This is a genomic window from Polyangium sp. y55x31 (assembly GCF_029946505.1).
Taxonomy (GTDB): Bacteria; Myxococcota_A; Polyangia; order Polyangiales; family Polyangiaceae; genus Polyangium.
Genome location: NZ_JARZHG010000015.1, coordinates 171,874 through 255,979, shown reverse-complemented (window position 1 = coordinate 255,979; position 84,106 = coordinate 171,874). Strand labels below are relative to the sequence as shown.

Sequence of the window (84,106 nt, the reverse complement as noted above, 5' to 3'; positions counted from 1 at the left end):
GGAAGCGGTGGCGCTGGCGGCAGCGGCGGCGCTGGCGGAAGCGGCAGCGGCGGCGCCGGCGGCAGCGGCGGCGCCGGCGGAAGCGGCGGCGCTGGCGGAAGCGGCAGCGGCGGCGCCGGCGGCAACGAACCCGACGCCGGCCCGAGTGACGCCGGCGCCTGCCCCGTCACCACGATGGCCGTCCCGATCATGCCGGCTCCGCACGTCCCTGCGTGCTCCCCCGTCGTGTATTCGACGAACCCTCCGACCTCGGGCCCTCATTACCCCTCGTGGGCCGCATTCAAATGGTACGACGCGCCCGTCCCGCGTGGTTTCCTCGTCCATTCGATGGAGCACGGCGCGGTCGTCATCTCGTACCATTGCGAGGGCGGCTGCGAATCCGAGCTCGCGACCCTCGCGGCCTTCCTCGACGCGCGCCCGGCCGATCCGCTCTGCGTCGCGCCCTTGAAGGCGCGCATCATCGTCGTGCCCGATCCCGAGCTCGACGTCCGCTTCGCCGCGGCCGCGTGGGGCGGGCTCCTCCGCGCCGATTGCCTCGACACCGCCGCGCTCGGCGCCTTCCTCGACACGTATTACGCGAAGGGGCCGGAGAACTTTTGCTATGACGGCGTCGATATCCTCGCCCCCGGCAGCGGCATTCCGGCCGATTGCGGCACCCAGCCGAGAGATGCGGGCGCGGATTGACGCGAATTCAGCGATATCGATCGGAGCAAGCGCTGAGCGCCATTCTCGTCCCTCAGGTCGCGAGCCAGAAATCTTTGCCGAGCAGGCTTTTCGCCGTCTCGATCGTGCCAAACGCGCGCTTCAGATCCGTCTTCGCCTGGAGCTCGGAGAGCTGCACGATGTACGGGATCCACAGCGGCCGGCACACGAGCAGCGCCGCGTAGTACCCCTCGGCCTCGTCGTGCCAGCCTTGCGCCGCCGCGATCCGCGCGAGCAGGGAGTTCACCGGCACGGGCGAACCCACCTGCCCGATCTCCGACGCGCGCGCCATCACGTCGCGGGCGAGCTCCGCGCGGGCGGCCTCGTTCTCCACGTTCTTCGCGCCGCGGAACTTCTGGAAGGCGATCTCCAGCCGTTGCTCGTTGTCGACCTGCTCCTGCAGCCGATCGCGCACGATCACGCTCCAGGCCTCCACGAACGGCCGCCCGACGAGGCCCGTCGACCCCTCGCAGTGCGCGAGGAGCAGCTCCGCTTCCTTCCAATCGCCCGCGTCGCGCGCGAGCTCGAGGCCCGACACCACGCGCTCTTCCTCGCAGCGGCCCGGGTCCTTCTCGAGCAGCCAGCGCTCCCAGTAGAGCGCGCCGCGCGACAGCGTCCGGAAGATCATCGCGGGCTGCGTGAGCCGCGCGTACATCGCCTGCTGGATCAGGAGGCTCTTGTGGCGCTCGACGTCCGGCACCGTGAGGCTCTTCGGCCAGGCCTCGGCCCCGAAGGCGAAGGTGATCATGTGAGGACCCGGATCGCGGCCTTTCCTCCGCCGAAGGCCACGGCGCCGGCGATCTTCCGCCCACCCGGCGCGCCGTGCACGTGCTTGACCACGTCCGCGAGCACGGAGTCCGGATCCGCCCCTTGGGTCCCGAACGCGACGAGCACGCCGTCGTCCCGGCCGTCGAGCTTCTGCAGATGCAGATCCAGCCACGGACCCCGCTTCGACACGCGCACCACGCGCAGCTCGTCGCGCGCCCGCAGGATCGCCGTGATCACGCCGGCCGCCGCCACGTGCAGCACGTCCTCGCGCCCGGCGGCGCGCAGCGCCTCGACGTCGGCCGCCGAGACGTCGGTCGCGTGCACCAGCGAGAAACGTTCGATCGTCGGATCCTCCGCGCCCGGCTTGAAGTAAGCGAGCTCGAAGGGGCTCGTCGTCCCGGGTGCGGCCTCGCAAGCGAGCAGACACGCAGGCAGTACGAGCGGCGGCCACAAATTCGGCTGATCCGCCCTCAGTTTCGCGAGGTTATAAGTCTGCATCGAGGAGATCCGCGAGCAGGGTACCACGCCACGAACGGGCTCAAAAGACCCATGGCGCGCCTTCGACCCGGATCGTCACGGCCGCGGCGCGGTGGGCTGCTCCACGCCTGAAAAGACAAACGCGGGCGCTCGCGCCCCTCGTCCGCCGTCACCGTCATCACCGGCGGACCTCGTTTTTCGGCCCGTCTCCGCGCGCGTCCCGGGCCGTGTATCATGCGTGGCCGTCGCCCATGCGCCCCGAACCGGCCTCGATCGAACCGTGCCCGCTCTGTGAACGGCCGAATCTGAACCCCTCGGATCATCACCTCGTGCCGCGGAGCCGCGGCGGCAAGTTGACGCTCGCGATTTGCCGCGATTGCCACCACGCCGTCCACGCGGTGCTCACGAACAAGGAGCTCGAAGCCAGGTATCACACCGTCGCAGAGCTCGTCGCGCATCCCGAGCTCGCGAAGATGATCGCCTTCATCGCGCGGCAAGATCCCGGCGGGCGCGTGCGCATGCGTCGGACGAAGTCGCGCCCGAGGCGGCCTTGATCAGCGTGCCGCGCTACACTCCGAGAACATTCGAACCCAGGAGCTTACGTATGCACTCTGCCCGTCTCTTTCGTCCCCGTCCGCCTTCGTTCTTCCGCCGCCTCCTCGCGCCCGCACTCGCGATCGGGCTCGCGTCCGCGGCCACCGCGCTCGCTTCGAGCTGCGGTTCGACGAGCAACGGCGCGGCCCCGTGTGACTCGGTCTACGCCGGCAAGTGCGGCGGCACCTGCGGCAACGACTTCGCGTGCGCGGACGGCCTGTATTGCGGCATCAGCGGCACCTGCACCGCGGACTGCGCCCCCGGCGCGGCCGGCTGTCCCACGGGGCAAACGTGCAACGTCAAGGGTCGTTGTATCCCCGCGGGCGAGGGCGGATCCGGCGGCATGGGCGGTATCGATTTCGTGACGTCGAGCGACGGCACCGGCACCGGCGCCGACGCTTGCGCCGACGTCAACGTCAATTTCGAGAAGCAGATCCCCACCGTGATGCTGCTCATCGATCAATCGGGCAGCATGACCGCGAGCTTCGGCAATGGCGACCGCTGGAACGTCCTTTACGACACGCTCATGGATCCGGATACCGGGATCGTGAAGAAGCTCGAAAAGGACGTCCGGTTCGGGCTCGCGCTGTACACGAGCAATGGCGGCAATGCGGGCGGCACGTGCCCCATGCTCGCGAAGGTGCCGCTCGCCTTGAACAACCACGCGGCCATCGACGCGGTGTACGCCCCGCAGAACCCCGAGGGCGACACGCCGACGGGCGAGAGCATCACGGCCGTGACCACGGATCTCGTCGCCTATCAGGAGCCGGGGCCGAAGATCATCGTGCTCGCGACCGACGGCGAGCCCGACACCTGCGCCGAGCCGAACCCGCAAAATGGCCAGGACGAATCGATCGCCGCCGCGCAGGCCGCGTTCGGCAAGGACGTCCGCACGTTCGTGATCAGCGTCGGCGCCGAGGTGAGCCTCGGCCATTTGCAGGACCTGGCGAACGCGGGCGCGGGCCTGCCCGTCGGCGGCGCCGAGAAGGCCACGTATTACCAGGCGCTCGACCCGCAGACGTTGATCGACGCCTTCGACAAGATCATCAACGGCGTCCGCTCCTGCGTGCTCAAATTGAACGGCATCGTCGACGAGACCGCGGCCGCCGAGGGCGAGGTCTACCTCGACGGCAAGGCGCTGCCCTACAACGACATGAACGGCTGGCGGCTCAACGGCCCCGACGAGATCGAGCTGCTCGGCACCTCGTGCGACACGATCAAGCAGGGCGACCATTCCATTTCGGTGCAGTTCCCCTGCGGGATCGTCGTCCCGAAGTGAACCGCTGAATCAGCCCCCCATTCGCTTCACGAACGGCACGATTCGCTCCACGAACGCCTGCTTGTGGAACCGATCGAACTCGGCCCACGTGCAGAGCGTCGACGTATCGGTCACCCGATCCACGAAGAGCTTGCCGTCGAGGTGATCGACCTCGTGCTGGAACGTCCCCGCGGTCAAACCCCGCGCCACGCGCTCGAACGGCGCCCCGTGCCGATCCCAGCCGGTCACGCGCACCTCGGCGACCCGCGACACCATGCCGCGCAGGTTCGGCACCGAGAGGCAGCCCTCGTAATTGTCGAATCGCTCCTCCGTGAGCGGCTCGATCACCGGATTGACCACGATCGTGAGCGGGATGTTGGGCTTGTACGGATACCGGGGGTTGTCCTTGACCTCGATCGCCACGATTCGCTTGGGCACGTGCACCTGCGTCGCGGCGAGCCCGGCGCCGTTCGCGTCGCGCATGGTCTCGACGAGGTCGTCGATGAACGCCTGCACCTCGGCCGTGGCGAGCTCGTCCCGCTCGACCTCGCGCGCTCGGTTGCGGAGCACCGGATGTCCAATTTGAGCAATTTTCAGGAGCGTCACGGAGGCGAGCCTACCACGAGACGTCGGGGACGACGCGCGCTCGACGAAAGCGCGCGGGCGCCCCAGGTATCGGCGCATGAACCAGGACAAGCGCCAGCCCGACTTTTCCACGAACGTCCCCCAAGGCAGCGAACCCGAGACGAGCGGACGCACGGACGTCGAGCACGAGGTGCAGGGCGAGGAGAACGCCCCGATCGAGCGCAGCGGCGGCGAAGAGCGCGAGAGCGGCTCGATCGAGCGGGCCAAGGCCCACCTCGAGCACGCGGGCCGAGACCTCGCCGCCGCGGCGACCGAGGTCGCCACCGTCGCGCGCGCCGCGGCCGAGTCCGCCAAGGAAGCGATCAAGGACGAAGTCCCCTCGACCCGGCGCACGGGCGAGCCCTCGAAGGAGAGCACGCTCGACCGTCTGAACGACCTCCTGCGCGGCGAGCTCGCGAGCGTCGAGACCTACGAGCTCGCGCTGCGCAGCGTGCGCGACGCGGACCTCACGAGCTCGCTGCGCCAGCTCTTGGAGAGCCATCAGCGGCGCGTGGACAAGCTCCGGGGCAAAGTGAGCGAGCTCGGCGGCGAACCCGCGCCAAGCTCGGGCGTCTGGGGCGCGTTCGCGCGAATCGTGCAGCGCGGCGCCGACCTGCTCGGCCACCGCGCCGCGCTCGCCGCGCTCGAAGAAGGCGAGGATCAAGGCAAGAAGCGGTACGCGCGGGACCTCGACGAGCTCGAACCGCCCGTGCGTGATTTCGTCCTGCAGGAGCTCTCGCCCGAGCAACAACGCACGCACGACCTCGCGCAATCGCTGCAGAAGTTCGTGAAGGCGGCTTGACGCGGAGAAACGGCCCCGGGGCGCCGCCCGCCCTCACTTCCAGGCCGGCGGCGTCATCCCGAGCTTGTTGTAAAAAAACTTCGCTGCCGTCCGCGAGAGCTGATCTTTCGGCTCGTACACATCCGGGCCGCGCGGCAGAAGCCCTGCCGACAGCGACCCGAGGCGCTTGCCCATGAGCCGCTCGAGGTCGTCGCAGAACGCCTCCATCGTCGAGTACCGATCCTCGGGCTTCTTGCGCAGCGCCTTCAGGATCACGCCTTCCGTGGCCCGATCGATTCCCGGCTGCGCCTCCGAGGGCTCGCGCGGCGGCATGATGAGCTGCCTCGCCAGGAGGACCGCATAATCGTCCGCGCGGAACGGCAGCTCGCCGGTCAGCATGCGATACATCATCACGCCGAGCGCATACACGTCCGACCGCGGATCCGACTTGTCCCCCACCACCTGCTCCGGCGGCATGTATTCGGGCGTCCCCACGGCCACCCCGGCCTGCGTGACCGCCTTGGCCGCCTCGAGCTTGGACAAACCAAAATCCAGCACCTTCGTGTTGTACGGTTCGCCCGGCTCGCCGACCAAAAACAAATTGTCCGGCTTCACGTCCCGGTGCACGATCCCCGCGCGGTGCGCCACCCCGAGCGCCGAGGCCGTCTGCGACAGCACGGGCAGCGCGAGGTGGAGCGGCATCGTCGCCTCGCGACGCAGCCAGTCTCCGAGCGTCTCGCCGAAGAGATACTCCATCACGAGGAAAGGCACGCCGTCCGGCCGCTCCCCCGTATCGAGAACTTTCACGATGTTCGGATGCGCGAGGGCGTTCGCCGCCTTCGCCTCGCGGTCGAAGCGCGCGCGCGCGCCGGGCGCGCGGAGGTGCAGCGAATCGAGCATCTTGATGGCGACCGGCTCGCTCGTGTTCCGATCCAGCGCCAGATAGATCCGGGCCATGCCCCCCCGACCGATGAGCCCCCGCACCTCGTAGCGCCCGCCGAGCACCACGCCCGTCTCGGGCGTGGGTTTGGCGCGGAGCGACGAGACGTCCGGCGTCGCGACGAGCTTCGTCCCGTCGTACGGGCAGAAGCGGTGCTCTTCATCCTCGAAACGCCTGAGACAACGCGAGCAATACATCGGTCCCCATCCCATTCAACGATTCACGGCATCGCGCCGCCGCAGATCCAGTCCGAGATCGTCTGGATCTTCGCGTCGGAGAGCGCGATCGCCGGCGGCATCTTGTTTCCGGAGCACTTGTCGACGTTCATGATCTTGTCGATGAGGTAGCTCTCCGAAGGCTCGCCCGGCTTGACGCGCATCCGCGTCCCGCCCGCGCATTGCTCGGCCGGCACGTCCACGAGGTCGGCGTGCGCGCTCGCGCTCGTCAGATCGAGCCCTTGCTTCGGCGCTGCGCCCGTATGGCAGCCGCCGATCGCGCAGCTCGCCGTCAGGATCGCCTGCACGTCCGCGAACGCGACGCTCGCCGATCCGCAGGTGCAAACGCCGCCCGCGCACGTCTGCCCCGGCGCGCATTGGTTGTCGCAGGCGCCGCAGTTCATCGGGTCCGTCATGGTATCGCCGCAGCCGCCGCCCGCGCCGCCTTGGCCGCCCATGCCGCCGCTCCCCGAGCTCGAGCTGCTGCTCGAGCTGCTCGTCGGCGACCCGCCTTGGCCGCCCGCGCCGCCTTCGCCGCCGGCGCCGCCCGAGCCGTCCGAGCCGTCCGAGCAGCCGGCGCCCGCGAAGCCGAGCACGGCCGCGCAAGGCACGGCGAAAAGCCAAATACTCATCCAACGATTCGACATCGACCGACCTCCAACCAAGTCATCCCGGAAAAGCGGCAACCCGGATCAGCCGAGGTGCCGGTGCAAGAAAGCAATCGTGCGGCTCCAGGCGAGCGCGGCCGCCTCCGGGACGTACACGTCCTTGCGCGACTCGTGCGCGAACGCGTGCCCGGCCTCGTACACGTGGAGCTCCATGGATTGCCCACGCGAATGCATCTGCTCCATCACCGCCCGCGCGTTATCCGCCCGGGCCCACTCGTCCTTGCTCGCGAAATGCGCGAGAATGGGCGCCTTCACATTCGCATACTCGAATTTGTCCGTGGGGGCGAGGCCGTAAAACGGCACGACGGCCTCGAGATCGGGCACGACCGTGGCCGAGGCGAACGAGAGCGCGCCGCCGAGGCAGAAGCCCACCACGCCGACGTGCCCGTTGCTTCGCGGATGGTTCTTCAGGAAAGCCGCCGCGCTCCCGATCTCGTCGAGCGCCCGCGGCCAATCGAGGCCTTCCATGAGCTTCTGGGCCTCGGCGGGGTCGACGGTCCAGCGCCCGTGATAAAGGTCGGGGATCGCCACGAGGAACCCTTCCCGCGCGAGGCGGGCGGCGACGTGACGGATCTGCCCGTTGAGCCCCCACCACTCCTGGATCAGCACCACCGCGGGCGCCCGCTCCACACCCTCGGGCGCCACCAGCTCCCCCGGTGCATCCGCCCCACTCTTCGTCGGAAATTTGATCGGTTCGTACATGGTGCTCGCCTCCGTACATCCCTCGCGCAGGTGCGCGGGCGGGCGGAGCATAGCCTAGAACATCGAGCGGTTTGACAACCGCTCGATGTTCTAGGCTTCTTTTGTCCCGAGGGGGACGCCTCGCGTCCCCCTCTCGGCCAGGCGAAGCCCGGCCGATTCACCCCCTGAGGCGAGCTCGCTTCGCGATCTCGCAGAGCGCCGAACTCTCGGCGCTCTGGTTCGTCGTGGCAGGGGCGGTCGTCGATACGACCGCGAAAGGCCTCCAGCGCTCGTTTCAGCGGAGCCAGGCTTCGATCTCGCTGACCTGCTCCTCGGCGCCGGCGCCCATGGAACGGAAGAGCTCGAGAGCGCGGCGGGCGTGCGGGATGGCCTCGGCCTTCGCGCGGCCGGCGCAGACCCATGCCTTCGCGTGCAGGAACTCGATCGTCGCCGCGTCCGCGGGCTCGCACGTCGACTTCGCGCAGATGCCGAGCGCCCGCTCGGTTTCGGCGAGGCCCTCCGCGCACGCGCCCTCCGCGACATACACCTGGCCGATCCCGGCGAGCGCGAGCGCGCGGTCCGGCGCGTCGGGTCCGAGCGCCCGCTCGAGGGCCGCCGCCGACTCGATGTAACGCGCGCGTGCATCCGGATATCGCCCGAGCCGGTAGAGCGCCTCCGCGAGGTTCGAGGCCGCGCGGCCAATGCGTGGGTGGTTCGGCCCGAGCGTGCGTTTGTACCCGGCGAGCGCCGCCTCGAACACCGGGACCGCCTCGGTGAAACGGCCGGCGTTGCCGAGCGCCGCGCCCCAGGAGTTCTGCGCCTGGAACGCGTCGGGGTGATCGGCGCCGAGCGCCGCGACGAAGAGGTCGTACGACTCCTTCAGCAGCGGCAGCGCGTCGTCGAAGCGACCCTGGTGCAGGATCGTGTTCGCCAGATTGGAGAGCACGCGGGCGCGGCTCGGGTGCGCCGCGCCGAGCCGCTTGCGCACGCTCTCGTCCACGCGGCGAAAGTGCTCCTCGGCCAGCCGCAGGTTGCCGCGGCGCGTCTCGATGACCCCGCGCACCGTGGCGACGCGATCGCGGAGCGCCCCGTCGTCCGGGCCGAGCAGCGCGTCCGCCTGGAGCGCCCATCGTTCGCCGTCGTCGGGGCGCGAGCGCAAATAGCCGACGTAGTAGGCGAGCTCGGCGAACGCCTCGGCGGCGAGGGCGCGGCTGCCCACCCGGTGTGCGGCGAGCGCCCCGTCGAACATCTCGCGCTCGGCCTCGTCGAGGCGGCCGAGCGGCTCGAGCGTGCGCGCGTGCTCGACGAGGAGCGCGGCCCGCGCGGCGGCGGCGTTTGGTGGTGCCTCGCGTGAGAGCGCGTCCTTGGTGACACGCTCGGCCTCGGCGAACTTTCCGAGCTCTTCGAGCGTCCTTCCGCGCTGCACGTCGGCGCGGATCACCACGCACGCCTCGCAGGGCTCCGCGTCGGTAGGTCCGACGTCGACGGCCACGCAGGCATCGAGCGGCGCCATCTTCTCGACGACGGACGTCGCGCGGTTGACCGCGCCGGCGCCGCCGAGCGAGAGCACCTCGACGGCGGCGTCGAGCTCCGCCAGGCGCTCGTCCAGGCAAGCGACACGTGCGCGGAAGAGGGGATCGGGCTGCGGAGCGCTGACGAGCGCCTCGCACGCCTCCGCGCGCTCGGCCCGCCACGCGGTCGCGCGCGCCGCGACCGCGCCGTCGACCGCGCCGAAGGCCTGCGCGGCATACGAGAGCCCCGTGTGATCGAAGGCCTCACGCACCACGGCGCGGCGCGCGTCGTCCCATCCGGCCCGATGCCGCTCCTCGGCGAGCACGCACGCCGGGTGACGGCGGACCGTCTGGCTCGGCCGCGTGACGACGACGACGCCGAGGGCCAGCAGAGCCGCGCCGATCAGCATCGGGACGCCGAAGCGACGAGGCTCCTGCGTCGCACGTTCGAGCGCGTCGACGAGCGCGGCCACCGAGGGATGGCGCTCGCGTGGATCGGGGTGGAGCCCGCGTTGCAAGAGGCGGCGCACGGCTTGTGGCACGGGGGACGACGCCGGCGCGCGTGGGGCTTGCTCCCGCGCGGCCCGCGCGAGATCGGCGACCGTGTGACCGACGAAGGGGCGCTCGCCAAACAGCGCTTCCCATGACGACACGCAGAATGCGTACTGGTCGGAGGCCTCGGTGGCGGGCGCGCCTTCGAGCTGATCCGGCGCCATGTAGGCCGGTGTCCCGAGGAGCGCGCCCGTCTCCGTGATCGCCATGCCGCTCTGGGCCGCCGCCACGTCGCGTGGTCTCGTCTCGGCGGCCAGACCGAAGTCGGTGACCTGCGCGCGACCATCGGCGCGCACGAGGACGTTGTCGGGCTTCAGGTCGCGGTGCACGACCCCGGCTGCGTGCGCGGCGGCGAGACCACGCCCGACCTGGATCCACAGGCGCATGATCTCGCGCCACGAGCGCGGCTCGCGCGTGGCCCAGGCGCGGGCCGACCCTCCGGGGACGAACTCGAGCGCGACGAAGAGCTGCGTTTCCCACGTCCCCACGTCGAACACGGTCACGACGTTCGGGTGGGAAAGCCGCGCCAGCGTCTGCGCCTCGCGCGCGAGCCGCGCGCGCCTTTGCTCCTCCTCCGTGCCCGACCGCGACGAGAAGCGCAAAAGCTTCAGCGCCACCTTGCGGTCGAGCTCGGGATCGTAGGCGGCGAACACCTGCCCCATGGCGCCGACGCCGACGCGCTCCACGACGAGGTACCGGCCGATCGCCGTGCCTCGCTTCACGAGCGCCGGGGGCGGCGGCGCGGAGGCCCCGCTCGCGCGTAGCGCCGCGGCCACCACGCGCCGGCAGCGGGGGCAGGTGTCGAGGTGCTCTTCGGCCTTGACCAGGGCGGCCCCGTCGAGCTGCCCGACGGACAGCTCGAACAAGAGGTTCTCGTCGAGGCAGGCCATCAACGCGCCTTGCGCCTCAGTTCAAGACGCACTGCCCGAGCGCGTCGTTGCACTTGAAAGCGCTCGGGCAATCGGCGTCGTATTTGCACGGCAGCCCGCCGCATTGTGCGTTCGCCTCCAGGCAATGCTCCGTGGCATCGTTGCATTTCATCTCGCCGGGGCAATCGGCGTCGTACATGCATGCTGCGCCGTAACATTCCGGCGTGGCGACGGCGATGCGACAATACGATCCGAACCCGTACTCGTCGCGGCAGACCGTGCCGACGATCTCCGGCTCGCCGCCGAAGTTGCAGCCCCAGTCTCCGGCCTGCGTCTTGCCGAGGCAATCGGTCTCCGCCACCCATTTGTCCTCGCACAGATCGCTCTGCGTCTTGCTCATGATGTCGACGCACTGGGCCGTCGAGCTGAACCAGGCGGGGCAGCCGGCGAGCATCGTCTTTTCGCAGAAGATCTGCAAGCGCTCCATTTCGGTGAGGCCGCCGGGCCCGGACGAAGTGGACGAGGAGGTGGACGACGAGGAGGTGGACGACGAGGAGGTGGACGACGACGAACCGGGGCCGCTGCCGCCCTCGCCCCCGCCCCCGCCCTCGCCATTGTCGGAGCCGGAGCTGCCGGTGCCGGCGCCGCAAGCGAGGAGGAAAGCGAGAGGGAGCGACCACACGAGTTGTTTCACGACGAGACTCCTTGGTGACGTGGATGAACACCGCGGCAGGTGCACATGCACCCCGCACCAAGGGACAGGTCGTCTCCTGTCGAGGTCGCACGAAATCGTCAGGTCGCATCGGGCGGAACGCCTTCGCCGTGGGATTCGCGCAAAAACCGCGACAAGCTGAGGTCGAAGCGGCTGAGCACGCCGCCGAGCAGGCTCTCGAGGTCGTCGGGGCGCAAGCGCAGGCGGCTCGCGAGCGCCTGTCGGGTCCGGGTGGCCAGAAGATCACGCGCGGCGCCGAGCCAGCGGGCCACGGTCGCGCGATGGGCGCCGTACATCGGCGCGATGTCGTCGATCGAGAGCCCATCGAGCAAGCTGAGGCGCAAGAGCGCGCGGTCGCGCGACGAGAGCGTGGCGAGCGCCTCCCGAAAGGCCGCGCGGAAGTGCTGCTGCTGGTCGAGCCGGCAGAGCCCCGCTTCCACGTCGGCGGCCTCGGGCAGCGCGGCCAGCGCGTCGTCGTCGTCCTCGACCGGCTTCGCCGCGGCCTCGTCGTTCGCCAGAAGGTGCACCGCGACGGTGCGCACGAACCCGCCGAGAGGCCCGCGACCGGCGTACAGCGCGAGCTTCGGTGGACCGTGGAGCTCGGTGAGCAGGCGCGTGCGTGTCCTTTGCAGCATCTCGTCGACGACCTCCGCGCCGGCGCGCGTCGACAGGGCGCGTCGCGCCGACGGAAGCACCTCCCGCTCGAACGCTTCGAGCGCCTGAGGCACGCCGCGCAAGCAAGCGGCGGCCAGGTACAGGCCGCCCGCGTCGATGGACGCGAGCTGCGCGGCGAGCGGCTCGCCCTCTCGGAGCCGGCGCCCGAGATGACCGAACCATACCTCGTCCTCGATCTGGACCGAGGGCCACGCCTCTCGGCCGCGCGCCGCCGCACGCTCGAGCGCGGCCTCGGCCTGCGCATCGAGCTCACCGCGCAGCGGCTCGGGCAGGCATGCCTCGAAGGCATCTCGTGCAATCCTCTTTTTCCCGATCACGGCGCCATTGTTGCACACGTCCTCCTCTCGACCACCGGGCACGGGCGCAGCGCCGGATCAGACGGACCCGCCGAACTGCGAGATGGCTTTGGGAGCCTCCCGGACCTCCATCGAGCCATCGCCGCTCATACTCCTGATGCGGGTGTGGCGTCTGGTCGAAAACTTTTCCAGTACGCAGAGGCCGGCTACGTTGGATGCTCGTAGAGCGTTACCTCTATCGCCCTCTGAACACACGAGGTGAAACGATGAAGGCATTGTCTACTATCGTTTCGGCACGGTCATTCCATGTGCGGACGACGAGAGCCACCGCGGCTCTACTCGGCGTCGCGGCCCTTGTAACCACTCTGTGCGGATGCATCGCTGAAACCGAAGACGATCGGGATTACGATGTCGTTTTCGAGGAGGCGCCAGGGTTGCAGACGGAAGTAAAAGCGCAGGCCGTCATGAACTGCTGGACCGGCGTCTGTACATGCAGTGGCGTACAACTAAGTGTTTGCGTGTCGATGTGCGACTATCTCTGGGATACCAATTGTAGCAAGCCCGCGTCCCAGCAGCCCGGGGCACCGTAGGCGCCTGTACGTCACGACGTATCCACCCTGCGGTCGACGCACCCAGGCCCCCGTCGACGAGGCCGTCTCTGCACGTACCATCCTGCCTGCCTCCATGTGCCATGTGCGTGGAGGCAGGATCGTCTGTTGAAAAGTTTGGAACGTGCTCGAGCCGTTGGGTGGACCACGTGGTTCGTAATGGAACCAATGGTCAGGATCCCGGGGGAGGGGGCGCTCCGAGCAGGAGGGCCGAGGAGCCGCGAAAGAGGGCCGCTCGTCCGTCCGCCACGTTCCTCTCCTGTGCTACGGTGCGCGCGATGTCGAGCGCCCCGTCGCCTTTGACCCCGAAGCCCACGCGTTTCCTCGACGCCGTCCGTCGCGGCGTGCTCGTCGTCGACGGGGGCATGGGCACCCAGATCTACGAGCGCGGCGTCCTCTTCAACGTCAACTACGAGGAGCTCGTCGTCTCGCGCCCCGAGCTCGTCCTCCGCATCCACGAAGACTACGTGCGCGCCGGCGCCCAGGTCCTCGAGACCAACACCTTCGGCGCCAACCGCGTCCGGCTCGCCCGCCACGGCTACGCCGACCGCGTCCGCGAGTTCAACGTCGCCGCCGTCCAGCTCGCCCGCAAAGCCGTGGGCGACCGCGGCCACGTCGCCGGCGCGATCGGCCCGAGCGGCCTCGTGCTCGCCGCCTTCGGCGAGGACGACCGCGCCCGCGTGCGCGACGCCTTCCGCGAGCAGGCCGAAGCCCTCGCCGACGGCGGCGCCGACCTCATCCTCATCGAGACGATGCGCCAGCCCGAGGAGCTGCTCCTCGCCATCGACGGCGTCCGCAAGGCCGTCGGGGATGCCTTGCCCCTCGTCGCCGAGGTCTCCGTCGACGCCGACCTCACGCTCTCCGACGGCACGCCCGTCGCCGACATCGGCATGCGCCTGCGGGACCTCGGCTGCGACGTCATCGGCGTCAATTGCTCCGACGGCCCGCAGGTCGTCCTCGCCGCGATCGAAAAACTCCTGCCGCTCGGCATTCCGCTCTCGGCCATCCCGAATGCTGGCATTCCTCGCCGCGTCGACGACCGCTTCATCTACGTCTCCACGCCCGAATACTTCGGCGTCTTCGCGCGCAGGCTCTGCAAGCTCGGCGTCCGGCTCATCGGCGGCTGTTGTGGCACGACGCCCGAGCACATCCGCCGCATGGCCGCGGCCGCGCGCATGGAAGCGAGTGCCGCCGCGGGCGCGTGCGAGGACCCGGGGCCATTATGGGTCGGCGTCTCCGATAGCAGCGTTCCCCCCGAGCCGCCCGTCCACATCACGAGCGGCCAGCGGCCCATCGCCACGGCCGAAAAGAGCAAACTCGCGGCCAAGATTGGCAAGAAGTTCGTCGTCTCCGTCGAGGTGAACCCGCCCATCGGCGTCGATCCGACCTCGGCCATCCAGGCCGCGAAGATGCTCGTCACGGGCGGGGTCGACGTCATCAACATCGCGGATGGTGCGCGCGCCCAGGCGCGCATGTCGAACCTCGCGCTCGCCGTGCGTATGCAGGAGGAGCTCGGCGTCGAGACGCTCCTGCACGTCTGCGGCCGCGATCGGAACTTGCTCGGGCAGGTCGCGCACCTCCTCGGCGCCCACGCGCTCGGCATTCGGAACCTCGTCGTCGTCACCGGCGACCCTCCGAAAATGGGCGATTTCCCCGACGCGACGGCCGTCTACGACCTCGACTCGATCGGCATCCTCCGCCTCGCCTCGCGCCTCAATGCTGGCATCGATCCCGGCGGCAAACCGCTCGGCGGCGTCACCTCGTTCTTCTGTGCGACCGGCGCCGAGCCTGCCGCCTTGAATTACGAGCGCGAGATGGAGCGCCTCAAGCTGAAGAAACGCGCGGGCGCCGAAGTGATCATGACGCAGCCGGTCTACGACCCGGCCGTGCTCGATCGATTCTTGAAAGACGCCGCGCCCCTCGACCTGCCGGTCCTCGTCGGCATCCTCCCGCTCGCGAGCCACAAGAATGCCGAGTTCCTGCACAACGAGGTCCCCGGCATGCAGATCCCGAAGGACGTGCGCGACCGCATGCAACGCGCCGGCAGCGGCCCCGCCGCGCGCAAGGAGGGCGTCGCCATTGCCCGGGAGATGCTCGCGGCGGTGCGCAATCGCGTCGCGGGGGCGTACATCATGCCCCCGCTCGGGCGGTATGAGCTCGCGCTCGAGGTGATGGACGGGATCGTCTGAGCGCGCGCTCTCCACCCCGCGCAATCGCGGCGTCACGGTCCGTTCGCGCAAACCTGCCAAGGCATTCTGTTCATCCAGTAAAAATCCGTATTAACGACGTTGTCGAGACGACTGCGTTCGGATACAGGTCCATTCTGGGCTCACCCACAGGAGGAATGTATGTCGAATACTCAGTGGCGTTTCATGGCATCGGTTTCGGACAAGTCGATTTATGTGGCGGCTTCGTCGGATGGGAGTGATTGGGGCGGGTCCGCGCGCATTTTCGAGAACTGGGAGACGCCGCTTCCGCCCGCCCTGACCGCGTTCAAGGGCCGCCTCTTCATGGCCCTCATTGGCCTCACCGGTCCTATTTACATGACCTCGTCCGGGAACGGTGCTTCGTGGACCGACCCCAAGTCGTTATTCGACAGCTGGCAGACCAAGCAAGCTCCCGCGTTGGCGGTCCACGAAGACCAGATGTATCTGGGCCTCGTCGGCCTCGCGGGCGGGATCTACATCGCCTCTTCCTCCGACGGGACCCGCTTCAGCGATCCCCGGCGCCTCTTCGGAGACTGGGAGACGTCCCGCGGGCTGACCCTCGCGTCCTTCAACGGCAAGCTGTACATGGCCTTCCTCGGAAAGAGCGGGCAGGTGTACCTTTCCTCGTCGGCGGACGGTCGCACCTGGACGACGCCTGCGATGCCTTTCGGTACGTGGGTGAGCCCCGCCAGGATCGGCCTCGCGGCTTTTAATGGCAAACTGTACGTGGGTCTCGTCGGGGACAGCCTGCACATGTACCTGGCCTCGTCCGAGGACGGCGAGCACTGGAGCGCTCCCGAGCCATTCATGAGCTCCTGGCGGACCTACGAGGCCATGAACCTCGCCGCGGTCGGCGACGTGCTGCAAGTCACGCTCGTGGGCATCGAGCTGGGTGTCTACGTCCTGACCAGCCAGGATGGCTCGAAATTCAGCTCGCCCCAGGCGCTCTTCGGGGATTGGAAGGTCGGTCAACCGGTCAGCGTCACCGACATCCCTCTCCCCGATCCGACGGACGATCAAATCAAGAAGACACAGCACAACCTGGCGAACATGCTGCGGTTCAACAGGGACCTCGAGACCCCCGGCGCGCTCAAAATCACGAACGCGTTCACGCTGATCTCGATCAAGGACAACAGCGATCCCGGGCTCGACCTCGTGGTGGAGCTCTTCCTCGACACGTTCGAGGCGGTCGCCGGTGAACTCGGTCCGGTCGGCGCCATCGGCGGAGCCGTGATCGGTGGTCTCGTGCGTTACTGGCTCTCCGACCCCCCGCAGGACTTGCGAGCGCAGTTCGCGGATTACATCACGCGATTCGACAAGACCACGAGGGCCGTGAGCTTGCAGCTCGCGACCTATCACGACGACGTGAAGAAGTACTGGCACGCTCCGTTCTACTTCGACGGCGAGCTTCATTCGCTCAGCGACCTCGGGACCATCGACTTCCCGCAACCGGATACGCGGGAGTACCAGCTCCTGCAGGACACGGCGGTCCTGGGGCTCGATCGGAGCGTCTGGCGCCAGGTGCTCGTGGCGAATGACGTGGTCACGGAGTGGATCACGAGCTCGCCGATCATCATCGGTGAAGATCCGGAGCATCCGCCCGTCGAGTGGGCACAAGGGTTCATCGCGCAGAACCCGGCGTACAACATCACCTGGACATGGTCGGACGGCGATTGCTGCGGCACGGACAAGGGGTGGGTGATCACCGAATACAACGTGGGAAGAGGGGCTGGGGTGTTCGATGATGGCTCGCTCAGCGCGGCCGCGTGCCGTTACCTGTTCAAGGACAGCACGCCGGGGACCATCATCAACCCGGATGCCATCTACGAACGCAACACGGTGTTCTGGAAGCTCGGCCTCACGCAGACGACAGCCTCCGTCGGCGGAGCGGCTCCTCGCGGAGAGGTCAAGCTCTCCGTGGCCTATCTGCGCGCGGCAAAGAAGGGGCAAACCCTCGCCCGGCTGATCGAGGCCGAGGGGCGGCAAGCGGTGGAGCAGCGGATCATCGAAAAGGCGCAGTCCGATTCCATCTTCGCCGCGGAGCTCCGGATACGGCCGCGCCAGGCGCTGGAGGAGTTCCTCGGCGTGAAGATCCCCGAGACCATCCAGCTCTCGATCCTGGTCGAGAGCGGCCCCGTCTTCGGGCTCGTGATCCCCCGGAAGCTCCCGCAGAAAGCCAAAGCCTGAGCTTCGATGAAGCTGGGCGCGCGGCATCCCTGAAGCCGCGCGCGGCATCCCTGAAGCCGCGGGCGGCGTCCCTGAAGCCGTGCGCGGCATGGATGGACCCCGCGGACGGCATCGCGGAAGCCGCGGGCGACATCGCGGAAGCCGCGGACGGCATCCCTGTAGCCGCGGGCGGCATGCCTGAAGCCGTGCGCGGCATGGATGGACCCCGCGGACGGCATCGCGGAAGCCGCGGACGGCATCGCGGAAGCCGCGGTCGGCATCCCTGTAGCCGCGGGCGGCATGCCTGAAGCCGTGCACGGCATGACGGACGCCGCGGTCGGCATCCCTGTAGCCGCGCGCGGCATGCCTGAAGCCGTGCACGGCATGACGGAACGCCGCGGGCAGGAAAGCCCGGCCTATCCACTCGAGCATCCGGGACGACCCGCCGCCGTGGCATGGCCCCTGCGGATGGCCGGATTCGGGAGGGGAATGATGATCCGACGTACCCACGTAGCACATGCCGCGACCCTTCTTGCTCTCGCTTTCTTCCCTGCTTGCGGCGGCAAGGGCGAAGGCACGGGCGGCCCGCCATCGTCGAAGCCTCCGAGCCCCTCGGAGAGCGGCGGCGAGCACGGCGCCGTGACCGTCCGCGAGATCGACCTCTGGATCCAAGAAAACGCCACCGTCGAGGCCCCGCAGGACCTCGGCAAAACCCGCATCGAGGCCCTCGTCCCCACGGGCGGCGGGCAATGGCAGACCATCGAAGGCACGGCCAAGGCGGATGGCTCCGTCGTCATCCCCGGCGTCCCCGAGGGCCCTTATGTCCTCCGCGTGGGCGAGTTCGAATACGTCTACACCTCGGCCAGGGTCGTCGACCTCGGCGTCGCAATCGGTGGGCGCAAGGACGCGCCGCGCGCGACGGTCGATCCGACCAAGCTCGTTCTGGACATCACGAACCTCGCTCCTTGGCAGGCCCGTGATGACATCCAGTTGTTCGTCCCGAGCAGCGGCGCAGGGCAGAGGATGTTCGGCTCGGGCTCGGGCGCCGCCGAGAACTGGCCCGCGGTCGGCGACACCAAGCTCGACAGGTTCACCGTGAACTGGTCGGGCCTCCCCTGGGGCAGCCTCATCGACGCGAGCAAGGGGGATGTCCTTACGGTCTCCCAGCTCTCGCAGCAGACGAGCGCTTCCGGCGTGCCTTACGCCATCGTCACGCGATTCGCGAGCTTCGACGACATCACGCAGACCGACGGGAGCACCGTCTCGAAGAGCGGCGCGTTCACCAGCGTCCCGTCGAACTTGAGCGTCTCGCTCGATGTCCCCACGACGAAATTCAAGAGCCAGGTCGCCGCGGTGAACTCAAAGGCCGTCGACCAAGGGACCTTCGTCGAGATTCGCACGCGGCCCGGCAACAAGTACGCCCCCGTCGGCGCTTTCGCGACGCTCCTCACCCTCGGCATCGCTCCCGGATCCGCCGATATGAATCTGGGCACGATCCCGTATGGAAACCCGTACCCCGCGGCCTGGGGGAGCTTTGTGTACGTCCTCCACTTCGTCCGGGTGGACTATACCGCGCCCGGCGGGGCGACCCCGTGGAGCGACTTCGGTGTCATCAGCTTCGACCGTGATGTCGCGAGCGTCGGCCCGCAGCCCATCGAGCCGCCTTTGAGCCCGGTCCAGAACCTCGAGGTCAACGGGAAAAGCGCGTTCAGCGACCAGACGGGCGTCACGCGGACACCACGCTTGAGCTGGACGGCGCCGGCCGTCGGGAAGGCGACGCACTACACGGTCGAGATCTTGAAGCCCAGCGGGGACTCGTTCGGGACGTTTGTCGCGCTGCTGCACACGAAAGACACGCAGCTCGAGCTCCCGCCGCGCATCCTCGATGGCGTGAGCGCCTTTTATGTCCGTGTCCAGGCCCATGCGTCGGAGGTCGACATCACGACGCACCCGCACCGCTCGGCCGCAGGAGCCGCGCGGGCGGATGTCCTGTCGAACATCCTCGTACCCTGACGCCGCACGGGGGGAGCGCTCGGGTCGGGCGGCGCCGCCGCCCCCCGTTCCCTGCTACGCTCCCACCTTCCCCTTGAACCCCGCTCCCCCCGCCCCCGACGACCCCTCCGCCCTCCTCGCCGCGCGCCTCTGCAAGGTCGTCCCCGCGCTCGCCGACCTCGCCATGCGCTCTGCCCTCGTCCTGCGCAGCCTCGAAGCCGCCGGCGCCCCCACCGCCGCCCGCGCCCTCGACGACATCGCCTCCCGCGCCGAACAAACCGACCCGGCCGCCCGCGAAGTCATCGCCGCCCTGCTCCCGCTCCTCGGCGACCCCGTCCACGCCGCCTTCATCAGCGCCCTCCGCCTCGTCGCCAAGGACGCCTCCCTCCTCGCCCTCGCCCGCCTCCTCCGCCGCAAAAACAAACAGGCCGAACCTCACCCCACCTCGCCCATCGAACACCGCGGCATCGCCCTCGAACCCGGCGGCAGGCCCCTCTCCCTCGGCGAACGCCGCGCCCTCGCGCGCAGGCCTTCCCGCGCGATCCTCGACAAACTCCTCGCCGACCCGCATCCCCGCGTCATCGAAAACCTCCTCGCCAATCCGCGCCTCACCGAGGACGACGTCGTCCGAATCGCCGCCAAGCGCCCGCAAAAGCCCGAAATCGCCTCCGAGGTCGCTCGCTCCGCCCGCTGGATGGCTCGCGCCCGCGTCCGCATGGCCTTCGTCTTGAACCCCGGCACGCCGGCCGAGCTCTCCGTCCCCGTCCTCTCGCAGCTCCTCCGCCACGAGCTCGTCGAAGTCGCCGAGGCGACCCAGGTCCCCGGCGTCCTTCGCTCCGCCGCCCTCGATCTCCTCGCGCGCCGCCCGCCGCTCCCGCCCGATCCGAACGGCGGCGCTTCGATGCAATGACCTGGTAAGCCGCGCGCCCGATGGTTTACCCTCCCCGAATGGAGGTCGTTTCCCTCTCCCCGCTGCCGGTCGCCTCGATGATCTGGCAGTCCGGACCCGGCGCCTGGACCCTCACGTTCGTCGCCAAGGCGACGTGCCAGATCCAGCCCGGAAAGTCGCCCCTCGCTGCGGCCCAGGAGCCGGTGCACGAGGAGGACTCCCACTGGGACGACGACGAAGCCCGCAGCCTCTTCGCGGCCAGCGACCTCACCCCCCTCAAGCCCCGCGTCGACGTCACGCTCGTCGGATCCGCGTTCGCGCCGCAAGGCCAGCCCGTCCGTTCGCTCTTCGCGCGCCTCATCGTCGGCGACCTCGACAAATCGATCGAGGTCCACCAGGACCGCACCTTCACCGCCGACGGCGCCCTCGTCGAGGGCCCGCGTTTTTCACGCATGTCCCTCGCGTACGAGCGCGCCGCGGGCGGGGCCGACTCCACGAACCCCGTCGGCGTCCGGACCGACGTGCGCGACTCCTTCGGCCGCACGAAGCTGCCGAACCTCCAGCCCCCCGGCCTGCTCGTCAGCTCCCCGGGCACCGTCATTGCGCCCGTCGGCTTCGGCCCGATCGCGCCTGCCTGGCCGCTCCGCCGCGGAAAGCTCGGCCGTTATGCGGCGACCTTCACCCCGCATTCCCTCATCGCGGCTCCTTTGCCCGAGGACCTCGATCGTTCGTTTTTTAATGTCGCGCCCGGCGACCAGCAGATCGGCGAGCTCGCCGAGGACGCGCGTATCGTCCTCGAAAACATGCACCCGCAGATCCCTCGCCTCGTGACGAACCTGCCGGGCCTGCGTCCGCGCGCCGTGCTCGAAGGCCGGGGCGGCTCGCACGTCCTTTCCTTGCTTTGCGATACGCTCTGGATCGATACCGATCGCCAGCTCGCGACGCTCACGTTCCGCGGTCGCATTCAGCTCGAACGCCTCGAAGAGCCGGGCCGTATCGTGGTCACGCTCGAAGAGGCCACGACCGTCGTCGCCGTCGCGCCGGCCGTCCCCGGCAGGCCGGTCACGCCGGATCCCGCCATTCCTCCGCCGCCCAAGCCGCGCGCTGCCACGATGACGATGATCGCGCCCGACGACGAGGGTATCGAAACCGTCATTCCGAACGATCCGTTGCGCGCGAAAGGCGCGCTCCCGTTCGTCAAAGCCGCGACCGGGCACAACATCGTCGACGAACGCACGACGCAATCGGGCGGCCTGCCGTTCGCCGCCCCGAACGCGCCGCCGGCGCAGGCGCGGGCGATCTGGGACGAGCGAACCACGGTCTCGGGCGGGCTCCCGTTCGCCAAGCCAACCCAAAGCGCGAATCCCTGGCCCACCGCCGCCCCCACGCCTGCCGCGCCTGCCGCGCCTGCCGCACCTGCCGCAGCGCAGACGCCTGCCGCGCCGCCTGTGCCGCCTCCGGCGCGTGGCTCGTCGCCGTCCTGGAAATCGGCTTCCATGCCGGGCCAGCCTCCCGCGGCGCCCCCGCCGCCCGTGGTTCCGCCGTCGCCCGTCGTTTCGCCGCCGCCGCCCGCGCCCGTGCAGCCGCCGCCGCCCGTCCCGCGTCAATCGCAGCCGGGCGGCGCTCCACGGCCCGCCGATGACAACGTCTGGGGCGCGGGCATCAGCCGCGGCGACGCCCCGGCCGGGCAATCCATCGGGCAGGTCGTCGTCGCCGCCGCCTCCGCCGCCGCGCAGGCCGCCCCGCAGGACGCGACGGCCGGCGTCCTCGGCGCCTCCAATGCCGCCGCGGGCCCCTCGAATGCGGGCGTCGCCGCGGGCAAACGCGACGATGGCCGCATCTCGCCCACCGCCTTCGGCGTGGGCGTCCGCCCCTCGGGCCGGCTCGACGCGCGCGACGTCCTCCATTTGATCTGGTACAACCCCGAGAGCGTCGCGCGCATTTGCCGCGTCCCCGTCTGGCGCGCCATCCTCGACGAAATGGAGGACAAACCCGCCGACGAGACGCTCAACGACCCGGCCCCCACGAAGGACCCGATCGAGATCGAGGACACGCGCGACATCTTCGAGATCCTCTCCCGCGGCGCCTCGCAGGACGTCGATCAGCTCGAAGCGGAGCTCGGCGCGGCCGTTCGTCCGGGCAACAAGTTCGTCCCGTCCTTGCTCCTGCTCGCCGGCGAGCTCTCGTTCCCCTTCGACGAACGCAAGACGCTCGAAGCCGCCGTGGCCGTGGCGACGCCGATCGCGGGCACCGACGAGGGGCTCAAGACCGCGCTGCGCGAGGCCCGCGAATTTTTGGGGACACCCGATCAACTCTGCCCCGCGCCGATCGTCGAGGGATACACCACGCGGATTCGCGAGGCGTACCAGCGCGGCCGCCGCGCCCTCGGCCCCGATGCGCTCGAACAGCAAATGGAGCGCGCGCTCGTCGAGGGCCGCCATTACCAGAAGCGCCAGGTCCTCGGCATGAACGCGATCCGCGCGCACCTGCACACGACCACCGGCACCGGCGCGCGCCCCGCGCCCGTCTACCTCCCCGAGGACATCGCCAGAAAGCTCCCCCTCTTCCAGAAGTTCCGCGCGCGCCTGCTGGTCGAGCTTTACTTCCAGGAAGACCAGTACGAGCCGCACGCGGCCGCGCTCAAGGCGCTCGCCATCGGCCGGGTGCAATCGCCCGTCGATCGCCGCTGACGCTGGCGGGTCTCGCTCAGTCCTCTCTCTCGAAGATGAGCGTGCCCCGCCCATTGCCGTACCTGATTCTCAGTTCATCCCCCCTGATCTCGAAGGTGTTGGCCTGCTCCAGGGCGCCGAGGTACCGGCTCTCCTGTTCCATCACGCCCTCGCAAAACATCCTCGTGCTCCCGATGGTGGACATCGAGAGCCTGTCACCCTCGACCTTGTAGGAGGCGAAGTACCAGTTGCAGGGGGCTTTGCCATTCGCCTTCCCGTCCGCCTGGAACTGGAGCGTGACGTCGTTCCTCCCGGAGGGCTCCCACATCGTCCTTCCCTCGACGATGGATTCGAGCTCCCATTGCGTATTCGCCAGGATGTTCGCCTCATTCGCCGCCGCAGGGGCGGCCATCGACAGGACGGGCAGCATCACGAACAGGGATCGCAAAACGTAACCCATGGTGTACCTCCCAGGACCTCGGAGCAGAGCAATGCTTGCGCCCCGAGCGATCCTGCCCCGATTCGCGTCGCCGATGTGCAATCCCTGCCCTTGCGCGAACGGGCGAGCCGGCCGAGGACCACGCCGCGCGGCACGTCCGATGCTGCGGTCACCACGCAAGGCGGCTGGACAGGAAAGAGAGCGTATATGAAGTCGTGGGCCTCGACATGGCTGATCCTCGTGGGGATGGGCGGGATCCTCCTCTCGTTCGGAGGGGCCTCCGCCGCAGAGGCGTCTTCCTATTGTGCAGAGGCGGGAAAGCTTGCGGCAGAGGACGAAAGGAACCGCCTGCAATGCGCCATGATCCCGGAGCTTCGCGTGTGCACCACGACGGTCGCCGGAAAAGTGTATTCGGGTAGTGCGTACCTGTGCGAGAGCCCCCTGACACCGATCTATCAGGCTCTCTGCCGGGAAGGGGTGCCCGACTACGGCCCCCTGGAATTCAAGTGCTGCACGGGCGAGTTCGGATGCTCCTGAGCGGGAGGGGGCTCCTCACTCCTCGAAACGCACGTGCAGATGATTGTGGTGCCCTTCCCAGGGGCGCACGCCGGGCATCTTCGAATCGTTGAACAAGATCAGCTTCAGGTTCGGCTCCGCGCGGAGCGCTTCCACGAGCAGCTTCGTCCGCGCGTGGTTGTAATTCGGATCCGTGATCGTCACCGGCGCCCGGCGCCCGTCCCCGCGCACCGGCCGGATGTCCACATCTGTGCCGCGCCGGTGCGAGCCGTGGGGCGCCATCTTGCCGCCTTGCTGGAAGCTGATGTCCCCGATTCCGATCTCGAACCCGTGCGGCTTGAGCACCGCGGCGACGTTTTTGATCGATTGAATGGTCGCGGGCGTCCCCCAGACCCGGTCCTGCGGCTCGTACAGATAAAAATTGCCGTTTTCCCCCGAGAGCTGCACGAACGCCACGTTCGTCGCCTGGGGCTGATCGCCGAGCAGCATGCGCCAGGTTCGTCCGTGGGGATCGACGCGCCCGTCGGGCGAGCCGAGCCGCACGACCGAGCGCTGGAACGAGAGGATCGCGCGCAGCGTCGCCTCGTCCATGATCCCGGTCTCGGGCAACGTGCCGATCGCGGAGGCGATATGGGCGTTCTTGTTGAGCTGCTTCTGGACGAGCACGACGTCGTCGTGCGCATTGCGCCCGCCCTGGCCGACCGAACCCGTGAGACGATACATGCTCGTTTCTCCGCTATCTCAAGAATCAGCCATCTCCGGCGGGAATTGCGCGATCTTGCAGATCTCCCGGAATGCATTGCGGCGGACCGCCATGTCCTCCGAGCCGAGCGGCAAATAAAGCGGCCTGAGCTTCCAGGCGAGCGGGTCGTCCGTGGCCCCGGAGTGATAAATCAGGATCGAGCCCGCGCTCCTCCGCACGTTTGGATCCGGGTGATGCAAAGCCGCCCACGCGAGCGCCTCCGCGATCTCCGGCTTGTTCATCATGCGAGCCGCGGACACGGCCGGGATGCCGCCGTCGAGATCCCCCGAGCGAATGATCTCGGCGATCAGCGGCTCGGCCGGGGCCACTTCGAGGTCCCGGAGCGCGAGCGCGAGGGCCACCTTCATGTGGCCCTTCGCATTCGGATAAGCCCGCTGCATGGGGACGACGGCGCCTCGGCTTTGCACCTCGGCGAGCGTCCGCGGAGCGCGCGTATCGCTCTCCTCGAGGCGCCTCATCAGGAGCTCTTCCGCCTCGCGCCGCTCGTCTTTGTCGAGCGCGCGAAACGCCTCCATGTCGACGTCTTCCCGCCATTTCGGATCGACGCCCTCGACGCTCTCGACGAAGCGCTGGAACATGGGTGAATGCGTCACGCCGCGACCTCCTCGTCATCGTCGTCGTCGTCGGGTTCGGGCGCCGGCGGCGCGGGCGGTTTCAGCCCGAGCGCCTCCTGCATCGTGATGGGCACGAGCTCGTACGCCTTTCCGCCCGCGTCCTTGTATTTCCCGGTCGGGCTCGGCTGCATCTGGAGCACCGTGATCGATGTCACGTTCGGGTTGTTCGACAGCATTTCGATTTCATGGCGCACGATCCTGCCCTCCGGGATGGGTACGATGCCGAGCACGATGTGCACGTCGCCCGAGGCTTGTGTCGCCAGCTTTTTCGAGACGAGCGTCCACGCCTCGTCCTTGGCTTCCCACGCGTCCCGCGACCCCAGGTGGCTGAGCTCGACCCCGCCCGGCGTCTGCTCCAGCGTCGTCGACGGGATCCCGTCGGCCGAGCGCTGATTGGCGAAGTCCTGCGCGACCGTGCCCGCAATGGGCGGCCCCATGCCCGACCAGAGCACGAGCCCGTTCACGGGCGTCTCCACGTCCGCGTTCAGCGCGATTACATTGAGCTCCGCGATCCGCTTGAGCGTCGCGTATTTCACGTCGGCGGGCTTGACCGCGAGGTCCGCGACGAGCTGATCCCAGAGCGCCTTCATCGTGGCGAAGGCCGGCGAATCGGGCTGCACGTGGACGTCGCCGATGATCGGCACGGCCTCCTTCGCCTTCGCGACCTCCTTCGGGCGCGAGCCGTGCCCGTGCCCCGGGCTGCCGCCGACGTTGATGTCGACCTTCGTCCCCGAAATGACGATCCCGCTCCCATCGATCCGGATGAACCCGCCGGGCCCCTTCAGCGTGATGTCGGGCGCCTGGCCGACCGCGTTCTCGCCGGCCGTGTAATGGATCTCCTTGCCCGTCTCCCGGGCATAATCGCCGCCGACCTTCTCGTGTTTTTCCTGGTACACGAAGAGCGAGTGGTCCTTGCCCGTCCGGTCTTTGCGGTTCTCCTTCGTGTACAGGTGGAGATCCCACTCCGTGCGCTCGCGCTTCTCGCCCTTGACCACCGCGTCGACGTTTTTCTTGACGAGCAAGCGCCGGTGCAAGAAGTTGACCTCGATCTCGTCCTTGCGCACGAGCTGCCGGCGGTCGCCCTTGATGTGCGTGTGGTGCAGGCGCCCCGTCATCTCGTCGCGCTCTTTTTCGGTGTGCTGGATGCGGTTGCCACCGACGGTCTCGAACTCCCAGGCCTGCACGAGTTTGTCGCGGACGTGGCCGACGGTGTCGATCTCGTCGTTCTTGACGAGCTTGCGGAGGTTCTTCTCCGCCTGCATGTAAAAGAGCTCCTCGGTCTTCTGGTCCTCGAACTTGATCTCGTTGTACCCATTCAGCGCCGGCACCGACTGGCTCTTCCACGCGCTGACGGTCTTGTGCTCCGGCAGCTTGTACGGGACCGGCTTCTCCGCATTGTAGAGGCGGCCCGCGAGCACGGGGCGGTCGGGATCACCGTCGAGGAACGTCACCAGGAGCTCGTGCCCGACACGAGGCAGGTTCAGCCAGCCATACCCCGCGCCGCCCCAGCCCTCGACGACGCGGATCCAGCACGAGCTGTCGTCGTCGAGGTTGCCCTCCCGATCCCAGGGGAATTGCACGCGCACGCGCCCGAATTCGTCGACGTGGACGGCCTGATCCAGGTCGATCGCGTTTCGCGGCGCCACGACCCGCACCGATTGCACGCCGAGCACCTCGGGGCGCGGCGTGACGAGCGGCGGCCGATAAGGCACGTCCGCGAACGTCGCGTGCCCCGACACCATCCATTCGCCCTCCGCCGACCCTTCGAGGATCGTATCCGTCGTGAGCAGCGGCCGCGCGACATCCGGGTGCGGGTGGTGGTCGATCTTGAACACCACGCCCGGCGTGAGATCGTTCAAATTGCTCTCGAACGAGATGCCCCCGCGGTCGGCCCGCGCCGCCTCGAGCGCGCGTGTCGCCCGCTTCTCGCCGGTCGGCTGATCGTGCCTCGCGACGCCCTTGTCGTCCGCGAACGGCGTATCGCCCCCGCGCCCCGCCTCGACGAACATGCCGCCGGGGATGTAATGGTACTGCTCGAAGCGCGCCTCGTCGCCGGCCTTCGGCGCCTCCGTGAAGAGCGGATAATCGGGCCGCCGGAAGTCGTAATCGCGCAGGACGAGCGCGCCCGGCCTCACGTCGCGCACGAGCGAGATCTTCGAGACGAACTCTCGCTCGGCCTCCATCGTCGGGTTGTGCTCGTACGGCACGGGCGGCCCGGGCCGCGGCGGGTTCTTGTGGAGCTGGTCGCTGAACGTGAGCAACGAGCCATTGTCGTCCACGTCCGGGAACGTATAAGCGATGCCCGCCTCTTCGAGCAGGCGGCTCACGAACGTAAAGTCACTCTCGCCGTACTGCACCCGGAACTCGTGCTTCGGGTATTGCCCCCGATCGATCTTCCACGCGCGCCGGACGTTCCACTCGGTGAGGATCTTGTCGACGATGTCGGGGATCGAGAGGTGCTGGAAGATGCGGTGATTGCGGCGCTGATCGAGCAGCCAGAGGTGCGGGACGATCCGGAAATGGTACGTCGAGAGCACCTTGTTTTGCCGGTGCTCGGCGTGCGTCTGCTCCATGTAGCTCACGTACCCGCTCCACACGCGCAGGCCGCCGCCCGTGAGATTGAGGTAACCGGAGCGCACCTTGAAGATCGCCGGCTGCCCGACGATCGCGCCGATGTCGACGGCCGGGTTCTCGCTGCGCACCCAGAGCGAGACCGTGAACGGCGTCGATACCGCCTCGTGGATCGAGAAGCGGCGGACGACGAGCGAGGTCTCTCCGCAATCGAAGCTCAATTCGAAGAAAGGCATGGCGACCTCGCGTCAGTACGTCGACCGCGGTGGGCGGTGCTGGTTCCGGACCGGGATGTTGCGCGTCCACTGCGGCTGCGCGCCTGCCGGGATGACCTTCCTTTGCAGCCGCTGCCGGCCGCGGCGATCCGTCGCTTCCCCGAGGATCGTGGAGCCCGGCGACTCCGTCGCGGAGTCGTGGATGTAATGCCGGAGCAGGAGCTGGTACGACGGGTTCGAATCACGCGACGTGATGGCGAGCAAGCGCTCGGGCCAGCGCGGCCGCGTCGGCGGGGGCACGTACACGCCGTGCGAGGCGGCCATGCCGGTCCCCGCCTGGGAGAGGCCCGCGACGATGGGGCTCATGCCGCGGTACGGGTCGTCCGCGTGCGGGTCTGGCCCGTAAAACCGAGCCATGTATTCCTCGCTCTCGAACCAGTGGACGTACTGGCTCTTCGGCGCGCTGGGTTGCTCGAGGTGGGTCGCCCAGTCCTTGTTTTGCCGGAACCCGCAATACTCTTCGTACAGGCGCAGGATGATGCCGTCGAAGGGGAGCTCTACCGCCCCGATCGGGACCTGCGCCTTCACCATGGCCTTGTGCATGTCGCGCAGCGTGATGAACTGGAGGTGCCACCTCTTGTTCGAGCGCGGCTGGTACGAGCCGCCGACGTCGCTGTGGCAGCCGGGGTACCAGGCTTCGAGCATCCATCGCTTGTAATCGCGCGGCTCTTGGTATCGCGGATCGGGCCGCGGGCGCGCCGGCCGGTGCCGCTCCACCGGCGGAAACTGCCGTCCCGGCTCGGTGTTCGGATCCATGAAGATCGAAGTGAGCGGGAAGAGCGTGCGGAACTCGTCTTCGGCGACGAGGTGAACACAATGCTCGACGTACGTGTGATCGACGTCCGGCAGGAACGTCCCGGTGCCCGGTCCCCACATCTCGACGGTGTCGAAGATCGCCATGAACTTCGGGTAGATCGTCGACGGGTCGATCGGCTCGAAAAACTCCCGGATGGCCAGGTCCTGGAACTGGGTCTCGATCGACGGGATCGCGTCCGGGTTTCGCCGGAAAAAGCCCGGCGAGGTTCGCTTCGTCAGGTTCGCGACGCGCTGGGCCCGTACCTGGTTCACGAAATCGCGCGCGAGGGCCGCGCCGCGGCTGAAGCCGCAGACGTCGAAATACTTCTCCCGGATGCGCCACTTGTTGTTGTTGCTGAAGAACTCGGCCAGCATGCGCAGGCCCCAGTCGATACGGGCCTTGCCGCCGGCGCCCATCGTCATGCCCGTGAGGTTCCGGTGCACCACGGGCGTCGAGGGTTTGGCCGCCGGATCGTTCATGTTCGGCCGGGCCCGGGTGACCCAGCCGGTGTAATCCGTGCCGACGCCGTGATGGTAAGCCTTGTCGAGGACGATCCCCTGCTTGCGGTACGCCCGGAAGAGCCGCGCGACGTTCGTCGGGCCATTGGGCCCGCCATCCTCGCCGTACGTATCGTTCGCGTGGGCCTCGTCGACCCAGAGGTTGTTGCCGGTGCCGTCGAAGAAGATGCCGATCCGGATGCGGCCCACGGGGCAATTCTGCTCGCCGGTCGGCGGCTGGAGCGGCAAGCCCTGGCCATTCTCCATGGCCTCCAGCGCCTTGAGGAACGAGTCGACCCTGCCGCCGCCTTGTGCATTCCCGCTCATGGCTTACTCCTCGTCGCCGGATCGGCCATCTGGCGATCCACGCTCCACCAGTAATCCTGCTTGTCGGCGCACATCTCCCCGGCCTCGGCCCAGTCGTCGGGCGAGATCTCCTTCACGAGACCTTCGAGCCGCTCCTCCTCGGGCCGATCCGCGTCGTCGAGCAGCGCCGCGATGTTCTTCTGCTCGTGAAACTTCGGATCGATGCGCATCATGTTCGCGGTGAAGATCGCGAGGCTCCGCTCGTAGGTAAACCCCCGCTCGCGCCCCTTCTCGACGCAATGCGAGACCCGCCGCCAGAGGACCTCCGGCGGCAGGTGCCCCACGTCGGCCCAGTAATGGAGCTTCATGTGCCGCACGACGCGGTCCACGAACGCCGAATACCCCGCGTCTCGCCTCTGTGCTTTCGTGACGAGCAGCATCAGGAGACCTCCGCCGCGAAGCGCGCGACGTGCGCGAACGGATCCTCGACGAGGAAGGCGCGAATCTCCCCGAAGAGCTCCGCCTTCTGCTTCGTCGTGCACGTCGGCAAGAACTCGCGCAGGACGACCGGATCGTAGAATCGAAAATAAAACTTCTTCCGCGTCTCGGCGTCCGCCACCATCAGAAACCGCCGGAGGTGCCGCCGCAGCTCCTTGAAGCTGCGCGGATACTCGATGAAGATCCCCCAGCGATTCCCCCAGCCCTCCTCGATGATCCGCGAGAGCAGCGAGGAAGAAGGGTCGAGCTCGACGAGGTACGGCGCCACGTCCTCCAGCGCCTCGCCGTCGATCCCTTCGTACAGCGACTTGTACCGATCCACCGATTCCCGCACGACCGTGAGGATCCGGTCCGTCCGCGCCGCGTCGAGCACCACGTAGAGCGGGCCCTCCACCTTCCGCAGCCGGTCGAGCGCCTCCACGCGCCGCGCTTCCAGTTTACGTTTGTCCCGTAAAATGCGCGCGCGGTGCTCTTCGAGCCATTGCGCCGCCATGGGGTCGAGGTCGTCCGGCTCCTCGTCGAGCATACGATCGAGCTCGTCCTCCTCGGGCGGCGTCGCGGCCTCGAAGTAGACCATGAAATCGCTCTCGCCCGCGCGGATCCAGCCCCCGTTCGCGAGCTCCTCGGCCGCCGTGATCTTCTGCCCTCCGACGAGCGTCCCGGTCGCGCTCGCGAGGTCCCGCACCTCGAAGCGCGCCCCGTCGTACGCGACCTCGAAATGCACGCCCGACATGTGTTTGTCGGGGACGACCCATTGCGCTTTCGGCTTCCTCCCGACGCGCAGGCTCTCGCCGGGCGCGAGCACCTTCTTCGTGCCGCCCTCCGGACCCCAGCGGAGCTCCAGGATCGCGCGCTGCATGCTCAGGCCGCCCCGTCGCCGCGATTCTTCCGCGCCGCCTCGCGCTCCTGCTTCGCCCGCTCGCACTCCTCGCAGAACGGCTCGTCCGTTCGGAGCGCGTCCGCCTGCGGCGACGAGCCGATGTTCACCGTCGGGCAGCCGAGCACGATCTTTCCGCCGTGCTCCGTCGGATCACCACGCCGCGCCGCGTCCTTTTTCCCGATCTTCACCGTCGGCTCGCCTTGCGACACCGCGTCGGGCGGCCCGATGCAAATGAGTTTGTCCCCGACCCGCGCCGCCGGCATGAAGCCGATGAGCACCGTCGGCTCGCCCGTGATCACCGGCCCGCCGATGTGGGGCTTCGGCCCCGGATCCACCTTGGGGCAGACGTGCATGTCCGTGATGCGTGCAGCAGGAGGCATGACCCGTATCCCCTTTCTATTGCCCGATGCCCTCGACGCGCAGATCGATCGGCTTCGGCCTCTCCGGCTCGTCCACCACCGCGAGCTTCGCCTCGTCCGGCACGATCGGCTTCGAGCCCGACCCCGATCCGGCGCTGCCGCCGCTGTTGATCCGCACGAGGTTGCCCTTGATCGTCACGCCCTTCGAATCGATCCGAATGAACCCGCCGGGCCCTTTCAGCGTGAGATCCTTCGCCGCCTCGATGACGATCGACGAGCCCGCCTTGAGGTGGATCTCCTTCGACACTTCGAGCGCCGCGTTCTTCGCGATCTTCTCGTAGTGGTTCTTGTCGACCGTGACCGAGAGCGTCCCGTCGACGCGCTCGTTGCGATTGCCGACCACGTACAGGCTCGAATCCTTTTCGACCCGCTCGCGGCGCATCTGCCGGACCACGACGTCCTGATCCTTCTGGATGAGGAGCTGCATGTTGCCGTCCGTGATCTCGTGCTCGTCGCCGTTCACGAGCTTGAGGCTGCCGCCGCCGACGAAGAGCGTGCGATCCTTGTCGGTGATCTCGATGCGGTTCACGCTCGTCACCTCGACGCGTGATCCGCTCGTCGACTCGATCTCGTTGCGCACGACGTACTTCTGCCGGTCGTGCCCGATCGTGATGATCTCGTCGTTCTTGACGTACTTGCGCAGGTTCTTCTCGGCCTGCATCCAGACGAGCTCGCGCGTCTTGAGATCCTCGAACATGATCTCGTTGAAGCCGTTTCCGCCGAGCGACGAGTTGCTCTTCCACGTGCTCCTCGTCTTGTACTTGGGCAGCTCGTAGGGAACGATCTGCGTCGCGTTGAACACGCGGCCCGTGATGATGGGCATGTCGGGATCCCCGTCGAGGAAGCCGACGAGCACCTCCTGCCCGATGCGCGGGATCACGATCATGCCGTACCCCGTGCCCGCCCAGCCCTGGCTCACGCGGATCCAGCAGGAGCTGTTGTCGTCGAACGTGCCCTCGCGATCCCACGGGAACTGCACGCGCACGCGGCCAAACTCGTCGACGTGGATCTCCTGGCCCGGCGGACCGACCACCGTCGCGCTTTGCACGTTGTTGAGCTTCGGCTTCGGCGTCCGCATCGGCGGCCGGTAGATCACGTCCGTGTAGACGCTGCGCGCCGAGATGCTCCACTCGTCCTGCGGGCTGCCCTCGATGCGCAGATCGATCACGAGCAGATCCGCGCCCTCGCCGATCTCGGGGTGCGGGTGGTGGCCGATGTTGAAGATCATGCCCGGCGCGAGGTCGGGGCAATTCGTGTCGACCGCGACCTGCCTCCGCCCCATGCGCCGCCCGAGCAGGGCCCGCTCCGCGCGGCCCTTGCCGTATTTCTCGTCGTGCCGCGCCACGCCCTTGTCGTCGGCGACCGGCGTGTTCCCGTCGGCCTTGCCCGTCTCGGAGAGGAACGAGCCCGGCTGGTAGACGTATTGCTCGTATTTGTCCTCGGGCGCGGCCGCGCGCGGCGACTGCTGCGCGAGCTCGTACGAGGGCCTGCGGAAGTCGTAGTCGCGCTGCGTGTGCAGGCCCGGCCGCACCTCGTGCGAGAGCCGCACGTTCGTCACGAACTCCTTCTCCGACTCCTGGTTCGGCTCCTCGATGTACGGGATGGGCAAACCCCCGCGCTTCGGCCCCTTCTCCAGTTTGTCGTGGAACGTGATGTTCGTGCCCGCCTCGTCGGGGAACGTGAACGCGATGCCCGCCTCCTCCACGAGGCGGCTCATGAACGTGTAGTCGCTCTCGCCGTACTGGACCTTGTATTCGAGCTTCGGATACGTGCCGCGATCGATCTTCCAGACGGGCTGGATGCCCCACTCGCCGAGGAGTTTGTCGACGATGTCCGGGATCGAGAGGTGCTGGTAGATGCGGTGACCACGCCGCTGCGTGAGCAGCCAGGCCTTCGGCGCGATGCGCAGGAAGTACGTCGACTCGGCCTTCTGCCCGGGCAGCGGCGCGACGCCGTGGACCTGCTCGACGTGCGTCACCACGCCCTTCCACGTCCGCGATCCGAGCCCGGCGACGAAGCGCACGCCGTGCACGATCTTGAACGACGCCTCCTTGCCGATGATGCCCTCGAGGTCGACGTCCGGCTCTTCGCAGCGGGCCCACACGGCGATCGTGGAGAGGGTCGAGACGCTCTCCTCCACCGTGAAGCGTCGAACGGAGAGATCCGCGCCTGAAGCTACCTTGAGCTCGAGGATGGGCATAAATGTAATCCTACCACGCGTGCCGGAGCAGAAAACAAGGGCAAATTCCCTCGTTTCTGCGTTTACGCGCCGCGCGTCCGAGCGGATTTTTCTGGCGGAATCGCTTTGCCGCGCTGCGTGACGTCAGGGCACGGGCCCGCCGAACAGGCCGAGGAACCGGACCGCCCACACGATCACGAGCGCGACCCCGCTGCCGCCGGAGACGTCCCTGCCAAACCGTTTCCATCGCGCGTCGTCGAGGAAGAGCGCGGCGAAAACGGTGGCGACTGCGACGAGCGCGAGCGGAAGCGCGAGCGGATGAAAGGCGGTCGCGGCCGCGAGATCGAGGTGAAGGAGCGCGAGCGCCGCGCGCGTGAGCCCACACGCGGGGCAGGGGAGCCCGAGCGTGAGGCGGAGGATGCAGGTGGATTGCGGGAGGAGGGCGAGGAGGGAGGCTATCGAGAGCGCCGGCAGGGCGAAGCGGAGCCGTTTTGCGGCGCTCTCGCGCATGCGGTCGGGCGCGTCAGGCGACGCGCTCCGCCTCCCACTTGAGGATGTTGCAGATGCCCCAGGGGTAATAGATGTTGCAGGTGATCGCCGACAGGATGAGCGTGAGCAGGTACGTCCCGAAGAACCCGCCCGGATCCTTGCGGAACTGGTAGGCCCGGCCGTCGAGCTTCGTGTTCTCCCACATGAACGCGAAGATATTGTTCGCGAACCAGGGGCCGTAGATCCCGAGCGTGCAATACACGAGGATCATGCCGAGGATGTACGTGCCGAGCAGGGACGCCGGGTCGCCGTGGAACGTGAGCCGCCCCGGCTGCCCGCCCACGAGCACCTTGCTGTCGACGAACTCCTTCGTCTTCACGATCGCCCACGGCGTGTAGACCCCGCAGGTCACCGTCGTGAGGAGCGCGTTGATGACCATCACCTTCGCGAGCTCCTGCGGCGTACCCGTGTACTGGCAGGGCTGACCGTCGAGCTGCAGGGCCTCGAAATAGAAGCCGTAGAACTTGTTCGCGAACATCACGGACGCCCCGAGGATGGCCGCGAACATGATGAGCCCGCCGACGAGCGAGAACAGCAACATGATGGCGCCACCGGTGCGCGCCGCGCTCTCGATGGCCATTCCGATGCCGTAGAAGATGCCCATGATGAAGTAAGCGACGATCATCGGCACCACCGCGAAGAGCAGGTACGTGCCGAAGAGCTTGCCGCCGTCGCCATTGAATACGACGCGCTGCCCGATGCCGGGCACGCCCGCGCCCATCATGCCCATCGGCATGCCGGGCGGCGGTCCATAACCACCTTGCGGAGGCGCATACGCACCCATACCCGGAGCGCCCGCCGGAGGTTGTCCCCAGCCACCACCTCCACCACCCGGAGGCGGCGCGCCGCCTGGAGGCGGCCCCCAGCCCCCTCCACCACCAGCAGGCGGCATCCCACCACCGCCGGGCGGATAACCACCGCCGGGCGGATAACCACCGCCGGGAGGATAACCACCGCCGGGCGGGTATCCCCCGCCGCCGCCACCGTAACCGCCTGGGTTCATCCGTGCACCGTCCCTGGTTGCAAGTCAGGGCGGAGCGTACAGCCCTCCGGGAGAGGGTGTAAAGATGGCTTCGCACCTCTCGGCGCTAGATCTTGGTGGTCGAACCGTCTTTCGCAGCCGAACCCGCCGTCTCCTTTTCCAGCGAGAGCTCGGAGACGCCGTCCTGGAAGCGGATGCGCGCGAGCATCAGCTTCTCTTGAAGCGCGACGAGATCGATCGTGGCCTTCGAGATCCGATCGCTCACCTCTTGCATCTTCTTTTCGAGGCTCTGCATCAGCGGGCCGCCGCTCTTCACGACCTTCAGCGTCACGATCTGCGCGTGCAGCTCGTCGAGGCGCTGCCGGTATTCGGCCATCTGCTCGCGTGAGGTGGTGATGCGTTGTTCGAGGTTCGCCATCTCCTTCTGCAGCTCGAGCAGCTTCGTCACCGACTCCTTCAGCGGACCCGCGGCCGCGGCGCTCGAGAGGTGCACGCGCACCATCTCCATCCCCACCGTGCTGCGGATGTCGGTGCTCTTGAAGAGCGGCGTCTCCTCCTCGATGTCGACCTCGACCTTCGCGCCCGCCGGGATCTCGATCTTGAAGAGATACGACTCGCCAAACCGCTCCTGCGACTGCGGCGCCTTCGCCAGCTTGAATCCGGGCGCGACCGTGTGCCGCACGTACACCGTCGCCTTGTCCTGAAGGCGGTTCGTCATGACGAGCGTCTTCTTCTTCGTGTGCCGGACCTCCGTGGAGAACACGCCGCGCTGCACGCTGAGGATGCGGGCGATCTCGTCGCGCGTATCGTCCTTGCGCTCCACCACGATTTGCCGATCGAGCGCGAACGGCACGAACGCAAACGAGCGCGCCGGGATCGGATCACTCATGCCCTCGCCGATGAACCGGCCCTCGCCGAACACGGTCACGGGCCCGCTCTCCAGCACCGAGTCCGTGGGGTTCTTGAGGCGCACCGCGCGGAACGGGAACGTCGTGTTTCCGCGCGCGCTCTCCGGATCGTAGAAATACACGAAGCCGCCCTCGGTCTCCTCGCTCAGGATCGACACCATCGCGCTCGTCAGGCGCGGCACCGTCATCGGCGTGGGCGACTCGAAGTGCGACGTGCCGATCGGCTCGGCGCTCGCCGGCGCCGCTCCTGGATCGAGGGTCGCCGTATTTTGCATCTGCCCTTGTTGCACCTCTTCCGGCGCCTCGACGATCCGCACGCCGCCCGCGCGGCCCGCTTGTATGCCGTTGCCCACGGCGACGACCTGCGAAGGATCGAGCCCGGCGCGGATGAGCTGCTCGCGGGCGCGGTTCGCGCGTTCGAGCGACGCGCCGTACTTGTCGCCGTCGCGCCCGTCGGCATACCCCTCGACGACCACCTGCCGCCGCGAATTCTTGTACTGCGCAGCCAGCCGATCGAGCCCGGAGGTGTCCCTCGGTTTGTTGTCGACCATCGGCGGCTCGCGCGCCGGCGCCTTCGTCGCGGGCGCGCTGTTGGTCGCGCGCCTGCCCCCGCCGCCGCCGCCGAGGGCCCCGAGCCCGCCCGTCGGGCCGCCCGCGCTGCCCTTCTTGTCGAACGACGACTGCGTCCTCGTCATCGTGCGCTCTTCCCCCCCGTCATGTGCCGCGGTGGTCGCGTCCGCGAGCCGCGAGTCGTCGAGCTCTGCGACCACGCGTTTGCCCGGGGAAAGGCCCCCGCCCGGGAGCACCGGCTGCCCCGCATACGTCGAGCCGCCCATGGGAGGCGCCTGCGCGAAGAGATCGTTGGTCTGCAAAGTTTCGCGCTGGACCATGCGGACCGAGCGCAGATCGAAGCGGAAGGAGAGCGCCGAGCTCGACCCGACGCCGAGCTTCACCTTGTTCCAGTCCTCGCCGGAGGTGTTGTCGACGATGGCCCACGCCTCGACCTTCATCTTGCTGTCCTTGCCGACGGAGACGCGGTAGCTCGGCTTCCAGGACGGGGCCTCGGTCACGTACGAGAGCAGGAGCTTGTGCGGCTTCGGCCCCTGGAGCTGGATCTCCATGTTGACGAGGCTGCCGCCGCCGTACTGCTGGTTCTGGTAGTTCTGCTGGTTGTTGTTCTCCTGGCCGACGAACGCCGAGCCGGAGGTCGGGTACGCGACGGGCGCGGGTTTGCCCGTGGTCGCGTCGATCACGGTGAGTGACTTCAAAAAATCGTCGATCTTGTCCCCCGGCACGCTGAGCCGGAGCGAGTCACCGTCGATCTCGGCGTAGCGCTCGAAGTAGGCGATGCCGTTGCGGTAGACGACCACGCGTCCGAGCGTGGTGTCGCTCTTGACGAAGGTCGTCGTCTTGGCACATCCGGCGAGCCACAGAAGCGCGAGCGGAACCAGAATCTTTCTCATCGGGAGACCTCTACGTGCGAGCCAGCAGGAGGCGCGGCGCGCCGAAGGCCCTTCGACGAACGACCCGCCCCAACGATCTGAAGATGGTAAACCGCGTCTCGCGGGTTCGAGACAGAAAGAACGGCGACGGGGCCATCTCCTTACACGGGGTGGACATCTGCAACAGCATCCGTGTTGCTCCTTCTCCTCGGTCCCCATTGCGACCCGACCGTGGTCGGGGTAGGGAACAGGCATGGCGCGCTCGACCGACCCTCCCAGCATCGACGAGCTGCGGTCGCTCGTCCGGAACAAGGGCCTGCGCGCGACGGCTCCCCGCCTGGCCGTGCTGCGGCGGCTGCTCGCCCAGAAGACGCCGGTGAGCCACGGCGATCTGTGCGCCGAGCTCGCGCCCGAGGGCTGGGACCGCGCGACGATCTACCGCAACCTGATCGACCTGACGGAGGTCGGCCTGGTGCGACGCACCGACGTGGGCGACCACGTCTGGCGTTTCGAGCTGGTGCGCGAAGGGGGCGAGCACGACAGCGGGACGCACCCGCACTTCGTCTGCAACAGTTGCGGCGAGGTGGCATGCCTGCCCGACGAGATCGTCGAGGTGAAGCCAGCACGCGGTATCCCGCGGGCGCTGCGCAAGAAGGGGCTGGAGATCCAGTTCCGCGGGACGTGTGATCGGTGCGCGTGAGGGGGGTCGGGCCTCGGGCGGAAGCGAGTGAGGGTGCAGTAAGCGCAAGATTTGGTGCCGGCGAGGGGGAGTGAGTACAGCAGGGCGCCATGCGGAAGGCTTGCGCGCTGGTCCTGTGGGTATGGGTCGTGATGGTGGCGGGCGGGTGTTCGGACGACCCTGACACGCCTGCGAGGGGACCCTGTGAGCGGAAGGCGTTTGCCTGCCATAACAGCTGCGCGAAAGCCGGCGCTGGCTCCGCGTGCAACGATTGTTGCAACGAAAACGCCGCCGCTTGCAGCTCCGACGCCGGCTGGTACAGCTTTTACAGTTGCCCGGACAAGGGAGACTAGTGGCATGAGCACGCATCGAACCACGCTCGTGATGCTCCCATGGTTCCTGGCGCTGCTCGCCGGTTGCGAGGGTTCTTCGAGCAAGCCTTCGTCGAACACGAATGACGCGGGGCGCGCCCGCGTCCGTGAAGAGTGTCACGAGCCGACCAACAAGTGCTATCAGGGCTGCATCGAACGAGGCGAGGAGCACTATTGCCCCGCTTGCTGCTTCGACAATTTGATCTTCTGCAACGAGGGCAACCCGTACGACTTCGAGCGGTGCAAGACCGCCGAAACGGACCCGACGCCGACGCGCCCCCCGTTCAAGAAGTGAAGAGGGGTCTGCGCCTCCTCCGGCCACCCCGAGCGTATCCCGACCCGTCGACGACCCCTCCCGAAGCGCTCCGGGCCACACGACATCGCCCCGGCCCTTCACGAAACCGCTCGCAACAAACCGACGCGCCTGCGCTTCGAACGCCCGTGCCGTTCGCCCACCGCCTCCGCGCGTTTCCTTCCTACGCGTCGAGTAAAGATAGCTACATCACACGCCGACCTTCCTACGGGTTTGCGTTTTGCTCCTACAGGATTGCGCTTCGCTCCTACGGGTTTGCGTTTTGCTCCTCGCGCGTGAGCGGTTTTCTCCCACAGACGAGCGTTTTCCTTGCACGCGGCCGCGTTCCGCTCGTGCGCACCCCGCCGCGCTCCCTGCACGTCCGCCCTGACCTCGGGAGCGTCTCCGCGCCGATCGTGTACAGCCGTACGGTTCCGCCCCCTGGCTCACGGTTCTTCTGATACCGTCCACACCGAACCAGCGTACACCGCTCGGTCGGGAGGATGGGTTGATGGGTGCGATCGACTACAAGCGTTTCTACCGGATTCTCACGCGATGCCAGGAGCTCGGTACGGACGCGGGTGCGCGGCCGGTGGTGGGGCGGGTGTATGCGGACGTCTTGAAGGGGTCGGCGGAGGCGTTTCTCACCGCGCACAAGTCCGTCCTCGCGGGGGAGAGCGCGGCGGGCAAGGAGGGGGCGGAGGCGAATGCCGCGCTCGTATCGATCGACCAACCTTATCGCGAGGCGCGCGCCGTCGCATTGGCCTACGTGCCCACGTTGGCAGTGCCCGATACCCTCAAGCGGCAGCCGACCGACACCGACAAGGTCAACGCGCTCGAAGAGCTGCTCGACGCCATCGACGATCACGTGGGGACGCCGTGGGCCGACGAGATCGTGAACGGCGAATTCGGCCAGCGCGCGCCCATGGTGATCAAGGAAATCCGCGAATCGGTCGAGGCGAACACGGCGCTCGCCAATGCAAAACACGCGCGCGCGACGGCGTACGGGCCCGCCTACGAGAAGTATCTCTCGTTCAAGCGCGTCGTGCGCGAGGTGCACGGGCCGTCGTCGAAAGAATACAAGCGAATCCACCTGCGCGCGGCGAGCGGGGGGGACGAGAGTGCGGAAGACGGCGCGGAAGGCTGAGGAGACGGACTGGCCGGGGCGGGTTCGAGGTGGAACGGCGCCCGCCCCGTGCTCCCGTGGGATCGTTGACCGATCCGCGGACTTGTGGTTGCCTGCGCACAGGCAACCATGAAGCGGCTGCAAGTCCGGGCGTTCGGCCCTATCAAGGAAGGTGATGTCGAGTTCGGGGACCTCACGGTCCTCGTGGGGCCGCAGGCCACCGGCAAGAGCCTGTTCGTGCAGCTCTTCAAGGCGATCCAGGATGCGAGGGCGATTGCCGCCGATTTGTTTCAATACGGATTCGACTGGTTTTCGGGGGACAATCCTGTTCGCGATTTCTGCTCCATTTATTTCGGCGGCGGACTGGAGCAGGTCATCCAGAAGAAGACCGTGGCCATTTGCGACGGGGAAAGTGTCGATTTCAAGAGTGTTGCTGTCCCGGATTCGATCGACAATACCAGAGAGACGGTGTACCTGATCCCGGCGCAACGTGTCCTCGTGCTCCAGGATGGCTGGCCCAAGCCATTCATGGCTTATGCAGGCGGTGATCCATACGCCATCCGAAAGTTCAGCGAATCACTTCGTCTGTCGATGGAGCGAGGACTCGGTCGCGAGGGCGCGATTTTTCCACGCCCGAAGTGGTTCAAGGCAGAGCTGGGCTCCGTGGTCGACGCGTCAATCTATGTCGGCTCGACGCTCAAGGTGGAAAGGGAGGGGATGCGCAAGCGTGTCGTACTGAAGCCCTTCGGGAGCGAGTCGGCCTTACCTTATAGCGCTTGGTCTGCGGGGCAGCGGGAGTTCACGCCGCTCCTGCTCGGCCTGTACCCGCACATGCCCACGGAGGACGTCATCATCGAGGAGCCCGAGATGGGCCTTCACCCCCAGGCCATTGTCAGCTTCGGGCTCCTCGTGCTGGACCTACTGGCGCGTGATCATCGGGTCATCCTCTCGACGCACTCCCCCGTCATTCTGGACCTCGTCTGGGCCCTGCGCGAACTCTCCGCGGTCGATCCCAAGATCGGCGTCAAGGCGCTCTGCCGCGTGTTCAACATCGAACGCCCGACGAAGCACCTGAAGGATGTCCTGACCTCCGCCCTGCAGAAGCAATATCGCACCTACTACTTCCATCGCACCGACACCGGCGTGATCACGGAAGACATCTCCACCCTAGACCCTGGCTCCGACGACCCGGCTGTCGCCGGCTGGGGCGGGCTCAGCGGCTTTTCGGGGCGCATCGCACAGATCGTGGGCGAGGCCGTGTCGCGATGACGTCTGGCAAGAAGCCCAAGGCGTCAAAAGATACGTTCCGCGACGCCGTGACCCCCTGCAAACCCCTTCAACATCGCGAGGGGCTCCAGGCCATCAAGCGGGGTGAAGGGAAGGGCCAGATCTCCGGAGGGGACGCAAGCAAGATCCTCGGCAGCGTGGACATCGACGGCGACTGTCGAGCAACGCATCCGGAGTCGAACCGCTGGGACTACGTCGTCGGCTACGAGCGCTCGGGCCAAGCCATCGCCCACTTCATCGAGGCTCACTCTGCCGAGACGAGCGAGGTCTCGGTCGTCGAGAAGAAGCTCGATTGGCTCGAAACCTTCCTCCAGCACGACGCGGCGAGAAAACTCGCAGCGCTTCCCCGGCAGCTCCACTGGGTGGCCTCTGGCCGCATCAACATCCCCCAGCACACCCCCCAGTACAAAAAACTCCACACCACCCTCCGCAAGCGCGGCCTCCTCTTCGCTGGCAAAACCCTCCTCCTCACCTGAACCCCTGAGCCCGTCCCCTGACCTGCATCGAGGTGCGCGGGAGGCGTGTCACGCGTGGGGGTGGTGGGTCCTGTTGTTTGAGGGGTCGCTCTGCGACCCCGAGTTCGGGGGGACCACCCCCACGCGTGACACGCCTCCCGCGCGCCGATCGTCCAGTTCGACCCTCACCTCCCACCGGCTCCCCCTAGCCCCGACAAAAACCCGCTCGCCGGAAACTCCCACCTTGACGCGACACGCGTTACCCTTCCCGCGTGTCCGAAGAAGTCCCGCTCCCACTCGCCACGCGGCTCTGGTTTGCCTGGGCCTGCCTGGTTCGGATCCTGTTCGACGGCCAATTTGCTGCTCGCGTGTTCAAGGCCGCCGTCCCGGCCCTCCCGCCGGCCGAGCCCGAGCCCGCCAAGCTCCCCGAAAAGGCCAAGAAACCCGAGCCTGAAAAGCCTGCGGCGCCCGACCTCTCCCCGGCGCTCTCGCTCCTCGCGCTCCTCCAGCGGGAGGGCAGGCTCGTCGACTTCTTGGAGCAGGACATCGCCACCTTCCCCGACGCCGACATCGGCGCCGCCGTCCGCGTCGTCCACGAGGGATGCCGCAAAGCGCTGCACGACCACGTGACGATCGTCCCCGTGCGGAGCGAGGAGGAGGGGCAAAAGGTCACGCTCGAAGCCGGCTTCTCTCCGGCCGAGGTCAAGCTCACGGGCAACGTGCAGGGCAAACCTCCTTATCGAGGGACGGTCCAGCATCGGGGCTGGAGGGTCGCGGAGATTCACCTGCCCACGCCCACGGCGGGCCACGACCCGAAGATCCTCGCGCCCGCGGAGGTGGAGCTGTGACCGCTCGTTTCGTCGTTGGTATTGATCTCGGCACCACCCATTCGGCACTCGCGTTCGCCGAGAGCGCCGCAGAAAAGCCGAACCCCGAGGTCTTGCCCATTCTCCAGCTCGTCGCCCGCGGCACGCTGGAGGAGCGGACGCTCTTGCCTTCGTTTTATTACGCCGCGCACGAGAGCGAGGGCGCGCAGAGCTTGCCCTGGGACGCCGAGCGCACGTTCGTGGTGGGTGAATATGCCCGTACGCGTGGCATCGACGCGCCGATCCGGCTCGTGTCGAGCGCGAAGAGCTGGCTCTCGCATTCGGGCGTGGACCGAAGGTCGGCGCTCCTGCCGCTCGGCGCGCCCGAGGACGTCGAGAAAATATCGCCCGTCGAGGCTTCCTGGCGCTACCTGGAACACCTCGCCGAGGCGTGGGCGCATCGACAAGGAAAGGAGCAATCGCTCTCGGCGCAGGAGATCGTGCTCACGGTCCCGGCCTCGTTCGACGCGGCGGCGCGGGATCTGACCGTCGAGGCCGCGGGCCTCGCCGGGTTCGAGGATCTCACGCTGCTCGAAGAGCCGCAGGCCGCGCTTTATGCCTGGATCGACGCCGCGGGTGAGGACTGGCGCAAATACATTCACCCGGGCGACGTGATCCTCGTCGTCGACGTCGGCGGCGGCACGACCGACTTTTCGGCCATCGCTGCGACCGAGGTGAATGGATCGCTCGCGCTCGAGCGCGTCGCCGTGGGTGATCACATCCTGCTCGGCGGCGACAACATGGACCTCGCGCTCGCGCACGTGGCGCGGCAGAAGTTCGTCGCCGAGGGCAAAGAGCTCGATCGATGGCAAATGATCGCGCTCACGCACGCGGCGCGTGTGGCCAAGGAGCGCCTCCTCTCGGACGCCTCGATCGAGAGTTTGCCCGTCGTCGTCCCGAGCCGTAGTGCCAAGCTCCTCGGCTCGTCCTTGCGGACCGAGCTCTCGCAATCCGAAGTCGGAAAGATCCTCGTCGACGGGTTTTTCCCGGTCGTCGGGGCAACCGCTCGCCCCGCGCAGCGCCCTCGCGGCGGCCTCACGCAGCTCGGCTTGCCGTATGCGCAGGACCCGGGCGTCACGCGCCACCTCGCGGCGTTCCTCGGCCGCCACGCGCGCGCGCTCGATCGGATCGAGGGATTTCCGCGGCACGAGGGCCGCGCGCTCCTGCACCCGACGGTCCTGCTCTTCAATGGTGGCGTCATGAAGGGCAAGGTCCTCGCCGATCGGATCGTCTCGACGCTGAATGCCTGGCTCGAGGCCGACGGCGGCGCGCCCGTGCGCGTCTTGCCCGCGGCCGACCTCGACCTCGCGGTCGCGCGTGGCGCGGCCACGTACGGGCTCGTGCGCAAGGGCCGGGGCCTTCGTATTCGTGGCGGCACGGCGCGGGCTTATTACGTGGGCATCGAGAGCGCGGTGCCGGCCGTGCCGGGCCTCGAACCGCCGATCACCGCGCTTTGCGTGGCTCCGTTCGGCATGGAGGAGGGCACGGAGGCGGCCTTGCCTCCGCAGGAGCTCGGCGTCGTGGTCGGCGAGCCCGTGCGATTCCGGTTCTTCGGCTCGTCGGTTCGTCGGGACGACCCGGCCGGACGGGAGCTCGAATCCTGGGGCGAGGGCGAGCTCGACGAGCTCGCGCCCATTGAAGTGACCTTGCCGGCGGACGGGCGCCACGAGGGCGACGTCGTGCCCGTGCGGCTGCGATCGAGCATCACCGAGGTCGGGACCTTGCTCGTCGAGGCCGTGCCGATCGAGCCGCAAAAGCCGGGCGAGAAGTGGAAGGTCGAGCTCGGCGTACGCGCGCACGGCGGCGAGGTCGCCGTGGAAGGCTAGGAGTTTTTCATGAGCGCGCGGCGCATCGTCGGGATCGATCTCGGCACGACGCATACGGTGGTCGCGTGGGCCGACCCGAAGGCGAACCGGCCGCCCGAGGTCTTTCCGATCCCCCAGCTCGTGAGCGCCGGCGAAATCGAGCCCCAGCCGCTTTTCCCCTCGTTTCTTTACGCGCCCATTCCGGGCGAGGCCCTGCCCGATCCTCTGGGGGACGCGCCCTGGGTGCTCGGCGTGCACGCGCGGCGTCGCGGGGGCGAGGTCGCGGGGAGGCTCGTCGCCTCGTCGAAGAGCTGGCTCGCGCACGCCGCGGTCGATCGGACCGCGCCCATTCTCCCGTGGGGTGCGGGCGAGGAGGCCGAGGAGCTGCCGCGTATCTCGCCCGTCGACGCGGCGGCGCGATTGCTTCTGCACGTGAAGCGCGCGTGGAACGAGGCCTTCCTCGCGTATCCGCTCGAAAAGCAGGACGTCGTGCTCACCGTGCCCGCGTCGTTCGACGAGGACGCGCGCGAGCTCACGGTCGAGGCCGCGCGGCGCGCGGGGTTCGAGGTGCGGCTGCTCGAAGAGCCGCAGGCGGCGTTTTACGATTACATGGCCCGGGTCGGCGAGGGCGAGCTCGCGGCGCTTTGCCAGCGGAGCGGCGGTGAGGCGCTCGTCCTCGTTTGCGACGTCGGCGGCGGGACCACGGACCTGTCCTTGATCAGGGTTCGTCCGGGAGAACAGCGGGGATCCACCGAGGTCGAGCGCGTCGCCGTCGGAAAACACCTTCTCCTTGGCGGCGACAACATGGATCTTGCGCTCGCACACCTTTGCGAGAGCCGCCTGATCGAACCGCCCGATCGATTGCCCCCCGCGCGCTTCGGTCAGCTCGTGCTCGCCTGCCGTGCCGCAAAGGAGCGGCTCCTCGGCGACGATCCGCCGACCGACGTCGCGGTCACGGTGCTCGGAAAGGGCGCGCGCCTCATTGGTTCCGCGCTCTCCACGCGCCTCTCGCGCGAGGAGGCCGAGCGCGTCGTGCTCGACGGCTTCTTGCCGCCCGCCTCCCTCGCCGATCGCCCGCGCCGCGGCGGCAGCGCGCTCGTCGCGTTTGGCCTGCCCTACGAGCGCGACGTCGCCATCACCCGCCACGTTTCCCATTTTTTCGCCCGCCACGCCCCCGGAGCGCCCGCGCCGCATGCTTTGCTCCTGAACGGCGGCGTCTTTCGCGCCAAACGGATCGTCGATCGGCTCGCGGACGCGATCGGGGCGTGGAGCACCGTTCGTCCGGAGATTCTGCCGCACCCGGATCCCGATCTCGCCGTCGCACGTGGCGCCGTCGTGTATGGGTCATCGCTCCTCGGCCGGGGCGTGCGTATTGGAGGTGGCTCGGCGCGCGGGTATTACCTCGGTCTGTCGGCGGGGCCGTCCGGGCAGCGGCAGGCCGTCTGCGTCGTCCCGCGCGGCGCGCGCGAGGGCATCCGTTACGACGTGCCGGGACGAACCTTTTCGCTCACGGTCGGCCGCCCGGTGCGATTCCCGATGTATACCTCCGACGAGGCGCTCGACCTGCCGGGCGCGGTCGTCACGCCGGACGTCGAGCGCTTCTCCGCCTTGCCGCCCGTCTCGTCGGCCTTCGAGCCGGGCGCGCGTCCCGGCGAGGTCACCGTCTCGCTCGCGGGCGAGCTCAGCGCGATCGGCACGCTCGATCTCGCGTGTATCGAGGTGGGCGCCGAGCCCGCCCGTCGCTTTCGATTGACCTGGGATCTACGCGAGACGAGCCCCGACACCGCGGTCGAGACCGAGGGCGGCGTTTCCTCGGGCAAATCGGTGCGTCCGGGCGTGACGGCCGGAGGCAAACGGCTGGAGGACGCGCGCGAGGCCATTGCGCGGATTTATGGCAAGGGGCGCGCGGACGTCACGCCGCGCGAGGTGAAGGACCTCGTGCGCGAGCTCGAACGGATCCTCGGCGAGCGACCCACCTGGACGGCCGAGACGAACCGTGTCCTCTTCGACGTGCTCTGGCCGGGTCACAAGAGCCGAAGGCGCTCGGCCGATCACGAGCGGGTCTTCTGGCAACTCGCGGGGTATACGCTCCGGCCCGGCTTTGGCCACGCGCTCGACGAGGAGCGCGCGGCGAATCTGTTTTCCCTTTTCCACGAGCGCGTCGTGTTCGCGCAGGAGGCGCGCACGTGGCAGCATTTCTGGATCGCCTGGCGGCGCATCGCGGGCGGGCTCGAAGAGGCGGCGCAGGTGGCGATCCGGGACCTCGTCGATCCGTTCCTCGCGCCCTCCGAAAAACGATTGAAGAAGCCCAAGGGCATTCGCGCCGAGCCCGACGCGGACGTCATGGACCTCGCCTCGTCGCTGGAGCGTGTGCCTTCGGCGCGGCGGACCGAGCTCGGCGGCTTTTTGCTCGAACGGACCTGGACCGACCGCGATCCGCGGATCTGGGCGGCGATCGGGCGTATCGGCGCGCGCGTGCCCGCGTATGCGAGTGCGCATCACGTCATCCCGCCGAACGTCGCCGAGCGCTGGCTCGATCACCTTTTGCGCGAGAAATGGGCCGAGATGCCCACGGCGCCGCGGGCGGCGATGGAGATGGCGCGCCTGACGGGCGATCGAGCGCGTGACGTGTCGGAGCGGGTGCGGCGCGACGTCGAGCGGAGGCTCGTGGCCACGGGCGCGCGCGAGGAATGGGTGCGGGCCGTGCGCGAGGTCGTCGCGGTGGAAGAGGCGGATCGTGCGGCGTTTTATGGTGAGGGCTTGCCCGTGGGAATCCGCCTCGTCTCGTGACGGGCTTCAGTCCTCGTCCTTCAGCAAGAAGTCGTTGTTGATCACCTTGAACGAGAGCCGACCGCCGAGCGTCGCCGAGCGCGATTCGACGAGGGGACGCACCACGATGCCCTCCTTGCGGTTTTTCGTCCCCGCATAAAGGCCCCGCGCTGCTTCGAGCCAGCGATCGAGCGTGTGCTCGAAACGATGGGCCTCGTCGCCGCGGACCTCGCGCTCGATGGGCACGGTGCGCAGGCCGTACTCCTTGCAGAACGTGATGAACTCGGCGAAATCGAGGTAACGGCCCGCCCGCGCGTCGTACACGCCGAACATGAAGACGTCGACCTCGGAGAGCCCGAGCCGGTTCTTTTGTATGCCCGGGCCGCAAAGCTCGCCTTGCACCGCGATGCCCGGGGGCAAACGGCGCGCGAGCTCGTATCGCTCCGCCACGCGCCAGACCGGATTCGGGCCGGGCGCGAGGGCCCAGTTGCGTGAGCACGCGAAAAACTCGCCCTCGGGCGCGCGGAAGAACGTCGCCGAGGAGCCGTCGAGCTTCGTCGAGACGTAAAACTCCCGGCCGCGGATCTCGTCGAGCACCCCGAGCGCCGATTGCAGGCGGATCTCGTCGGTCTTCGGCACGAGCGTGGGAAATGCGCCCGCGACTTCACGCGCGTCCGGAAGGACGGCCTCGTACTTGGTGACGCCGAGCCGATCCCGCATGTCCGTCCCGACCTCGGGGATCTCGCCGTCGAGGATGGTGGTCGGCAATGCGAGCCCCTGCGAGAGCACGCCGCGGAGCTTGAGGGTCCGCACGCGATACCCGCGCGACCGCATGAACTCCGCCCACGGCGCGCTCGAAGGGAGCACGCTGTCGATTTCGAAGAACACGCAGCGGTCGCCGGGGCGAAACTCCCCTTTTTTGACGACCACGGTCCAGCCCATCACCCGGGCCTGTTCGATTTGATCCGCGCCCTCGATGGGCGCGAGGCTCTCCACCACCTGAATCGAAACGAGCTTGCGTTCCACGACGTCCTCCGGACGCCACGCGCACGTGTCCAGCCAGGCTCGAAACCGAGCCTGTGGACCGCCGCGAACGGCGCGATGAGGCGGACGAAAAGGAGGCCGAAGGAGCCCGAGCGGCCCGCCAGGGTCCACGACTAGCGGATTTCCCATGGCGCGTCAAGCGAGAACATGATTGCATTCCTTCCCGGCCATGGGCGTGCCCAATCACTACCGCTCCGCCGGCGCCGAGCCACGCATCGTCCGCGTCCTCGATTTCGATAGGCTCCCGGACGTCGTGCGGGAACGGCTCGTCCGCGGGATCGGAGCCGGTGGCCTGCCCGCGCCGCTCCTGCGCGTCGAGGAGGACGCGACAGGCACGATCCCGGGCTCGCGGCGCTTCTGGCGCGGCGCGGCGATCGCGGCTGTGTTCGTTGGGCTCGTGCTCTGGTTCATGCAGTTCGGCGACCTCGAAGGCCGCTTCGCCGTGCAGCCGCGCGCGTTCGTGCTCGGGTACGTGCTCGCGGTATCGCTGCTCGCGCTCGCCGTGATCGTGCACGTGTTCTTCCGGCGATCGAAGGACGAGGGCGCGCCGTTCCCGTCGGGCCGGTATCTCTTTTCGCTCGACCTCGTCGAGGTTCGCGGGCGGATTCTCACGGTCACCTCGCTCGCGACGCTCCGGCGCGTCGAGGGGCGCGTGGGCGGAAAGCGTGAGGAGGTGGTCCTCGTTTTCGGCGACGGCGAAGCGGCTCCGCTCCGCGTCTCCGAGGATGCGACGGAGCTCGCGCGCGAGGCGCAGGCGGCGATCGGCGAGGCCGCGCGCCTGGTTTTACCGGACGACCAGCCGGCGATCGAGCGGCTCGACCCCTTTTTCGAATTGCGGATCGCCGACGACTGGGCGAGCGCGGAGCCGGCCGCGGCGGAGAAGGGCCGCCGGGTCCCCGCATTTCGATGGCTCGTGCTCGCGTCGGTATCCGTGGGCGCGCTCCTCGGCCCAGCGTCGTGGTTCGCGCGCAATCACGCGAGCGACGCGTCCTTGTTCGCCCAGGTTTGCGAGGCGGCCGAGCGCGGCTCCGACGATGAATTCGCCAGGAAGCAGATGCAATACAACGACGTGGGCATGCGTCCTCGGAGCGCGCTCGACGACCTCGCGTTCGAGCGGGCGAAAAAGCGGGTCGGATCCCTGGCGGCATACCTGGCGACGTACCCCGAGGGCAAACACGCGGTCGAGGCGGACGATCTGCTCTTCGACATGGTCATGAAGGCGGACGCTCTTCCGACGTACGGCATCTACCTCGCCGACGTGCGAGGCCGGCGGCACCTCGACGAGGTCGACAGCGCGATGCTCTCGGCGGCGACGCGGGCGGGCACGCGCCTCGCTTACCAGGAATACTTCGACGCGCACGGCAAATACGAGGACGAAATAAGAGCGAACCGCCTGCCCAAGGTCGAGATCGCCGAGGCCAAGCAGAAGCACGACGTGGCGGAGCTGCTCGCGATCGAGCGTCGTCATGGGGACAAATGGTCGCGGGCGGTGCGCGACGCCATTCACCACGTGTATGCCGATCGGCTCCGCGTGCTCCAAGTGCGACGTGGATCGAGCGGCGAGACCGCGCGAGGGATTTTCGCGCCGCTCCTCGAGAGGCTCGAAGCGAACATGGATCCCCGGGTCGTGCTGGATGTGGATTTCGTCCTGCCGAACGCGTTCCTGGACGCGGAGATGGGCCTGATGCACGAGCACGGGGATCGATACCACCCGGTCGGGAAGACGTTCTGGCGGTTCCAGAAGGACATCACGGAGAAAGCCTTCAACGCGATCGTCTCGCGCACGAGGGCCACGCTCGGCGGCGCCATTCAGTTCCAGAGCCCGACGGAAAAGGTGATGCCGGAGGTTCCTCGGCTCGTGGTGACGATGTCACTCGTCGACGGGGGCGAGCCGTTCGTATCCGCGGAAGACAAGCTCGTCTTCAACGACCTCCGGATCCGGCTGGAGATGCACGCTGCGATCCCCGGCGAGAGCCCGACGCCCTCGTTCCTCACGACGACGAGTCACTCCAAAGAGTTTCTCCCGAACGACTACGATGCGTCGTCGAAGCGGTTGCACCACGCCGTCGGGATCCCGGAAAAGCTGCTCGAGGATGTGTATCCGACGCTCCTTCGCAAAGCCTCGGACGAGCTCGGCGAGCTCCTCGCCCAGGTCCTTTGACGGGCGCGCGTTCTCTGGAAATTTCGACGGGTCAGGCCGCGCGCGGCTGTTCCTCCCCGTGCTTCAGCTCGATCCGGCCGTGGCGCGCGGGGAATCCCGGCGAGCCGGTGACGGCCGAGCGCACGCGGCTCACGATCGCGGAGAACAGGCCCGCCGAGGGATCCCAGTATTCCGCGCGGTCGACCTCGACCCGCAAAAGGGCGATGTCCGGCTCGTCGAGGCCGCGCGGGAACCAGAGGCGCAGCATCGGGTTCCAGAGCTTCTGCATCTTTTCTTTGTCGCGGACGACCCGAGCCATGCCCGCGATGGAGACGTATCGATCGTCGTTCGGATCGGAGTATGCGATGTTCACGTGCTGATCGGCGTTGATCTCGCGCACCTTTTCGGTCTCGCAGGACGTGAAGAACCAGAGCGCGCCGTCCTCGTCGAGCGCCTCGCACGTGGCCATCGGGCGGCTGTGCAAGGTGCCGTCCCCGTGGGTCGTGGTCATCATCGCCACGCGGATGCCTTTCACGAGCCGCCTCAGCTTTCGCATCCCCGCCGCTTGACCATTGCCGTCTTTCGCCATGCCCCCCTCCTCTCCAGCGAGACGCATAAGGCCAGGACGGGCGCCGCGCGAGCCCCGCGCTCGCCGAGCAGAGGCGCCGCGGCCGGCCGCGCGCCTTCCGGCTGCCCTTGTCCGGCCCTTTCGTGTTATACGCGGCGCATGGAATGGAGCCGAGACGATGTGCTCGCGGTCGTGAAGAGCTCACCCGACCGCGTCGCCGCGCACGACAAAGAAGGCTGGGTGGGGCTCTTCGCGCACGGCGCGGTCGTCGAGGACCCGGTGGGCGGGCCGCCCGCGCGGAAGGGCGCCGACCCGCGAGACGGCGACGACGAGCTCGGGCGCTTTTACGACGTGTACATCGCGCCGAACGAGGTGCGCTTCGAGGTGCTCGCCGACGTGGTCCAAGAGCTCACGGTGGTGCGGGACGTGAACATCACGACGCGCACGCCGAACGGCGCGCGCGTGGCGCTGCCGGCGTATTTGATTTACGAGCTCGGCGAGGTCGATGGGGCGCTGCGGGTCATGCGCATGCGGGCGTTTTGGGAGCTGCGCGGCGTCACCGCATCGGCCCTCAGGGGCGGGCCGACGAGCCTGATCGCGATGACGGGGCTCACGGCGCGTATGCTGCGAATCCAGGGGTTTTCCAATGTGTCGACGTACCTCGAAGGCCTCTGGCGGGGCATGTTCGAGCGCGGGCACGCGGCGGCCGAGGAGCTCGGCCGCGCGATTCGAGAGCGAGATCTCGCGGGGCTGCGGGGGCTCTTCCCCGATGAAGCGCCGCGGATCGAGATCGATCCGGGCAAGCGCCACTCGCCGCGGAGCCTCTTCGATGCGCTCGGTCCGGGCGCTTCGCTCGAGGTCGAGGCCCCGATCTCCGCGGGGTTCTTCACGGGATTCCGCTGCACGCTCACGGCCCAGGGCGCGCGCCGGCGTGGGATCGGTCTGCTCGAATTCGATCCACGCACGCGGTTCTGCACCACGGCGCGGCTTTATTTGGAATGAACGGGGTGGAAACCGGGACCGGGCGCCCCCATAGTCTCCCCGTGGCCGGCGCTCGCCGGCCGGGAGAGCGCGATGACCACGACCACGTTCGACTCGCTGCACGACGTCGCAGAGGCCCCGCTGTTCCCGCGTGATCGCCCGCTTCCTCCCACGCTGACCGTGCGACAGGCGCGGGACGTGTACCTCGCGGAAAATGGCTTCACGACGGACGAATATACGGCCGAGACGTTCTCGCTGATGATCTTCGGGGGGCGGTACAAGGTAAAACTCCCGAACCCGCCGCCGCGGCGCTGGGCGATCGCGATGCACGATTTGCATCACGTGGCGACGGGGTACGGCGCCAATTTCGTCGGCGAAGGCGAGATCGCCGTCTGGGAACTCATGGGCGGCTGCGAGACGTGGATCGTGTATCTGCTGAACGCCTCGGCCGCGATGATGGGATGTGTGCTCGCGCCGAACCGGATGCTGCAAGCGTACAAGGACGCCAAACCGGCGAAGGCGCTCTACCGGCAGGGCATGAAGGTCGACGAGCTGCTCGACATGCAGCTCGGGGATTTGCGCGAGCGGCTCGGGATTCCGCGCGAGGGCCTGGCGAAGGGCGAGCGCGCGGTCGCGGGCAAGCCGCGCGCCTGAGTGATTGGTTTGACAGATCTATCCGCGGAAGGCGCTCGAACGGTCGAGGATGTCCCCGCACGCGGCGTCGTATTCGGAGCGCATGCGTCGGACGAGCGTCTCCACGCTCGGGGCGTCCGTGATGCTCCCGACGCCCTGGCCCGCGCTCCAGATGTCGCGCCACGCCTTCGCCGCCATGTTGCCGCCGGAGTTGAAGTTCATGGTGGATTTGTCGGCCGAGGGGAGGTTGTCCGGGTCGAACCCGGCCGCCGCGACGGAGGGCTTGAGGTAATTGCCGTGGACGCCCGTGAAGAGGGACGAATAGACGATGTCCTTCGCGGTCGTGTCGATGAGCATTTGCTTGTATTCGGGCATCGCGTTCGCTTCCTCGGTGGCGATGAAGCGCGTGCCGACGTAGGCGAGGTCGGCGCCGATCGATTGCGCGGTGAGGACGTCGCGGCCCGAGGAGATCGCGCCGGCGAGGCATACCGTGCCCTGGTAGAACTTGCGGACCTCGGCGACGAGCGCGAACGGCGAGAGCATGCCGGCGTGGCCGCCCGCGCCCGCGCAGACGAGAATGAGGCCGTCGACGCCTTCCTCGATCGCCTTTTCGGCGTGCCGCACGTTGATGACGTCGTGGAGCACGATGCCGCCGTACGAATGCACGGCCTTCACCACCTCGGCCGGCGGGCGCAGGCTCGTGATGATGATGGGCACCTGGTGCCGGACGCAGACCTCCATGTCGTGCTCGAGCCGATCATTCGAGCGGTGGGCGATCTGATTGACCGCGAACGGCGCCACACGGGCGCCGGGGTTTTGCGCGCGGTATTCGTCGAGCTCGGTTTTGATCCGCGTGATCCAGACTTCGAGCTGCTCTTTCGGGCGCGCGTTGAGCGCCGGGAAGGACCCAACCACGCCGGCCTTGCACTGGGCAATGACGAGCTCGGGGCCCGAGACGATGAACATGGGCGCGCCGATCACGGGGAGCGTGAGGCGGCCTTCGAGGATCTTGGGAATCGGCATGGTCGGGGTCCTCCGGGGAAGCGTACGAAGTCGTAGGCCCGAGACGCGCCTCACGTCAAGAGGGCTGCGATCATGGCCTGTATACCAAGTGCTCGGGTTTCGCCAAATTTGTGCCCGAACGCGAGCGACGTGGTAAGCGCGACTCGATGGACGCCGGGGGGCGTCCCGCCGGAGGAATCATGTCGCGTCTCAAGGTCATCACCCTCCTCAGCACCACGCTCGCCGCGCTCTCGATCGGTTGTGGTTCGGATCCCGTGGCCACGCCGAGCACGGCCGCCGCGGCAGCCGCGCCGAAGGCCCCGGCCGCGGCAGCACCCGCGGTCGCGAACACGCAAGCCGCGCCCGTGAGGAAGGACAAGACCACCCCCACCGCCGGCTCGGTGCACATCGAGGATCGTATCGTGAAGGCGTGCGGCGACATTCCGCGCGCGCGTTTCGCGTTCGACTCGTCCGACCTCGAGCCGGAGGCGACGAAGGCGCTCGAAGCGCTCGCCCGCTGCTTCACGACGGGCCCGCTCGCCGGCAAAGGAATGAAGCTCGTGGGCCACGCCGATCCGCGCGGAGAGACCGAATACAACTTCGGCCTCGGCCAGAAGCGCGCCGGGAACGTGGCGGACTTCCTCGGCAAGAAGGGGCTCGAAAAGTCGCGCGTGGAGACGTCGTCGCGCGGGGAAATCGAGGCGACCGGGGTCGACGAGGAAGGTTGGGCCCAGGATCGCAAGGTCGACGTGTATCTCGCCGACTGAGAAGGAAACACCATGATCGATACGCCGATCGAAACCGCCGCGGCGCCGATCCGTCTGGATCCGGTCTCGCTCGTCCTGCATTCGTCCGGGCCTGTGTTCGTCGTGGTCTGGCTGCTCGTGGCCGCGGCGGTCATGGTCTGGATCATCGCCCTCCTGAAGGCGCTGCAGCTCGGCCGGCTGAGCCGGGCGGAGCGGCGTTTCCAGCAGGAGGCGAAGCAGGCGCTCTCGGCCGATGCGCTGTTCGCCGCGGCGAGCCGGTATGCGGACGCTCCAGGCGCCGTGGTCGTGCTCGAGCTCGGAAAACGCGCGGGCAGCCCGAAATTGCTCGATTCCGTGGCCAAACGCGCGCTCGTCGATCAGGAGCAGCGGGCCGGATCGCTCATGGCCTCGCTGTCCACGATTGCCTCGGCCGCGCCGTTCGTCGGGCTGTTTGGCACGGTGTACGGGATCATGGATGCGTTCTTGAGGATCGGGCAGGCGAAGAGCGCGAGCTTGCCGGTCGTGGCGCCCGCGATCGGCGAGGCGCTCATCGCGACGGCGATTGGCCTCGCCGCGGCCATTCCGGCGGTCGTCGCGTACAACGCGCTGAACAAGCGGATCGACGCGCTTCTGTCGGCGATCGAGGCGGCGAGCGAGGGCTGGGTCGCGCTCGTCTCCGAGGTGCCGGCGACGCTGCCGAAGCCGAGCACGCAGGGCTAGGGACCAATCATGGGCATGTCGACCGGCGGATCGAGGCGGGGCAGGGGAAAAGGGTTCGGCGATATCAACGTCACGCCGCTCGTCGACGTGATGCTGGTCCTGCTCGTGGTGTTCATGGTGACGGCGCCGCTGCTCGCGTCGGGCCTGCGGGTCGAATTGCCGCAGGTCGAGGCGACGGAGGCGCCCGTCAAGGACACGAAGCTCGTCGTGACGGTGACCAAGGAGGAAAAAATCCTCTTTGGTGAGGACGACGTGACGACGAGCGTCGAGGATGTGCTCGCGACGAACCCGCGGGTGCAAAAAGAGAAAGAGCTTTACATCCGCGCCGACAAGGACGCGCGGTATGCGGCGGTCGCGCGCGTGGTCGCGGCGGCGCGCTCGGCGGGCGTGCAGGGGCTCAATCTGCTGGTCGAGCCGGAGCCCGACGAGGGGCGGGAGGCGGTCCGGTGAGCGCGGACGCGGCGCCGTCGACGAAAAGCGATTTTCGGGCCCACGAGATCGTGCTGGCCGTGATCTGCGCGGTCGGGCTCCAGGGCGGGGCACTCTTGCTCCTGCGCGCGGCGAATCTCGATCGGCCGGCACTGGCGCCGGAGATCGACAAGGGGCCGAGCGTGCCCGTGAAGGTGGTGCCCGTGCTCGACCTCGACGCGGCGCCGGCCTTGAAGCTCGGCGGAAAGCGGGATCCGGCGAAGCTGCCGGATCGATGGCTGAAGCCTCGGGCGAAGCGCCGCGTCGAGGAAAAAGCGTTCGTCTCGACGAAGGCGGAGAAGACCGAGGAGGCCATTCCGCCGAAAGAGATCGAGGTGGCCGAGGCGAAGACGCCGGTGCCGCCGCCCGAGGTCGAAGTCGCGAAGGCCGTCGAGACGCCGATCGAGGAGCCCGCGAAGGTCGAGCCCCCGCCGAACGTGGATGAAAAAGGCCACGAGGACGGCGTGAAGGGCGGGACGGAGATGGATCCCTTGAAGGCGCGCGCGGTGGACATCTACCGGGAGAAGATCCGGAGCTGGTTCAGCCGCAGGTTCCGCGTCTCGGGATCTGGTTTGTCGCCTGATGAAATTACGAAATTCCGTGTGGCCGCGACGGTGACGCTCTCGGGCGGGCGATCGGTCGCGAGCTTCGCGATCGTGCCCTCGGGCCAGGCCGCATTCGATGCCGCGGCGCGCGCCGCGCTGGAGGGCGCAAGGGGCGAGGAATTGCCGCCGCCGCCCGAGAATTACCCGGACATCGTCCAGAGCCAGATCTCGCTGACCTTCACCTGCACGCCGGAGCGATGCGATTGAAGAAGACCCTGCTCGCCCTCGCCGTTATCTCGTCGGTCTCGGTCTCCGCGTTCGCGGAGGAGCCCGCGCCCGCGGAGACGCCTCCTTCGCCGGAGGATCTGCTCGGCAACATCGTGGTCGTGGCCGGGGCGACGCGGCCTTTGCCGCGGATCGCGGTCCTGCCCTCGTCGAGCTGGGACGAGGAGGACGTGATCATGCGGAGCGTGGCGCGGCGTGATCTCGAGCTCTCGGGCGAATTCGAGGTGCTCACGGACGACGACGCGCCGGAGGAGGCGTGGGGCGCGGAGACGCTCGACGTCTCGATCTGGGCGAAAAAGAAGGTCGAGGCGCTCGTGGAGGCGCGCGCGCGGCCGGTGCCGGGGCAAGACAAGGTGGAGCTCCGGGCCCGGGTGTATTTCGTGCGCAACGGGGCGGCGGCCGTTCTCGACAAACGGTTTTTGATTCCGGCGTCGGATCTGCGAGAGGAGGCGCACCGGATCTCGGATCTCGTGATCGGGGCGCTGACGGGGCAAAATGGCGGGTTCGCGAGCCGGATGACGTTCGTCGCGGGGGTGGGCAAGCTGCGGCGCGTGTTCACGGTCGATGCAGATGGGCACGATCCGAAGCCGGTTTCACCGACGGAGGAGATCGCGGTCGCGCCGGCGTTTGGAAAAGGGGACGAGCTTTACTGGGCGGCGAGCGCGCAAAACGGGGAATATCGCATCCGGACGGCGAGCGGGCGGGCGGTGGATTTGCCCGTCAAGGGCTCGGTGTACGGGCTCGCGTTTTCGCGCGACAGGTCGCGTGTCGCCGTGTCGGTCGCGGACGGGGGCACGATCAAGATGTTCGTGGGCCCGGATTTCGCGAGCCTCGCGCCCGCGAGCGAGGTGGGCATGGCCCTCCGGCCGACGTTCACGCCGAGCGGCAAGCTCGCGTATTCGGGGGAGGGGCGGTTCGGGCAACGAATCTACGTGGAGGACAAACCCATTTCGCCGGATGGTTTGTTCGCGTCGGCTCCGACGTTCTGCAATCACCCGGACGGGGTGCGGGCGGTGTTCGCGGTGGGGGTCGGCAAAGATACGGACCTCGTGTCGACGGACGAACGCGGGCGCGCGATGGTGCGGCTGACGCAGGGGCAAGGGCGCAATGGATATCCGGCGTGCAGCCCCGACGGGCGGCTCGTGGCCTTTTTCTCGACGCGGACGTCGGGCGAGGGGCCGGGGCTCTACGTGATGCGGCTCGACGGCGGCAGGCCCAAGCGGATCTCGACACTCGTCGGAGATTCGTTACGATGGGATCCACTCCCTCCCGGACGCGGGGTCGAGCTGAAGAACGAGCCTAAGAACTGACGAGCACGTCGTGATGGACATCCCGATCCCGCCGGAAGGGACGGCAGAGCGCTGGGCATACGATTACGTGACGAGCGAGGAGCTCGGGCACAAGCTCGCCCCGCCGCCCGTGCCCGCGGGATGGGAAGAGGATGCGCCCGCGCGGCGGATCGAGCGGCCGGGGAGGCCGAGCTCGCTCCAGATTGCGAAACGGGCGCACAAATCGCCGGGGCCGGATGCGATCCGGGACCCGGCGCGGCGGGCGCAGCTCGTGCACACGTTCCTGCATCACGAATTGCAGGCCGCCGAGCTGATGGCCTGGGCGCTGCTCGCGTTTCCAGAGGCGCCGAGGGCCTTCAAGAAGGGGCTTTTGCGGATCGCCGGGGACGAGATCCGTCACATGGCGATGTATGCGCGGTACATGGAGGGGCTCGGTCACGCATTCGGGGAGTTTCCGGTGCGGGACTGGTTCTGGGAGCGGGTGCCGCGGTCGAAATCGCCGGCGCATTTCGCGGCCGTGATGGGCATGGGGCTCGAAGGGGGGAACCTCGACCATACGGCGCGGTTCGCCGGGCGATTTCGCGCGATCGGGGACGAGGAGGGGGCGCGTATCCAGGAGATCGTCTGCGCCGAGGAGGTGCCGCACGTGCGCTTCGGGCTGCGGTGGTTCCGGCGTTTTACTGAGGGGCTCGATTTCGAGGCGTGGCGCGCGCATCTGCCGGAGCCGCTGTCGCCGATGGTGATGCGAGGGACGCCGCTCAATCGAGCGGATCGGATTCGCGCGGGGTTTCCCGAGCTGTTTTTGCAGGAGCTCGACAAATGGGCGCCTCGTTGACGACGCTTGGGGACTACGCTCGGACGAGCCGAGCTACGCCCCCAAACCCCCGAACCGCGTGGCTCCTGAACCTCGGCGCGGAGGTCGAGCTGGAAGACGCACGACGGACGCTCGGGGCAGCGGCGCGGGCGCGGCTGCCGGAGCTCGCGGGGCGGCTCGGGGCATTGGTGCGTCCGACCGATATATTGCTGTTTGGTGATCCGGACGAGGCAAAGCGCGCGGAGGGGGCCGTTGGAAGGGCGTGGTTGCCGACGCCGCGCGCGCTCGCGGCGCTCGCGCAAGCAGGGGCGCGTGTGCCCGCGGCGCCTGCGTACGAGGTGCTGCGCCGGGTGAACGATCGGCGATTTTCGCTCGCGCTCGGAGCGACGCTGCCGGGGCAAAGAACGGTGGCGACGCTCGACGAGGTGCGCGAGGCGCTCGCGGCGCCGTCGCCGGGGGGAAACTGGCTTTTGCGCAGGCCGCATGGATTCGCGGGGCGCGGGCGGCGGCGGGCGCGGGAGGACGAGGTGCTCGGCGCGGCGCGAGGCTGGATTGAAGCGTCCTTGCGCTCGTTCGGCGCGCTCGTGGTCGAGCCGTGGGTCGATCGCGTGGCCGATTTCGGTTGGCACGGGTTCGTGTCACGCGAGGGGCGAACCTCGCTCGGCGCGCCGACGTGGCAGGAGACGGCGCCGGACGGGACGTGGCTCGCGACGCGCCCCGCGAAGCCCGGGGAGATTGGCCGGGAGGAGACGGAGCTCCTCGCGCAGGCGGTCGAGCAAGCGGGCGCCGCGCTCGCGGCCGCGGGGTATTTCGGGCCGTTCGGACTCGACGCGTTCCGCTGGCGGGACGAGAAGGGGAATTTGCAGTTCAATCCGCGCTGCGAGATCAACGCGCGGTATTCGATGGGGTGGGGGATCGGAATGGGGGAGCGCCGTCCGGATCTGGATCCGGAGGAGTAGGCTCACATCGGCCGCGCGAGCTTGCGCAGGGCCGCGTCCATGCCGCCGAGCAACGACGACGGGTCATTCTCGTCGTAGAAATGCTGGAACTTGGGACGCGGCGCGTGGACGTCGGTCATGAGCGCTCCGTCCGGGGCGAGGAAAAACGTGCGCGGGACGTACGAGCCGTCGGGGGCGTATTTGTCGCCGATCGCGGACTCGTCATCCGGGTTCACGCGAACCATCACGAAATCCTTGGCACGCGCGACGACGCGCGGATCCTGGAAGACGTTCGCATAATTGCGGCAATGGGGGCACCAGGCGGTGTAGAAGACGAGGCAAACCGGCTTGTTCTCGGCTTTCGCGCGGGTGATGCCGGCCTCGTAGCTCTGCCAGGCGATCTGCGCGTCGTTCCAGTTCTCGCCATTCGCCCCTTTTCCAGGCGGAGGCCCAGGGGCCGGCGCGGGCGCGGTCGTGACGGCGGGCGGCGTGGTCGTGACGGCTGTGGCGGGCTCGGGGCTCACCGAGGCCGTGCGATCTTCCGCCTTGAAGGAGCCGTAGAGCAGGGCGCCGAGCATCGCGACGGCGCCGATCGCCGCGGCGAGGCTGCCCCAGGAGCCCTTCGCGGGTGCCTCCTTGCCCTTTTTACGACCCCGCCCCCCGCGTTTCCCTTGATCCTTCGTCACCTGGGAGGTGTAGCCCCGAAACGCCCGAAGGTCCACACACATCGCGGGCGCGAGGGCGAGCGCGCCGTTTCGCTCGCCCCCGCAGCCGGATCACGCGCAAGGAGGATGGGCCCACTTCACGGCGCGAGGCCGAGGAGATAGACGTTGTCGGCCGCGCCGCCCGCGAGGGCGCCGCCGCCGAAATTGACGTTTCCGACGAACGAGCCGGTGAACCACGCGGCGCCGGTCGCGTCGACGGCCACGGCCTCGCCGCGGTCGTTTTGCGCGGCGCCGAAGCCGCGGAGCCAAACCTGCGCGCCCGCGGGGTTCAGCTTGACGACGAAGATGTCGGCCATGCCCGCCGTGGCGATCGTATTGGCGCCGAACCCGACGACGCTGAAGAATTCGCCCGTGAGGAGGATGTTGCCGAAAGTATCGGTCGTGACGTCCTTGCCGCGTTGCGCGCTCACGGCGCCGAAGGTCTTGCTCCAGGCGTGTGTGCCGTTCGGATCGAATTTCACGAGAAACCCATCGTCGCCGCCGACGCTGGTGAACGCGCCGCCACCGAGGTCCATCGTGCCCGCATACTGGCCCGTGACGACGATGTTGCCGCTCGGATCCGCGGCGACCGCGAGGGCGCGCTGATCCGAGGCGTCGCCGAAACGCTTGCTGAAGAGGTGATTGCCCGTGGGGCCGAACTTCGCGACGAAGACGTCCTCGCCGCCGGTGGCGACGAACTGGCCGCCGCCGAAATCAGCGGTGTTTTCCATGCCGCCGACGATGATGACGTTGCCGGCGGCGTCGGTCGCGACGTCGAGCCCTTGCTGGTTCTGCGCGCTGCCGAATCCCTTGCCCCAGATCGGGTTGCCCGCGTTGTCCATCTTCACCACGTAGACGTCGAGGTTGCCGGCGCCCGAAAGCATCGTCATGCCCCAGGGGAACGTGCCGGAGAATGCGCCGGTGAGGACGACGTTGCCCGCATTGTCGACGGCGATGCCGGAGGACGTCTGCGTGAAGTTCGCGCCGAATCCCTTGGCGAAGAGCTCGGCGCCCGCGGGGTCGAGCTTCGCCACGAAGAAATCGTCGGCGCCCCCGGTCGTGAGGGTCGTGGCGCCGATGGTGATCGTCGTGGAGAAATTGCCGGTGACGAACGTATTGCCCTGGGCGTCGACGGCGATGCCCGTGGCGAGCTGATCGCCGGCGCCGCCGTAAGCCTTGGACCAGACGTGGTTGCCCTGCGGGGTGAATTTCGCGACGAAGACGTCGACGCCGCCGGCGCTCGTGAGCGCGCCGCCGCCGAAATCGATCGTGCCGGCGAAGTTGCCCGCGACGAGGACGTTGCCCATGGAATCGACGGCGAGCGCGAGGCCCTGCTGGGCCGAGGCGTCGCCATAGGCCCGGCTGACGACGTGCGCCCCGGTGCAAGCGAGCGCGGCGCCATTGCAATCTTCGTCGATCGGGGTGACGCAGTTCTCCGTCGAGGGGAGGACCTGGCCGACGCAAGGGCCGTACGATTTGCCGTCGGGCGCGCAGGTCTCGGTGCCGGCCACGCATTGGCCCATGCCCTGCGTGTTCATCGGGCCCGTGTAGCAGGCCTGCGTGGTGCCGGGCATGCAGATGCAGCCGATGCTGTCGTCCGGCGTGCCGTCGCAATCCTGGTCGACGCCGTCGCAGACCTCCATCCCGGGGACGACCTCGCCGATGCAGGTGCCCCATTGCCCGCCCGCGCAGGTCTGATTGCCGCCCACGCATTGGCCGACGCCCTGGGTGTCCATCGGCCCCGTGTAACAGGCCTGCGTGGCGCCGTCGACGCAATCGCACCCCTCGTCCGGGACGCCATTGCAATCGTTGTCCATTCCGTCGCACGTCTCGGGTTGCGGAGCGCAGCAGGCGCTCGGCTCGCCGGTGCACTCGTAGCCGGCCTCGATCGCGCAGGCGGCGTCGCAGCCGTCGCCGGGCGACGTGTTTCCGTCGTCGCAGGTCTCGGCGCCCTTCACCAGGCCGTCGCCGCAGATGGACGTGCACACGGAGGGCGCGCCGGTGCATTGGAAGCCGGCTTCGACGGCGCAGGCGTCGTCGCAGCCGTCGCCCGCCGTCGTATTGCCGTCGTCGCAGGCCTCCTGGACCACGCCGTCGCCGCAGACGTCCGGCGTGCCGCCGGAGCCGCCCATACCGCCCATACCACCCATGCCGCCGATCCCGCCGGTCCCGCCCATGCCGCCGGTCCCGCCCATTCCACCGCTGCCGCTCGAGCTGGATGTGCCGAACGGGAGCGGCTCGTCGTCGCTACAGCCGGCAGCGCCCACGAGCGCCGCCGTCGAAAGGAGAAGGACCAGGCTCGTTCGTATCGTTACGATCATGAAGTTCTCCCGAAGAATGTTGTCGTCCGATCCGGAGACGCCCAAGCGAGCGGCACACGGGCGGATGGATCCACGATGCGGGACACGAGCGAAACGCGAGCCGTAAAAAGCGAGGCGCCGTTCGAGATGATCGCGGCGTCAGCTTCGTGTCGCTGAATTGTGAGGTGGATCGGGTAGGTGCTCTACAGGTCCCCGGACAGACCGGAAGCGTCGATCCGCTGGCGCAGGATCACGGGCACGAGCCCGTCCGGTCGATGAGAGATCGGCGAGGAGCACGCACCCGCCCTTTCAAACCCCTAGCGGGTCGTGTATCGTCTCCCACGCCGCCATGGCCGACGACGCGAACGAAGATCGTGAAGCTGCTTTCAATCGGGGTCTCGAGGCGTACCGCGCCGGTTGCCATTTCGATGCCTACGACATCTGGACGCAGGTCTACCAGGACGAGCAAAACGAGACGAATCGCCGGTTTTTGCAGGCGATCATTCAAGTGACGAACGCGATGCACAAGGTTCGTCACAACGCGGAGCTGCGCGGATCGGTGCACCTGCTCGAGCGCGCGCTGATCAAGCTCGACGCGCTGCCCGATGTCCACGGCGGCATCGATCTCGCCACGTTCCGCGACGCGACGCGCATCTGCCTGGCAGAGATCAAGCGTTTGCTGTCGATCGCGCAGAAGAACCTGGAAGACGCGTTCATTCCGCCGCTGAAGAGCGTGGGCCAAGGGCCCGTGCTCGAGCCGCGCGTTTCTCCGCCCTCGAAAGATCCGGAGACGCTGTTCCAGAACGGCCTCGACGCGTACGCCGCCGAGCGGTTCTACGACGCGCACGAGATCTGGGAGGACTACCGGCGCACGCGGCCGGATACGGATCCGTCGCGCGAGTTCGTCAAGGGGCTGATCCTCGTGGCGACGGCGATGCACAAACTGCATCGCGCCAAGAGCCCGAGCGGAGCCGCGCAACTGCTGGAGCTCGCCCTCGACAAACTGCGCGACGCGCCCGAAGGGACGTCGGGGCTCGACGTGAAGTCCGTGGTGGAAGAGGTGTCGCGCGTGCACGCCGACATCGAGGCGCTCGAAGCAACGGGCGCCGAGGGGCCGATCGAGGCCCGCTACATCCCCGCCATCCGCCGCAGCGAGTGAGATCGAACCGAGCCCGGAAGGTCGCCGCCGTTCAGCGGTAGCGGCCCCGGCTCGTGCCGCCGCCGCCGCGCGAGCTCGACTTCTTCGCGCCGCGCGCCGCCGGCTGCGCCTCGCCCGTCTTGGCCTTCGCGCGAGGCTTGGTCTTCGTCGCCGGAGGCGGAACCTCCGCGCCCGAATCTTCGAGCTCACCCTTGAGCGCGCGGAGCTGATCCCGCAGGCGCGCCGCCTTCTCGAACTCGAGGTTTTCCGCAGCAGCGAACATCTCGAGGCGCAACGCCTCGATGCGCTCGGCGAGATCGGCGCCCGTCGGTGCGGCGTCCTTGCCGGAGGCTGCGGCGCCGCGTCCGCCCTTGGGAACGGCGTAGTAGTCGCGCGCGCCGGAGGTCGGCGAGAGATCGAGGATCGCCTTCGTGACCGTCGCGGGCGTGATGTTGTGCGCGACGTTGTATGCGCTCTGGATCTCGCGGCGGCGGTTCGTCTCCTGGATCGCGTAACGCATCGCGTCCGTCTCGCGATCGGCGTACATGATGACCTCGCCGCGGACGTTACGCGCGGCGCGGCCGATCGTCTGGATGAGCGAGCGCGGGCTGCGGAGGAAGCCTTCCTTGTCGGCGTCGAGGATCGCGACGAGCGAGACCTCGGGCAGATCGAGGCCCTCGCGCAGGAGGTTGATGCCGACGAGGACGTCGAACTCGCCGCGCCGGAGATCACGGAGGATCTCCACACGTTCGAGCGTGTCGATGTCCGAGTGCAGGTAGCGGACGCGGACGCCGAGCTCCGTGTAGTACTCGGTCAGATCCTCGGCCATGCGTTTGGTCAACGTGGTGACCAGGACACGCTCGTTCACCGAGACGCGCTCGCGGATGCGTTCGAGCAGATCGTCGACCTGACCTCCGACGGGGCGGACGACGATCTTGGGATCGGTGAGGCCCGTCGGGCGGATGATCTGTTCGACGACGACGCCGCCGGTCTTCTCGAGCTCGTACTCGCCGGGCGTGGCGCTGACGAGCAGGACGCGGTCGTAGTGCGACTCGAACTCCTCGAACTTGAGGGGCCGGTTGTCGAGCGCGCTCGGCAAGCGGAAGCCGTACTCGACGAGCGTCTCCTTGCGCGCGCGGTCGCCGCGGTACATCGCCGCGACCTGCGGGATCGTCTGGTGCGACTCGTCGATGATGAGGAGAAAGTCCTTCGGGAAGTAGTCGATGAGCGTGGGCGGCGGCTCGCCGGGCTTCCGGCCCGAGAGGTGGCGCGAGTAGTTCTCGATGCCGTTGCAGAAGCCCATCTGCTCGAGCATTTCGAGGTCGTACATCGTGCGCTGCTCGATGCGCTGCTTCTCCAGGAAGCGGCCGGCCTTGTCGTAGAAGTCGAGCCGATCGCGCAGCTCCTCGCGGATCGAGGCGATGGCGTTCCGGAGCTGCTGCTGCTCGGTGACGTAGTGCGAGCCGGGGTAGATCGCGACGCGGTCGAGCGTGCCGAGCACCTTGCCGCGGACGGGATCGACCTCCTTGATGGTCTCGATCTCGTCGCCGAAGAACTCGATGCGGATCGCGATGTTCTCCTCGTACGCCGGGAAGATCTCCACGACGTCGCCGCGCACGCGGAAGGTGCCGCGGTGGAAGTCGATGTCGTTTCTGTCGTACTGGATGTCGACGAGGCGACGGAGGAGCTCGTCGCGGCGCAGCTCCTGCCCGCGCTCCATCTTGATGAGCAGGCCGTGGTAGCTCTCGGCCGAACCGATGCCGTAGATGCAGCTCACGGAGGCGACGATGAGCACGTCCGGCCGGGACAAGAGCGCGTGCGTCGCGGCGTGGCGCATCCGGTCGATGGCGTCGTTGATGATGGCGTCCTTCTCGATGAAGGTGTCGCTCGCGGGGACGTACGCCTCGGGCTGGTAGTAGTCGTAGTAGCTGACGAAGTAGTGGACGGCGTTGTTCGGGAAGAGCTCGCGCATCTCGCCGTAGAGCTGGGCCGCCAGCGTCTTGTTGGGCGCGAGGACGAGCGTCGGGCGCTGGAGGCGCTCGATGACCTTGGCCGCCGTGAACGTCTTGCCGCTGCCGGTGACGCCGAGCAGACACTGGAAGGTCTCCGACCGTCCGAAGGCCCCGCAGATTTCCTCGATCGCGCGAGGTTGGTCGCCACACGGGGTGAAGCCTGAGACGAGCTCGAAACGCCTTGACACGAGGGCGGGCAACCTAGTCGCCAAGTGGAGCCCGTGCAACCCGACGCGCCCATGCGTGACCCTCGGTGCAAGCCTTCCTTCTCGCTCGGGTTGTTGCGTGCTACCCGAAAGAACCCGACCGAAAAGGTTTTCCCATGGCAGAAGCCCCCGCGATACTCGAAGGCCACCCGTACGCCGATTTCCTCGACCGGGTGGAGAAGCCCGCACGCTACACGGGCGGCGAGGTCGGCTCGGTCGTCAAGGATTGGTCCAGCGTGGAGGCGAGGGTCTGCCTCGCATTCCCCGATGTCTACGACATCGGGATGAGCCACCTCGGGTTCAAGATCCTCTACAAGCTCCTGAACGACGATCCGCGCACGCTGGCCGAGCGCTGCTACGCGCCGTGGAAGGACGTCGAGGCAGAGCTTCGAGCTCGAAACATCCCGCTCGTTTCGTTGGAAAGCAAAAGAAAGCTGCGGGACTTCGACGTGGTCGGCTTCTCGCTCCAGTTCGAGCTGACCTACACGAACATCCTGCTCATGCTGGACCTCGGCGGCGTGCCGTTGCGCTCGGCCGATCGCGGGGAAGACGATCCGCTGGTCATCGCCGGCGGGCCGGTGGCGACGCACCCCGAGCCGGTGAGCGCGTTCATCGACGCGGTGGTGATCGGCGACGGCGAGGAGAAGGCGACCCAGGTGGCGCTGACGTGGGCGCGGCTCCGGAAGGCGGGCGTGCCGCGGCGCGAGCGGCTCGTGGCGCTCGCGAAGCTCGGCGCGGTGTACGTGCCGTCGCTCTACCGGACGGAGGCCGATCCGGAGACGGGCTTTCAGATCGTGAAGGCGCCGATCGAGAAGGGTTTGCCCTTGCCGATCGATCGCGCGCTCGTCGACCTCGACAAGTACCCGTTCCCCGCGGTGAGCCCGACGGGCGGGCCGGAGGCGATCTTCGATCGCGTGTCGATCGAGATCGCGCGTGGCTGCACGGAAGGATGCCGCTTCTGCCAGGCTGGCATGATCTACCGGCCCGTGCGCGAGCGTGACCCCGAGCAGGTCGTGAACACGGTGCTCGAAGCGGTGCGCGCCTCGGGCAACGACGAGGTGTCGCTGACCGCGCTCAGCACGGCGGACGTCTCGTGCATCTCGCCGCTCATCAAGAAGGTCGCGGACAAACTCGCGAAGGAGCGCGTGAGCATGAGCGTGTCGTCGCTGCGCGCGTACGGGCTCGAGCCCGATCTGCTCGACGAGCTCAAGCGCGTGCGCGCGACGGGCCTGACGTTCGCGCCGGAGGCGGGCACGCAGCGGATGCGCGACGTGGTGAACAAGAACGTCACCGAGGAGCAACTGCTGGAGACGGCCGAGCGCATCTTCTCGCGCGGCTGGGACCGGATGAAGCTCTACTCGATGATCGGCCTGCCGACCGAGGAAGACGCGGACGTCGCCGGCATCGTGGAGATGGGCGCGCGCACGGCCGGCGTGGGGCGGAAGATCGGCAAGAAAAACGTCGAGGTGACGGTGAGCGTGTCGACGCACGTGCCGAAGCCCCACACGCCCTTCCAGTGGGCCGCGATGGACTCGCTCGGCGAGGTCGCGCGCAAGCAGGACCTCCTGCGGCAGACGGTGAGGAACTACCGCAACGTGAAGCTCAAGACGCACGGCGCCGAGGCGAGCGTGCTCGAAGGGATTTTTGCGCGCGGAGATCGGAGCCTTTGTGACGTGCTGGAGCGCGCGTATCGGAACGGGGCGCGCTTCGATTCATGGGACGATCGGCTGCGGCTCGACGTGTGGGAGGAGGCGTTCACGCACTTCGGGACGGATCGATCGCGCTTCCTCCACACGATCCCCGTGACCGCGCGGATCCCCTGGGACCACATCGACGTCGGCCTCGAAGAAGGGTTTTTGGCGCGCGAGTACCGGAAGGCGCTGCAGAATCGGTTGAGTCCGCCGTGCGGGAAGGTCGCCGGGACGTTCGTGCACCACACGAACGTGGAGGACGCGGTCGCCGATCAACGCAGGCTCGTCTGTTACGACTGCGGCGTGGCCTGCGACATGACGCAGATGCGCAGCGAGCGGGTCGACTTCCTCCGCAGGCTCGGCGCGAACAAGCGGCTGCCGCTGATCACGGACGCGCCCGTGGCGGCGCCGGTCGTCGAGGCGCCCGCGGACGGCGAAGCCGACGAGGTGATGGAGCAAGCGCCCGCGCCGGTGAAGAAGGCGCCGCCGATGAAGGGGCGCGGCGGGTTCTTGTATCGCATCCGGTTCGAGAAGACGGGCGCGATGGCGCTGCTCGGGCACCTCGACGTGGTGCGCGAGCTGCCGCGCGTGTTCCGGCGCGTCGGCGAGCGGATGGTCTACACGAAGGGTTTTCATCCCAAGCCCGACATGATCTTCTCGCCCGCGCTCTCGCTCGGCGTGGCGAGCCTCGACGAATACGCGGACGTGCGGCTCGAACGCGCGCTCGAACCCGCCGAGGTCGCGTCGCTCGTCGAGCGGATGAACACGGCGAGCCCCGCGGGACTCAGGTTCCGCGGCGCGGCGCTGCTCGGGCCGGAGGACGCGGCGATCTCCCGCGTGATCCGCGGCGCGCGGTACGTGCTCGCGTTCGCGCGTTCGGCGCTCGTGGTGCCGCCGGGGCAAACGGCCGAGGAGATGCTCGCTTCCGCGTGCCGCGCGGCGATGGCTGCGCCGTCGCTCCCGATCCGGCGGGAAATCGAGGGGATCGGCAAGGTGGTCGACGTGCGCAAGTACCTGCTCTCGGCCGAGGTGGGCGGCGCGGAGGCGCGCGCGGCGCTCGATCGGGCAGGGCTCGTGGGCGACCTCGTGACGCTCGACGTCTTCGTGGAGATCACGGGATCGGGCGCGGCGAAGTCGTCCGAGATCGCAGCCGTGATCTCGGGCGAAGGCGGCGTCGCTCCGGCGCATCGCGCGATCCGCCTGGAGCTCTTCGGCGGCGCCGCGGACGCGCGCTTCTCGCCGCTCGATCTCGCGGCGGTGAAGAGCGCGCTCGGGCGGGAACGCCCGGCGCCCTCCGCCGCCTCCGCGCCCGTGCTCGTGTCGGCCGACGCCGAGTGACAGCGCGTCCGCTTTTGGATAGGAACGCCCTGCGTTCGTGCTCGTCCTCCCGCTCCTCTGCGCGGTCGCCCTCGCCGCCGGCCTGATCGACGCGATCGCCGGCGGCGGCGGTCTTCTCACGGTGCCCGCGCTGCTCGTGGCGATCGCCGATCCGCGCCTCGCGCTCGGCACGAACAAGGGGCAGGCCGTCTTCGGCTCGGGCGCGTCGCTGCTCTCGTTCGTGCGCGCGGGCCGCGTCGACAAGAAGCGCTTCTGGCCGACCTTCCTCGCCGCCGGGATCGGCTCCGCAGCAGGCGCGCGTGCGCTGCTCGCGGCGCGCCCAGAGGTGCTGCGTCCGATCGTGCTCGTGCTCCTGATCTGCGTCGCGATCTTCTTCGCGTCGCGCGGAAGGCGACGGCCGAAGGCGAAGGCGAACCCCGATGCCCCGCCGCCCGCGCCGACGCCGTGGGCGATCGCGGAGCGTCGTCCGCTCGCGACGGCCGCGGTCATCGCGCTCGTGATCGGCGCGTACGACGGCTTCTTCGGGCCGGGCACGGGGACGTTCTTGATCCTGCTCTACACCACGGTGTTCGGCGACGACCTCACGCGCGCGACGGCCAACGCGAAGGTCGCGAACTTCGCCTCGAACCTCGCCGCGATGGTGAGCTTTGCGCTCGCCGGACGGATCGACTTCCGCCTCGCCTTGCCGATGGCCGTGGCCCAAGCCGTGGGCGGCGTCCTCGGCGCTCGCGCGGCCGTGAAGGGCGGCGAGCAGCTCATCCGATCGGCCGTCCTGCTCGTCTCGCTCGCGCTTGCGGCGCGGCTCGCCTACCAGATTCTCGCCGGCACCTGAACTTCTCCGCTCTGGGCATCCACGCGGGCGAGAGGCGCTGCGCACGAGAAGACCCACCGATGCGACAGCGTTGTCAGAGCAGGCGCCTTCGCACGCTCTCGGAGGACGCTGGAATCCCGGGCAAGCGGGCGCGGCCCGAGTCTTGCTCGATGTCCTCGTCGCAGCGCGCGAGCGCTCTTTCTTTGCTTCGCTTCGATCGGTTCCCCGGCGTCGGCGTGTGATGGCAGCGAGTCGACGAGGACCACGCCGTCGCCGGGGGACCTTGCTTTCAGCGGCTTCGCGCTAGACTCGCGCGCCGTGACGAAGGCATCCGATCCGAACGATCGAGACGCGCGCGCGGCGGCCCTCGCGATCGCAGGCGCCCTCGGCGCAGGCGTGGCGCACGAGCTCAGGAACACGCTCGCCGCGATCGAATCGGCGCTCTACCTCGCGAAGCGCCACGCGGAGGATCGTGCGCGCCTCGGCGAGCACCTCGCCCGCGCGGAGAACGAGGTCCGCAAGGGGCAAGCGGTGATCGACCGAGTCCTCGGCCTTGCGCGTGGCGAGCCGCTCGGTGTGGAGATCGCGTCCGTCGCGGAGATCGTGGCCGCCGCGGAGCGAGAGCTCTTCGACATGAACGCGACGATCGAGATGCAGGTGACGCCGCCGGATCTGGAGGTCGCGTGTGATCCGATCTTGATCGAGCGGGTGATCGTGAACCTGCTCCTGAACGCGCGTGACGCGCTCGAAGGCCGCGCGTCCGGCAGGATCGTCGTGCGAGCGCGCGCGGCCGACGAGGCCGTCGTGCTGGAGGTCGAGGACGACGGGCCGGGCGTCGATCCCTCGATCGCGCCCTGCATCTTCGAGCCCGCCGTGACCAGCAAGCCGACGGGCACGGGGCTCGGGCTCGCCTTGTGCCGCACCATCGCGCATGCGCACGGCGGCACGATCGAGGCGCTCGCCGCGCCTTCGGGAGGCGCGCTCTTCCGGCTCACGTTGCCCGCGAAGGCCGACGCCTAGCGCCGCGTTTTCCCGCCGCGGACGAGCTGGGCCACGGCCTCGCCGAGCCCTTCGAGCGTGAGCTGGTACATCGGGAACACGTCCCGCACGATCTGCACCGTGCCGTGTGACCAGCCGCTCGGCGGATCCGGGTTCAGCCAGACGGATCGCTCGAAATGCTCGCGCAACATCGCGAGCCACGCCACGCCCGGCGTACCCGCGTCCTCGCCCCAGCCTGCTGCGCCGAGCAGCTCGTAGGGCGCCATCGACGCGTCGCCGACCATCACCAGCTTGTAGTGCTTGCCGCACTCGTGGATGAGGTCGCGCACGTTCACCGGATCCTGAAAACCCTCGGTCTTGTAGACCTTCCCGTAGACGCAGTTGTGGAAGTAGTACGTGCGCAGCTCCTTCCAGTGCGTCGCGCGCTTGGCCGCGCTGAAGAGCTGCGAGACGGCGTGCGCGTACGGATCCATCGAGCCGCCGACGTCCATCAGCAGGATGACGCGTGTGTTCGGCCGGCGCGGCGGCCGCGTCACGACCTCGAGCTCGCCCGCGTTCCGCGCCGTCGCGTCGATCGTCCCCTCGACGTCGAGCTCCTCGTGGGCGCCCTCGCGCTCGAAGCCGCGGAGCTTGCGCAGCGCGACCTCGATCGTGCGCACGTCGAGCGTGATGTCGCTGCGGTACGAGCGGTACTTGCGCGCGTCCGCCGTGTGGATCGCGCTCTTGCCGCCCGAGCCTCCGCCCACGCTGATCCCCGACGGATGGAAGCCCGCGCGACCGAACGGCGAGGTCCCGCCCGTGCCGATCCACCGATTGCCCCCGTCGTGGCGCTCCTTCTGCTCGCGCAGCCGCTCCTCGAATTGCCTCAGCACTTCTTCGAGGTCGAGCGCCTCGATCATCGCCTTCTCTTCCTCGCTGAGCTGGCGGAGCTGCTTCGGATCCCGGAGCCATGCCTGGAGCTCCTCGGCGATCTTCTTCGCCTCCACGTGCACGCCGCGGAAGTGCTTGGCGAAGGCGAGGTCGAAGTCGTCGAGGTGGGCCTCGGAGTGCACGCACAGGGCCCGCGCCACGTGGTAGAAACCCTCCAGCGACGAGTCGTGCAGACCCGCGGCGAGGGCGCGGCCGAGCGCCACGGCCTCCTGCGCGCCGACGGGCACCTGCCTGCCCCTGAGCTCGTACAGGAAATCGAGGAACATTCAGGGCAGAGCTTAGCCTCTTCCGCGTCTTCCGCCCCCCGTTCCGGACGCCGCTCTCGTGCCTTGCATGCGCTCGCGGCTCCCCTCCGCGCGTGCTCTTGTGTATGGTTCCCAGAATGGCGAACAAGGAGGAACTGGTCCAAACGGTCAAGGTCATCGTGAAGCACTGGCGGGACGGCCAGCTCGACGAGGCATACGCGGGCTACCGCGACCTCTTCTCGAGGCCGGACTTCGCGGAGCATCGACCGGAGGATCAGAGGAGCGCGTTCAAGCTCATGATCATGGCGAAGGGCGCGCCGAACCCGGAGCGGCCCACGGACGCGATGCGCGATGCGCATCTCGCCGCTGTGTCACCCCTCACGGACCTCGTGTCGGCGCACGGCGATCCGGCAGATCACGAGATGCTCGGCATGTGTCACGTCGTGCTCGGCAACATGGAGAGCGCGAGCGCGATCTTCCGGGCCGGGCTCAACATCGAGCGTCAAAGAAATCCGCAGTCGGATCTTTGCGGCTCGCTGATGAAGCGGATCAGCCTGATCTAGTTCGTCGCCGCGCAGGGCCACCTTTTCGCGTGGTGTCCTGCTACGATGGCGCGAGAAGCATGCACGTCATCTGCGTGGCCAGCCAAAAGGGAGGCGTCGGTAAGACCACGATCTCGCTCAATCTGGGTCTCGCCCTCGCCCGGGCCGGCCATCGCACGCTGCTCATGGAGCTCGATGCGCAAGGCAGCCTCTGCCTCTCCCTCGGCCTCCCCGACCGCGCGCGGCCAGGCATCGCAGAGGTGCTCACGGGCGCCGAGCACATCGGCAACGTCCTCCTCCGAACCCGCGATCCGCAGCTCCACGTGCTCAGCGTCGGCCGCGTCGATCCCACGACCGTCGCCGGCTTCGAGGAGGCGCTCACCCGCACCGGCATGCTCACCGGCATGCTGGGCAAGCTCGAGAGCGAGTTCGACATCGTGCTGCTCGACTGCCCCGCGGGCCTCGGCAAGGTCACCTCGCGCGCGCTCGAGGCCGCGACGCACGTGCTCTCCCCGCTCCAGGCCGAGCCGCTCGCGCTCCGCTCGGTCGGCCAGCTCCTCGCGCTCGTCGACCGCATCCGCGCCGAGAAGAACCCGCGCCTCACGCTGATCGGCATCGTGCTGTCGATGTTCGACCGGCAAACCCCGGCCTCGCTCGAGGTCGCCGAGACGCTGTGGACGCGTTTCCCGGGCGGCATCATCCTCGACAGCGTGATTCCCCGCGACGAGGTGTTCCTCGAAGCGTCGCTGCGAGGTTCGCCGCTCCTGCTCATGCAGAAGCGACCGCCGCCGCTCGCGCGCGTCTTCGATCAGCTCGCGAACGACGTGCTCGATCGCCTCGACACCCAGGGCGGCGCCGCCACGGAGGAGGACGATGGCCCGATCCCGCTCCTCGTTTGACCTCACGAACGCGATCGCGGCCGCGACCTCGCTCTCGGGGGAAGAGAAGGGCAAGAAGAAGGCGACGGCCGTGGAGCCGCTGCCGCCCGACCTCGTGTCCTTCGATCCCGGAGCGGCCGCGCCGGCGACCGAGGCCTCGCCGCCGCCGCTTGCAGAGGCGTCGCCGCGCGGCGGTCACGCCGCCTCCGCCGCGCACGACCCGGACGCGAGCTCGGGCGATTCGCCGCGGAACCTGCCGAAGCTGCCGGACCTCTCGGGCATCACGAGCCCCGTGCAGCGCTGCGAGAAGATCGTGCAGTGGATCGGCGAAGCCACGGGCGCGACCGACGTGTTCCTCGCCGACGCCGCGGGTTTGCCGCTCGCGGGCGCCGTGAGCGACACCGAGGCCAAGCTCGCGGGCTCGGGCCTCGTCGCCTCGTCGATCGCCTCGCTCGCGTCTGCCGTACCCGGCAACCTCGGCGCGACGTTCGAGATGCACATCGGCGAGGGGCCGTGCTTCCAGCTCGTCGGCTTCCAGGTCGGCGCGACGCTCTTCTTCGTCGGCCTGAACCGCACGCGCCCGCTCACGCCCACGCAATCGCACGGCATTCGCCTCGCTTGCCGCCACGCCCTCGGCGACACGTTGCGCACCGGAGGACCATGACGGCGAGGCCTGCTCGGCCGAAAGGAGCTCCTCCCGCCGGCGCGTCCCTCGTCGAGCAGCTCGCCATGAGCGCCGACGGCGTCGAGGCGATCGTCGCGTTCCACATCGCCGACGGGAAGATTCACGCGGCCTGGATCCGCCCGGGATCCGGCTACACCGCGGGCGCCGTCACGCAGAGCCTGCGCGAGGTCTACAAGACGAGCCAGGTCCACGCGCGCAGGCTCGACTTCCTCTCGCCCACGCCGATGCTCGATCAGGGCCCGGCCGACCTCGCCGATCCGCTGATCACGCTGGAGATGCCGGGCCGCGTGATCGTGATCCGGCGCGTGCACGGCCACGTCGTGGCGGTCTCCTTCGACGGCACGGTGCCGCTCGGGTTCGTCCGTTACCACGCGGCGCGGATCGCGATGATGCTCCGGCCGGAGCTGCCGCAGGAGTCGATCACGCCGCCCTCGGGCGTGCCTGCGGTCTCGGCGCCGCCGCCCACGGTCAACGTCGTCTCGAAGCCCGCGCCGGACGAAGCCGAGCATGAAGAACCGGCGCGCACGCTCGCGTTTCCGACGAGCGGCGCGGTCGTCGTGCGTTCGTCGCGGCCGCCGCCGCGCGGCACGAAGGCGGAGATCGATCGGGTGACGAAGCTCCTCGCGTACCTCGACGCGCACGCGCCCGATCCGCATGTGGTGCGGCTGCGCGTGGCGCTGCGCGCGGGCATCAAACCGCTCGCGCTCGATCACCCCGAGTCGCTCGGCGCCGACGCGATGGTCCTGCTCGAGACGGCGGCGGAGGACATCCTCGGCATCGACCGCGCCGAGCTCCGGAGCAAGTTATGAAGGCGCTCGGCGAGCTCGTCCGCGACTTGCAGCCGCACTCGCTGCTCACGCTGAGCGACCAGCTCGTCTACGTCCAGAGCCACCACCACGCGATCTTCCTCGACCAGACGGTCTCCGACGCGCTCGGCGGCGAGGGGTGGGCCGTGCGCAAGCAATCGGCCTTCGAGAGCTCGCATGCGCTGCTCGAAGCGGTCTTCAAGGCCCAGAGCGTCGAGGGCGCGAAGGACCGGCTCGAAGCGGCGTCCGCGCTTTTCTCGTCGATGGGCCACGGCAAGCTCGTCTTCGACGTCACGGCCGAGGGCGGCATGGTGCGCGGCGAGGCGCTCTTCTACGGCGCGAGCTTCGCCGAGAAGTACGGCAAGGTCATCCGGCACAAGCAACCGGTCGACTCGTTCGCGGCGGGCTTCTCGGCGGCGGCGGCGAGCCTCGCGTTCCCCTCGGACTGGGGGCATTTCGAGGCCGAGGAGGTCTCGTGCGTGGGGCGGGGCGACGGCGGCTGCACCTTCACGCTCTCGCGCCGCCCGGAGAGACCGCGGCTCGGCGTGGCGGTCACGCGGCAGGTCGTCGCGAGCCTCCCGCTCAAGGCGCCGCCGCTCGACGCGCCGGCTTCGCAGTATCCGCATGCGATTCCCACGGCGATGCGGTGCATCCGGAATCTCGTGGCGACGGAAGAGGGCGTCGTGCGGGCGTTCGGCGTGCGCCTCGCGATCGTGCCGGTCGGGTACGTCAATCAGATCACGTTCGACACGATGCACCTCCTGGAGAGCCGTACGCCGGAGCTCGTGCCCGTGTTCGCGGCGCTCGTGCGTGAGGCGGCGCAGGCGGGTGCGTTCCATTTGCTCGGCGGGGTGCTCTCGTCGCCGGAGTGGGCGATTTCCTCGAAAGCGACGGGGTCGGTCGAGCACCGGCTGGAGAAGTTTCTATCGATCGCCCGCGTGCTCGGCTGGGGCCGCTGGTATTCGGTCGAGTTTTTCCCGGGCCAATCGCTGGTCGTGCGCAGCCCGACCACGCAGGAGAGCATCTATTACGGGACGCGTTATGGTGCGTCCGTGCGAAACCGCCTATTTTTTCAGCAGGGCGCGGTCCTCGCCGTGATGCAGCTCCTCCACCGGGTGGATTTCGCGGCGCCGAACCCGATCAGCGCGGCGTCGTACGCGGCGCTTTTCGGCGGAGGGGGCGGGCGGTTTCACGTGGAGGAGACGCGCTCGCCGCTGCGCGGGGACGATATGTGCGAGATCGTGGTCGAGGCTTTGAGCGAGCGCTGACGAGCGGCAGAGGTCGGCCCAGGTTACTCGTCCGCGACGACCTCGTCCGCGCTCTTCGCGACGAGGAGCCGCGCGGCGAAGGACTCGAGCGCCTGCGTATCGGCCGCCTCGACGCGGGCGACGACGGCGGGGGGCAGCTCCCCGAAACGGCGGCGGAGGAGCTGGAGCAGGAGGGAACGTTGGCCTTCCCTGAGCCCTCGCTGGGCACCACGCTCCTCGGCCCGTCGTTCCCACATCTCCAGGACATCCTGCGTACTCATCAGAAACTCCTCATCCGAAGGTGTGACAGGACCGGACGCTGCTTCGATCCGGAAGCGTACCAGGATCGGCAGGGCCGTGCACCGCTCGAAGTCGTCGTCGCCGAGCGTCCGGAGCTCCGCGATGGCCCGCCGCAGCGTTCTTCCACGGCCCATGAGCCGTAAGAGCAAGGTCGACCGCTCCTCGGGCAGCTCGTTTGCCGCCACGATCGACGTCGCGAAGCCGGACGGGATGGCGTACACGCCGCTCGGCCAAGCTCGCTCGCGCCGCGCGCCGAGCGCTCGTAGCCCCTTCTGCGGTCGGCCCGAGGAGAGGATCCATTGCCGCGGCAGCGGAACGGGCGGGTCCTTTCCCGAAAGGATATGCCGCAGGTTGAGGTGCTTGCGCACGCACGCAATGAGCTCGCCGTCGTCCGGCGTCTCCGAGAACACCTCGAACGTACAGGCGGCGCGACCCATCCGGCCGAGCAGCGTCGACGCGATCGGAGAGGGACGCGCGGGGTCCGGCACGTAAAACCCGTCGACGCGTTGCGGATCGGGGCTGACCTCGATCTCGGGCCCGAACACGCCCGAGGGCTCGAGCGCGGCGCAGAGGATCTGCTTGTAGGCCTGATCGTACCGGTTGTGCACGTGGTCAACGGTGCCAGGACGAACCACGCACGTCAAGGAATTGCCTGTTCCTGGACGAACTCGCGCGTTTGGCCGGGAAAGCCTGCCCCACTACGGCTTCCCCGCCACCCACCGAATCCGCCTCCGCCCCGACCGCGTATCCTCCCACGCCACCACCATCCCCCCGACCCCATTCGCCGCGACCGCTGGCCCCGTCTGATAACTCGGCCCCTCCCCGCCATCGTCGATGCGCTTTTCCGCCCCGAAGCTCGCTCCACCCTCGACGCTCGTCGCCAGGTACACGTCTTTCCCTCCCGTCCGATCGTCCTGCCAAACTGCCGCGACGCTCCCGGCGCCGAGCGCGACGAGCCTCGGCCGGAAAGCGCTCGCCTCTGCGGGCCCCTCGCCGAGCTTGCGGCTTTGACCGATCACGTTCCCCGAAACCAGCGACACACGCGCCGTCGCATTCGGCTCGCGTCTCCGCACGTCGCTCCACCCGAGCGCGACCGTCACGGCGCCGCCGCCCGGCACGAAGAGCAGCGAGGGATCGTCGTTCAGGCGTTCGGGCGCATCCGTGCCGTCGTCGACGCGTACGGGCGCCCCGAAGGCCGTGCCGCCGTTGCTCGAACGCGCGAGGAAGACGTCCCAGTTATACCCGCGGAAATCGACCCAGGAGACCGCGACCTCGCCGCCGAGGGCCGCGACCGCGGGCGCCCACTGGTTGTTGCGGATGTTCATCCCGGGATGCATTTTCGCGCTCTCGATCGGCTGCACCTCGAAATCGAGCGTCCCTGCCGTTGCGCGCGCCAGCATGACGCGCTCGTTCCCCGACGAACCATCGACGTACGCCAGGAACACCCGGCCGCTCGCGCTGGCGAGCGCCGGGAGCCAGGCATCCGGCGTCATCCCTTCGGACGGCAAAAACACCGGCGCGCCGAAGGTTTTTCCGCGGTCGGTCGAGAGCACGCAGGCCACGCGCGCCCCTGCCGCGCTGCGCTCCTGGTACGCGACGTACACGTGATCCCCCGTCGCAAGCACGGCCGGCGTGATCTGCGCCTCTCCCCCCGACGCCGCCGCGTGCGGCGCGCCAAACGTTTTTCCCTCGTCCTCCGACGTCGCCACGAGCACGCGGGTCGCCCCACGAGCGCCCTCCTGGAATGCGAGCACGAGGGGCCCTCCGCCGCCCCACGCGAGCGCCGGATGGCTCTGCTCCGCGTCCCCCATGGCTTGGAGCGCCTGGCTCGGACCGAGCGCGCCCGGAGCGCCCGCGGCCTCCACGGGAAAGGGGAGCGCAGGATCGATGTCCGCGGCGATCACCGTCTCCACGTATTGGTTTTTCCGGACACCCGCCGGCAGCAGCTCCTCTCCCACGGCGCGGAGCGAGGCCCGGCGTGATTCCAGCGTCGCCGCGGGATCCTTCTCCCCGGGATCCGGCACCACCCACGGCGCGACCTCGATCACCCCGCCCCCCTCGTTTTGCCCGACATACGCCCGCCGCGCCTCGCCGGGCACGATGTCGCCCACGACGATCGATTGCCCGTCGAACGGCAAATCGAACAGATTGCCCGTGAGATGCGGTACGACGCCATGACGAAGCGCGCCGTGCTTCTGCACCGCGGCCATCGTGCTCTGGCGCAGGATGTCCGGCGCCATGCATTCGGCTCGTCCGCGCTCTCGGGGATGGTCCAGCCGGAGAAGGCCTCGGGCTGGAAGAAAACATCGGCCCCGAGCGCCGCCAGCCGATCCACCATGTCCGGCATCCACGCATCCTTGCTCGTCACGATGCCGACCCCGAGCGGACCTACCTCGATTGGAGTCGCCTCGCGCAGCGGCCCCGGCGTGAGCGCGAGATCGACCTCCTCCATGAGGATCGGATAAGGCTTCTTCCGGCTCGCGACGATCTCCCCGTCCGGCCCATACACGAATGCCGCATTGTACACGGCCGGATCGCGCGCCACGTACACGTACGACACATCCTTCAAATCGGGATCCGCGAGCGCCGCGATCTCGGCCGGATCCTCGCTCCGCTCGACGCGCCCGCTCACGTTCGTCGACGAGACCAGCCACGCCCCCGTTTCCTTCACGATCGCCTGGTTCGTCTCGTGAAACGCGCGCCAGGTCGTATCCGTGAGCCCGAGCAGGATCTGCGTGGGCAACGGCGCCTCGGGCCATTTCGATTTGTAGAAATCCATCGGCTTCGTGTATTGCCCGCCGAGCGTCAGGAACGCCGGGAATGCCCCGCTCGACGCGCGCGCCGCCTCCCCGCGGCTGCCCACGAAGCCGGCCGAGAGGCCCGTGTTCTCGGGGAAAACGAGCACGTTCGGCCGATCCTTCGCCAGGCACGGCGCCACGTGCGTCCGGACGAGCTCGACGAGGTGCGCGCGGTAGCTGTCGTAGCTCTCGAAATGCGCCGGATCGACGCGCGGCTGCAAGGCGAAGACCCGCGCCCCGCCCTCGTCGCGCTCGTCCGTGGGACAAGCCTCGCCGCTCCCGCCCCGCAGTGGAATTTCGCCGCAGCCGACGAGCAGAACACCCAAAACGCCAAGGATTGCGCCGCGCATGGGGCGCGATCCTAGCGGCAAGGCACGAAAAGGGGATCGTCCTCGATCACGTCACCAAAAACACGAAGGCCCCCTCCCGCTTTCGCGAGAGAGGGCCCGTGTTCCACGCGCGAAAGCGCGCTTCTTCGATCAGCCCTTCGCCGCCTGGATCCCCTTCACGAGCTCCGGCACCGTCGTGAACAGGTCCGCGACGAGGCCGTAGTCTGCGACCTGGAAGATCGGCGCGTCGGCGTCCTTGTTGATCGCCACGATCACCTTCGAGCCCTTCATGCCCGCGAGGTGCTGGATCGCGCCCGAGATGCCGATCGCGAAGTAGAGCTGCGGCGCCACGATCTTGCCCGTCTGGCCGACCTGCAGATCGCTCGGCGCGTAGCCCGCGTCGCAGGCCGCGCGGCTCGCGCCCACGGCTGCGCCGAGCACGTCGGCGAGCGGGTCGAGCACCTGGTTGAACTTCTCCTTCAGCGCGCGACCGCCCGACACGACCACACGCGCCTCCGTCAGCTCCGGACGCGCGCTCTTCACCTGATCGAACGAGACGAACTCCACGCGCTCGGCCGCCTTGCTCGGGCCCGCGTACGCGACCGTCTCCACCGGCGACTGACCGCCCGTGGGCTCGGCCGCGGCGAACGCGCTCTGACGCACGCTCACCACCTGGATCGGCGTCGAGATCGAGCAGATCCCGAACGCGTTGCCCGCGAACATCGGCCGCTTGTACCGGAGGTTGCCGTTCTCCGGCGTGACCTCCGTGATGTCGCTCGCGTAACCCGCGCCGAGCCGCGCCGCGACGCGCGGCAGCAGGTCCTTGCCGTAGGCGCTCGCCGTGCCCACGACGACGCCGTAGCCCTTCGCCACCGCCGCCACCGTCGGCGTGTAGCGCTCGGCGAGGTAGTTCTTCAGCGACGCGTCCTCGACCACGAGGATCTTCGCCGCGCCGAAGCCCTGCGCCTCTGCCGCCGCCTTCCCGGCGCCGTCGCCGATCACCAGGATCGAGAACGTCCCGCCGATCGCCGCCGCTGCCTTCTGCGCGAACGTGATCGCCGAGTGCGTGGTCTTCTTGAGCTTGCCCTCGGCAACCTCCGCCACAACGAGAACGTCAGCCATTCTGATACCTCTTCTCCGAAATGGGGGTTTGTCCTAGAGGGTCCTCAGAGGACCTTCGCCTCGTTCTTCAGCTTCGAGACGAGCTCGCTCACGTCCTTGACCTTGATGCCGGCCTTGCGCGCCGGGGGCGCCGCGAAGCCGTGGTACGAAACCTTCAGCGCCTGATCCGGCGCGAGGTCCGCGAGCTTCACCTCGACGAGCGGCTTCTTCTTCGCCGCCATGATCGCCGGCAGCGCCGCGAAGCGCACGCCGTCGTTGTACTTGTGGGTCGACGGCGTCTTCGTCGAGTACACGCTCGTCGGCGCCACGATGCGCAGGTCGACCGTCACCACGGCCGGCAGCTTCACGCGCAGCGTCGACACGCCGCCGTCGACCTCGCGGCCCACGAGCAGCGCGCCCGCCTCTTCGCGGATCGTCGCGGCGAACGTCGCCATCGGCCAGTCGAGTAGCTCCGCGAGGATCTGCCCCACCTGGTTCGAATCACCGTCGACCGCCTGCTTGCCCATCAGCACGACGTCCGGCTTCTCCTTCTCGACGAGCGCCTTCAGCGCCCGCGCCACGAGATCACCGTCGAGTTTGTCGTCGGACGCGTCCACGCGGATCGCGCGATCGGCGCCCGTCGCGAGCGCGGCGCGCAGCGTCGTCTCCGTCTCCTTCGGGCCGAACGTCACCACCACGACCTCGCCGGCGCGCACTTTCGGCTGCGTACCGTTTTCCGTGAGCCGCAGGGCGGCCTCGAGGGCGTACTCGTCGAACGGGTTCGGCTTCCACTCGAGCCCGGTGGTGTCGATCTTCTCTCCCGAGGCAGGGATCTTCACCTTGTTGGCGTTGTCCGGGTCGGCGACGCGCTTGAGAGCAACGAGGATCTTCACGGTTCGGGAGGCTCCTTTCGGCGGCCAAGGGTCGGGCCCAACAGGACGCGCGCGCCCGTCAGGCGCGTGCCTCATGACAGCGTTGTCGTTGTGCGTCAAGGAGCCTGCTACCCTGCCGCCCGTGGCCGTCACGACCGATTTTCTCGTCATCGGCAGCGGGATCGCTGGCCTGACCTTCGCCCTCGACATCGCCGAACACGGCGAGGTCGTGGTCGTCACCAAGCGCAGCAGCGAGGAGTCGAACACCCGCTGGGCGCAAGGCGGCATCGCCGCCGTCATCTCGCCCGAGGACACCTTCGAGGCGCACATCAAGGACACCCTCGTCGCCGGCGCCGGCCTCTGCCACGAGGTCGTCGTCGACATCTGCGTGCGCGAGGGGCCCGATCGGATCCGCGAGCTCATGGACCGCGGCGCGCGCTTCGACCGCGAAAAAGACGGCTCGATCGCCCTCGCTCGCGAGGGCGGGCACAGCGCGCGCCGCGTCTTGCACGTCGCGGATGCGACCGGCTTCGAGGTCGAGCGCGCCCTGCTCGAGCGCTGCCGCGCGCACCCGAACATTCGCATCCTCGAGCATCACATGGCGATCGACCTCATCGTCATGTCGCGCTTCGGCGGCCCCGACGTCTGCGTCGGCGCGTACGTGCTCAACACGGCCACGCGCTCGGACGGCGAGGACGACGCGAAGAGCCACCTCGTCGAGACGTACCTCGCGCGCGCCACGATCCTCGCCTCGGGCGGGGCGGGCAAGGTTTACCTCTACACCTCGAACCCCGACGTCGCGACGGGCGACGGCATCGCGATGGCGTACCGGGCAGGCGCCGAGATCGCGAACATGGAGTTCTACCAGTTCCACCCGACCTGCCTCTATCACCCGCAGGCGAAGAGCTTCCTCATCACGGAGGCGCTGCGCGGGGAAGGCGCGCTCCTGCGTTTGCCCGACGGCACGCCGTTCATGGCGAACCACGACCCGCGCAAGGAGCTCGCCCCGCGCGACATCGTCGCCCGCGCGATCGACTTCGAGATGAAGCGCACGGGCAGCGAGTTCGTCCTGCTCGACATCACGCACAAGCCCGCGAGCTTCGTCTGCGATCACTTCCCCACGATCTACGCCGAGTGTTTGCGCTTCGGGATCGACATCACCTCGCAGCCGATCCCCGTCGTCCCCGCGGCGCACTACCTCTGCGGCGGCATCAGCACCGACCTCCACGGCCGCACCACGATCCCCGGCCTCTGGGCCGTCGGCGAGTGCGCGTGCACGGGCCTCCATGGCGCCAACCGCCTCGCCTCGAACTCGCTGCTCGAAGGCCTCGTCTTCGGCCACCGCGCCGCCGTGCGCCTCGCGAGCACGAGCGACGAGCTTTGCAAGAGCCCCTTCCCCGAGGTGCCCGAGTGGCAGATCGGCGACGCCGTCCCGAGTGACGAGGAGGTCGTCGTGACGCACAACTGGGACGAGCTGCGCCGCACCATGTGGAACTACGTCGGCATCGTCCGCTCGAACGCGCGCCTTCGCCGCGCCGCTCGCCGCATCGCCCTCTTGCAGGACGAGATTCGCGAGTATTACTGGCGGCACCTCGTGACGCGCGACCTCCTCGAACTCCGCAACATCGCCACCGTCGCCGAGCTCATCGTCGGCTGCGCGGCCGCGCGCCACGAGAGCCGCGGCTTGCATGCGACCATCGATTATCCGCAGACGAGCGATCGTTTCGCCGCGGACATCGTGGTCAAGCGGGGCGTCGTGCCCCACCTTCGAGGTCGTTGATGGATCCGGACGAAGACGAGCGCCCGAGCAGCCCGCTCATTCCACGCCCCGAAGGCGGCGAGCGCTCGATGAGTTACATCGCCGCCGCGGGATTCGCGATCGGCACGACGTTCGTCTACATCTTCTTCCTCTCGCTCATCGGCTCGATCCGCGGCGGCGACGGTCGCGCCGACCTCGTCACGAGCTTCGGCTGCCAGCTCGTCTCCACGCTGATCGCGCTCTTCCTGATCCTGCAGCTCCACGCGCCGGACAAATCGATCCGCGACTACCTCGGCGTGCGCGCCACGCACCGCGGCTTCTTCCCGCTCGCGGCGATGCTCGGCATGGCCGTGCAGATCCCGGCGAACGCGCTCTACGACGTCCTCGTCAAGCGCTGGCCGACGGGGCAGCCGCGCGAGGAGATGCTCCAGGAAGAGCTCGCGGGCGGCGTGCCGAAGCGCATCCTCTTCTTCGTCATCCTCGTGCTCGCCGGCCCGCTGATCGAAGAGATCTTCTTCCGCGGCGCGCTCTTCCGTCCGCTCCGCCGCCGCTACGACGCCCTCGGCACGATCCTCGCGACGAGCACCTACTTCGCGTTCGCGCACCTCGAGTGGCAGCTCGTCGTGCCCATCGGCCTCGTCGGCTTCTCGCTCGGTTTGCTCCGCAGCGCGAGCGGCTCGCTCTTGCCGAGCTTCGTCATGCACGGACTCTTCAACGGCATCACCCTCGCGTCCGTCTACACGCAGTCCCCCGCGGAAGCCGCCGCCTCCACGCCGATCCCTCTCCCCGTGACGATCGGCGGATCCGCCGTCACCATCGTCTTGCTGGGCCTCGTCCACCTCCTCGGGAAGAAGTCCGAGGTGGCGCGCGAGGCCCGAGAAAAGGACGTAGCGTGAACGACGCGCCCCGCTCCTCCCACGAACCTCCGAAGACCGCCCTCTGCTTGCCCGGCGGAGGCCTCACGGGCGCGCTCTACCAGATCGGCGCGCTCGCCGCACTCGCCGACGGCGTGCGAGGCGTCGACGGACAGAGTTTTTCCTTCTACCTCGGACAATCGAGCGGCGCGAGCGTCGCGGCCGCGCTCGCCGGCGGCATCCCGGTCGA

71 protein-coding genes (1 of these 71 cut by a window edge) are annotated in these 84,106 nt (G+C 68.4%); 39 read left to right on the top strand and 32 right to left on the bottom strand.

The features are described from left to right. Nucleotides 1-684 (top strand): DUF3105 domain-containing protein (locus tag QHF84_RS25920; RefSeq protein WP_281316095.1); only part of this gene is annotated, 684 nt, incomplete at its 5' end. Nucleotides 685-736: 52 nt separating this feature from the next. Here QHF84_RS25920 and QHF84_RS25915 read toward each other — a convergent pair. Both QHF84_RS25915 and QHF84_RS25910 read right to left on the bottom strand, forming a co-directional pair. Next, nucleotides 737-1,450, bottom strand: coding sequence for a hypothetical protein (locus QHF84_RS25915; RefSeq protein WP_281316094.1), 714 nt, complete (start codon nt 1,448-1,450; stop codon nt 737-739). Then, on the bottom strand, nt 1,447-1,968 hold the full coding sequence (locus QHF84_RS25910) for a hypothetical protein (protein WP_281316093.1): 522 nt from the start codon (nt 1,966-1,968) through the stop codon (nt 1,447-1,449). The genes QHF84_RS25915 and QHF84_RS25910 overlap by 4 nt, the downstream gene beginning before the upstream one ends. 230 nt (nt 1,969-2,198) lie before the next feature. Between QHF84_RS25910 and QHF84_RS25905 the strand changes: the two genes are divergently transcribed. Further along, on the top strand, nt 2,199-2,501 hold the full coding sequence (locus tag QHF84_RS25905) for a hypothetical protein (RefSeq protein WP_281316092.1): 303 nt from the start codon (nt 2,199-2,201) through the stop codon (nt 2,499-2,501). Between the two features lie 50 nt (nt 2,502-2,551). Beyond that, nucleotides 2,552-3,820, top strand: a complete 1,269-nt coding sequence (locus QHF84_RS25900) for a vWA domain-containing protein (protein WP_281316091.1) — start codon at nt 2,552-2,554, stop codon at nt 3,818-3,820. Between the two features lie 9 nt (nt 3,821-3,829). Here the strand turns inward: QHF84_RS25900 and def are convergent, their stop codons facing one another. Then, entirely contained in the window at nt 3,830-4,405 is a 576-nt protein-coding gene (gene def / locus QHF84_RS25895) for a peptide deformylase (protein WP_281316090.1), read from the bottom strand. Nucleotides 4,406-4,481: 76 nt separating this feature from the next. Here def and QHF84_RS25890 point away from each other — a divergent pair, with 76 nt between their 5' ends. Continuing rightward, complete coding sequence (locus QHF84_RS25890; protein ID WP_281316089.1) at nt 4,482-5,225, top strand: DUF2383 domain-containing protein; 744 nt, start codon at nt 4,482-4,484, stop codon at nt 5,223-5,225. A 33-nt stretch (nt 5,226-5,258) separates the two neighbouring features. On the opposite strand, the gene QHF84_RS25885 is transcribed toward QHF84_RS25890, so the two are convergent. From QHF84_RS25885 to QHF84_RS25860, 6 genes are all read right to left on the bottom strand, one after another. After that, nucleotides 5,259-6,356, bottom strand: coding sequence for a serine/threonine-protein kinase (locus QHF84_RS25885; RefSeq protein ID WP_281316088.1), 1,098 nt, complete (start codon nt 6,354-6,356; stop codon nt 5,259-5,261). An 8-nt stretch (nt 6,357-6,364) separates the two neighbouring features. Further along, nucleotides 6,365-6,991 carry a PE-PGRS family protein gene (locus tag QHF84_RS25880; RefSeq protein ID WP_281316087.1) on the bottom strand — a complete coding sequence of 209 codons (627 nt, stop codon included), beginning with the start codon at nt 6,989-6,991 and terminating at the stop codon, nt 6,365-6,367. Nucleotides 6,992-7,051: 60 nt separating this feature from the next. Next, nucleotides 7,052-7,729, bottom strand: a complete 678-nt coding sequence (locus QHF84_RS25875; protein WP_281316086.1) for a dienelactone hydrolase family protein — start codon at nt 7,727-7,729, stop codon at nt 7,052-7,054. A 274-nt stretch (nt 7,730-8,003) separates the two neighbouring features. Then, complete coding sequence (locus QHF84_RS25870) at nt 8,004-10,661, bottom strand: serine/threonine-protein kinase (protein WP_281316085.1); 2,658 nt, start codon at nt 10,659-10,661, stop codon at nt 8,004-8,006. Between the two features lie 16 nt (nt 10,662-10,677). Beyond that, nucleotides 10,678-11,334, bottom strand: coding sequence for a hypothetical protein (locus tag QHF84_RS25865; protein ID WP_281316084.1), 657 nt, complete (start codon nt 11,332-11,334; stop codon nt 10,678-10,680). 98 nt (nt 11,335-11,432) lie between these two features. Then, a complete protein-coding gene (locus QHF84_RS25860; RefSeq protein ID WP_281316083.1) occupies nt 11,433-12,386 on the bottom strand; it encodes a sigma factor-like helix-turn-helix DNA-binding protein in 954 nt (317 codons plus the stop codon). A gap of 823 nt (nt 12,387-13,209) precedes the next feature. On the opposite strand from QHF84_RS25860, the gene QHF84_RS25855 reads away from it, so the two are divergent. The 5 genes from QHF84_RS25855 (at nt 13,210) to QHF84_RS25835 (ending at nt 22,875) form a co-directional block, all read left to right on the top strand. Further along, entirely contained in the window at nt 13,210-15,120 is a 1,911-nt protein-coding gene (locus QHF84_RS25855) for a bifunctional homocysteine S-methyltransferase/methylenetetrahydrofolate reductase (RefSeq protein ID WP_281316082.1), read from the top strand. 183 nt (nt 15,121-15,303) lie between these two features. Beyond that, a complete protein-coding gene (locus tag QHF84_RS25850) occupies nt 15,304-17,325 on the top strand; it encodes a hypothetical protein (RefSeq protein ID WP_281316081.1) in 2,022 nt (673 codons plus the stop codon). A gap of 468 nt (nt 17,326-17,793) precedes the next feature. Continuing rightward, a complete protein-coding gene (locus QHF84_RS25845; RefSeq protein WP_281316080.1) occupies nt 17,794-19,317 on the top strand; it encodes a hypothetical protein in 1,524 nt (507 codons plus the stop codon). 73 nt (nt 19,318-19,390) lie between these two features. After that, nucleotides 19,391-20,206 (top strand): hypothetical protein, encoded by an 816-nt coding sequence (locus QHF84_RS25840; RefSeq protein WP_281316079.1) that lies wholly within the window; start codon nt 19,391-19,393, stop codon nt 20,204-20,206. A 38-nt stretch (nt 20,207-20,244) separates the two neighbouring features. After that, nucleotides 20,245-22,875: a DUF2169 domain-containing protein gene (locus QHF84_RS25835; protein ID WP_281316078.1), complete on the top strand. Its 2,631-nt coding sequence runs from the start codon at nt 20,245-20,247 to the stop codon at nt 22,873-22,875. A 16-nt stretch (nt 22,876-22,891) separates the two neighbouring features. On the opposite strand, the gene QHF84_RS25830 is transcribed toward QHF84_RS25835, so the two are convergent. From QHF84_RS25830 to QHF84_RS25775, 12 genes are all read right to left on the bottom strand, one after another. Further along, complete coding sequence (locus QHF84_RS25830) at nt 22,892-23,314, bottom strand: META domain-containing protein (protein ID WP_281316077.1); 423 nt, start codon at nt 23,312-23,314, stop codon at nt 22,892-22,894. A gap of 531 nt (nt 23,315-23,845) precedes the next feature. Beyond that, a complete protein-coding gene (locus QHF84_RS25825; RefSeq protein WP_281316076.1) occupies nt 23,846-24,532 on the bottom strand; it encodes a penicillin-insensitive murein endopeptidase in 687 nt (228 codons plus the stop codon). An 18-nt stretch (nt 24,533-24,550) separates the two neighbouring features. Next, nucleotides 24,551-25,165 carry a hypothetical protein gene (locus tag QHF84_RS25820; RefSeq protein WP_281316075.1) on the bottom strand — a complete coding sequence of 205 codons (615 nt, stop codon included), beginning with the start codon at nt 25,163-25,165 and terminating at the stop codon, nt 24,551-24,553. Then, the gene (gene tssI, locus QHF84_RS25815) at nt 25,162-27,993 is read right to left on the bottom strand and encodes a type VI secretion system tip protein TssI/VgrG (protein ID WP_281316074.1); all 2,832 of its coding nucleotides are present in this window, start codon (nt 27,991-27,993) and stop codon (nt 25,162-25,164) included. Before tssI (QHF84_RS25815) ends, QHF84_RS25820 begins: the two co-directional genes overlap by 4 nt. 12 nt (nt 27,994-28,005) lie before the next feature. Continuing rightward, nucleotides 28,006-29,652: a DUF2235 domain-containing protein gene (locus tag QHF84_RS25810; RefSeq protein WP_281316073.1), complete on the bottom strand. Its 1,647-nt coding sequence runs from the start codon at nt 29,650-29,652 to the stop codon at nt 28,006-28,008. Continuing rightward, on the bottom strand, nt 29,649-30,071 hold the full coding sequence (locus QHF84_RS25805; protein WP_281316072.1) for a hypothetical protein: 423 nt from the start codon (nt 30,069-30,071) through the stop codon (nt 29,649-29,651). Before QHF84_RS25805 ends, QHF84_RS25810 begins: the two co-directional genes overlap by 4 nt. After that, a complete protein-coding gene (locus QHF84_RS25800) occupies nt 30,071-30,988 on the bottom strand; it encodes a DUF4123 domain-containing protein (RefSeq protein WP_281316071.1) in 918 nt (305 codons plus the stop codon). The genes QHF84_RS25805 and QHF84_RS25800 overlap by 1 nt, the downstream gene beginning before the upstream one ends. A 2-nt stretch (nt 30,989-30,990) precedes the next feature. Beyond that, the gene (locus QHF84_RS25795; protein ID WP_281316070.1) at nt 30,991-31,389 is read right to left on the bottom strand and encodes a PAAR domain-containing protein; all 399 of its coding nucleotides are present in this window, start codon (nt 31,387-31,389) and stop codon (nt 30,991-30,993) included. Between the two features lie 16 nt (nt 31,390-31,405). Then, nucleotides 31,406-33,628 carry a type VI secretion system tip protein TssI/VgrG gene (gene tssI, locus QHF84_RS25790; RefSeq protein WP_281316069.1) on the bottom strand — a complete coding sequence of 741 codons (2,223 nt, stop codon included), beginning with the start codon at nt 33,626-33,628 and terminating at the stop codon, nt 31,406-31,408. Nucleotides 33,629-33,751: 123 nt separating this feature from the next. Further along, on the bottom strand, nt 33,752-34,117 hold the full coding sequence (locus tag QHF84_RS25785; RefSeq protein WP_281316068.1) for a DUF2752 domain-containing protein: 366 nt from the start codon (nt 34,115-34,117) through the stop codon (nt 33,752-33,754). A 13-nt stretch (nt 34,118-34,130) separates the two neighbouring features. Beyond that, nucleotides 34,131-35,159, bottom strand: a complete 1,029-nt coding sequence (locus QHF84_RS25780; RefSeq protein ID WP_281316067.1) for a DUF898 family protein — start codon at nt 35,157-35,159, stop codon at nt 34,131-34,133. 85 nt (nt 35,160-35,244) lie between these two features. Next, nucleotides 35,245-37,509, bottom strand: coding sequence for a DUF4139 domain-containing protein (locus QHF84_RS25775; RefSeq protein ID WP_281316066.1), 2,265 nt, complete (start codon nt 37,507-37,509; stop codon nt 35,245-35,247). Between the two features lie 232 nt (nt 37,510-37,741). On the opposite strand from QHF84_RS25775, the gene QHF84_RS25770 reads away from it, so the two are divergent. The 8 genes from QHF84_RS25770 to QHF84_RS25735 all read left to right on the top strand — a co-directional run bounded on the left by QHF84_RS25770 (nt 37,742) and on the right by QHF84_RS25735 (nt 47,159). Beyond that, on the top strand, nt 37,742-38,188 hold the full coding sequence (locus tag QHF84_RS25770; RefSeq protein ID WP_136931206.1) for a Fur family transcriptional regulator: 447 nt from the start codon (nt 37,742-37,744) through the stop codon (nt 38,186-38,188). 336 nt (nt 38,189-38,524) lie between these two features. Next, entirely contained in the window at nt 38,525-38,833 is a 309-nt protein-coding gene (locus QHF84_RS25765) for a hypothetical protein (protein WP_281316065.1), read from the top strand. Nucleotides 38,834-39,341: 508 nt separating this feature from the next. Further along, nucleotides 39,342-39,977, top strand: coding sequence for a hypothetical protein (locus QHF84_RS25760; protein WP_281316064.1), 636 nt, complete (start codon nt 39,342-39,344; stop codon nt 39,975-39,977). 108 nt (nt 39,978-40,085) lie between these two features. After that, nucleotides 40,086-41,225, top strand: a complete 1,140-nt coding sequence (locus QHF84_RS25755) for an AAA family ATPase (protein ID WP_281316063.1) — start codon at nt 40,086-40,088, stop codon at nt 41,223-41,225. Continuing rightward, the gene (locus QHF84_RS25750; RefSeq protein ID WP_281316062.1) at nt 41,222-41,719 is read left to right on the top strand and encodes a hypothetical protein; all 498 of its coding nucleotides are present in this window, start codon (nt 41,222-41,224) and stop codon (nt 41,717-41,719) included. Before QHF84_RS25755 ends, QHF84_RS25750 begins: the two co-directional genes overlap by 4 nt. Nucleotides 41,720-41,970: 251 nt before the next feature. After that, complete coding sequence (locus QHF84_RS25745) at nt 41,971-42,546, top strand: DUF2760 domain-containing protein (RefSeq protein ID WP_281316061.1); 576 nt, start codon at nt 41,971-41,973, stop codon at nt 42,544-42,546. Next, nucleotides 42,543-44,390, top strand: coding sequence for an Hsp70 family protein (locus QHF84_RS25740; protein ID WP_281316060.1), 1,848 nt, complete (start codon nt 42,543-42,545; stop codon nt 44,388-44,390). Before QHF84_RS25745 ends, QHF84_RS25740 begins: the two co-directional genes overlap by 4 nt. A 9-nt stretch (nt 44,391-44,399) precedes the next feature. Next, nucleotides 44,400-47,159: a hsp70 family protein gene (locus QHF84_RS25735; protein WP_281316059.1), complete on the top strand. Its 2,760-nt coding sequence runs from the start codon at nt 44,400-44,402 to the stop codon at nt 47,157-47,159. A 6-nt stretch (nt 47,160-47,165) separates the two neighbouring features. Here the strand turns inward: QHF84_RS25735 and QHF84_RS25730 are convergent, their stop codons facing one another. Then, entirely contained in the window at nt 47,166-48,164 is a 999-nt protein-coding gene (locus QHF84_RS25730; protein ID WP_281316058.1) for an RNA ligase (ATP), read from the bottom strand. Nucleotides 48,165-48,351: 187 nt separating this feature from the next. Here QHF84_RS25730 and QHF84_RS25725 point away from each other — a divergent pair, with 187 nt between their 5' ends. Beyond that, complete coding sequence (locus QHF84_RS25725; RefSeq protein WP_281316057.1) at nt 48,352-50,343, top strand: hypothetical protein; 1,992 nt, start codon at nt 48,352-48,354, stop codon at nt 50,341-50,343. A 31-nt stretch (nt 50,344-50,374) separates the two neighbouring features. Here QHF84_RS25725 and QHF84_RS25720 read toward each other — a convergent pair whose 3' ends face one another. Continuing rightward, nucleotides 50,375-50,911 (bottom strand): pyridoxamine 5'-phosphate oxidase family protein, encoded by a 537-nt coding sequence (locus QHF84_RS25720; RefSeq protein ID WP_281316056.1) that lies wholly within the window; start codon nt 50,909-50,911, stop codon nt 50,375-50,377. A gap of 138 nt (nt 50,912-51,049) precedes the next feature. Between QHF84_RS25720 and QHF84_RS25715 the strand changes: the two genes are divergently transcribed. Beyond that, nucleotides 51,050-51,892: a nuclear transport factor 2 family protein gene (locus tag QHF84_RS25715; RefSeq protein WP_281316055.1), complete on the top strand. Its 843-nt coding sequence runs from the start codon at nt 51,050-51,052 to the stop codon at nt 51,890-51,892. 72 nt (nt 51,893-51,964) lie between these two features. Further along, on the top strand, nt 51,965-52,525 hold the full coding sequence (locus QHF84_RS25710) for a hypothetical protein (RefSeq protein WP_281316054.1): 561 nt from the start codon (nt 51,965-51,967) through the stop codon (nt 52,523-52,525). Between the two features lie 18 nt (nt 52,526-52,543). Here the strand turns inward: QHF84_RS25710 and QHF84_RS25705 are convergent, their stop codons facing one another. Further along, nucleotides 52,544-53,527, bottom strand: coding sequence for a nitronate monooxygenase family protein (locus QHF84_RS25705; RefSeq protein ID WP_281316053.1), 984 nt, complete (start codon nt 53,525-53,527; stop codon nt 52,544-52,546). Nucleotides 53,528-53,706: 179 nt separating this feature from the next. Between QHF84_RS25705 and QHF84_RS25700 the strand changes: the two genes are divergently transcribed. The 7 genes from QHF84_RS25700 to QHF84_RS25670 are packed head-to-tail and all read left to right on the top strand — an operon-like array spanning nt 53,707 to nt 59,332. Then, complete coding sequence (locus tag QHF84_RS25700) at nt 53,707-54,273, top strand: OmpA family protein (protein WP_281316052.1); 567 nt, start codon at nt 53,707-53,709, stop codon at nt 54,271-54,273. Between the two features lie 12 nt (nt 54,274-54,285). Continuing rightward, nucleotides 54,286-54,972, top strand: a complete 687-nt coding sequence (locus QHF84_RS25695; protein WP_281316051.1) for a MotA/TolQ/ExbB proton channel family protein — start codon at nt 54,286-54,288, stop codon at nt 54,970-54,972. Between the two features lie 9 nt (nt 54,973-54,981). After that, on the top strand, nt 54,982-55,422 hold the full coding sequence (locus QHF84_RS25690) for a biopolymer transporter ExbD (RefSeq protein ID WP_281316050.1): 441 nt from the start codon (nt 54,982-54,984) through the stop codon (nt 55,420-55,422). Beyond that, on the top strand, nt 55,419-56,252 hold the full coding sequence (locus QHF84_RS25685; RefSeq protein ID WP_281316049.1) for an energy transducer TonB: 834 nt from the start codon (nt 55,419-55,421) through the stop codon (nt 56,250-56,252). The genes QHF84_RS25690 and QHF84_RS25685 overlap by 4 nt, the downstream gene beginning before the upstream one ends. Then, nucleotides 56,243-57,580: a tolB protein gene (locus QHF84_RS25680; protein ID WP_281316048.1), complete on the top strand. Its 1,338-nt coding sequence runs from the start codon at nt 56,243-56,245 to the stop codon at nt 57,578-57,580. The genes QHF84_RS25685 and QHF84_RS25680 overlap by 10 nt, the downstream gene beginning before the upstream one ends. A 13-nt stretch (nt 57,581-57,593) precedes the next feature. Next, on the top strand, nt 57,594-58,394 hold the full coding sequence (locus QHF84_RS25675; protein WP_281316097.1) for a DUF455 family protein: 801 nt from the start codon (nt 57,594-57,596) through the stop codon (nt 58,392-58,394). Further along, nucleotides 58,379-59,332, top strand: coding sequence for a hypothetical protein (locus tag QHF84_RS25670; protein ID WP_281316047.1), 954 nt, complete (start codon nt 58,379-58,381; stop codon nt 59,330-59,332). The genes QHF84_RS25675 and QHF84_RS25670 overlap by 16 nt, the downstream gene beginning before the upstream one ends. A 2-nt stretch (nt 59,333-59,334) precedes the next feature. Here QHF84_RS25670 and QHF84_RS25665 read toward each other — a convergent pair whose 3' ends face one another. Together QHF84_RS25665 and QHF84_RS25660 are read right to left on the bottom strand one after the other, a co-directional pair. After that, a complete protein-coding gene (locus QHF84_RS25665; protein WP_281316046.1) occupies nt 59,335-59,997 on the bottom strand; it encodes a thioredoxin family protein in 663 nt (220 codons plus the stop codon). A 116-nt stretch (nt 59,998-60,113) separates the two neighbouring features. Next, complete coding sequence (locus QHF84_RS25660; protein ID WP_281316045.1) at nt 60,114-62,336, bottom strand: DUF4215 domain-containing protein; 2,223 nt, start codon at nt 62,334-62,336, stop codon at nt 60,114-60,116. A 328-nt stretch (nt 62,337-62,664) separates the two neighbouring features. Between QHF84_RS25660 and QHF84_RS25655 the strand changes: the two genes are divergently transcribed. Beyond that, complete coding sequence (locus QHF84_RS25655; protein ID WP_281316044.1) at nt 62,665-63,474, top strand: DUF309 domain-containing protein; 810 nt, start codon at nt 62,665-62,667, stop codon at nt 63,472-63,474. Between the two features lie 31 nt (nt 63,475-63,505). Here QHF84_RS25655 and uvrB read toward each other — a convergent pair whose 3' ends face one another. Further along, the gene (gene uvrB, locus QHF84_RS25650) at nt 63,506-65,653 is read right to left on the bottom strand and encodes an excinuclease ABC subunit UvrB (RefSeq protein WP_281316043.1); all 2,148 of its coding nucleotides are present in this window, start codon (nt 65,651-65,653) and stop codon (nt 63,506-63,508) included. Nucleotides 65,654-65,787: 134 nt separating this feature from the next. Here uvrB and QHF84_RS25645 point away from each other — a divergent pair, with 134 nt between their 5' ends. From QHF84_RS25645 to QHF84_RS25635, 3 genes are all read left to right on the top strand, one after another. Beyond that, on the top strand, nt 65,788-68,700 hold the full coding sequence (locus QHF84_RS25645; protein WP_281316042.1) for a TIGR03960 family B12-binding radical SAM protein: 2,913 nt from the start codon (nt 65,788-65,790) through the stop codon (nt 68,698-68,700). 37 nt (nt 68,701-68,737) lie between these two features. After that, complete coding sequence (locus QHF84_RS25640) at nt 68,738-69,532, top strand: TSUP family transporter (RefSeq protein ID WP_281316041.1); 795 nt, start codon at nt 68,738-68,740, stop codon at nt 69,530-69,532. Between the two features lie 297 nt (nt 69,533-69,829). Then, nucleotides 69,830-70,531: a HAMP domain-containing sensor histidine kinase gene (locus QHF84_RS25635; protein WP_281316040.1), complete on the top strand. Its 702-nt coding sequence runs from the start codon at nt 69,830-69,832 to the stop codon at nt 70,529-70,531. Here the strand turns inward: QHF84_RS25635 and QHF84_RS25630 are convergent. Continuing rightward, nucleotides 70,528-71,706: a VWA domain-containing protein gene (locus QHF84_RS25630; RefSeq protein ID WP_281316039.1), complete on the bottom strand. Its 1,179-nt coding sequence runs from the start codon at nt 71,704-71,706 to the stop codon at nt 70,528-70,530. The genes QHF84_RS25635 and QHF84_RS25630 overlap by 4 nt on opposite strands. Before the next feature lie 116 nt (nt 71,707-71,822). Here QHF84_RS25630 and QHF84_RS25625 point away from each other — a divergent pair, with 116 nt between their 5' ends. Genes QHF84_RS25625 through QHF84_RS25605 form a run of 5 tightly spaced genes read left to right on the top strand, consistent with a single transcriptional unit; the run spans nt 71,823 to nt 75,864 of the window. After that, on the top strand, nt 71,823-72,248 hold the full coding sequence (locus QHF84_RS25625) for a hypothetical protein (protein ID WP_281316038.1): 426 nt from the start codon (nt 71,823-71,825) through the stop codon (nt 72,246-72,248). Between the two features lie 59 nt (nt 72,249-72,307). Next, entirely contained in the window at nt 72,308-73,126 is an 819-nt protein-coding gene (locus tag QHF84_RS25620) for a ParA family protein (protein ID WP_281316037.1), read from the top strand. After that, nucleotides 73,101-73,769, top strand: a complete 669-nt coding sequence (locus QHF84_RS25615; protein WP_281316036.1) for a hypothetical protein — start codon at nt 73,101-73,103, stop codon at nt 73,767-73,769. Before QHF84_RS25620 ends, QHF84_RS25615 begins: the two co-directional genes overlap by 26 nt. Next, entirely contained in the window at nt 73,766-74,599 is an 834-nt protein-coding gene (locus tag QHF84_RS25610; RefSeq protein ID WP_281316035.1) for a hypothetical protein, read from the top strand. Before QHF84_RS25615 ends, QHF84_RS25610 begins: the two co-directional genes overlap by 4 nt. Continuing rightward, nucleotides 74,596-75,864, top strand: a complete 1,269-nt coding sequence (locus QHF84_RS25605) for a hypothetical protein (protein ID WP_281316034.1) — start codon at nt 74,596-74,598, stop codon at nt 75,862-75,864. The genes QHF84_RS25610 and QHF84_RS25605 overlap by 4 nt, the downstream gene beginning before the upstream one ends. A gap of 23 nt (nt 75,865-75,887) precedes the next feature. On the opposite strand, the gene QHF84_RS25600 is transcribed toward QHF84_RS25605, so the two are convergent. The 4 genes from QHF84_RS25600 to QHF84_RS25585 all read right to left on the bottom strand — a co-directional run bounded on the left by QHF84_RS25600 (nt 75,888) and on the right by QHF84_RS25585 (nt 81,264). Beyond that, on the bottom strand, nt 75,888-76,751 hold the full coding sequence (locus QHF84_RS25600; RefSeq protein WP_281316033.1) for a DUF4351 domain-containing protein: 864 nt from the start codon (nt 76,749-76,751) through the stop codon (nt 75,888-75,890). A gap of 90 nt (nt 76,752-76,841) precedes the next feature. After that, entirely contained in the window at nt 76,842-78,383 is a 1,542-nt protein-coding gene (locus tag QHF84_RS25595; RefSeq protein ID WP_281316032.1) for a sialidase family protein, read from the bottom strand. Nucleotides 78,384-79,420: 1,037 nt separating this feature from the next. Next, nucleotides 79,421-80,392, bottom strand: a complete 972-nt coding sequence (locus QHF84_RS25590; RefSeq protein WP_281316031.1) for an electron transfer flavoprotein subunit alpha/FixB family protein — start codon at nt 80,390-80,392, stop codon at nt 79,421-79,423. 44 nt (nt 80,393-80,436) lie between these two features. Continuing rightward, a complete protein-coding gene (locus tag QHF84_RS25585) occupies nt 80,437-81,264 on the bottom strand; it encodes an electron transfer flavoprotein subunit beta/FixA family protein (protein ID WP_281316030.1) in 828 nt (275 codons plus the stop codon). Nucleotides 81,265-81,385: 121 nt separating this feature from the next. Between QHF84_RS25585 and nadB the strand changes: the two genes are divergently transcribed. The 3 genes in view from nadB to QHF84_RS25570 are tightly spaced (each overlapping or abutting the next) and all read left to right on the top strand, a layout consistent with a single transcriptional unit that may run on beyond the window. After that, entirely contained in the window at nt 81,386-83,023 is a 1,638-nt protein-coding gene (gene nadB / locus QHF84_RS25580; protein ID WP_281316029.1) for an L-aspartate oxidase, read from the top strand. Then, complete coding sequence (locus QHF84_RS25575) at nt 83,023-83,898, top strand: CPBP family intramembrane glutamic endopeptidase (protein ID WP_281316028.1); 876 nt, start codon at nt 83,023-83,025, stop codon at nt 83,896-83,898. The genes nadB and QHF84_RS25575 overlap by 1 nt, the downstream gene beginning before the upstream one ends. Next, nucleotides 83,895-84,106 carry the beginning of a patatin-like phospholipase family protein gene (locus tag QHF84_RS25570; protein ID WP_281316027.1) on the top strand. Its footprint extends 901 nt past the window's final position, so the window shows 212 of its 1,113 coding nt (coding positions 1-212); the start codon lies at nt 83,895-83,897; its stop codon lies beyond the right edge, outside the window. Before QHF84_RS25575 ends, QHF84_RS25570 begins: the two co-directional genes overlap by 4 nt.

Bases quoted from the DNA above. Each gene is read 5' to 3' on its own strand.
- QHF84_RS25875 (WP_281316086.1), bottom strand. From the start codon at position 7,729: ATGTACGAACCGATCAAATTTCCGACGAAGAGTGGGGCGGATGCACCG.
- QHF84_RS25845 (WP_281316080.1), top strand. From the start codon at position 17,794: ATGATGATCCGACGTACCCACGTAGCACATGCCGCGACCCTTCTTGCT.
- QHF84_RS25690 (WP_281316050.1), top strand. From the start codon at position 54,982: ATGGGCATGTCGACCGGCGGATCGAGGCGGGGCAGGGGAAAAGGGTTC.
- QHF84_RS25700 (WP_281316052.1), top strand. From the start codon at position 53,707: ATGTCGCGTCTCAAGGTCATCACCCTCCTCAGCACCACGCTCGCCGCG.
- QHF84_RS25610 (WP_281316035.1), top strand. From the start codon at position 73,766: ATGACGGCGAGGCCTGCTCGGCCGAAAGGAGCTCCTCCCGCCGGCGCG.
- QHF84_RS25850 (WP_281316081.1), top strand. From the start codon at position 15,304: ATGGCATCGGTTTCGGACAAGTCGATTTATGTGGCGGCTTCGTCGGAT.
- QHF84_RS25800 (WP_281316071.1), bottom strand. From the start codon at position 30,988: ATGCAGCGCGCGATCCTGGAGCTCCGCTGGGGTCCGGAGGGCGGCACG.
- QHF84_RS25660 (WP_281316045.1), bottom strand. From the start codon at position 62,336: ATGATCGTAACGATACGAACGAGCCTGGTCCTTCTCCTTTCGACGGCG.
- QHF84_RS25780 (WP_281316067.1), bottom strand. From the start codon at position 35,159: ATGAACCCAGGCGGTTACGGTGGCGGCGGCGGGGGATACCCGCCCGGC.
- QHF84_RS25915 (WP_281316094.1), bottom strand. From the start codon at position 1,450: ATGATCACCTTCGCCTTCGGGGCCGAGGCCTGGCCGAAGAGCCTCACG.
- QHF84_RS25645 (WP_281316042.1), top strand. From the start codon at position 65,788: ATGGCAGAAGCCCCCGCGATACTCGAAGGCCACCCGTACGCCGATTTC.
- QHF84_RS25830 (WP_281316077.1), bottom strand. From the start codon at position 23,314: ATGGGTTACGTTTTGCGATCCCTGTTCGTGATGCTGCCCGTCCTGTCG.
- QHF84_RS25775 (WP_281316066.1), bottom strand. From the start codon at position 37,509: ATGAGAAAGATTCTGGTTCCGCTCGCGCTTCTGTGGCTCGCCGGATGT.
- QHF84_RS25710 (WP_281316054.1), top strand. From the start codon at position 51,965: ATGACCACGACCACGTTCGACTCGCTGCACGACGTCGCAGAGGCCCCG.
- tssI (WP_281316069.1), bottom strand. From the start codon at position 33,628: ATGCCCATCCTCGAGCTCAAGGTAGCTTCAGGCGCGGATCTCTCCGTT.
- QHF84_RS25620 (WP_281316037.1), top strand. From the start codon at position 72,308: ATGCACGTCATCTGCGTGGCCAGCCAAAAGGGAGGCGTCGGTAAGACC.
- QHF84_RS25870 (WP_281316085.1), bottom strand. From the start codon at position 10,661: ATGGCCTGCCTCGACGAGAACCTCTTGTTCGAGCTGTCCGTCGGGCAG.
- QHF84_RS25680 (WP_281316048.1), top strand. From the start codon at position 56,243: ATGCGATTGAAGAAGACCCTGCTCGCCCTCGCCGTTATCTCGTCGGTC.
- QHF84_RS25705 (WP_281316053.1), bottom strand. From the start codon at position 53,527: ATGCCGATTCCCAAGATCCTCGAAGGCCGCCTCACGCTCCCCGTGATC.
- tssI (WP_281316074.1), bottom strand. From the start codon at position 27,993: ATGCCTTTCTTCGAATTGAGCTTCGATTGCGGAGAGACCTCGCTCGTC.
- QHF84_RS25605 (WP_281316034.1), top strand. From the start codon at position 74,596: ATGAAGGCGCTCGGCGAGCTCGTCCGCGACTTGCAGCCGCACTCGCTG.
- QHF84_RS25595 (WP_281316032.1), bottom strand. From the start codon at position 78,383: ATGGCGCCGGACATCCTGCGCCAGAGCACGATGGCCGCGGTGCAGAAG.
- QHF84_RS25750 (WP_281316062.1), top strand. From the start codon at position 41,222: ATGACGTCTGGCAAGAAGCCCAAGGCGTCAAAAGATACGTTCCGCGAC.
- QHF84_RS25905 (WP_281316092.1), top strand. From the start codon at position 2,199: ATGCGCCCCGAACCGGCCTCGATCGAACCGTGCCCGCTCTGTGAACGG.
- QHF84_RS25695 (WP_281316051.1), top strand. From the start codon at position 54,286: ATGATCGATACGCCGATCGAAACCGCCGCGGCGCCGATCCGTCTGGAT.
- QHF84_RS25630 (WP_281316039.1), bottom strand. From the start codon at position 71,706: ATGTTCCTCGATTTCCTGTACGAGCTCAGGGGCAGGCAGGTGCCCGTC.
- QHF84_RS25855 (WP_281316082.1), top strand. From the start codon at position 13,210: ATGTCGAGCGCCCCGTCGCCTTTGACCCCGAAGCCCACGCGTTTCCTC.
- QHF84_RS25785 (WP_281316068.1), bottom strand. From the start codon at position 34,117: ATGCGCGAGAGCGCCGCAAAACGGCTCCGCTTCGCCCTGCCGGCGCTC.
- QHF84_RS25590 (WP_281316031.1), bottom strand. From the start codon at position 80,392: ATGGCTGACGTTCTCGTTGTGGCGGAGGTTGCCGAGGGCAAGCTCAAG.
- QHF84_RS25575 (WP_281316028.1), top strand. From the start codon at position 83,023: ATGGATCCGGACGAAGACGAGCGCCCGAGCAGCCCGCTCATTCCACGC.
- QHF84_RS25770 (WP_136931206.1), top strand. From the start codon at position 37,742: ATGGCGCGCTCGACCGACCCTCCCAGCATCGACGAGCTGCGGTCGCTC.
- QHF84_RS25715 (WP_281316055.1), top strand. From the start codon at position 51,050: ATGGAATGGAGCCGAGACGATGTGCTCGCGGTCGTGAAGAGCTCACCC.
- QHF84_RS25625 (WP_281316038.1), top strand. From the start codon at position 71,823: ATGGCGAACAAGGAGGAACTGGTCCAAACGGTCAAGGTCATCGTGAAG.
- QHF84_RS25735 (WP_281316059.1), top strand. From the start codon at position 44,400: ATGAGCGCGCGGCGCATCGTCGGGATCGATCTCGGCACGACGCATACG.
- QHF84_RS25720 (WP_281316056.1), bottom strand. From the start codon at position 50,911: ATGGCGAAAGACGGCAATGGTCAAGCGGCGGGGATGCGAAAGCTGAGG.
- QHF84_RS25825 (WP_281316076.1), bottom strand. From the start codon at position 24,532: ATGTATCGTCTCACGGGTTCGGTCGGCCAGGGCGGGCGCAATGCGCAC.
- QHF84_RS25880 (WP_281316087.1), bottom strand. From the start codon at position 6,991: ATGAGTATTTGGCTTTTCGCCGTGCCTTGCGCGGCCGTGCTCGGCTTC.
- QHF84_RS25910 (WP_281316093.1), bottom strand. From the start codon at position 1,968: ATGCAGACTTATAACCTCGCGAAACTGAGGGCGGATCAGCCGAATTTG.
- QHF84_RS25900 (WP_281316091.1), top strand. From the start codon at position 2,552: ATGCACTCTGCCCGTCTCTTTCGTCCCCGTCCGCCTTCGTTCTTCCGC.
- QHF84_RS25890 (WP_281316089.1), top strand. From the start codon at position 4,482: ATGAACCAGGACAAGCGCCAGCCCGACTTTTCCACGAACGTCCCCCAA.
- QHF84_RS25725 (WP_281316057.1), top strand. From the start codon at position 48,352: ATGGGCGTGCCCAATCACTACCGCTCCGCCGGCGCCGAGCCACGCATC.
- QHF84_RS25755 (WP_281316063.1), top strand. From the start codon at position 40,086: ATGAAGCGGCTGCAAGTCCGGGCGTTCGGCCCTATCAAGGAAGGTGAT.
- QHF84_RS25760 (WP_281316064.1), top strand. From the start codon at position 39,342: ATGGGTGCGATCGACTACAAGCGTTTCTACCGGATTCTCACGCGATGC.
- QHF84_RS25675 (WP_281316097.1), top strand. From the start codon at position 57,594: ATGGACATCCCGATCCCGCCGGAAGGGACGGCAGAGCGCTGGGCATAC.
- QHF84_RS25615 (WP_281316036.1), top strand. From the start codon at position 73,101: ATGGCCCGATCCCGCTCCTCGTTTGACCTCACGAACGCGATCGCGGCC.
- QHF84_RS25835 (WP_281316078.1), top strand. From the start codon at position 20,245: ATGGAGGTCGTTTCCCTCTCCCCGCTGCCGGTCGCCTCGATGATCTGG.
- QHF84_RS25805 (WP_281316072.1), bottom strand. From the start codon at position 30,071: ATGCTGCTCGTCACGAAAGCACAGAGGCGAGACGCGGGGTATTCGGCG.
- QHF84_RS25795 (WP_281316070.1), bottom strand. From the start codon at position 31,389: ATGCCTCCTGCTGCACGCATCACGGACATGCACGTCTGCCCCAAGGTG.
- QHF84_RS25885 (WP_281316088.1), bottom strand. From the start codon at position 6,356: ATGGGATGGGGACCGATGTATTGCTCGCGTTGTCTCAGGCGTTTCGAG.
- QHF84_RS25655 (WP_281316044.1), top strand. From the start codon at position 62,665: ATGGCCGACGACGCGAACGAAGATCGTGAAGCTGCTTTCAATCGGGGT.
- QHF84_RS25670 (WP_281316047.1), top strand. From the start codon at position 58,379: ATGGGCGCCTCGTTGACGACGCTTGGGGACTACGCTCGGACGAGCCGA.
- QHF84_RS25810 (WP_281316073.1), bottom strand. From the start codon at position 29,652: ATGAGCGGGAATGCACAAGGCGGCGGCAGGGTCGACTCGTTCCTCAAG.
- QHF84_RS25765 (WP_281316065.1), top strand. From the start codon at position 38,525: ATGAGCACGCATCGAACCACGCTCGTGATGCTCCCATGGTTCCTGGCG.